Origin of the sequence: Nocardia sp. NPDC059195 (assembly GCF_042754695.1) — a bacterium.
GTDB lineage: Bacteria > Actinomycetota > Actinomycetes > Mycobacteriales > Mycobacteriaceae > Nocardia.
Window position 1 is genome coordinate 113,151 of record NZ_JBHZBG010000009.1, and the last position, 112,608, is coordinate 225,758.

At 66.6% G+C, this 112,608-nt stretch carries 113 protein-coding genes, 1 pseudogene and 1 riboswitch (2 of these 115 running past the window's edge); of the genes and pseudogenes, 49 read left to right on the plus strand and 65 right to left on the minus strand.

Translation table 11 applies throughout. The features are described from left to right. The 3 genes in view from narH to ACFXKN_RS14215 are tightly spaced (at most 52 nt apart) and all read right to left on the minus strand, a layout consistent with a single transcriptional unit that may run on beyond the window. Positions 1-680, minus strand: the 5' end (the start) of a protein-coding gene (gene narH, locus ACFXKN_RS14205) for a nitrate reductase subunit beta (protein ID WP_379433099.1). 970 nt of this gene lie to the left of the window's left edge; 680 of the gene's 1,650 nt are visible here — the first part of the coding sequence; it begins with the start codon at positions 678-680; its stop codon lies off the left edge, out of view. Continuing rightward, positions 680-4,366: a nitrate reductase subunit alpha gene (locus ACFXKN_RS14210; RefSeq protein ID WP_379433100.1), complete on the minus strand. Its 3,687-nt coding sequence runs from the start codon at positions 4,364-4,366 to the stop codon at positions 680-682. Before ACFXKN_RS14210 ends, narH begins: the two co-directional genes overlap by 1 nt. 52 nt (positions 4,367-4,418) lie before the next feature. Beyond that, on the minus strand, positions 4,419-5,615 hold the full coding sequence (locus ACFXKN_RS14215; RefSeq protein ID WP_379433101.1) for an MFS transporter: 1,197 nt from the start codon (positions 5,613-5,615) through the stop codon (positions 4,419-4,421). Positions 5,616-5,806: 191 nt separating this feature from the next. Here ACFXKN_RS14215 and ACFXKN_RS14220 point away from each other — a divergent pair, with 191 nt between their 5' ends. Continuing rightward, complete coding sequence (locus ACFXKN_RS14220; RefSeq protein ID WP_379433131.1) at positions 5,807-7,867, plus strand: prolyl oligopeptidase family protein; 2,061 nt, start codon at positions 5,807-5,809, stop codon at positions 7,865-7,867. A 21-nt stretch (positions 7,868-7,888) separates the two neighbouring features. On the opposite strand, the gene ACFXKN_RS14225 is transcribed toward ACFXKN_RS14220, so the two are convergent. After that, a complete protein-coding gene (locus tag ACFXKN_RS14225; RefSeq protein WP_378941925.1) occupies positions 7,889-8,758 on the minus strand; it encodes an alpha/beta fold hydrolase in 870 nt (289 codons plus the stop codon). Beyond that, complete coding sequence (locus ACFXKN_RS14230) at positions 8,758-9,390, minus strand: TetR/AcrR family transcriptional regulator (protein ID WP_378941934.1); 633 nt, start codon at positions 9,388-9,390, stop codon at positions 8,758-8,760. Before ACFXKN_RS14230 ends, ACFXKN_RS14225 begins: the two co-directional genes overlap by 1 nt. Before the next feature lie 547 nt (positions 9,391-9,937). Between ACFXKN_RS14230 and ACFXKN_RS14235 the strand changes: the two genes are divergently transcribed. Then, entirely contained in the window at positions 9,938-10,390 is a 453-nt protein-coding gene (locus ACFXKN_RS14235) for an SRPBCC family protein (protein WP_378941939.1), read from the plus strand. A 50-nt stretch (positions 10,391-10,440) separates the two neighbouring features. Here ACFXKN_RS14235 and ACFXKN_RS14240 read toward each other — a convergent pair whose 3' ends face one another. Then, positions 10,441-10,890, minus strand: a complete 450-nt coding sequence (locus tag ACFXKN_RS14240; RefSeq protein ID WP_378941949.1) for a MarR family winged helix-turn-helix transcriptional regulator — start codon at positions 10,888-10,890, stop codon at positions 10,441-10,443. Between the two features lie 115 nt (positions 10,891-11,005). Here ACFXKN_RS14240 and ACFXKN_RS14245 point away from each other — a divergent pair, with 115 nt between their 5' ends. After that, on the plus strand, positions 11,006-11,950 hold the full coding sequence (locus ACFXKN_RS14245; protein ID WP_378941958.1) for an SMP-30/gluconolactonase/LRE family protein: 945 nt from the start codon (positions 11,006-11,008) through the stop codon (positions 11,948-11,950). Here ACFXKN_RS14245 and ACFXKN_RS14250 read toward each other — a convergent pair. Further along, on the minus strand, positions 11,937-12,716 hold the full coding sequence (locus ACFXKN_RS14250) for an alpha/beta fold hydrolase (RefSeq protein WP_378941963.1): 780 nt from the start codon (positions 12,714-12,716) through the stop codon (positions 11,937-11,939). The genes ACFXKN_RS14245 and ACFXKN_RS14250 overlap by 14 nt on opposite strands. 75 nt (positions 12,717-12,791) lie before the next feature. On the opposite strand from ACFXKN_RS14250, the gene ACFXKN_RS14255 reads away from it, so the two are divergent. Together ACFXKN_RS14255 and ACFXKN_RS14260 are read left to right on the plus strand one after the other, a co-directional pair. Continuing rightward, positions 12,792-13,478: a ZIP family metal transporter gene (locus tag ACFXKN_RS14255; protein WP_378941970.1), complete on the plus strand. Its 687-nt coding sequence runs from the start codon at positions 12,792-12,794 to the stop codon at positions 13,476-13,478. Between the two features lie 105 nt (positions 13,479-13,583). Further along, entirely contained in the window at positions 13,584-14,384 is an 801-nt protein-coding gene (locus tag ACFXKN_RS14260; protein ID WP_379433102.1) for a DUF6585 family protein, read from the plus strand. 118 nt (positions 14,385-14,502) lie between these two features. Here ACFXKN_RS14260 and groL read toward each other — a convergent pair whose 3' ends face one another. Together groL and ACFXKN_RS14270 are read right to left on the minus strand one after the other, a co-directional pair. Then, positions 14,503-16,128, minus strand: coding sequence for a chaperonin GroEL (gene groL / locus ACFXKN_RS14265; protein ID WP_378941994.1), 1,626 nt, complete (start codon positions 16,126-16,128; stop codon positions 14,503-14,505). 245 nt (positions 16,129-16,373) lie between these two features. Further along, the gene (locus ACFXKN_RS14270; protein ID WP_378942055.1) at positions 16,374-17,105 is read right to left on the minus strand and encodes a Clp protease N-terminal domain-containing protein; all 732 of its coding nucleotides are present in this window, start codon (positions 17,103-17,105) and stop codon (positions 16,374-16,376) included. Positions 17,106-17,177: 72 nt separating this feature from the next. Here ACFXKN_RS14270 and ACFXKN_RS14275 point away from each other — a divergent pair, with 72 nt between their 5' ends. After that, complete coding sequence (locus ACFXKN_RS14275) at positions 17,178-18,419, plus strand: hypothetical protein (RefSeq protein ID WP_379433103.1); 1,242 nt, start codon at positions 17,178-17,180, stop codon at positions 18,417-18,419. Positions 18,420-18,527: 108 nt separating this feature from the next. Here ACFXKN_RS14275 and ACFXKN_RS14280 read toward each other — a convergent pair whose 3' ends face one another. The 5 genes from ACFXKN_RS14280 to ACFXKN_RS14300 all read right to left on the minus strand — a co-directional run bounded on the left by ACFXKN_RS14280 (position 18,528) and on the right by ACFXKN_RS14300 (position 22,593). Beyond that, a complete protein-coding gene (locus ACFXKN_RS14280; RefSeq protein ID WP_379433104.1) occupies positions 18,528-19,610 on the minus strand; it encodes an NAD(P)/FAD-dependent oxidoreductase in 1,083 nt (360 codons plus the stop codon). 84 nt (positions 19,611-19,694) lie between these two features. Then, complete coding sequence (locus ACFXKN_RS14285) at positions 19,695-20,570, minus strand: RNA polymerase sigma-70 factor (RefSeq protein ID WP_379433105.1); 876 nt, start codon at positions 20,568-20,570, stop codon at positions 19,695-19,697. A 100-nt stretch (positions 20,571-20,670) separates the two neighbouring features. Continuing rightward, complete coding sequence (locus tag ACFXKN_RS14290; RefSeq protein ID WP_378942080.1) at positions 20,671-21,540, minus strand: CDP-alcohol phosphatidyltransferase family protein; 870 nt, start codon at positions 21,538-21,540, stop codon at positions 20,671-20,673. Next, positions 21,537-22,250, minus strand: a complete 714-nt coding sequence (locus tag ACFXKN_RS14295) for a phosphatidylserine decarboxylase (RefSeq protein WP_379433106.1) — start codon at positions 22,248-22,250, stop codon at positions 21,537-21,539. Before ACFXKN_RS14295 ends, ACFXKN_RS14290 begins: the two co-directional genes overlap by 4 nt. Positions 22,251-22,320: 70 nt before the next feature. Next, positions 22,321-22,593, minus strand: coding sequence for a GlsB/YeaQ/YmgE family stress response membrane protein (locus ACFXKN_RS14300; protein WP_378942091.1), 273 nt, complete (start codon positions 22,591-22,593; stop codon positions 22,321-22,323). A gap of 238 nt (positions 22,594-22,831) precedes the next feature. Between ACFXKN_RS14300 and ACFXKN_RS14305 the strand changes: the two genes are divergently transcribed. From ACFXKN_RS14305 to ACFXKN_RS14325, 5 genes are all read left to right on the plus strand, one after another. Continuing rightward, entirely contained in the window at positions 22,832-23,860 is a 1,029-nt protein-coding gene (locus tag ACFXKN_RS14305; protein ID WP_378942100.1) for a beta-ketoacyl-ACP synthase III, read from the plus strand. Positions 23,861-24,050: 190 nt separating this feature from the next. Further along, positions 24,051-24,236: a hypothetical protein gene (locus ACFXKN_RS14310; protein ID WP_378942107.1), complete on the plus strand. Its 186-nt coding sequence runs from the start codon at positions 24,051-24,053 to the stop codon at positions 24,234-24,236. A gap of 33 nt (positions 24,237-24,269) precedes the next feature. Then, positions 24,270-25,937 carry an FAD-dependent oxidoreductase gene (locus ACFXKN_RS14315; RefSeq protein ID WP_378942111.1) on the plus strand — a complete coding sequence of 556 codons (1,668 nt, stop codon included), beginning with the start codon at positions 24,270-24,272 and terminating at the stop codon, positions 25,935-25,937. Between the two features lie 10 nt (positions 25,938-25,947). Then, entirely contained in the window at positions 25,948-27,414 is a 1,467-nt protein-coding gene (locus ACFXKN_RS14320) for an ATP-binding protein (protein ID WP_379433107.1), read from the plus strand. Then, on the plus strand, positions 27,407-27,754 hold the full coding sequence (locus tag ACFXKN_RS14325; RefSeq protein ID WP_378942125.1) for a UBP-type zinc finger domain-containing protein: 348 nt from the start codon (positions 27,407-27,409) through the stop codon (positions 27,752-27,754). Before ACFXKN_RS14320 ends, ACFXKN_RS14325 begins: the two co-directional genes overlap by 8 nt. Positions 27,755-27,917: 163 nt before the next feature. Here the strand turns inward: ACFXKN_RS14325 and ACFXKN_RS14330 are convergent, their stop codons facing one another. Then, positions 27,918-28,382: a hypothetical protein gene (locus ACFXKN_RS14330; RefSeq protein ID WP_378942128.1), complete on the minus strand. Its 465-nt coding sequence runs from the start codon at positions 28,380-28,382 to the stop codon at positions 27,918-27,920. A gap of 77 nt (positions 28,383-28,459) precedes the next feature. Between ACFXKN_RS14330 and ACFXKN_RS14335 the strand changes: the two genes are divergently transcribed. The 8 genes from ACFXKN_RS14335 (at position 28,460) to mnhG (ending at position 38,049) form a co-directional block, all read left to right on the plus strand. Continuing rightward, positions 28,460-30,706 carry an AAA family ATPase gene (locus ACFXKN_RS14335; RefSeq protein ID WP_378942135.1) on the plus strand — a complete coding sequence of 749 codons (2,247 nt, stop codon included), beginning with the start codon at positions 28,460-28,462 and terminating at the stop codon, positions 30,704-30,706. Between the two features lie 82 nt (positions 30,707-30,788). Beyond that, a complete protein-coding gene (locus tag ACFXKN_RS14340) occupies positions 30,789-32,066 on the plus strand; it encodes a hypothetical protein (protein WP_378942139.1) in 1,278 nt (425 codons plus the stop codon). Positions 32,067-32,180: 114 nt separating this feature from the next. Further along, positions 32,181-34,970 (plus strand): Na+/H+ antiporter subunit A, encoded by a 2,790-nt coding sequence (locus tag ACFXKN_RS14345; RefSeq protein WP_378942144.1) that lies wholly within the window; start codon positions 32,181-32,183, stop codon positions 34,968-34,970. Then, the gene (locus ACFXKN_RS14350) at positions 34,967-35,350 is read left to right on the plus strand and encodes a Na(+)/H(+) antiporter subunit C (protein WP_378942148.1); all 384 of its coding nucleotides are present in this window, start codon (positions 34,967-34,969) and stop codon (positions 35,348-35,350) included. The genes ACFXKN_RS14345 and ACFXKN_RS14350 overlap by 4 nt, the downstream gene beginning before the upstream one ends. Further along, positions 35,347-36,942 (plus strand): Na+/H+ antiporter subunit D, encoded by a 1,596-nt coding sequence (locus ACFXKN_RS14355; protein WP_378942154.1) that lies wholly within the window; start codon positions 35,347-35,349, stop codon positions 36,940-36,942. Before ACFXKN_RS14350 ends, ACFXKN_RS14355 begins: the two co-directional genes overlap by 4 nt. After that, the gene (locus ACFXKN_RS14360) at positions 36,939-37,493 is read left to right on the plus strand and encodes a Na+/H+ antiporter subunit E (RefSeq protein ID WP_378942159.1); all 555 of its coding nucleotides are present in this window, start codon (positions 36,939-36,941) and stop codon (positions 37,491-37,493) included. Before ACFXKN_RS14355 ends, ACFXKN_RS14360 begins: the two co-directional genes overlap by 4 nt. Beyond that, positions 37,490-37,750 (plus strand): monovalent cation/H+ antiporter complex subunit F, encoded by a 261-nt coding sequence (locus ACFXKN_RS14365; protein WP_378942162.1) that lies wholly within the window; start codon positions 37,490-37,492, stop codon positions 37,748-37,750. Before ACFXKN_RS14360 ends, ACFXKN_RS14365 begins: the two co-directional genes overlap by 4 nt. Further along, the gene (gene mnhG, locus ACFXKN_RS14370) at positions 37,747-38,049 is read left to right on the plus strand and encodes a monovalent cation/H(+) antiporter subunit G (protein ID WP_378942177.1); all 303 of its coding nucleotides are present in this window, start codon (positions 37,747-37,749) and stop codon (positions 38,047-38,049) included. Before ACFXKN_RS14365 ends, mnhG begins: the two co-directional genes overlap by 4 nt. 256 nt (positions 38,050-38,305) lie before the next feature. Here the strand turns inward: mnhG and ACFXKN_RS14375 are convergent, their stop codons facing one another. From ACFXKN_RS14375 to ACFXKN_RS14400, 6 genes are all read right to left on the minus strand, one after another. Next, a complete protein-coding gene (locus tag ACFXKN_RS14375; protein ID WP_378942181.1) occupies positions 38,306-38,632 on the minus strand; it encodes an Rpn family recombination-promoting nuclease/putative transposase in 327 nt (108 codons plus the stop codon). Between the two features lie 189 nt (positions 38,633-38,821). Then, on the minus strand, positions 38,822-40,171 hold the full coding sequence (locus ACFXKN_RS14380; protein WP_378942186.1) for a DUF5933 domain-containing protein: 1,350 nt from the start codon (positions 40,169-40,171) through the stop codon (positions 38,822-38,824). A 50-nt stretch (positions 40,172-40,221) separates the two neighbouring features. Beyond that, positions 40,222-41,364, minus strand: coding sequence for a glutamate--cysteine ligase (locus ACFXKN_RS14385; RefSeq protein ID WP_378942189.1), 1,143 nt, complete (start codon positions 41,362-41,364; stop codon positions 40,222-40,224). A gap of 10 nt (positions 41,365-41,374) precedes the next feature. Then, complete coding sequence (locus ACFXKN_RS14390) at positions 41,375-42,061, minus strand: superoxide dismutase family protein (RefSeq protein WP_378942195.1); 687 nt, start codon at positions 42,059-42,061, stop codon at positions 41,375-41,377. Between the two features lie 89 nt (positions 42,062-42,150). Then, positions 42,151-42,711 carry a LytR C-terminal domain-containing protein gene (locus ACFXKN_RS14395; protein WP_378942200.1) on the minus strand — a complete coding sequence of 187 codons (561 nt, stop codon included), beginning with the start codon at positions 42,709-42,711 and terminating at the stop codon, positions 42,151-42,153. Positions 42,712-42,753: 42 nt separating this feature from the next. Continuing rightward, positions 42,754-43,086: a DUF3263 domain-containing protein gene (locus tag ACFXKN_RS14400; protein ID WP_378942205.1), complete on the minus strand. Its 333-nt coding sequence runs from the start codon at positions 43,084-43,086 to the stop codon at positions 42,754-42,756. A gap of 171 nt (positions 43,087-43,257) precedes the next feature. Here ACFXKN_RS14400 and ACFXKN_RS14405 point away from each other — a divergent pair, with 171 nt between their 5' ends. From ACFXKN_RS14405 to ACFXKN_RS14445, 9 genes are all read left to right on the plus strand, one after another. Further along, the gene (locus ACFXKN_RS14405) at positions 43,258-43,848 is read left to right on the plus strand and encodes a peptide deformylase (protein ID WP_378942210.1); all 591 of its coding nucleotides are present in this window, start codon (positions 43,258-43,260) and stop codon (positions 43,846-43,848) included. Between the two features lie 111 nt (positions 43,849-43,959). After that, complete coding sequence (locus tag ACFXKN_RS14410) at positions 43,960-44,910, plus strand: GNAT family N-acetyltransferase (protein WP_378942218.1); 951 nt, start codon at positions 43,960-43,962, stop codon at positions 44,908-44,910. A gap of 22 nt (positions 44,911-44,932) precedes the next feature. After that, positions 44,933-45,742 carry an exodeoxyribonuclease III gene (locus tag ACFXKN_RS14415; protein ID WP_378942229.1) on the plus strand — a complete coding sequence of 270 codons (810 nt, stop codon included), beginning with the start codon at positions 44,933-44,935 and terminating at the stop codon, positions 45,740-45,742. 70 nt (positions 45,743-45,812) lie between these two features. Then, positions 45,813-47,015: a homogentisate 1,2-dioxygenase gene (locus tag ACFXKN_RS14420; RefSeq protein ID WP_378942237.1), complete on the plus strand. Its 1,203-nt coding sequence runs from the start codon at positions 45,813-45,815 to the stop codon at positions 47,013-47,015. A 2-nt stretch (positions 47,016-47,017) separates the two neighbouring features. Then, on the plus strand, positions 47,018-48,193 hold the full coding sequence (fahA, locus tag ACFXKN_RS14425) for a fumarylacetoacetase (protein ID WP_379433132.1): 1,176 nt from the start codon (positions 47,018-47,020) through the stop codon (positions 48,191-48,193). A gap of 181 nt (positions 48,194-48,374) precedes the next feature. Next, positions 48,375-50,633, plus strand: coding sequence for an MMPL family transporter (locus tag ACFXKN_RS14430; RefSeq protein WP_379433108.1), 2,259 nt, complete (start codon positions 48,375-48,377; stop codon positions 50,631-50,633). A gap of 73 nt (positions 50,634-50,706) precedes the next feature. After that, a riboswitch (TPP riboswitch) is annotated at positions 50,707-50,831 on the plus strand. After that, complete coding sequence (gene thiC / locus ACFXKN_RS14435; protein ID WP_379433109.1) at positions 50,824-52,467, plus strand: phosphomethylpyrimidine synthase ThiC; 1,644 nt, start codon at positions 50,824-50,826, stop codon at positions 52,465-52,467. Its footprint overlaps the riboswitch before it by 8 nt. 167 nt (positions 52,468-52,634) lie before the next feature. Next, positions 52,635-52,829 carry a hypothetical protein gene (locus ACFXKN_RS14440; RefSeq protein WP_378942254.1) on the plus strand — a complete coding sequence of 65 codons (195 nt, stop codon included), beginning with the start codon at positions 52,635-52,637 and terminating at the stop codon, positions 52,827-52,829. Between the two features lie 44 nt (positions 52,830-52,873). Further along, the gene (locus ACFXKN_RS14445; protein WP_379433110.1) at positions 52,874-53,665 is read left to right on the plus strand and encodes a thioesterase family protein; all 792 of its coding nucleotides are present in this window, start codon (positions 52,874-52,876) and stop codon (positions 53,663-53,665) included. A 52-nt stretch (positions 53,666-53,717) separates the two neighbouring features. Here the strand turns inward: ACFXKN_RS14445 and ACFXKN_RS14450 are convergent, their stop codons facing one another. The 8 genes from ACFXKN_RS14450 to ACFXKN_RS14485 all read right to left on the minus strand — a co-directional run bounded on the left by ACFXKN_RS14450 (position 53,718) and on the right by ACFXKN_RS14485 (position 59,078). Further along, a complete protein-coding gene (locus ACFXKN_RS14450; RefSeq protein ID WP_378942264.1) occupies positions 53,718-54,224 on the minus strand; it encodes an SRPBCC domain-containing protein in 507 nt (168 codons plus the stop codon). A gap of 15 nt (positions 54,225-54,239) precedes the next feature. Next, positions 54,240-54,569, minus strand: a complete 330-nt coding sequence (locus ACFXKN_RS14455) for an ArsR/SmtB family transcription factor (RefSeq protein ID WP_379433111.1) — start codon at positions 54,567-54,569, stop codon at positions 54,240-54,242. After that, complete coding sequence (locus tag ACFXKN_RS14460; protein ID WP_378942279.1) at positions 54,559-54,990, minus strand: SRPBCC domain-containing protein; 432 nt, start codon at positions 54,988-54,990, stop codon at positions 54,559-54,561. The genes ACFXKN_RS14455 and ACFXKN_RS14460 overlap by 11 nt, the downstream gene beginning before the upstream one ends. Before the next feature lie 215 nt (positions 54,991-55,205). Continuing rightward, the gene (locus tag ACFXKN_RS14465) at positions 55,206-56,186 is read right to left on the minus strand and encodes an aliphatic sulfonate ABC transporter substrate-binding protein (RefSeq protein WP_379433133.1); all 981 of its coding nucleotides are present in this window, start codon (positions 56,184-56,186) and stop codon (positions 55,206-55,208) included. A gap of 47 nt (positions 56,187-56,233) precedes the next feature. Next, a complete protein-coding gene (locus ACFXKN_RS14470; RefSeq protein ID WP_379433112.1) occupies positions 56,234-56,989 on the minus strand; it encodes an ABC transporter ATP-binding protein in 756 nt (251 codons plus the stop codon). Between the two features lie 91 nt (positions 56,990-57,080). Beyond that, positions 57,081-57,887, minus strand: coding sequence for an ABC transporter permease (locus ACFXKN_RS14475; protein ID WP_379433113.1), 807 nt, complete (start codon positions 57,885-57,887; stop codon positions 57,081-57,083). Between the two features lie 45 nt (positions 57,888-57,932). Beyond that, positions 57,933-58,355 (minus strand): VOC family protein, encoded by a 423-nt coding sequence (locus ACFXKN_RS14480; protein WP_379433114.1) that lies wholly within the window; start codon positions 58,353-58,355, stop codon positions 57,933-57,935. Between the two features lie 75 nt (positions 58,356-58,430). Then, positions 58,431-59,078 (minus strand): TetR/AcrR family transcriptional regulator, encoded by a 648-nt coding sequence (locus ACFXKN_RS14485; RefSeq protein ID WP_378942309.1) that lies wholly within the window; start codon positions 59,076-59,078, stop codon positions 58,431-58,433. A gap of 89 nt (positions 59,079-59,167) precedes the next feature. Between ACFXKN_RS14485 and ACFXKN_RS14490 the strand changes: the two genes are divergently transcribed. Beyond that, entirely contained in the window at positions 59,168-60,304 is a 1,137-nt protein-coding gene (locus tag ACFXKN_RS14490; RefSeq protein WP_378942314.1) for an epoxide hydrolase family protein, read from the plus strand. A 104-nt stretch (positions 60,305-60,408) separates the two neighbouring features. Here ACFXKN_RS14490 and ACFXKN_RS14495 read toward each other — a convergent pair whose 3' ends face one another. Beyond that, positions 60,409-61,551: a GTP-binding protein gene (locus ACFXKN_RS14495; RefSeq protein ID WP_379433115.1), complete on the minus strand. Its 1,143-nt coding sequence runs from the start codon at positions 61,549-61,551 to the stop codon at positions 60,409-60,411. A gap of 80 nt (positions 61,552-61,631) precedes the next feature. Between ACFXKN_RS14495 and thiD the strand changes: the two genes are divergently transcribed. After that, positions 61,632-62,480, plus strand: coding sequence for a bifunctional hydroxymethylpyrimidine kinase/phosphomethylpyrimidine kinase (gene thiD, locus ACFXKN_RS14500; RefSeq protein WP_379433116.1), 849 nt, complete (start codon positions 61,632-61,634; stop codon positions 62,478-62,480). 113 nt (positions 62,481-62,593) lie between these two features. Here the strand turns inward: thiD and ACFXKN_RS14505 are convergent, their stop codons facing one another. Further along, entirely contained in the window at positions 62,594-63,412 is an 819-nt protein-coding gene (locus ACFXKN_RS14505) for a TetR/AcrR family transcriptional regulator (protein WP_379433117.1), read from the minus strand. Between the two features lie 57 nt (positions 63,413-63,469). Here ACFXKN_RS14505 and ACFXKN_RS14510 point away from each other — a divergent pair, with 57 nt between their 5' ends. The 3 genes from ACFXKN_RS14510 (at position 63,470) to ACFXKN_RS14520 (ending at position 67,569) form a co-directional block, all read left to right on the plus strand. After that, positions 63,470-64,096, plus strand: coding sequence for a class I SAM-dependent methyltransferase (locus ACFXKN_RS14510; RefSeq protein ID WP_379433118.1), 627 nt, complete (start codon positions 63,470-63,472; stop codon positions 64,094-64,096). Between the two features lie 69 nt (positions 64,097-64,165). Next, entirely contained in the window at positions 64,166-65,482 is a 1,317-nt protein-coding gene (locus ACFXKN_RS14515; RefSeq protein WP_379433119.1) for a glycosyltransferase, read from the plus strand. Then, a complete protein-coding gene (locus ACFXKN_RS14520) occupies positions 65,479-67,569 on the plus strand; it encodes a glycosyltransferase family 39 protein (RefSeq protein ID WP_378942373.1) in 2,091 nt (696 codons plus the stop codon). Before ACFXKN_RS14515 ends, ACFXKN_RS14520 begins: the two co-directional genes overlap by 4 nt. 294 nt (positions 67,570-67,863) lie before the next feature. Here the strand turns inward: ACFXKN_RS14520 and ACFXKN_RS14525 are convergent, their stop codons facing one another. From ACFXKN_RS14525 to ACFXKN_RS14565, 9 genes are all read right to left on the minus strand, one after another. Beyond that, positions 67,864-68,643: an SDR family oxidoreductase gene (locus ACFXKN_RS14525; protein WP_378942381.1), complete on the minus strand. Its 780-nt coding sequence runs from the start codon at positions 68,641-68,643 to the stop codon at positions 67,864-67,866. Positions 68,644-68,716: 73 nt separating this feature from the next. Next, on the minus strand, positions 68,717-68,959 hold the full coding sequence (locus tag ACFXKN_RS14530) for a DUF2191 domain-containing protein (protein WP_378942388.1): 243 nt from the start codon (positions 68,957-68,959) through the stop codon (positions 68,717-68,719). A 40-nt stretch (positions 68,960-68,999) separates the two neighbouring features. Then, positions 69,000-69,614: a TetR/AcrR family transcriptional regulator gene (locus tag ACFXKN_RS14535; protein ID WP_378942391.1), complete on the minus strand. Its 615-nt coding sequence runs from the start codon at positions 69,612-69,614 to the stop codon at positions 69,000-69,002. A 4-nt stretch (positions 69,615-69,618) separates the two neighbouring features. Beyond that, a complete protein-coding gene (locus ACFXKN_RS14540) occupies positions 69,619-70,401 on the minus strand; it encodes an enoyl-CoA hydratase family protein (protein ID WP_378942396.1) in 783 nt (260 codons plus the stop codon). Between the two features lie 61 nt (positions 70,402-70,462). Beyond that, entirely contained in the window at positions 70,463-71,623 is a 1,161-nt protein-coding gene (locus ACFXKN_RS14545) for an acyl-CoA dehydrogenase family protein (protein ID WP_378942402.1), read from the minus strand. Continuing rightward, positions 71,620-73,620: a biotin carboxylase N-terminal domain-containing protein gene (locus ACFXKN_RS14550; protein WP_378942409.1), complete on the minus strand. Its 2,001-nt coding sequence runs from the start codon at positions 73,618-73,620 to the stop codon at positions 71,620-71,622. The genes ACFXKN_RS14545 and ACFXKN_RS14550 overlap by 4 nt, the downstream gene beginning before the upstream one ends. A gap of 9 nt (positions 73,621-73,629) precedes the next feature. Then, positions 73,630-75,228, minus strand: coding sequence for an acyl-CoA carboxylase subunit beta (locus ACFXKN_RS14555; protein WP_378942418.1), 1,599 nt, complete (start codon positions 75,226-75,228; stop codon positions 73,630-73,632). Further along, a complete protein-coding gene (locus ACFXKN_RS14560; protein WP_378942424.1) occupies positions 75,225-76,376 on the minus strand; it encodes an acyl-CoA dehydrogenase family protein in 1,152 nt (383 codons plus the stop codon). Before ACFXKN_RS14560 ends, ACFXKN_RS14555 begins: the two co-directional genes overlap by 4 nt. Next, positions 76,373-78,088: an acyclic terpene utilization AtuA family protein gene (locus ACFXKN_RS14565; protein ID WP_378942430.1), complete on the minus strand. Its 1,716-nt coding sequence runs from the start codon at positions 78,086-78,088 to the stop codon at positions 76,373-76,375. Before ACFXKN_RS14565 ends, ACFXKN_RS14560 begins: the two co-directional genes overlap by 4 nt. Positions 78,089-78,173: 85 nt before the next feature. On the opposite strand from ACFXKN_RS14565, the gene ACFXKN_RS14570 reads away from it, so the two are divergent. Further along, on the plus strand, positions 78,174-78,317 hold the full coding sequence (locus ACFXKN_RS14570) for a hypothetical protein (protein WP_378922306.1): 144 nt from the start codon (positions 78,174-78,176) through the stop codon (positions 78,315-78,317). Positions 78,318-78,369: 52 nt separating this feature from the next. Further along, positions 78,370-78,708: a hypothetical protein gene (locus ACFXKN_RS14575; RefSeq protein WP_378942434.1), complete on the plus strand. Its 339-nt coding sequence runs from the start codon at positions 78,370-78,372 to the stop codon at positions 78,706-78,708. Here ACFXKN_RS14575 and ACFXKN_RS14580 read toward each other — a convergent pair. From ACFXKN_RS14580 to thiO, 6 genes are all read right to left on the minus strand, one after another. Further along, a complete protein-coding gene (locus ACFXKN_RS14580; protein ID WP_378943227.1) occupies positions 78,691-79,530 on the minus strand; it encodes an adenylate/guanylate cyclase domain-containing protein in 840 nt (279 codons plus the stop codon). The two genes, ACFXKN_RS14575 and ACFXKN_RS14580, sit on opposite strands and share 18 nt — an antisense overlap. 253 nt (positions 79,531-79,783) lie before the next feature. After that, positions 79,784-80,545, minus strand: coding sequence for an ABC transporter permease (locus ACFXKN_RS14585; RefSeq protein ID WP_378942439.1), 762 nt, complete (start codon positions 80,543-80,545; stop codon positions 79,784-79,786). After that, on the minus strand, positions 80,545-81,480 hold the full coding sequence (locus tag ACFXKN_RS14590; RefSeq protein WP_378942447.1) for an ATP-binding cassette domain-containing protein: 936 nt from the start codon (positions 81,478-81,480) through the stop codon (positions 80,545-80,547). Before ACFXKN_RS14590 ends, ACFXKN_RS14585 begins: the two co-directional genes overlap by 1 nt. 85 nt (positions 81,481-81,565) lie before the next feature. Next, a complete protein-coding gene (locus ACFXKN_RS14595; protein ID WP_378927978.1) occupies positions 81,566-82,324 on the minus strand; it encodes a thiazole synthase in 759 nt (252 codons plus the stop codon). Next, positions 82,317-82,532: a sulfur carrier protein ThiS gene (gene thiS / locus ACFXKN_RS14600; RefSeq protein ID WP_358104244.1), complete on the minus strand. Its 216-nt coding sequence runs from the start codon at positions 82,530-82,532 to the stop codon at positions 82,317-82,319. Before thiS ends, ACFXKN_RS14595 begins: the two co-directional genes overlap by 8 nt. Beyond that, a complete protein-coding gene (gene thiO / locus ACFXKN_RS14605; protein WP_378942458.1) occupies positions 82,529-83,620 on the minus strand; it encodes a glycine oxidase ThiO in 1,092 nt (363 codons plus the stop codon). The genes thiS and thiO overlap by 4 nt, the downstream gene beginning before the upstream one ends. A 164-nt stretch (positions 83,621-83,784) precedes the next feature. Between thiO and thiE the strand changes: the two genes are divergently transcribed. Continuing rightward, positions 83,785-84,528: a thiamine phosphate synthase gene (gene thiE, locus ACFXKN_RS14610; RefSeq protein ID WP_378942464.1), complete on the plus strand. Its 744-nt coding sequence runs from the start codon at positions 83,785-83,787 to the stop codon at positions 84,526-84,528. A 46-nt stretch (positions 84,529-84,574) separates the two neighbouring features. On the opposite strand, the gene ACFXKN_RS14615 is transcribed toward thiE, so the two are convergent. Further along, positions 84,575-85,213, minus strand: a complete 639-nt coding sequence (locus tag ACFXKN_RS14615) for an NUDIX domain-containing protein (protein ID WP_378942469.1) — start codon at positions 85,211-85,213, stop codon at positions 84,575-84,577. A gap of 128 nt (positions 85,214-85,341) precedes the next feature. Here ACFXKN_RS14615 and ACFXKN_RS14620 point away from each other — a divergent pair, with 128 nt between their 5' ends. From ACFXKN_RS14620 to ACFXKN_RS14630, 3 genes are read left to right on the plus strand one after another with little or no spacing between them, the layout of a single operon-like run. Beyond that, a complete protein-coding gene (locus ACFXKN_RS14620; protein ID WP_378942473.1) occupies positions 85,342-86,823 on the plus strand; it encodes a hypothetical protein in 1,482 nt (493 codons plus the stop codon). Beyond that, positions 86,823-87,776 carry a glutamate ABC transporter substrate-binding protein gene (locus ACFXKN_RS14625; protein WP_378942477.1) on the plus strand — a complete coding sequence of 318 codons (954 nt, stop codon included), beginning with the start codon at positions 86,823-86,825 and terminating at the stop codon, positions 87,774-87,776. The genes ACFXKN_RS14620 and ACFXKN_RS14625 overlap by 1 nt, the downstream gene beginning before the upstream one ends. Before the next feature lie 5 nt (positions 87,777-87,781). Beyond that, complete coding sequence (locus tag ACFXKN_RS14630; RefSeq protein WP_378942482.1) at positions 87,782-90,493, plus strand: tetratricopeptide repeat protein; 2,712 nt, start codon at positions 87,782-87,784, stop codon at positions 90,491-90,493. 59 nt (positions 90,494-90,552) lie between these two features. On the opposite strand, the gene ACFXKN_RS14635 is transcribed toward ACFXKN_RS14630, so the two are convergent. After that, positions 90,553-91,752 (minus strand): acetate kinase, encoded by a 1,200-nt coding sequence (locus ACFXKN_RS14635; RefSeq protein WP_378942491.1) that lies wholly within the window; start codon positions 91,750-91,752, stop codon positions 90,553-90,555. Continuing rightward, positions 91,749-93,827, minus strand: a complete 2,079-nt coding sequence (gene pta / locus ACFXKN_RS14640; RefSeq protein WP_378942494.1) for a phosphate acetyltransferase — start codon at positions 93,825-93,827, stop codon at positions 91,749-91,751. The genes ACFXKN_RS14635 and pta overlap by 4 nt, the downstream gene beginning before the upstream one ends. A gap of 182 nt (positions 93,828-94,009) precedes the next feature. Between pta and ACFXKN_RS14645 the strand changes: the two genes are divergently transcribed. Further along, complete coding sequence (locus tag ACFXKN_RS14645; RefSeq protein WP_378942499.1) at positions 94,010-94,516, plus strand: nitroreductase/quinone reductase family protein; 507 nt, start codon at positions 94,010-94,012, stop codon at positions 94,514-94,516. 54 nt (positions 94,517-94,570) lie between these two features. Here ACFXKN_RS14645 and ACFXKN_RS14650 read toward each other — a convergent pair whose 3' ends face one another. Both ACFXKN_RS14650 and ACFXKN_RS14655 read right to left on the minus strand, forming a co-directional pair. Continuing rightward, positions 94,571-95,668: an SPFH domain-containing protein gene (locus ACFXKN_RS14650; RefSeq protein ID WP_378942508.1), complete on the minus strand. Its 1,098-nt coding sequence runs from the start codon at positions 95,666-95,668 to the stop codon at positions 94,571-94,573. Between the two features lie 12 nt (positions 95,669-95,680). Then, positions 95,681-95,899, minus strand: coding sequence for a hypothetical protein (locus ACFXKN_RS14655; protein WP_378942514.1), 219 nt, complete (start codon positions 95,897-95,899; stop codon positions 95,681-95,683). A gap of 121 nt (positions 95,900-96,020) precedes the next feature. Between ACFXKN_RS14655 and ACFXKN_RS14660 the strand changes: the two genes are divergently transcribed. Further along, a complete protein-coding gene (locus ACFXKN_RS14660) occupies positions 96,021-96,641 on the plus strand; it encodes a DJ-1/PfpI family protein (RefSeq protein ID WP_378942518.1) in 621 nt (206 codons plus the stop codon). Then, on the plus strand, positions 96,638-97,090 hold the full coding sequence (locus tag ACFXKN_RS14665; RefSeq protein WP_379433120.1) for a MarR family winged helix-turn-helix transcriptional regulator: 453 nt from the start codon (positions 96,638-96,640) through the stop codon (positions 97,088-97,090). Before ACFXKN_RS14660 ends, ACFXKN_RS14665 begins: the two co-directional genes overlap by 4 nt. Before the next feature lie 25 nt (positions 97,091-97,115). On the opposite strand, the gene ACFXKN_RS14670 is transcribed toward ACFXKN_RS14665, so the two are convergent. From ACFXKN_RS14670 to ACFXKN_RS14690, 5 genes are all read right to left on the minus strand, one after another. Continuing rightward, positions 97,116-97,376, minus strand: coding sequence for a hypothetical protein (locus ACFXKN_RS14670; RefSeq protein WP_378942531.1), 261 nt, complete (start codon positions 97,374-97,376; stop codon positions 97,116-97,118). Between the two features lie 24 nt (positions 97,377-97,400). Continuing rightward, the gene (locus ACFXKN_RS14675) at positions 97,401-97,733 is read right to left on the minus strand and encodes a hypothetical protein (protein ID WP_378942534.1); all 333 of its coding nucleotides are present in this window, start codon (positions 97,731-97,733) and stop codon (positions 97,401-97,403) included. 30 nt (positions 97,734-97,763) lie between these two features. Continuing rightward, the gene (locus tag ACFXKN_RS14680; RefSeq protein ID WP_378942540.1) at positions 97,764-98,384 is read right to left on the minus strand and encodes an FMN reductase; all 621 of its coding nucleotides are present in this window, start codon (positions 98,382-98,384) and stop codon (positions 97,764-97,766) included. 52 nt (positions 98,385-98,436) lie between these two features. Next, on the minus strand, positions 98,437-99,528 hold the full coding sequence (locus ACFXKN_RS14685) for an LLM class flavin-dependent oxidoreductase (RefSeq protein ID WP_379433121.1): 1,092 nt from the start codon (positions 99,526-99,528) through the stop codon (positions 98,437-98,439). A 77-nt stretch (positions 99,529-99,605) separates the two neighbouring features. Next, positions 99,606-100,364, minus strand: coding sequence for an HAD-IIA family hydrolase (locus ACFXKN_RS14690; protein WP_378943232.1), 759 nt, complete (start codon positions 100,362-100,364; stop codon positions 99,606-99,608). A gap of 243 nt (positions 100,365-100,607) precedes the next feature. Between ACFXKN_RS14690 and tnpB the strand changes: the two genes are divergently transcribed. The 4 genes and pseudogenes from tnpB (at position 100,608) to ACFXKN_RS14710 (ending at position 103,902) form a co-directional block, all read left to right on the plus strand. After that, positions 100,608-102,077 carry an IS607 family element RNA-guided endonuclease TnpB gene (tnpB, locus tag ACFXKN_RS14695; RefSeq protein ID WP_378942553.1) on the plus strand — a complete coding sequence of 490 codons (1,470 nt, stop codon included), beginning with the start codon at positions 100,608-100,610 and terminating at the stop codon, positions 102,075-102,077. A 62-nt stretch (positions 102,078-102,139) separates the two neighbouring features. Beyond that, the gene (gene fgd, locus ACFXKN_RS14700; protein ID WP_378942561.1) at positions 102,140-103,150 is read left to right on the plus strand and encodes a glucose-6-phosphate dehydrogenase (coenzyme-F420); all 1,011 of its coding nucleotides are present in this window, start codon (positions 102,140-102,142) and stop codon (positions 103,148-103,150) included. Between the two features lie 105 nt (positions 103,151-103,255). Continuing rightward, a pseudogene (locus ACFXKN_RS14705) lies at positions 103,256-103,405 on the plus strand (type II toxin-antitoxin system Phd/YefM family antitoxin); the annotation flags it as partial. A 98-nt stretch (positions 103,406-103,503) separates the two neighbouring features. Then, the gene (locus ACFXKN_RS14710) at positions 103,504-103,902 is read left to right on the plus strand and encodes a type II toxin-antitoxin system VapC family toxin (RefSeq protein WP_378942566.1); all 399 of its coding nucleotides are present in this window, start codon (positions 103,504-103,506) and stop codon (positions 103,900-103,902) included. A gap of 182 nt (positions 103,903-104,084) precedes the next feature. On the opposite strand, the gene ACFXKN_RS14715 is transcribed toward ACFXKN_RS14710, so the two are convergent. From ACFXKN_RS14715 to ACFXKN_RS14750, 8 genes are all read right to left on the minus strand, one after another. Then, positions 104,085-104,387, minus strand: coding sequence for a hypothetical protein (locus ACFXKN_RS14715; protein ID WP_378942570.1), 303 nt, complete (start codon positions 104,385-104,387; stop codon positions 104,085-104,087). A gap of 206 nt (positions 104,388-104,593) precedes the next feature. Continuing rightward, on the minus strand, positions 104,594-105,397 hold the full coding sequence (locus ACFXKN_RS14720) for a hypothetical protein (protein WP_379433122.1): 804 nt from the start codon (positions 105,395-105,397) through the stop codon (positions 104,594-104,596). Beyond that, the gene (locus ACFXKN_RS14725; RefSeq protein ID WP_378942578.1) at positions 105,397-105,726 is read right to left on the minus strand and encodes a hypothetical protein; all 330 of its coding nucleotides are present in this window, start codon (positions 105,724-105,726) and stop codon (positions 105,397-105,399) included. Before ACFXKN_RS14725 ends, ACFXKN_RS14720 begins: the two co-directional genes overlap by 1 nt. Beyond that, positions 105,723-106,475, minus strand: coding sequence for a hypothetical protein (locus tag ACFXKN_RS14730; RefSeq protein WP_378942581.1), 753 nt, complete (start codon positions 106,473-106,475; stop codon positions 105,723-105,725). Before ACFXKN_RS14730 ends, ACFXKN_RS14725 begins: the two co-directional genes overlap by 4 nt. 84 nt (positions 106,476-106,559) lie before the next feature. Next, complete coding sequence (locus tag ACFXKN_RS14735; protein ID WP_378942586.1) at positions 106,560-107,318, minus strand: ESX secretion-associated protein EspG; 759 nt, start codon at positions 107,316-107,318, stop codon at positions 106,560-106,562. After that, on the minus strand, positions 107,311-108,513 hold the full coding sequence (locus tag ACFXKN_RS14740; protein ID WP_379433123.1) for a WXG100 family type VII secretion target: 1,203 nt from the start codon (positions 108,511-108,513) through the stop codon (positions 107,311-107,313). Before ACFXKN_RS14740 ends, ACFXKN_RS14735 begins: the two co-directional genes overlap by 8 nt. Continuing rightward, a complete protein-coding gene (locus tag ACFXKN_RS14745; protein WP_378942600.1) occupies positions 108,510-108,860 on the minus strand; it encodes a hypothetical protein in 351 nt (116 codons plus the stop codon). The genes ACFXKN_RS14740 and ACFXKN_RS14745 overlap by 4 nt, the downstream gene beginning before the upstream one ends. A 106-nt stretch (positions 108,861-108,966) precedes the next feature. After that, positions 108,967-109,557, minus strand: a complete 591-nt coding sequence (locus tag ACFXKN_RS14750) for a DUF3558 domain-containing protein (protein ID WP_378942603.1) — start codon at positions 109,555-109,557, stop codon at positions 108,967-108,969. Positions 109,558-109,874: 317 nt separating this feature from the next. Between ACFXKN_RS14750 and ACFXKN_RS14755 the strand changes: the two genes are divergently transcribed. From ACFXKN_RS14755 to ACFXKN_RS14765, 3 genes are all read left to right on the plus strand, one after another. Further along, positions 109,875-110,396 (plus strand): Fic family protein, encoded by a 522-nt coding sequence (locus tag ACFXKN_RS14755; RefSeq protein WP_379433124.1) that lies wholly within the window; start codon positions 109,875-109,877, stop codon positions 110,394-110,396. 32 nt (positions 110,397-110,428) lie between these two features. Further along, a complete protein-coding gene (locus tag ACFXKN_RS14760; RefSeq protein ID WP_379433134.1) occupies positions 110,429-110,947 on the plus strand; it encodes a hypothetical protein in 519 nt (172 codons plus the stop codon). Between the two features lie 139 nt (positions 110,948-111,086). Next, positions 111,087-111,701 carry a Uma2 family endonuclease gene (locus tag ACFXKN_RS14765; protein WP_378942608.1) on the plus strand — a complete coding sequence of 205 codons (615 nt, stop codon included), beginning with the start codon at positions 111,087-111,089 and terminating at the stop codon, positions 111,699-111,701. A 130-nt stretch (positions 111,702-111,831) separates the two neighbouring features. On the opposite strand, the gene ACFXKN_RS14770 is transcribed toward ACFXKN_RS14765, so the two are convergent. Then, positions 111,832-112,608 carry the 3' portion of an O-succinylhomoserine sulfhydrylase gene (locus ACFXKN_RS14770; protein WP_378942613.1) on the minus strand. The gene runs 432 nt beyond the window's last position, so only the last 777 of its 1,209 coding nucleotides appear in the window; its start codon lies off the right edge, out of view; the stop codon is at positions 111,832-111,834.

Below are 112,608 nucleotides of genomic sequence, written 5' to 3' on the forward strand. Positions count from 1 at the left end.
TTGTACGGGCATCCGGAGATGCACATCCGCCAGCCACGGCACTTGTCCTGGTCGACGAGCACGATTCCGTCCTCGGTGCGCTTGTACATCGCGCCGGAAGGACAGGACGCGACGCATGCCGGATTGAGGCAGTGCTCGCAGATACGCGGCAGATAGAACATGAAGGTCTGTTCGAGATCGGCCTTCACCTTCTCGCTCACCTTCGCCAGCACCGGGTCGCCGGGGAGGATCTCGGGCGACCCGGCTAGATCGTCATCCCAGTTGGCCGAGCCCTTGATCATCATCGGCGCGCCGGTGAGCAGGCTGCGCGGTGCGGCTACTGGAACCTGGTCGCTCAGTGGGGCATTGGTCAAATTCTCGTAGTCGTAGGTCCAGGGCTCGTAGTAGTCCTCGATCGAGGGCATCTTCGGATTGGCGAAGATATTGGCGAGCTTGCTGAAACGGTCGCCGCCGAGCAAGCGCAACCGGCCGTTCTTCATAGTCCAGCCGCCGCGCCACTTCTCCTGATCCTCATAGGTGCGCGGATAGCCTTGTCCCGGACGGGTTTCCACATTGTTGAACCACACGTATTCGGTGCCGGTGCGGTTGGTCCACGCCTGTTTGCAGGTCACCGAACAGGTGTGGCAGCCGATGCACTTGTCCAGGTTCATCACCATCGCCAACTGCGCCATGACTTTCATCAGTACGTCACCTCCTGGCTGCGGCGACGGACCACGGTGACTTCGTCGCGCTGATTTCCGGTCGGGCCGAGATAGTTGAACGCGAACGAGGTCTGGGCGTAGCCACCCGCCAGATGCGTCGGTTTGATCAGCAACTGAGTGAGCGAATTGTGAATGCCACCACGGGTTCCGGTGGTCTCCGACAGCGGGACATCGATGGTGCGTTCCTGCGCGTGATACACGTACACCACACCGTCGGGCATGCGCTGGGACACGATCGACCGGCAGACCAGCACACCGTTGCGGTTCACCGCCTCGACCCATTCGTTGTCGCGCACGCCGATCTTCGCCGCGTCGCCGGGGCTCATCCACATGGTCGGGCCGCCGCGCGAGAGCGACAGCATCAGCAGGTTGTCCTGGTATTCGGAGTGGATCGACCACTTCGAATGCGGGGTCAGATAGCGCAGGGTCAGCCCGACACCGTCGCGGGTTTCCCCGATTCCGGGTTCGCCGAACAGTTTTCCCATATCCAGCGGCGGGCGGTAGATCGGCAGCGCCTCGCCGAGTTCCTCCAGCCAATCGTGGTCGACGTAGAAATGCATGCGACCGGTGAGCGTGTGGAAAGGCTTGAGGAATTCGATGTTCTGGGTGAACGGCGCGTAGCGGCGCCCACCGGTTTCGCTGCCCGACCACTCCGGACTGGTGATCACCGGCACCGGTCGGGATTGGGTCTCCGCGAACGTGATTCGACGTTCCTCGCTGCCCTCGGCCAGCTCCACCATGTGGCGCCCGGTGCGCCGGTCCAGTTCCTCGAACCCCGCCACCGACAGCCTGCCGTTGGACGTGCCCGACAGCATGAGAATGGTCTCGGCCATCTTCTCGGCCGTCTCCAGCGCCGGACGGCCTGCTGCCACACCGGAATTCATCACGCCGTGCAGTCGGCCCAGCTCGACGACTTCCTGATCCGGGAATACGGTGATGCCCTTGGTCGTCAGACCCGCCTTCTCGACCAGCGGGCCCAGTGCCGCCCATTTCTCCGCGATGGCGGCGTAATTCCGCTCGACCACCGCCAGTGGACCCATCGTTTTACCCGGCACCGGAACATCGCCGGTGTCCTGCCAATTCGACTGGGTGCCATGGGGATAGGCCATCGCACCGGGGGTGTCGTGCTGCAATGTGCCGAGCACGACATCGGTGCGGGTGCCCAGGTGCACCGCCGCCATCGCCGAGAACGCGCGGGCGATCGTGGCGAACGCGTCGAAATCGGACCTGGTTTCCCACGGTGGGTCGATGGCCGGGGTGAAGGCGTTCATGAAGGGGTGCATATCGGTGCTGGACAGGTCGGCCTTCTCGTACCAGGTGGCCGCGGGCAGCACGACATCGGAGAACAGGGTGGTCGAGGTCATCCGGAAGTCGATCGACATCAGCAGGTCGAGCTTGCCCTCCGGCACCGGATCGGGCGAGACCACATCCACGGGACGCTGCCCCGCCTCGGCCAGCGTGTTGCGCACATTCGAACCGGTACCGAGCAGATGCTTCAGGAAGTACTCGTTGCCCTTGGACGAGGAGCCGAGCAGATTCGACCGCCACACGCTCAGCACCCGCGGCCAGTTCTTCGGACTGTCCGGATCCTGGACCGCGAATCGCAGCTTGCCGCTGTGCAATTGGTCGACGGTGTAGGCCACCGGGTCGACGCCCGCGGCGGCCGCCTCGTCGGCCAGGTCCAGCGAGGAACGGTCGAACTGGGGATAGAACGGCGTCCAGCCCATCGCCACGGCCGAGCTCATCACGTCCATGGTGTGCTTGCCGCGGAACAGCCCGCGCCCGGTCGGCGCGGCGAGTACGTCGGCGCGGTAGCCGTCGTAGCGCCACTGGTCGGTGTGCGCGTACCAGTACGAGGTGCCTGCCATCAGGCGCGGCGGGCGCGACCAGTCGGTGCCCATCGCGACGGTGGACCAGCCGGTCACCGGCCTGCATTTCTCCTGCCCGACATAGTGGGCCCAGCCGCCGCCGTTGCGGCCCATCGAACCGGTGAGCAGCAGCATCGCCAGAATCGCGCGGTAGGTGGCGTCGCCGTGGAACCACTGGCAGATCCCCGCGCCCATGATGATCATGCTGCGGCCGCCGGAATCGACGGCGTTGTCGGCGAATTCGCGGGCGATCCGGATCACCTGCGCGCCCGAGACACCGGTGATCGGTTCCTGCCAGGCGGGGGTGTAGAGCGAACCGGGATCGTCGTAGCCGCTGGGCCATTGCCCCGGCAGGCCCGGCCGCGCCACACCGTACTGGGCGAGCATGAGGTCGAAGACCGTGCAGACCGGACGGCCGGCGACCATCCGCACCGGCACCCCACGATCGATCGTCTCGCCGTGGCCGTCGACGGTGTCGAAGCGCGGCATCGTCACCACCACCGACCGCCCGTCGCCCGTATCGGCAACGGTCAGCGCGGGTTGCAGATCACCGAGGTCGAGGTTCCATTTCCCGACACCTTCCTGCCCGAACCGGAAGCCCAGCGAGCCGTGCGGTACCGCGGGCTCGCCGGTGACGCTGTCGATGAGCACCGGCTTGAAGGCGGCGTTCTCGGCGCTGGAGCCGAGTTCGGCGGCGGTGAGATTCTTGCCGGGAACCAGGCGTCCGTCGCGTTCGACCAGGCTGACCAGAAAGGGCAGATCGGTGAACTGCCGGACGTAGTCGACGAAGAACGGCTCCCGTTCGCGCACGAAGTAGTCGGTGAGGATGACGTGCCCCATCGCCATCGCCATCGCGCCGTCGGTGCCCGCCGCGCACGGCATCCATTCGTCGGCGAATTTGGTGTTGTCGGCGTAGTCGGGGCTGACCGTGACGACCTTGGTACCGCGGTAGCGCACCTCGGCCATCCAGTGGGCGTCGGGCGTGCGCGTCACCGGCACATTGGATCCCCACATCATCAGATAGGAGGCGTCCCACCAGTCACCCGACTCCGGCACATCGGTCTGGTCACCGAAGACCTGCGGCGAGGCCACCGGCAGGTCGGCGTACCAGTCGTAGAACGAGGTCATCACCCCGCCGATCATCTCGACGAACCGCGACCCCGCCGCGAAGGACACCATCGACATCGCCGGGATGGGTGAGAACCCGGCCACCCGGTCCGGGCCGTATTCGGCGATGGTGTGCACGTGCGCCGCGGCGATCATCTCGACCGCCTCGTCCCAGCTCACCCGCACCAAACCGCCCATGCCCCTGGCCTTTTGATAGGTGCGGCGCCGATCCGGATCGGCTTGCAGGTCGGCCCAGGCCAGGACGGGATCGCCGAGCCGCCGTTTGGCTTCGCGATACATCTCGACCAGCACACCGCGCGCGTACGGGTAGCGCACCCGCGTCGGCGAGTAGGTGTACCAGGAGAAGGCGGCCCCACGAGGACAGCCACGCGGCTCGTAATCCGGCCGGTCGGGGCCTGCCGAGGGGTAGTCGATGTCCTGGGTCTCGCAGGTGATGATGCCGTCTTTGACGTAGACCTTCCACGAGCACGACCCGGTGCAGTTCACGCCGTGGGTCGAGCGCACCACCTTGTCGTGACTCCACCGGTTGCGATAGAAGATGTCGCCCTCGCGACCGCCGGAACGGGAGATAGTGCGCAGATCAGCGGATTCGACACCGGGGGTGAAGAACCGGCCGCTGCGCACCAACAGGTCTTCGACGGGTCCGCCGATCCGCGCTCGAGATGCCACTGTTCATTTCTCCTTCGACGAGGTCCGATCAGGGATGGCGCGGGGAGCACCGCTACTCGACGGCGTGCAGCTTGAACACGGTGTAGGCCAGCGCGGCCAACGCGGTCGCGGCCAGCAGCAGCAGGCCGACGGCGTAGCTGTTGCTCGCTTCGTTGTAGGTCATGCCCATGATCAGCGGCGGGAAGTAGCCGCCGAGCCCGCCCGCGGCCGACACGACGCCGGTGACGCTGCCGACGCTCTGCGCGGGTGTTCGCCGCGCCACCCAGGCGAACACGCCACCGGTGCCGACCCCGAGGAACAGCGCCAGGGCGATGAACGTGGCCGCCGAGGCGACATCGGCAGGCGGCTTGAACGAGGCCACCACCGCCATCACCGCGGTGCCGGCCAGCGAGACGATCACGATGTATTTCGGCGCGATGCGGTCGGAGAGCGCGCCACCGATCGGGCGCGCGATCACCGCGGCGAGCGCGAAGGCCGCGGTGCGGCTGCCCGCGTCGACCGCGGAGAAGCCGTAGATGTGTTTGATGTAGGTCGGCAGATACGAGCTGAAGGCGACGAACCCGCCGAACACCACCGCGTACAGGAACGACATCTCCCAGGTGACACCCAGCTTCATCGCGGCGCGCAGCTTGGGCAGCACCGGTTCGGTGTTCGGGGTGAAATCCGGCGAGTTCCGCATGAACAGGATGCACAGCACCGCGGTCACCGCGAGCGCGGCCGCCACGATCAGGTGGGTGGGCAGCAGCCCGAACCAGCGGACGAACCGGGGCGTGAAGAACGCCGACACCGCGGTGCCGACCATGCCCGCCCCGAACACGCCGGTCGCGAAGCCGCGCCGGGCAGGCACGTACCAGGAGTTCGCGAACGGGATGCCGACGGCGAAGATGGTGCCGGGGATGCCGAGCAGGAAGGCGAACACCAGCATCAGCGGGTAGGACTCGATGCTGCCCGCGATGCCGACCGCGATCACCGGCACGATCGAGGCCAGCGAAACCGCGATGAACATGGTTCGGCCGCCGATGCGGTCGGTGAGCGCGCCGGACACGATCCGGCCGAGCGAGCCGACGAGAATCGGCATCGCCACCATGATCGAGGCCGCCATGCTGCTGAGCGCCATCTTGTCGGCGTAGTTCGGCGAGAGGGGGCCGATGAGGTTCCACGCCCAGAAGTTGATGGCCGAAACCCAGGTGGCCAGGGCGAGATTGAGGGTCGGGGACCCGGTGCGTACCGCTGCCTGTAGCGAGGTCACCAACCTAGGAGAACACACTCGCCCGAACCAGGTGGGACAACACGCAACAGATCGGCAACCATCGAACGCTCTACTGCTACCTGCACATAGAGGATACGAAAGCCGTGCACGCGCAGCTGAATGCCCGGTGCAGCAAACCATCGACCAGCATGGGTGCGAATGCGGTCGGCCGCATCGGCAACAATGTGGGAATGAGCGGCGTTGAGCAGAATGTGACCGATCCCTATCTCTGGCTCGAGGACGTGACCGACGAGGGCGCGCTGGACTGGGCGCGCGCCCGCAACGAGGTGGTGGGCCACCGGTTCGCCGCCACCGACCGATTCGCCGATATGGAGCGTCGTGTACTGGCGATGCTCGACGACGACACCAAGATCGCCTACCCAGGCAGGCGGGGTCCGTGGCTGTACAACTTCTGGCGTGATGCGCAGCATCAACGCGGACTGTGGCGGCGCACGACGTTCGAGTCCTACGCCACCGATGCGCCCGAGTGGGATGTGCTGATCGATGTCGACGCGCTGGCCGAGGCCGACGGGGAGAACTGGGTGTGGTCGGGTGCCGCGGTGCTGCGGCCCTCGCAGGAGCGCGCCATCATCCACCTGTCCCGCGGTGGTGCCGACGCGGGCGTCGAGCGCGAATTCGACTTGCTCACCAGGCAATTCATCGCCCCGGCGGACGGCGGGTTCTCCTTGCCGGAGGCCAAGTCACGAATCGGCTGGATCGACGCCGACACCGTCTACGTCGGCACCGATTTCGGACCAGGATCGCTCACCGACTCCGGATACCCGCGCATCGCCAAGCGCTGGCGACGTGGCACGGAGTTGTCCACAGCCGAAACGGTGTACGAGGGTAAGCCGAGCGATGTGTCGATCAGCGCCGGGTACGACCGCCACCCCGGCTACGAGCGCCACTACCTGCACCGGTCGACGGACTTCTTCAACAGTGAGGTGTCGCTGCTCGGCGACGGCGAATGGCGCCTCATCGAAACCCCCACCGACGCGGACGTCGACTGGTACCGCGACTGGCTGCTGGTGCGCCTGAAGACCGAATGGACACCGGCCGACACCACCTACGCTCCCGGCAGCCTGCTGGTCACCGACCTGAACGACTTCCTCGCCGGCTCGAGGGAGTTCGAGGTTCTCTTCGCCCCCGACCCGCACACCTCGCTGGAATCGTGGGGATGGACCGAGAACCACCTGATCCTGACCACTCTGCACGATGTGCAGACCGGATTCCGGGTGCTCACACCCGGCCCGGACGGGTGGACGACCAGCACGCTCACCGACTCCCCCGCGATGTCGTCCACCTCGGTCAACAACCTCGACCCGCTAGAGGGCGGCGACGAATTCATGCTCACCACCACCGGTTTCACCACGCCGACCACGCTGCTCAGCAGCGCCATCGGCGAAACCGCGGTGACCTTGAAGCAGGCGCCCGGCTACTTCGATGCCACCGGCATCGAGACCGAGCAGTTCTTCGCCACCTCCGACGACGGAACCGCAGTGCCCTACTTCGTGATTCGGCATCGTGACCGCTGCGGCACGCCGGGCCCGACGATCATGAACGGATACGGCGGCTTCGAAATCTCCAAGACCCCCACCTATCTCGGCTCCGCGGGCATGAACTGGCTCGAACGCGGCGGCACCTACGTGATGACCAATATCCGCGGCGGCGGCGAGTACGGACCCGAATGGCACACTGCCGCACTGAAAGAGCACCGGCACCGCGCCTTCGAAGACTTCGCCGCGGTCGCCCGCGACCTGGTCACCCGCGGCATCACCACCCCCGACCGGCTCGGCGCGATCGGCGGCAGCAATGGCGGGCTGCTGATGGGCGTGATGCTCACTCGCTATCCGGAACTGTTCGGCGCCATCGTCTGCCAGGTGCCGCTGCTGGATATGAAGCGTTACCACCTGCTGCTGGCCGGTGCGTCGTGGGTCGCCGAATACGGCGACCCGGACAAGCCGGAGGAATGGGCCTACATCAGCGAGTATTCGCCGTATCAGAACACCGACACCGGCAAGCAGTACCCGCCGATCCTGCTCGCCACTTCCACCCGCGACGACCGGGTGCATCCCGGTCATGCGCGAAAGATGGCCGCGCTGCTGGAGTCTCAGGATCGCACCGTCTGGTACTACGAGAACATCGAGGGTGGTCACGGCGGTGCCGCCGACAACAAGCAGTCGGCGTACCTGTCCGCGCTGGTCTACGAGTTCTTCATCCAGATGCTGATCGAGGGCCGCCGCTCGGCCTGAGCCTGCGCGGTCGTCGCCGGATCAGCGGTCGCGCAACCACTTCTCCACCGCGTCAACGGTGGAGTCCGGATTGGTGATCCAGCCGATGTGCCCCAGGGCCTCCGGCTGGAACCACCGGGTGATCTGCGCACCGGTCAGCTTGCCGAGCAGGTGGTCGGCGGAGGTCTGTGGGGCCATGTCGTCACCGGCGACGGTGATCGACAGGACCGGGAACTTCAGCCGCGACATCCGCTCGTCGTAGTCGATATCGGCGCCGACGGGCACGAAGCGCCCGGTGCGCGCCAGCCTGGCCCAATCCGACATGAGCACTTTGGACTGCCTGCCGTACGCGCGCTTGCCGAGCAGGTCCCCCGGCCAGAACCCGGCCAGGTTCGACGCGACCGCCACCGCGGCGGTACCGACCAGCACACCCGGACCGAGAACACCGCGAAACCCCCGGAAGTACGGGGTGCCGGAAGCGACCAGGATCAGGCCCCCGAGCCTGCCGCGCACCCGAGCCGCGTACATCGCCGAGAGCTGCCCGCCCATGCTGTGGCCGAGCAGGTACGGCGTGCTGGCCGGGAACCGGTTGCGCACCGCGGCCAGGATCGCCGGAAAGTCCACCGAGACCAATTCTTGGTAGCCGTACGAACTTCCGGCATCAGGACGAGGTGTGCTCGCACCCTGACCACGCAGTTCGCCGATGGCGACGTCGAATCCGCAGGCGGCCAGCCGGTGTCCGAAATACTCGTAGTACTCCCCCGGCACGGCCAGGCCGGGCACGATGACCACGACCGGGCGTGGCGCGTCGGCGGTGACCGGATGCCGGTGTACACCGGTGGCCGGAATGAGCCGGACCGGCAGGGTGCTGCCGTCGGGTACCTGGATCGGGACGATCTCGACCCGCGCCATCAAGCCCCGACCGCGCCCAGGATCACCCGGCTCAGCACCTTGATCACCTCGTCGAGCGGAGGGCGCGGGTCGCTGCCGCTCCAGCCGTCGACGACATAGTTCACCGCGCCGATGATCGCGAGCACCCGCAGTTCGTAGTCGCCGGACGGGATTTCACCGTGCATGGCCGCGTCCTCGGCGGCACTGGCCAGCAACGACCCCCACACGCGACGCAGCTCCAGGCGGAACTTCTCGACCTTGGGGCCCGCGCCGACCACTTCGACCAGCGCCACCCGCGCCTTGCGGGGATCGTTGCCGATCGACTCGACGTATGCCCGCACGGCCGCGTCGATCTGCTCAAGCACGGTCGCCTCGGACTTGTCCTCGAGCGCCCTGGCTACCGCCTCACGCGAATGCCGGTCGATCTGCTCGTACAACTCCAGCAGCAGCGATTCGCGGCCGGTGAACTCCTCGTAGAACTGCCGAGACGATAGCCCCGCGTCCTTACAGATGGCACCGACCGAGCTGTTGGCATACCCGTCGCGCGCGAAGACCGTCAGGCCTGACTCCAGAAAACGCGCACGCCGCTGGCGTTGCCGGTCCTCTACGGGTTGCCCGGCATACATTCGTCCCGTATTCGCATCCTGTGACATTGTCGCTGACAATACCTAAGGGCCTGATCCCCTCGTCATGGATCAGGCCCTTAGGCTGCCCTTTCGGCCAACCGCGCGTTAGCCGAAAGTTGGCTACTGCCGTATCAGTTCCCGGAGGCCTGCGCAGAACCGGTGCTCATCGAGCTGGTGAGCAGGCCGAGCAGCAGGGTCAGAATGTTGCCGTCGCTGCTGTCGTCAGTGATGTTGTAAAGCATGTGTCACTCCAAGTCGATGTTTTGTGACTTCGTTGTCACGGGCCATTTGCCGTCTCGGACGATACCCAGACACAATGTGAAGTGGAGGTGTTTTAAAGGAATTTTGTAGAATTTTTTGGCAAAGGACACAAGACCCAAGAAGTTCGGTCTCGCCAAGGGCTGACCAGCCCGGGCTACCGACATGTGAAACGCGAGTGTACCGAGGCGAAAGCTCCCCTTTCGCGGTATCGGGAGTACCCGCGGACAAGTTCCGACCACGGGCGGAGGTCCGGGCGAGGTCACGGTGCTTATGCTGAGCGTGACAGCCCGTCACGTTTACCCCGGAGGCACCGTTGCCGAACACTCTCGAAGCCAGCATCGACATCGCCGCATCGCCGGAAAAAGTCTGGTCGGTGCTCGCCGACCTGCGCCGCATGCCCGAGCTCAGCCCGACGACGTTGAAGATGGTCGCGGTCGGTGGCGTCCGCGACGGCGCGTTCACCGTCAATGTCAACAAGGTCGGCTGGAAGATCTACCCGACCACCTCACGCATCGTGCGCTTCGAGCCGAACAAGGCGCTGGCGTTCCGGATGAACGAGAACCGCACGACCTGGGCCTACGAGCTCGAGCCGACCGCCACCGGCACTCGCGTCGTCGAGACGCGCACGGTCGACGTCAAGGGCTTGCCCGGCTGGCTGCGGGGAACCATCAAGGTCGCCATGGGCGGCGAGGAGAAGTTCGAGGCCGACCTGGTCTCGGGGATGCAGGAGACGCTGAGCAAGGTGAAGGTCGCCGCCGAGCGCTGACCTCGATCATCGTGTGAGCCCGCCGGATCCATCCGGCGGGCTCTTTTTTCTCACGGCAGGTTGTCGCGAATCTCGTCGAGCGCCACCGCGGCGCGCGTGAGCGACTCCTGGACCGCCGCGAGTTCGGCCGCGGTGAATCGCTCGGCGAGCGCGCGCTCCACCGCGATCGCGCGGGCGTCGGCGTCGTCCATCACCGCCCGCCCCTGCTCGGTCAGGCGGGTTTCCAGCACGTTCTTGTGCCACTCGTGCGGGGTGCGGTCGACCAGACCGCGGTCCTGCAGATTGGTCAGGACGGTGTTCATCGTCGGCGGGGTGACGCCGGCCAGCCGGGCCAATGCCGCCGCCGAGATGCCCGGATTCTCCGCGAGGTGCAGCAGCGCGCTGTACTGCGGGACGGTCAGCCCAGCCGGTTTCAGCGCGGCCGTCTTCGTCGCGATCAGGGCTTGCTCGGCGCGCTTGATATACGAGCCGAGCCGCTCGGCGGCGGACATGGACGTCATGCGTTGCATGGTATCCGCCCATCACATCATAATGCCCTTGACGATCATAACGACTCTAATTTACATTATTGTCTGTTGCTTGATGATTGGCATTACATCACTGAGAGGCTTTATCATGTGGAGAACCGTCGCCGTTGCCGCCGCGTGCCTGGCTATGACCGCGTGCGGAACCTCGCCCGCCACACCCACGCTGAGCACCGCCTATGAACTGCCCGGCGCTGCCGTATATCCCGAGGGCATCGGCCTGGACGCCCGCAACGGTGACACCTACGTCGGGTCGTTCGCGGACGGTGCGGTGTACCGAGCGGCCGCCGGCGCATCGCGCGCCGAGGTGTTCCTGCCCGCGGGCGCCGACGGCAGGAAGACGGCGAACGGCCTGAAGGTCGATCGGAGCGGTCGGCTGTGGGTGATCGATTCCGGTGTGGGCGTGAGTGTTTACGACACCGGGTCACGTGCGCTGCTCGCACGGTTCGACGTGCCCGGTGACGCACCGCGTTTCGTCAATGATCTGGATTTCGGCGCGGACGGGTCGGCCTATGTGACCGACAGCGTGCGAAACGTCGTCTACCAGGCGACTATCGGTGCCGGTAGTGCATTGACCGTCGCCTACGACCTGAGCACCGCGCTCGGGCCACGCGATCCGAAGGTGTTCGAGCTCAACGGAATTGTCGCCGACCCGGCCGGGAAGTATCTGATCGTCGTCGCCATGTCAGCGGCCCAGCTGTACCGCATCGACCTCACCGGCGGCCAGGACCCGATCCGAAGAATTGCGCTGAACGGCGGCGACGCACGCCACGGCGACGGGCTGGACCTGCGCGAGGACACCCTGTGGGTAGTGCACAACCTCGACAACACCATCAGCCGCTGGACGCTCACCGACAACGGCGCGACCGCCACTCGCACTGGCGAATTCCACGATCCGGCACTGAATGTTCCCACGACGATGGTGCATTCGGGTGAGCGGGCGCTGATCGTGTCATCGCAGTTCGACAAGGGTGGCCCGCTGGGTCAGGCGGGCACACCGGGGACGTTCGTGGTCTCGGCGGTCAGTGGGTTCTAGCGATGAATTCGCCGAGGACGGAGACGAATTCGTCCGGTTGCTCCACCTGGGGCGAGTGGCCCGCGTGTTCGACGAGGTGGGTGTCGGCGCCCGCGGCGGCGAAGCGGGCGAGGGTCGCGGCGCTGTCGTAGAGGTGGTCGTGGCGGCCGTGGATGGCGAGGACGGGCTGTTCCAGGGCTTGTACGCGGGTGTCGAGTGGTTGCGCGGCGAGGTCGTCGGCTCGAGCACCCACGGCGTAGGCGAGGCCGGTGGGGAGGGTGGCGCGGAAGTCGCGGACCAGCGCGTCGGCCAATCCTGGTGCCGAGTCGTAGCGGAAGCGGGGCGCGAAGGCCGATCGGCTCGCCAGCCGGATCACCGGTGCGGGTGTCCACCGTTGCGCCAGGCGCACCGCCCACGGGCGGACGACCCACTTCGCGGCGGCCGGGATCCTGGCAGCCCGGTAGTCCGGGGCTTGGCCGACGACCACCACGCGGGCGACGCGGTTCGACACGGCCGCGAGTTCCAAGACGATCTCGGCGCCGAACGAATGGCCCACCGCCGTCACGTCGGTGAGGTCGAGGTCGTTCATGAGCGCGACGAGTGGGGCGGTGCGGGCCGCGGCGCTGAAGTCGCCGTCGGCGCCGAGTTCGTGCGCATCGACCCGGATCACCCGGAACTCGCCGGTCATCCGCTCGGCGGCGGCTGCGAACCAATCGACCGAGCCCGGAATGCCGTGGATGCACACGATCGCAGGCGCGGTGGGTTCGCCCTCGTCCAGAAACAACACGTCAACCACCCTAATCGGCGCGGACGCGCAGGGTTTCCGGGAATTCGCGAACGGCGGTTCGAATAGGCTCTGCCCATGCCTACCGCCCTGCTGTACGGCCTCGGTACCGCGGTCCCGCTGCTGATCGGGGTCGCGGTGGGCCTGCGGTGGACGCTGCCGAAGGCCGTGCTCGCCGCGATGATGGCATTCGGTGCCGGAACGATGATCGCGGCGGTGTCGGAGGAGCTCTTCGCGCCCGCCTTCCGCCGCGACGGCGCACTGATCGCGGGCAGCGCGCTGTTCGCCGGTGCGGGGGTGTACGTGGTCGCCAACCACCTCATCGAGAACAAGCTCGGACCTGCCGCGATCGGCTGGGCATTGCTGCTGGGGACCGTGCTCGACGGCGTGCCGGAGAACCTCGCTCTGGGTGTATCCCTCAGCAGCGGAGGCGGATTCGTGTTGCTGGTGGCGATCGCCGCGGGCAATGTGCCCGAAGCGCTCAGCGGGGCGGTGCTGATGCGCGAGCAGCACGGGTTCGAGGCGGGCCGGACGTTCGCGCTGTGGGCGGTAACGGCCTCGGTGCTCGTCGCGGTGACCGTGCTGGGCAACGGATTCGCGGATTCGGTGTCGACGACGGCGATCAGCGCGGTCCAGGCCTTCGCCGGCGGCGCGACGATCGCGGTGCTTGCCGACTCGCTCATTCCCGAGGCCTACCGCGAAGGCGGCTGGTGGGTCGGGATGGCCACCGCGGCAGGCTTCTTCGTCGCTTTCGCCATCGGCTGAACCATTCCGCCCGGTCGCGGCCAGAATTTCCGAACCATCCCGGTGGCAATATTCCGCCGGTTCGCATACGCTTCGCCGCGGATGAATACGCCTCGGGAGGGACGAGTGATCACTCCGAACAGGCCGGAGGACGTAGCCGATACTCGGCACGCGGTGCCGTTGACCCAACTGATACACCTGATGGCGGAGTATCAGCACCTCGGCGCGCACCGTGACACCTTTCTCGCCACCCCCGCCGACGACACCTTCGTGCGCGGCTGCGGCATCGTGGCGGGCTGTATCGCCACCATCGGCGTCATCGTCGCCGCTGTCGGCGCATGGCAAGGCGGTGTGGCACTACTGACGATCGCTGCCGCGCCCGTGCTCCTCGCACTCCGCCGCGGCGTGATCAACCGGCAGAACCGCGCCGCCCGCATCGACCTGTTCGACCACGGCGTCACCGTCTACCGATCGGGCCAGCGTGTGGCCGGATTCCGGTGGGACAGTACCGAAGTGCGTCAGCACTCGATCCCCTTCCACGACACCACGCCGGTCACCTACCTGCTGGAACTGTCGGGCCCCGGCGGTGTCGAGGCGACCATCGACGAAGAGGGTTTCGCCCGCGCCCGCGAATGGGCCCGCGCCATCCAATCCGCTGTCACCGCAACCCAACTCCCCGCCGCGGTTGCCGCCATCGACAACGGCGAAACCGTCCCCTTCGGCGATCTCTCCCTCTCCCTCGACGCCCTCACCTTCCGCGGCGAAGCCCTGCCCTGGGAAGACATCCAGCTCATCGACGCCCGCAGCGGCCACATCCGCATCAAACTCTCCGGCGTGTGGATGTCGCTGGCCCCCGTGAGCACCATCCCCAACTTCTACATCTTCAACGAACTGGCCGAGCGCCTGCGATTGACCCCGGTCGGCTGAGCGCGCGCGTAGGCCGGTCTTCGATCGCCATGTTCACTCCCCTATTTCATGCCGAAGGCCGGCCCACCGAGTGGTGGACCGGCCTTCGTGACTTGCGTTGGGCTAGCTGATCAAGAGATCAGAAGTCCATGCCGCCCATGCCACCGGTGGGGTCGCCCGCGGGGGCGGCCTTCTCCGGCTTGTCGGCGACGACTGCCTCGGTGGTGAGGAAGAGCGCGGCGATGGAGGCCGCGTTCTGCAGGGCCGAGCGGGTGACCTTGACCGGGTCGGCAACGCCGGCGGCCAGCAGGTTCTCGTAGACACCGGAGTCGGCGTTCAGGCCTTCGCCCTCGGGGAGGTTGGAGACCTTCTCGGCCACGACGCCGGGCTCGAGGCCCGCGTTGAAGGCGATCTGCTTGAGCGGAGCCGACAGCGCGACACGCACGATGTTGACACCGGTCGCCTCGTCAGCGGTCAGACCTTCGAAGCCGTCGAGCGCGGGGGCGGCCTGCAGCAGCGCGACGCCACCACCGGCAACGATGCCCTCTTCGACGGCGGCCTTGGCGTTGCGCACGGCATCTTCGATGCGGTGCTTGCGCTCCTTGAGCTCGACCTCGGTGGCGGCACCGGCCTTGATCACCGCAACGCCGCCGGCCAGCTTGGCCAGACGTTCCTGCAGCTTCTCACGGTCGTAGTCCGAGTCCGAACCCTCGATCTCGGCGCGGATCTGCGCCACGCGGCCCTTGATGGCCTCCGCGTCGCCCGCACCCTCGACGATGGTGGTCTCGTCCTTGGTGATGACGACCTTGCGCGCGGTGCCGAGCAGCTCGATACCGGCGGTCTCCAGGGAGAGGCCGACCTCTTCGCTGATGACCTCGCCACCGGTGAGGATGGCGATATCGGCCAGCTGGGCCTTGCGACGGTCACCGAAGCCGGGCGCCTTGACGGCGACGGACTTGAAGGTGCCACGGATCTTGTTCACGACCAGGGTCGAGAGGGCTTCGCCCTCGACGTCCTCGGCGATGATCAGCAGCGGCTTGCCGGCCTGGATGACCTTCTCCAGCAGCGGCAGCAGGTCCTTGACGGTCGAGATCTTCGACGACACCAGCAGGATGTACGGGTCCTCGAGGACCGCTTCCTGACGCTCGGGGTCGGTGACGAAGTAACCGGAGATGTAGCCCTTGTCGAAGCGCATACCCTCGGTCAGCTCCAGCTGGAGCCCGAAGGTGTTGCTCTCCTCGACGGTGATGACACCTTCCTTGCCGACCTTGTCCATCGCCTCGGCGATGAGCTGGCCGATGGCCGAGTCGCCCGCGGAGATACCAGCGGTAGCAGCGATCTGCTCCTTGGTGTCGATCTCCTTGGCGGTGTCGAGCAGCTTGGCGGTGACGGCCTCGACGGCCTTCTCGATGCCACGCTTGAGGCCGAGCGGGTTCGCGCCGGCCGCGACGTTGCGCAGGCCTTCACGCACGAGCGCCTGGGCGAGCACGGTGGCGGTGGTCGTACCGTCGCCGGCGACGTCATCCGTCTTCTTGGCGACTTCCTTGACCAGCTCGGCGCCGATCTTCTCGTACGGGTCCTCGAGGTCGATCTCCTTGGCGATGGAAACACCATCGTTGGTGATCGTGGGGGCGCCCCACTTCTTCTCGAGCACGACGTTGCGACCCTTCGGGCCCAGCGTCACCTTGACAGCGTCGGCGAGGGCGTTCAGACCCCGCTCGAGACCGCGACGGGCCTCTTCGTCGTACGCAATTGTCTTGGCCATTGCGTTGAGATCCTCCACATGTCTATGGCTGACACACGAGACGACCACAGGTTGGATCGCCCCAAAGTTACGCTGGCCAGGTGCGGTGCCCGCGACGGACGACCGAGGGTGTCGATGGAACCCGATCTCACCACCCCGACCTGGCACTCAACAGTCACGAGTGCCAAAGCCATTTTTAGCACTCGGGTGACGAGAGTGCAAGGTCGCGCCCGGGCGCGAAGGACACACCGGGCGCGACCGCCCGCTCAGGCCTCGTCCTGCGCCGAAGCCAGGAACTGATTCAGCAGCTCGACGAGCTCGGCCTCGACGACGGCCTTGTCAAGGCCCACACCGCTGAGTACGCCCGCGCCGTTCTCCTGTTCCAGCAGAGCCAGCAGGATGTGTTCGGTGCCGACGTAGTTATGGCCCAGTCGCAGCGCCTCGCGAAAGGTGAGTTCGAGAACCTTCTTCGTGTCACCGTCGAACGGGATGAGGGCAGGCACGTCACCCTCGGCGGCGGGCAGCGAGGCGGTCGCGGCATCGCGCACCGCGTCCAGCGCGACGCCCCTGGCGACGATCTCCCTAGCGGCCAACCCCTCGGACTGACCGATCAGGCCGAGGATCAGATGCCCGAGCGCGATCTGACCGCTGCCCGAGGCGCGGGCCGCTTCTTGGGCGCCGACGACTACCTGCCGGGCCCGATCGGTGAACTTGGCGAAGCCTGCCTGCGGGTCCATGGCGGCCGTGTCGCTCGGCCCCTTCGGCACGAATCGTTTCTGGACGGCCTGTTTGCTGACACCCATGCTGGAGCCGATGTCGGTCCAGGAGGCGCCGGAACGGCGGGCCTGGTCGACGAAGTGGCCGATCAGGTGGTCGGCCGTCTCACCGAGGTGATTGGCGGCGACCACGGCGTCGGAGAGCTGGTCGAGGACGTTGTCGGGGCGGGCCTTCTTGATGCCGTCGATGAGGTCGTCGAGGCGGAAGTTCGGAGTGCTCATGCGTCAACTGTAGGTTGACGATGTGGGATCGTCAACGGTTGGTTGACGGCAAATTCCTGGCACAGTGGCGTCATGGGGAGAATCCGGCGCTGGGCGCCGCGCATTGTGGGGATTGTCGTGACTTTGGCGTGCCTGGTCGGCGCCGGACGGCTGCTGTGGCCGCAGCCGGGACTCGACGAGCAGCCTGGGGCGACCGAGCGGCAGCTGGCATTCGTGCGTGCCACGCTCGACGAAGGCTCGGATACGGCCGCGCAAGAACTGTTTCCGGAGGGATACGTCTTTTCGAACGTGCTCTACGGTCTCGCCTGGGTGCAGGCCGCGCACACCGATTCGGCACTGCGCGATGACGCGCTGCGGGAAGCACGCTGGGCGCTGGCACGAGTGGAGTCCGACGAGGGTCGCGCGGTTTTCAGCCCTCGGTTGCAGCCCGCGTACGGGGTGTTCTGGGCGGGGTGGACCAACTGGTTGCGCGGGGCGATCTTGTCGCTCGATCACTCCGATACCGCGGCGGTGCACCAGTTCTCCGCGTCCAGCGCCGAGATCGCGCAGGCATTCTCGACGGCTGACACACCATTTCTCCAGGCTTATCAGGGTCAAGCTTGGCCGGTCGATTCGACTGTCGCGATGGCTTCACTTCGCCTGCACGACAAGTTGTTCGGCGCGAAGTACACCGCGGTGATCGATCGGTGGCTGGAGCAGGCGAAGACCCGACTCGATCCCGCGACCGGCCTACTGCCGCATCAGGTTTCATCGGCCGATGGATCGATGATGACCGGTGCGCGAGCCACCTCGCAGACAGCGATACATCGGTTCCTGCCCGAGCTCGACCCAGCGTTCGCGAAGAACCAATACTCGCTCTACCGCGAGCAATTCGTCGCTTACCCAGGCGGTTTCGGGCCTGCCCTTCGTGAATACCCGAAGGGGGTCGAAGGCAGTGGCGATGTCGACTCGGGACCACTGATCGCCGGTATCAGCCTGTCCGCCACCGTTGTCGCACAAGGTGCCGCCCGCGTGAACGGTGATCGCGATTTGGCGGCCGCGATCGGCGCCGAAGGCGAACTGCTCGGGCTACCGGTCAGCCTGCCCGGCTCCAAGCGGTATGCCTTCGGGCTGATGCCGATCGGGGACGCGTTCGTGGTGTGGTCGTCGACGGCGCGCCTGCTGACCGAGCCGACGACGGTGTACGAACGGGATTTGCGCTGGTGGTGGCGGCTGCCGTGGCTGGGCATGCTCATCCTGATCGCGATCGCACCCTGGGCATGGACGTTGGCCGGCCTTGCTCGACACCGGTGGCGTGAAACCGTCACCGACTAACGCCGAACGGATCGCCGCCAACCCGGCGTAATCGTGCAATACGCGGCCCGCCGGTCAGCATTCTGATTCTTCGAGGCCCGATTGCACGATTACGCCAGTCCGATCGGACTATCGCAGACCGACCGTGAAGGCGGTCCCGCGCACGATCAGCTCCTTCATCACCACACCGATTCGGCCCTTGAACACGGTATTCGTCGGGGTGTCGTCCGCCTTGACGAGCTGGAGCACCGCGTCGTTGCGGCCGAGGCTGATGCACTGCGCGACGTAGCGGCCGTTCATCGGCTCGGGTTCGCGACCACGCGCCCGCGCTGTGATCGCGCCGACCACGTATTGGCCGGCGGGAATCGCTGTCGCACAAGCCATCCGCAGCGGGCGGCCGTCCACACCCGCCATCAGCGCGGCGTCGCCGACGGCGTAGATGTCGGGGTGCGACACCGAGCGCAGCGTGTCGTCGGTGCGGATGCGTCCGTCGGCGGCGACCTCGAGGCCCGCCCGACGAGCCAGATCGGGGACGGTGAACCCGGTGGTCCAGACGGTGGTGGCGGCGGGCACCAGGGTGCCGTCGGCGAGCCGGACAGCGTCGGGCAGCACCTCGACAACCTTGACGCCGGAAAGGATCTCGACGCCGAGACGGGTGAGCGCGGCACGGATCGCCTGGTGCGCGCGCGGTGAGAGCCAGGCACCGGGATCTTCGGTACCGAGCAGGCTGATCCGCGAATCCGGATGCGACTCAGCGAGTTCGGTGGCCAGTTCGATGCCGGTCGGGCCCGATCCGACGATGACGATCTGGCCCGACAGCTCCGTCACGTCTTCGGCGATGGCGACGAACTTCGCGTGCTCGGCCGCACCGGGCACGGCGTTGCGGTCGGCCTGGCTGCCGAGCGCGTAGACGAGGGTGTCGTAGTGCAGCGTCCACTCACCGTCGATGGCGACGATCTTGCGGTCCGGGTCCAGATCGGTTGCCCGCGCCTGGATGAACTCGATGCCCTTGCGTTCCAGCGACTTCCGCAGGTCGAGCCGCTTGACCGGTTGGCCCGCGGCGGCCTGGTGCAGACGCACCCGCTGCACGAACTCGGCGCGGCCGTCCACGACGGTGATCTGGGTGTCGCGAGTCTTCTTCGCGAGGGCGCGGGCCGCGGTGAGTCCCGCGTACCCGGCGCCGAGGACGACGATCCGATGCTGACCGGTCATGATCTGGCTCCTTCTCCCGAAATGCCGACACACACCAGACCGATCAGCAGCCGAGTTCCTGACAGGTTCTCGACGTGATCTGGCTCACACCGTTACGGCACTCAATTTGATCGGGTTCACGACCGTGCGAACCGCCGCGATCGAACCCGCTTCGTCGAAGTCGAAGACGAGCACGCCGGCCGGGACCTCGTCCTGGAACATGACCAGACCCACGTCGCCGTTGATCTCGGCGAATTCGAACCGCGACGTCGGAGTCAGGAATCGTCGCAGGTTGGACAGGTAGCGCGCGACCACATCGCCGCCGACCACCGGGATCTTGGCCGCGACAACCTTGCCGCCACCGTCGGCGACCGACACCACGTCGTCGGCGAGCAGTTCGCGCAGACCGCCCACATCGCCGGTCGAGGCCGCCTGCAGGAACTTCTCGATCATCGTGCGCGCGTGCTCGGCCGACACCACATAGCGCTGTTTGCCGGTGCGCACCCGCTGACCGGCCCGATGGAAGACCTGCTGGGTGTTGGCCTCGGTGAGATCGAGCATCTGCGCGATCTCGGCATGCGGATAGCCGAAGGCCTCGCGCAGCACGAACACCGCGCGCTCGATCGGGCTGAGCCGTTCCATCGCGGTGAGCACGGCCAGGGAGACCGACTCGCGTTCCTCGACGGTCCCCAGCGGACCGAGCGCACCGGCGCCGGTCGGCACCGGCTCCGGCAGCCACTGACCGACATAGGTTTCGCGCCGGGCACGGGCCGAAACGAGCTGAGTACGACACAGATTCACGGTGACGGTCGTCAACCACGCTTCGGGATTGGCGATCTCCCCGCGGTCGGCCAGCGCCCACCGCAGATAGATCTCCTGCACAACGTCCTCGGCCTCGCTCGCCGCACCGAACATGCGATATGCCAGTGAGAACAGCCGCGGGCGATGCTCCATGAACTCGGCGACGCCGTCGGATTCCACCTGTTGCCCCCTTTGCCCACTGATCCAGTGCCGCAACGGTACCGCCGCACTCCCCGCCGATCACCACGATGTGGGCGCCGTCTCGCGCGGGCGGCAGAACCTAGTCGTCGTTGCGCGGACGACGCAGACGCAACCGCGCCGACCCGCGAATAGCCGGTCGGCGAATCGCGGGCATCCGCCGCTGCGCCCGCCGCTGCGCACGACGCTCTGCGGGCTTGTGCTGCCAGGTCTCGGGCCGGGCAGCCACCCAGCGGGCCGACCGCCAGGCGAACGGGATGTGTGCCAGGTACAGCGCGACCAAGATCAGCAGCAGCACGATCGGGTAGGTCACCAGCAGCGCGGCAGCCAACGCGGTCAGGACCAGCAGACCCGCTGCGGCCTGGGGAGCGACGGAGACGGACTTCATCGCCAGGGTCGGAATCGTGCTCACGCACAGCAGTGCGGCGAAGACCGTCCAGGCCGCGACGAAGGCGAAACCGTCCCACCAGCCGTCGCCGAACTGCACCTTCAACGCGATCGGCACCAGCGCGATCAACGCACCGGCGGGCGCGGGCACACCGACGAAGTACTCACGCGCCCAATTCGGGCGGGAATCGTCGTCGAGCAGGGTGTTGAAGCGGGCCAGGCGCAAGACCAGGCTCACCGCGAACAGCAGCGCGACGATCCAGCCCGCGCTGTAGCCGTCGAGCAGGGTCACGTAGATGACCAGCGCGGGCGCGACGCCGAAGGAGATGGCGTCCGACAGCGAATCGAGCTCGGCACCCATCTTGGACGTGGCGTCGAGCATGCGCGCGAGCCGACCGTCGAGGGTGTCGAGCACGGCGGCCGCGCCGACCATCGCCAACGAGATAGCGAGCTCACCGTCGAGCCCGAACTTCACCGCCGACAGGCCCGCACACAGCGCGAGGATGGTGACGACGCTCGGCAGCAGCCGTACCGAGCGAGGACGCTTACGAGCCTGTTCGATCATCCCAGCACAGCCAGGACGGTCTCTGCCCCGATCGTGCGCTGCCCGGGGGCAACCAGCAGTTCGGTGCCGACCGGGAAGTACGTGTCGACGCGAGACCCGAACCGAATCAGGCCGTAGGTGTCACCGATGGTGAGCAGGTCACCGACGCGGGCATCGCAGACGATGCGGCGGGCCAGCAGACCGGCGATCTGCACCACGACGATCTGCTGACCGTCGGCGGTGTCGATGACCATGCTGTTGCGTTCGTTGGCATCGGAGGCCTCGGGCAGATCGGCCGAGAGGAACTTGCCCGGCTGATGGTGCACCTCGCGCACGGTTCCGGACACCGGAACGCGCTGCACATGCACATCGAGCACCGACAGGAAGATGCTCACGCGCGGCAACGGCTGATCGCCGAGTCCGAGCTCGACGGGCGGCACCGCGGTGTCGACCAGCGCCACTTCACCGTCGGCGGGCGCGACCACGATGCCCGGCCGATTCGGCGGCACGCGATGCGGGTGCCGGAAGAAGGCCGCGCAGGCCGCGGCAGCGGTCAGACCGGCTCGACGCACCCATTTATTGCGTCCGCCGACGACCGCCACCGCCAAGGGCACCGCGACAAACGGCAGTCCGGCGGGATGAAGCGGGGGCACAGCGGCCCGAACCAGGTCGACGACATGGCCGACGGCGGTGGTATCGGGCGTGCCGGACGGGGTGGGGCGGCGTGCCACGGGCTCCCTCTTTCGTGTGATGACTACAAGCGATCACACCTTACGGGAAGCCCGGGGCAAGCACCCGTGGTCAGTGGACCGATTTACGCCCGGTGAACAGCTTCACCAGGTACAACAGCACGCAGGCGCCGACCAGACAGGTGATGAAGCTGAAAATCCAGCCCGCGCCTTCGACATCGACGCCGAACAGGCTCAGCAGGAAACCGCCGAGCAGACCGCCGATGACCCCGACCACGATGTTGAGCAGGATGCCCTGCTGCGCGTCGGTCTTCATGAACTTGCTCGCGAGCCAACCGGCGAGACCGCCGATGATGATCCAACTGATGATGCCGAGTCCGAGCATGATGTCCTCGATCCCTCGATGGGTCGGCGAGCAATCGCCTTGCAACCAAGATACCCCCGGCCCTCTTGTGACAATCGACACTCGGATCACAATCCGACGCGCTAATATGAGGAAGCCTCATGTCTGAGCGTTCACATGGTGTCCACGCGCGGGCCACGGGCGATGAGGGACAGATTTCGATGCTTCGGGTACACCCAGCGGTGCTGCCGCCGGTTGACAGGTACATAGGAGACACACAATGGCTGCTCGAATCGCCCAGACGACGGGTGCTGAGCACACCGCGATCCTCGGATTGGGTGTCTACCGCCCAGCCCGGGTGGTCACCAACGACGAGGTCGCGGGACCGATCGACTCCAGCGACGAGTGGATCCGCACCCGATCGGGCATCAAGACCAGGCGCTTCGCCTCGGCCTCCGAAACCATCCAATCCATGAGTGTCGCCGCCGCGCGCGACGCGATCGCCGCCGCGGGCGTGCAGGTCGAGCAGATCGACTGCGTCATCGTGGCGACGTCGACGAATCTGGTGCTCACCCCCTCCGTGGGCCCGCGCATCGCCACCGACCTCGGCATGACCGGCGCGGCCGCCTTCGACATCGCGGCGGGCTGCGCCGGGTTCTGTCACGCGGTCGGGATGGCATCGGACCTGGTCCGCGCGGGCACCTCGAACCACGTGCTGGTGGTCGGCGTCGAGAAACTCACCGAGACCATCGATTTCACCGACCGTTCGACAGCGTTCCTGTTCGCCGACGGCGCGGGCGCGGTAGTGATCGGCCCATCGGCCGAGCAGGGCATCGGACCGACCGCCTGGGGTTCGGACGGCACCCAGCACCACGCCATCCGCCAGTCGAAGGACTGGGCGGAGTTCTTCGCCGAGATCGAGGAGAAGGGCACCGACGCGGTGCGCCCGTACCTCACGATGGAGGGCACCGCGGTGTTCCGCTGGGCCGCGCACTCGCTGGAGAAGGTCTGCCGCGAGGCGATCGACCGTGCCGGCCTGACCACCGGCGACCTCGACGCGATGATCCCGCACCAGGCCAACGGCCGGATCATCGAGATCATGGCCAGGGTGCTCGAGCTACCCGAGCACTGCGCGCTGGCCAACGACATCGAGGACTCCGGCAACACCTCGGCAGCATCGGTCCCCCTCGCGATGGAGGCACTGCTGCGCAAGGGCGAATCGAAGCCGGGCGACACGGCACTGCTGATCGCCTTCGGTGCCGGGCTGTCCTATGCGGCACAGATTGTCACCATGCCCGCCTGGAAATAGCTGATCAGCAATTCTCGCGAAACCGGGGTGGCCTGCGTCGAAGCAGGCCGCCGACCGGTTGGCTCGCCGTGTCCACCTTGTCCCACTTGCACCAACTCGGACATGCTGGCAAACTTTTCGCTACCGACGTTTGCTGATCTACGAAGCTCAGCCTCCAGCGTTCCCGTCGTCAAACCCGAGGTGATCGGCCGTGAAACTGCGCTCATTCCTGCCACGCAGGCACATCAACGAGGTCCCGCTCCTGCCGGGACCGGACGACGCCTTCGCCCTCCCCAGCGCGCTCGTGCCGCGCGGCACACGTCTCAAACGCGAGGAACGCCTCGAACGTTTACTCACCCCGAGTGAGCTCGACTTGGTACTGCACCACCAGCTCTGACAATCAGCTCACAGCAAGGGGATACTCGATCGGGTGAGCACTCCCTCGGTAACCAAACCGGCCATTCTGAGCGTTGACGATGATCCCGGCGTGTCGCGGGCCGTGGTGCGCGATCTGCGCCGCCGCTATGGCGCCGACTACCGGATTCTGCGGGCCGAATCGGGGCAGCAGGCGCTGGAGGCGCTGCGAGAGATGAAACTGCGCGGGCAGCCTGTGGCGGTGCTGATCGCCGATTACCGGATGCCCGGCATGGACGGGATCGAATTCCTCGAACAGGCGATGGACCTGCACCCGTATGCGCGCCGGGTGCTGCTCACCGCCTACGCCGACACCGATGCCGCGATCGACGCGATCAATGTCATCGATCTCGACCACTATCTGCTCAAGCCGTGGGATCCGCCGGAGGAGAAGCTGTACCCGGTGATCGACGGGTTGCTCGAGGTGTGGCGCAGTGCCGAGCAGCGGCCGGTGTACGAGACCAAGGTCGTGGGCGATCGTTGGTCGCCGCGGTCTTCGCAGGTGCGAGAGTTCTTGGCGCGCAATCAATTGCCGTATCGGTGGTACCCGGTCGACGAGCCGGAGGGCACCCGGTTGCTCGAGGCGGCAGGCGCGGATCCGCTGACCTGTCCGGTGGTGATCACGGCCGCAGGTACCGCGCTGATCCAGCCGACCGACAGCGAGCTCGCCGAGAACGTCGGGCTCGCCGTCGAACCCAGCGGGGACTTCTACGATCTGATCGTGGTGGGCGGCGGGCCCGCCGGGCTCGGCGCGGCGGTGTACGGCGCGTCGGAGGGGTTGCGCACGGTGCTGGTGGAACGCACGGCCACCGGCGGGCAGGCGGGGCAGAGCTCGCGGATCGAGAACTATCTCGGATTTCCCGACGGGGTGTCGGGGTCGCAGCTGGCGGATCGGGCCCGGCGGCAGGCGGCGAAGTTCGGCGCGGAGATCATCACCACTCGCGATGTGGTCGCGCTCGAGGTCAACGGTTCGGCGCGCACGGTGCGGTTCGCCGATGGCGGAAAGCTGTGCGCACATACGGTTCTGATCGCCACGGGCGTGGACTATCGACGTCATCCGGCGCCGGGTGTGGACGAATTCACCGGGCGCGGTGTGTATTACGGCTCGGCGATGACCGAGGCGGCCGAGTGCGCCGAGCAGGAGGTCTACATCGTCGGCGGGGCCAATTCGGCCGGGCAGGCCGCGGTGTTCCTGTCCCGCAATGCCCGTCGCGTGCACCTGGTTGTCCGGGGCGACTCGCTGGATCGGTCGATGTCGCACTATCTCGTCCAGCAGATCGCGGAGATCCCGAACATCGTGGTACACACCGAGACCGAGGTGGTCGGCGTGGACGGCGACACGCACCTGGAACGGATCATCCTGCGCGACAACAGCACCGGCACCGAAGACAAGGTCGACGCGCAACGACTGTTCCTGTTCATCGGCGCCGCACCGCAGACCGGCTGGCTCGACGGCGTCGTCACCCGCGACGCCGCCGGATACGTGCTGGCCGGACCCGATCTGATGGTCGACGGCGCGCGACCACCCGGCTGGGAACTGCCGCGCCCACCGCAGCATCTGGAGACCAGCGTGCCGGGTGTGTTCGTCGCGGGCGATGTGCACGCCGAATCCGCCAAGCGGGTCGCCTCGGCGGTCGGCGAGGGCGCGATGGCGGTCATGCTCGTCCACCGGTATCTGGCCTAGGCCCTAGGAGATGAGTTCGTTGATCTGCGATCCGGAAGAACTGCGCACGCTGTTCCTGTTCGAGAAGCTCGACGACACCCAGCTCGCCGAGCTGTGCGCCGTCGGGCGCATCGAGTACGTCGACCCTGGTCCGGTGTTCCGCGAGGGCGAACCGGCGACCTGCTTCTACGTGCTGATCGACGGCGAGGTGCGGCTGACCAAGCTGTCCGGTGGGGTGGAGATCGAGATCAACCGGACCGACCATCGCGGGGTGTACGCCGGCGCCTGGATGGCGTATCTGGGCGAGCGGGCGAACCAGAACTACAACGGCTCGATGTACGTGCTGCGCCGCTCCCGGTTCCTGGTCATGGACGCGGCGGATTTCTCCAGGATCATGCACGAGTGGTTCCCGATGGCCGTGCACCTGCTCGAGGGCGCGTTCTTCGGCGGGCAGAAGTCGAGCCAGCGGATCGCCGAACGGGAACGGCTGCTCGCCCTCGGATCGCTGTCGGCCGGGCTCACCCACGAGCTCAACAATCCCGCCGCCGCCGCGGTGCGCGCCACCTCCGGCCTGCGTGAACGCGTGGCCGGTATGCGGCACAAGCTCAAGATGATGGCCGAGGGCAAGTTCCCGGCCGACGCGCTGGTCAAGCTCGTCGAGCTGCAAGAGCAGGCCGCCGAGCAGGTCGCCAAGGCACCGGACCTCAGCCCGCTGGAAGCGGCCGATCGGGAGGACGCGCTGGCCGACTGGTTCGACGAGCGCGGCATCGCCGACGGCTGGAATCTGGCACCGACCTTCGTGCAGGCGGGCCTGGACACCGACTGGCTCGAGGGCGTGCACGCGACGCTGGAAGCGTGCCAGGCGCCGGTGTTCGAGGGTGCGGTGCGCTGGCTGAACTACACCATCGAGACCGAGTTGCTGATGAACGAGATCTTCGACTCGACCACCCGTATCTCCACGCTGGTCGGCGCGGCCAAACAGTATTCGCAGATGGATCGCGCGCCCTATCAGGTCGTCGACCTGCACGAACTGCTCGATTCCACGCTGGTGATGCTCAACCGCAAACTCGGTGACGGCGTACATGTGGTGAAGGACTACGACCGCGGCCTGCCGCCGATCCCCTGCTTCGCCGCCGAGCTCAATCAGGTGTGGACCAACCTGATCGACAACGCGGTCTACGCGATGGGCGGCGAGGGCACCCTGACGATCCGCACCTTCAAGGAAAACGACTGCGCCGCCATCGAAATCGGCGATACCGGGCCGGGCATTCCGCCCGAGGCGCGTGGTCGCATCTTCGAGCCCTTCTTCACCACCAAACCGGTCGGCGACGGTACCGGCCTCGGCCTCGACATCTCGTTCCGGATCGTGGTCAACAAGCACAACGGCGACATCCGGGTCGAATCGGAACCCGGCAACACGCGGTTCATCGTCCGTCTGCCCCTGAAGCCGGCAGCGGAGGATGTGAGCACACCTAGTACAGGAGGTCAGGATGGCTGAAGCGGGGATCGATCCGAGCGTGCCGCCCAGTGGCGCCGGTTGCGCCGAGTGCGACGAGAGCGGCGGCTGGTGGGTGCATCTGCGCCGCTGCGCCGAATGCGGGCACGTCGGCTGCTGCGACAGCTCCCCCAGCAAGCACGCGACCAAGCACTTCGAGGCCACCGCGCACCCGTTCATGCAGAGCTACGAACCGGGCGAGGACTGGTTCTACAACTTCTCCAGCGGGGAGATGTACAGCGACGGTCCCGAACTAGCCCCGCCGACCAGCCACCCGACCGATCAATCCGCCCCCGGCCCGGCCGCCCGCGTACCCGCCAACTGGCAATCGCTCATGAGCTGACCTGGTAAACATCCCGAAGATCCCACCTGGCCGACATCGTATGTCTCTACCCCAAGGGGCCCGCCCTGATCTGGACTGAGCGGAGGGTGCGACGAAGGAGTACCCGGAGGGAGGGAAGATCAGGGGCTCGAAGGGCCCCGCTCGAGCGCGCCAGCGCTCCAAATTAAGGCTTCATCGCGGCGGCCTCGGCGACCGGCTTGTCGGCATTGGCCGGCACCAGGCAGACCAGCTTCACGGTGCTGAGCGCCACGTTGGGGCTGCCGTCGAACGGGCCACCGGGGTTTTCCGCGAGGATCTTGTCGATCGCCTGCTTCTCGCCGTCCGCGTCGAGGGACTTGAACTGCGTGCAGGTGATGTCGGCGCTCACGGCGGCAGCGGTCGGCGCCGCGCTCGAGGTGGGCGCTGTGGTGGTGGCGGGCGCGCTGGAGCTCGGCGTGCCCTTGCGCAGCCCGCTCGCATCGGTGGAGTCGTCGCCGGAACCGCACCCGACCAGTGTCAGGGTCAGTGCCCCGGCGGCCAGAACGACGAGGGAGATTCGGTTCATCTGCTGCTTTCCCCGATAGATCGCGGCGCCGGTACCTCCGGCGCGTCCGGTGCAGCGTACCGACTTGCGGCGATAGTTCATCATGTCAGCCAGAATGGCCCTCTGACCTTGCAGGCGGCCTATCGATTCCTGATCGCGCCGCGAAGCGGCAGAATGGGGCGGTGGCTGAACTTTCGCTCACCGCCCGGCTCAACCCCTCCGCAGCCGATGCCCGCCGCGGGGTGGTTCGCTTGCACCCCGAGACACTGACCGCGCTCGGCCTGCGCGAGTGGGACGGCATCTCCCTGATCGGCGCGCGCAGGACCGCGGCGGTGGTGGCGAAGGCGCCGGCGGACAGTCCGCCGGGGGTAGCCCTGCTCGATGACGTGACGCTGTCGAATGTGGGGTTGCGGGAGAACGCGGCGGTGACGGTCGCCCCGGTGACGGTCTTCGGCGCCAAACAGATCTCGCTGAGCGGCTCGGCGCACGCGATGGCCAGCATTCCGGCGGCCACCCTGCGGCAGGCGCTGCTCGGCAAAGTGGTGACCGTGGGTGACACGGTGTCGCTGCTACCGCGCGATCTCGGACCCGATATCAGTTCCTCGGCGGCCACGCAGGCGCTCTCGCGCGCCTTCGGTATCGCCTGGACCACCGAGCTGCTCACTGTGACGGCGATCGAGCCGATGCCGGGACCGGTGAGCGTGCAACCGAATTCGGCCGTCGGCTGGGGTGCGGGCGCGGCCGCGATCCAGCACACGCTGGAACGTGACGGCGAGACGCACCAGCCTGCGGGAAGCACGGCTGGGCAGCAGTGGCTTTCGGAGTCTGATCAGCCGGTACCGGTTGCCGTGAAGGTGAGTTCGGGGAGCACACCGATCCAGGTCGAGGACCTGGCCGGGGTGCAGAGTCAGGCGGGCAAGCTGGCCGAATGGCTGAGCTTGGCGCTCGACGAACCCGAGTTGCTCAAGACGCTCGGCGCACCGGCGCATCTCGGGGTGCTCATCACCGGCCCGGCCGGGGTCGGCAAGGCCACGTTCGCCAAAGCTGTTGCCGCACCGCGTCGCATCGTCGAGGTCGACGGTCCGAGCGTCGGCGCCACCGAGAGCGGCACCCGGCTGCGCGAGGTCGCCGAGGCGGTCGCCGATGTCGCCACCGGACAGGGCGGCGTGCTGCTGATCACCGATATCGACGCACTGCTACCCGCCGAGGCCGAACCCGTCGCCACCCTGATTCTCGACCAGCTCCGGGCTGCGGTGCGCGCGCCGTGCGTGGCCCTGCTGGCCACCACCGCCCATCCGGCACAGGTGGATTCGCGGCTGCGGGCACCGGACCTGTGCGACCGCGAACTGGCACTGCCGCTGCCGACCGCGGCGATCCGGCGGGCACTGCTCGAACACTTGCTGCGCAAGGTGCCTGCCGGAAAACTCGATCTCGAGACGATCTCCTCGCGCACACCGGGTTTCGTGGTGGCAGACCTGACAGCGCTGTGCCGGGAAGCGGCCGTGCGCGCGGCAGGCCGGGCCAGCCGCGAACACACCGAACCCGCACTCATTCAGGACGACCTGATCGGCGCACTCGAGGTGATCCGGCCGCTGTCACGTTCGGGGACAGAGGAATTGGCGATCGGATCGCTCGACCTCGACGACGTCGGCGACATGGTCGAAACCAAACAGGCACTCACCGAAACGGTGCTGTGGCCGCTGCGCCACCCCGACTCGTTCGCCCGTCTCGGTGTCGAACCGCCCCGCGGCGTCCTGCTCTACGGGCCACCCGGCTGCGGCAAAACCTTCCTCGTGCGGGCACTGGCAGGCACCGGCCAGCTCAGTGTGCACGCGGTGAAAGGCGCTGAGCTGATGGACAAGTGGGTCGGTTCCTCGGAACGCGCGGTGCGCGAACTGTTCCAGCGGGCCCGCGACTCGGCACCGTCGCTGATCTTCCTCGACGAGGTCGACGCGCTCGCCCCCCGCCGCGGCCAGAGCAGCGACTCCGGGGTGTCGGACCGGGTGGTAGCCGCACTGCTCACCGAACTCGACGGTGTCGAACCCCTGCGCGACGTGGTGGTGGTCGGCGCGACCAACCGCCCCGAACTGATCGACCCCGCACTGTTGCGGCCGGGCCGGCTCGACCGCCTCGTCTTCGTCCCACCGCCGGACGGCCCGGCGCGGCTCGAGATCCTGCGCACGGCGGGCCGCTCGGTTCCGCTCGCCACCGACGTCGACCTGGCCGTCCTGGCAGAGGATCTCGACGGCTACTCGGCCGCCGACTGCGCCGCCCTGCTCCGCGAGGCCGCGCTCTCGGCACTGCGCCGCGATATGGCCGCCGCCGACGTCACCGCCGAGGACGTGGCCACGGCCCGCGCCACCGTGCGCCCGTCCCTCGATCCCGCACAGGTCGAATCGCTGCGCCGCTACGCGGAGAGCAGGGCCTGATCTCGGCCACCGGAACTCGCCACCTACCGATCCGGACACGACATCCCAGGTGGAGGGGGTAGTCGCCGGTATCGTCGGCACGGTGCCCAAGATCGGTGATGGTCTGGACGTGGTCACGGCATTCGCCGGGGCCGCGACCGCGGGAATGTCGCTGTTCCTGCCGTTCAGCTTCGGTGACGAGTCGGGGATCGATTCGCCGTACCGCGTCACCAGTGTGATCAACAGCGTGCCCCGCGCGGCCGCGCTCGGCCTCATCGTCGCTGTCGTCGTCGCCGTGCTGGCCAGGCCGGTCACCCGGCCGGGGCTGATCTGGCTCACCGCGACGGGCGGGGCGACGGCCTTGGCGATCAACTACTTCATCGGCCAGGCGATGACCTCCGCCGATGTGATCACCACCCAGAACTACATCGACTCGCTGTGCGGCGGTGTGCTGTTCGGCGCGCTGTGCATCTGCGCGTGGCGGATGCGCTGGTCGGCGGTCGGTTTCGGGCTCGGGGTCCTGGTCGTGTTCGTCTACGGCCAAGTCGTCGCGGTGTTCACCTCGAACACCTCGGCGACGGCGGACAAGGCCGTGCACACCCCGTTCTGGCTGGTCGGCGCCGCGGTCGTCCTCCTCGCGGTGAACACCGCGCGCCACCGGCACGGCATCATGCTGTCCGCGGTGCCGCGCATAGCAGCGGATCTGCCGATCACCCCGATCATCGCCACCACTGTGCTGTCGCTGTCGCTACTGATCGCCACCGACTGGCTCGGCGCCGAGTTCGACGGACGGGACGTGACCACCTGGCACATCGTGGTCGCCGTGATCGTCACGCTCGTGGCGGCGTTCGTGGCCGCCACGCTGCTGCCCGGCCGCGACGGCACCGGTGTCCTGCTCGCGGTGAGCGTTGCCGCGGCAGCCGATTCGCTCGGTGACGCGCCGAGTCTCGGTTGGCATCTTCTCGTCGTTCTCGGCGTCGGTGTAGTCGCCATCCTGGCGGGCCTGCGATGGGCGACACCGTGGGGCGTGCTGCTCGGCGTCGCCGCGATCTGCGGTTTCGCCACGGTGGGCGAACACCTGCCGTGGGCGTTCGTGTGGCCGGCCGGGGTGGTGCTGGTGACCGGTGTCGCCGGCTACTTCATCGGTTCGATCCGGGTCACCTACCTGCCGAGCGCGATGCTCGGGCTCGGCGCGCTGTACCTGCCGTCGATCCTGTGGGCGATTCCCACCGGGCAGCGGCACTGGCCGACGAGCAACACCGCCGTTGCCGAGCGGGTGCCGGGCCTGGTCGCGCTGGCCATCACCGTCGGTGCCGCGGCCGGACTCGCGGTGCTGTACCAGATCCGGCCCGCCGCGCCGCCACGGGTGGCCCAGCCATAGCCACACCGCACCCGACATGGCCGACGCGACAACCTCGGTGCCACCGAACATCTCGTTCGCGCCCGTAGGATCGGGGCGCGCTACTCGACCGCTACCTACCCGACGGAGGGGGAGTTGCTAGCCGTTCTGCTCGTTCACGCACTGGCCGCCCTGCTGGCCCCGCTGTGCGTACGAGTGCTCGGCCGCAACGCTTTCTACCTGCTGGCACTGGTCCCGCTGGGCAGCCTCGGCTGGGTGATCGCGCACTGGGGCGACACCGTGCGCACGCAGGTGCGGTGGGCGCCGCAGATCTCGATGAATATCGACCTGCGGTTCGACTCCCTCGCCGCGGTGATGTGCACGCTGGTGCTCGGCGTCGGCGCGTTGATCCTGGCCTACTGCGGTCGCTACTTCCAGCGTGACGAAGCCCGGCTCGGGGTGTTCGCGGCCGAGCTGACCGGGTTCGCCGGTGCCATGTTCGGGCTGGTCGTCAGCGACAACATGGTGCTGCTCTACGTGTTCTGGGAAATCACGACGGTGCTGTCGTTCCTGCTCGTCGGCCATTACGCCGAGCGTTCGGTCAGTCGAAGGGCCGCGATCCAGGCGCTGCTGGTGACGGGCGCGGGCGGGCTGGCGATGCTGGTCGGGATCGTCATCCTCGGACTTCGCTACGACAGTTTCCTGCTCTCGGATCTGCTCGCGGCGAGCGCTGCCCCGCCGGGGAGCGCGGTATCGGTCGCTGTCGGCTTGGTACTGCTCGGGGCGATCAGCAAATCGGCGATCGTGCCGCTGCACTTCTGGTTGCCCGGTGCGATGGCGGCGCCGACGCCGGTGAGTGCGTACCTGCACGCGGCCGCGATGGTGAAAGCCGGTATCTACCTGGTGGCCCGGCTGGCGCCCGCGCTCGCGCAGACACCGCCATGGCATCTGATGCTCCTGCCGCTCGGCATCGCCACGATGCTGCTCGCCGGGTGGCGGGCGATCCAGGTACACGATCTGAAGCTGGTGCTGGCGTTCGGCACCGTCAGCCAGCTGGGTCTGATGATCACGATGATGGGCATCGGCACACCGGACGCGGCGCTGGCCGGGCTCGCCCTGCTGGTGGGACACGCACTGTTCAAGGCGTCGCTGTTCATGGTGGTCGGCATCATCGATCACGGCGCGGGCACCAGGGATCTGCGCAGGCTGTCCGGGCTGGGTCAGCGCGCGCCGGTGCTGTGCGCGATCGCGGTGCTCGCGGCGCTCAGCATGGCCGGCCTGCCACCGCTGCTCGGATTCGTCGGCAAGGAGTCGGCGCTCAGCGCGCTGTGGTCGGCCGAGGTGCTGAGCCCGCCGGTGCGGTTCGCCCTGCTGGCGGGGGTCACCGTCGGCTCGGCGTTCACCGTGGCCTACAGCATCCGATTCATCTGGGGCGCTTTCGGCATCACCGCGAATCCCGAGCGCGTGGTCACCTGGCACGCACCCGGCGCGCTGTTACTCGCTGCGCCCGCGGTGCTCGCGGTGGCCGGGCTGGCAGGCGGTCTCGACACCCCGATCGTCGATCGATGGTTGAGCCCCTACGCCGAGTCGCTACCCGGCGTACTCGATACCCATCTCGCCCTCTGGCACAGCTTCACCGGACCGCTCGCGCTGACAGTGGTCATCGTCGCGGCCGGTGTCGCCCTGTTCCTGACCCGCGGCCGGATCGGCGAACCCGCGCACCCGCGTCTCGGCAATGCCGATCGCGGCTACGACGCGGCGCTGCGGGCGATGGACCGGCTTTCGTTGCGCATCACCGGAACTGTGCAGTCCGGTTCGCTGCCTGCCAGCCAGGCCACCATCCTCGGCACCCTCATCGTGCTGCCGACGGTCTTGCTCGCCGTCGGCACACGTACGGGAGTGCAACTGCGACTGTGGGATTCACCACTGCAGGCCGCGATCGGCGCGATCATGATCGCGATGGCCCTGTCCGCCACCGTATTGCGGAACAGGTTGGCCAGCGTGCTCGTCGTCGGGGTGACCGGATACGGCTGCGGCGTGATCTTCGCGCTGCACGGCGCCCCCGATCTCGCGTTGACCCAATTCCTGGTCGAGACACTGACTTTGGTTGTCTTCGTGCTCGTCCTGCGCGGGTTCCCCGCGGAGATCGCCGACAGCCAGAACACGGCGTTCAAATTCCGCCGGGCCCTACTGGCCATCGCCGTCGGCATCACCGTCCCCGTTCTCGCCGCGTTCGCCATCGCCGCCAGGCACGGTGACCCGATCTGGCAGGCCATCCCGGACGCGGCCTACCGGATCGGCGGCGGCAAGAACGCGGTCAACGTCTTGCTGGTCGACATCCGCGCCTGGGACACCCTCGGCGAGATCTCGGTGCTCGTGGTCGCCGCGACCGGCGTCGCGTCGCTGGTCTTCCGCAGCCGCCGCTTCGGCAGCGCACCCCGCGCCGCTGATTCACCGAACTACGACCCCGACGCGGTGAGCTGGTTGCCCGCCGCACGCCTCCTCGACCGCCGCGACCGTTCGATGGTCCTGCAGATCACCACCCGCCTGGTCTTCCCCACCATCATGGTGCTGTCGGTGTACTTCTTCTTCTCCGGCCACAACGCGCCGGGCGGCGGGTTCGCGGGCGGCCTGGTCGCCGGGTTGGCCCTGACCCTGCGTTACCTCGCGGGCGGCCGATACGAACTGGGCGAAGCACTCCCGGTCGACGCCGGACACCTGCTCGGCGCGGGCCTCACCCTCGCCGCGGGCACCGCCACCGCATCGCTGCTGTTCGGCGCACCCCCGCTGTCCTCAGCGATCATCGAGGTGACGCTGCCGCTACTGGGCCACGTCAAACTGGTCACCTCCATGTTCTTCGACCTCGGCGTGTACCTGGTGGTTGTCGGGCTGGTGCTGGACGTGCTGCGCAGCCTCGGCGCCCGCCTGGACAAGGAGCTGACATGACCGCGAATCTCACTGTGCTGGTCACCATCGGCGTGCTCACCGCGTGCGGTGTCTACCTGCTGCTCGAGCGGGTGGTGTCGAAGATGCTGCTCGGGATGATCCTGCTCGGCAACGCGGTGAACCTGCTGATCCTCACGATGGGCGGCCCGGATGGGAAGCCACCGATCCTCGGCAGCTCCGACACCTCCCCCGACGGCATGGCCGACCCGCTCGCACAGGCCATGGTGCTCACCGCGATCGTGATCACCATGGGCCTGGCCGCTTTCGTGCTCGCCCTGGCCTATCGCGCCTACATGCTGACCACCACCGAAGACGTGGCCAACGACCCCGAGGACGCCCAGGTCGCCGCCCGGCGCGAGCGGGAGGATCCCGAACAGTGACCCTGTCCCCGGATCTGCTGCCGACCATCGCCGCACTGCCCGTGCTGGTTCCGCTGCTCGCCGCCGCGGCGACGCTGGTGTTCGGCCGCCGCCCGCGCCTGCAGGGATTGATCACGCTGACCGCGCTGTCGGTGGTGCTGGTGATCAGCGGACTGCTGCTGTACCTCGCCGACCGCGACGGCACCACCGCCGTGCAGGTGGGCGGCTGGCCGACCCCGATCGGCATCACCCTCGTCGTCGACCGGCTCAGCGCCGCGATGCTGCTGGTCTCGGCCTTCGTGCTGCTCCTGGTGTCGATCTACGGTGCGGGACAGAACATTTCCGACGGTGACCAACACCAGCCGACCTCGATCTACCGGCCCACCTACCTGATCCTGACCGCGGGCGTGTCGACCGCGTTCCTGGCCGGTGACCTGTTCAACCTGTTCGTCGGCTTCGAAATCCTGCTCGTCGCCTCGTTCGTGCTGCTCACCGTCGGCGCCACCGAGGAGCGGATCCGCACCGGCATCGCCTATGTGATGGTGTCGATGGTGTCGTCGCTGATCTTCCTGATCGGCATCGGCCTCACCTACGCGGCGACCGGCACCCTGAATCTCGCGCAACTGGCCGTGCGCCTGGAAGCGACGCCGAGTGGCGTGCGCACCGCCTGCTACGCGGTGCTGCTGGTCGCGTTCGGGATCAAGGCGGCGGTGTTCCCGCTGTCGAGCTGGCTGCCCGACTCCTACCCCACCGCGCCCGCGCCGGTCACCGCGGTGTTCGCGGGTCTGCTCACCAAAGTCGGTGTCTACGCGATCATCCGCACCCACACGCTCTGGTTCCCCGATGGCGCGTTCGACGACATCCTGCTGGTGTGCGGGCTGGCGACGATGCTCATCGGCGTCCTCGGCGCCATCGCGCAGACCGATATCCGGCGACTGCTCTCGTTCACGCTGATCAGCCACATCGGCTACATGGTGTTCGGCATCGGCCTCGCCAGCACCGCCGGGCTGACCGGCGCGGTGTTCTACGTGGCCCACCACATTCTGGTGCAGACCGCGCTGTTCCTCGCTGTCGGATTGATCGAACGCCAAGCCGGGTCGGTGTCGTTGCGACGGATCGGCGGACTGGCGACAGCGAGTCCGCTGCTCGGCGTGCTTTTCCTGGTCCCCGCTCTGAATCTCGGTGGCATCCCGCCTTTTTCGGGATTCATCGGCAAGGTCGCGCTGCTGGAAGCCGGTGCCGCCGACGGCAGCGTACTGGCCTGGGTGCTGGTCGCGGGCTCGGTGCTCACGAGCCTGCTCACGCTGTACGCGGTGGCGCGGGTCTGGAGCAAAGCGTTCTGGCGGCCGCGCGAAGAGGCGCCGGAAGGTCATCTCACCGCGGCGAACCTGCCGACACTGATCGAGGATTCGACCGATGTGCACTACGAGGACCGCACCGATCCCGGCCGGATGCCCGTGCTGATGGCGCTGGCCACCGCCGGGCTCGTCTGCGCCGGGCTCGCGCTCACCGTGTTCGCCGGGCCCATCCTCGGTATCGCCGAACGCGCCGCGGGCGACCTGAACGACCCGTCGGTGTACATCGACTCGGTACTCGGACCGGAGCAGCGATGAGCCGACTCATCAACCGCGACAACGTCCTTCGCATCGGCGTACTGATCTGGCTCGCCGCCGTCTGGGTCGCGCTCTGGGGCGATCTGAGTGTCGCCAACGCACTCGCCGGCGGCGTGGTCGCGCTGATCGTGGTCTTCGCGCTTCCGCTCCCCTCGGTTCCGGTGGCCGGGCGCTTCCATCCGCTGTCGTTTCTCGAATTGATCGCAGTCAGTACCTATTACGCGCTCGAGTCGAGTCTGCAGGTGGCCTGGTTCGCCATCCGGCCCAGCGGGCCGCCGGTCTCGGGCGTGCTGCGCGTGCACCTGGGCATCCAGTCGGATCTGGTGCTGGTGATGTGCGCCGACCTGCTCAACCTGATCCCCGGCACCATGGTCCTCGAACTCGACCGCCCGCGCTGCGTGGTCTACGTGCACGTGCTCGATGTGGGCAGCGACGAGGCGGTCGCGAAGTTCTATCACATCACCCGGCGCCTGGAGCACCTCATGATCAATGCCTTCGAACGCCCGAACGAACGCCGCCGGGTCGACCCACCACCGGAGGTGCAACCGTGACCGTCGTCGCCATCATCGCAGGCATCCTGCTCACCGCCGCCGCGGTGATCACCAGCTACCGCGTGCTCGCCGGGCCGAGCACCCTCGATCGCGTAGTCGGTATCGATTCACTGATGGCCATCGCCGCGTCCGGGCTCGCGGTATGGGCCGCCTACAGCGACGACACCACGGTGATCCCCGCGATCGTCGCGCTCGCGCTGGTCGGTTTCCTCGGCTCGGCCGCGGTCACCCGATTCCGCGTCAGGGACGACCGATGAGCATCTGGGAATGGGTATCGGCGGTCCTGATCCTCACCGGCTGCGCACTCGCGTTCACGGCCTCGATCGGCATCGTCCGCTTCCCCGACACCCTCACCCGCATGCACGCGGCCACCAAACCCCAGGTGGTCGGCCTCATCCTGATCCTCGTCGGCACCGGCATCGACATCCGCGACGACCTCAACGTCTGGATGCTCGTCCTCACCGGCCTGTTCACGATCATCACGGCCCCGGTCATCGCCCACCTCATCGGCCGCACCGCCTACCGAGAACAACGCCACCGCGACGGGTTGTTCTGACAGCGAATGTTCATGTCATCGAGTGTGGCTGCGGTCAGAATCGTCGCCGACCATCCGCGCAACTGCGCGAGGTCAGCACTGCCCACAATCGCAAGGATCTCGAGTGACACCGCACCGAACTTCAACGCGAGCTGATCAGCGAGCAACTCCCGCAACATCGCGACCCGCCCGCGCGCTTCCCCGCGCGCCTCCCCGCGAGCTTCCCCGCGGGCCTCCCCAATGGCTTCGCCCTCGGCCCGAAGCTGTTCAGCAGTCGTCACGAGTGCGTCCTTTGCTTGGGGCCCGAGCTGGTCGATGAGCGGACGCAGCTCGACTGTCGGTGTTTTGCGCTGGACTGGTGTTCGAGCAGGAAGTACAGGTACGCCTCGTGGCCGTCGATGCGGGTTCGGAAAAGAAGGTCGCTGTAGGTCGCACGTAGATGTTTCGATACGAAACTGCACGGCAGTAGCTCGAGCGCGGACCAGTCGACCCGGGCCTCGAGCTCATCGGGCACCATGGGTCGTATCTGCGACGCGGCGTCGACCGGGTTGGTGAGCAGATGACGAACCAGCGAATCGTGTGGCTTCGAAGCCGAATCCCCCATAGCCACACGCTATCTCGCATGGTCAGCTCATCAGACAGCGGCATCGCCTTTCGCGGGCGTCGGACGCGCGGCCAGAAGTGTTGGCCGAGGACGCAACTCGGGGTTCGGTGCTTGGAAGCGGGCAAGGACCCGGTCCTTCACACCACAGACCCGCCGCAGAGCCTCCGGTAGGTCCCGTCCGTTGTGGCCTTAGGCGGCGGTCGTGATTCGCTCCATGGCGGGCGCGGGGGCGGTGGCGAACCAGGTGGTGTGGAAGGCGATCGCCACCGCGGCCAACAGCCCGATGACGATCGCGCCCGCGGCCACCGGGTACTCCGCCATCGGCACCGCCAGGTAGCGGTAGGACAGCAGCAGCGCCGCGAACACCACGGCACCGAAGCCGACCAGCCGAATCCGGAACGCACCCCAACCACGCTCGGGCGCGCGCAACGCCGATTCGACGGTCAGGCACAGCACCGCGCCCGCCACCAGATCCACGCCGTAGTGATACCCGAACCCCAATGTCGCGGTCACCGTGGCGGCCAGCCAGAACGCCCCGCCCCAGCGCATCCAGATCGGCGCGCGCGACCCGTCCACATCGCGACGGGTGTGGATGAACAGCGACAGCGCCCACGCGGTGTGCATCGAGGGCATGCAGTTGCGCGGGGTGAACTCGTCGAACGGCAGCGCGGCCGGGTTCGAGTCGATCGGCGGCAGCGCGGCGGGCCAGAAGTTGCCCACCTCGAAACCGTGCCCGTCGGCCCCGAACGCGAACATCGGCCCGACTACCGGGAACAGCACATAGAACAGCGGCCCGACCAGCCCGAGCACCAGGAAGGTGCGCACCAGATAATGGGTCGGCCACTGCCCGGTCGTGACCACCTTGCGCAATTGCCACACCGCCACCGCGATCGCGGCCACCGGCAATTCGATGTAGACCCAGTGCAGCACCGCGTACACCTCGGGCCCGAGCACATCCAGCACCCGCCCGACGACCCACGCCGGGTCACCGAGCGCGTGATCGGCGAGCAGCGCGTACTCGTCGAGCACCGTGGGTCGCACCGCCGAGGTCAGGTGCAACCACACATCACCCACCTTGGTCGCCAGCACCAGCAGCGCACCGAGTGCGACGGCCTTCAACGCGTCACCGCGCTCACGACCCCGCCAACGCAGCACCGCGATGACCGCGAGCATGGCCAGCACGATCGTCGGCCCGTTGCCGACCGTGAACGGCTTGCCGTCGATGAGCCGCAGCGCGACCCACACCGCATCGATCCCGATCGCGGCGGCCAGCGCGATCACCCGGCGGCGCGCGGAGATCCCGACGAGTGCGAGCACCAGCCCGGCCCACGGCACCGACATCGATTTCGGCGTGCCGACGAAGTCGCGAGCCAGGCTGGCCAGTGGTCCGTCGAAGCCGTTGACCGACGCGACGATCTGCAATCCGACCAGCAGTGCGAGCACCGCGGCCACCGCGACAACGGCGAGTGTGCGTGGTTCACGCAGGCGAGAACCGAGGGCGGCACCCCCCGCAACGGCGCGCGGATGTTCGACAAGCATCCAGCCATCGTAAACGGCGGGTAAACGCCGACAACCCGCGCAGCTGAACGCTAATGATCCAGCTCGCGCACCAGCGCGTCGACGACCGCGACCATATCGCCATGGGTCTGCGTGGCGACCCGGCGTTGCCGCTGGTAGGAGGCACCGTGGCGGGGGATGTCAGCCACCGCGGCCAGCTCGTCGACACAGCCGAGACGCTTCGCGGTCGGCTCGAGCCGGGTGAGCAGGTCCATCAGATCGTCGGTGACCAAACGCTCATTGCTGGCGTCGTCGACGATCACGATCGCGTCGAGCCCGTAGCGCGCGGCCCGCCATTTGTTCTCCTGCACATGCCATGGCGGCAGCGTCGGCAGTTCCTCGCCGTTTTCCAGGCGCCGGTCCAGGTCGACGATCAGGCAGTGGATCAGCGCGGCCACCGAAGCCAGTTCGGCGGGGCTGGACAGCCCGTCGCATACGCGCACCTCGATGGTGCCCCACTTGGGTGCGGGCCGGATATCCCAGTGCATGCCGCCGAGTTGTTCGAACACACCGGTTTTCATCTGGTCGTGCACGAAACCTTCGAATTGGCGCCAGTTCTCGAACTGGAACGGCAGCCCGGCGGTCGGCAACTGCTGGAACATCAGCGCCCGGTTGCTCGCGTAGCCGGTGTCGTCGCCGGACCACATCGGCGAGGACGCCGACAGCGCGAGCAGATGCGGATACGACAGCAGCAGCGAGTTCAGGATCGGAAAGACCTTGTCCCGGTGCGAAACTCCCACGTGCACATGCACGCCCCAGATGAGCATCTGGCGGCCCCACCACTGGGTGCGTTCGATCAGTTCGTCGTAATGCGGTGAGCGCGTGAGCTGTTGGGACGACCACTGCGCGAACGGGTGGGTGCCCGCGCAGAACAGGTCGACACCGAGTGGATCGGCCGCGCGCCGCACCGCGTTCATGGTGCCGCGCAGATCGTCCACCGCGCCGCCGACCGTGTCGTGCACGCCCGTCACCAATTCGACGGTGTTGCGCAGCAGTTCCTTGGTGACCTGCGGGGTGCCGTCGTGGGCACGCAGGTCACCGACGGCATCGAACACCGCCGAGGCCGTGTTGGACAGATCGCGCGTCACTTTGTCGACGAGCGCGATCTCCCATTCGATGCCGATCGTCGGCCGGGGCGAACCGCGAAACGGAACCGACTCGTATGCCCCGGCCATGGGTGTCTCGCTAACCGACGACGCCGCACGCCACCCGGGCGCCCGCATCACCGGTGTTCAGGGTGGTCTCGTCCGGGCCGGTGCCACCCTCACGGGTGTAGCGCGGGGGGATGTTGCCGAAGTTGTCGGCGCCGGCGTGGATGATCAGCGCCTTGCCCTTGACGTTGTCGAGGGTGACCGTGCTGGTCTGGGTGACCAGCTTCGCGGAACCGTCGGCGCCGACCTGCAGCGAGGTGAGGTCACCGCTGGCCGGGTGCGCGGTGGCACCGCCGACCTGCAGATGCCCACCGGCCGAGGTGAAGTCGCCCTCGCAGGTGCCGTTCTGGTGGAAGTGCAGGCCGTGGAAGCCGGGCGTCAGACCGTGCGCCTCGACGGTGACGACCAGGTGGCCACCCTCCTGCACGATGGTCGCGGTGCCGACCTCGGCACCCGAACCGTTCTTGAGCGAGGTCTTCAAACCGCCCGCGACGCCACCGTGCTCGTCGCCGTGGCCGGGGGCCGCCGCGGTCGGCGAGGGTGCGGCGTGGCCGCCGTTTTCACCTGCCGGTGCCGACGAGCTGGTCCACACCGGCGGCGTGGTGCCCTTGACGTCACTCGACTCCTGGCTGTTGGTGCAGGCTGCGAGCCCGAACGCGGCGACCGCGAGCACCGGGGTCACAATGCGCCAGGACGGGCGACGAGTTGTCGACGTGGCCATCAGGGGACTCCTTATCGGACTGGGGCTATACCGCTCAAGATGATGCCACAGCGGCGACGCGACCTACGGCACCGCGTGCCGCGCCTGGTTCAGCGACCGGTCAGTACGACGACGACACCCGGCGAGGTGTCCCCCGACTTGGGCGCGACCGTCCCGCCGACCTGTGCGGCGATCTCGGTGGCCGCGGCCTTGTCGCCCGCGCCGCCGCCGTAGTACACGGTGGTGGTGGTGAGGTTTTCGCCGCTGTAGTTGCCGGTGCTGACATTGGTCCAACCCGCCGTGGTCAGTTCGCTCGCGGTCCGCGCGGCCAGGCCCGCGACCAAGCTGTTGTTCAGCACCCGTACCGGCACCGCCTGATTGGCGGCACCCGCGGCGGGGGTCGTGGTCGTGGCGGTGGTCGTCGGCGCGACGGAGGTCGTTGTGGTCGGAGCGGCCGCGCTGGTGGTGGTCGGCGCGGCCTTGGTGGTGGCGGGCGCCTGCGCGACCGCGCTGGAGGTGGTGGTCTCGGTCGGCTCCGCATCCGATGCCACGGCATCGGAGTTCGACAGCGACATCGCACCCAGACCGGCGAAGACAATGGCCAGCGCGATCAACACCATCGCCAGCGCGCGCAACGGCGGGCCGCCGGGGGTGGGGTTCGGGTTGCTCACCCGCCCAACCCTAGCCGCAACAGCGGGTGTGTGGCCGTCATGTCAGACCTGGAAACCGAGTTTGCGGGCGGCACGCGACTTCTGCCGGCTCGCCCGCAGTCTGCGCAGCCGCTTGACCAGCATCGGGTCGGCGGCCAACGCCGCGTCGGAGTCGACGATCGCGTTGAGGACCTGGTAGTACCGGGTGGCCGACATGGCGAACAGTTCGCGGATCGCGTCTTCCTTGGCGCCCGCGTATTTCCACCATTTGCGTTCGAAGTCCAGGATGTCGAGCTCGCGGCGGCTCAGACCGGTGCTCTCGTCGGCCACCGAATCCTGTTCGCCCCCAGCGGGGCCGTCGGAGATCCCGGAGATATGCCGAGCTGCGCCGTCCATCTTGCTCCCTCGCCGAGTATCACGAGACGCTGAATACCGTCGTCATTCAACCACGGGTTCCCCGGATCCTTCGACCCATGTCACGGCGTGTTGACTCCGAGCCAGTAGGGGTGGCGCGGCCCACAGGGGTCCGCCGATCACCGGCCCACCCGAGCGGCGATAATGGCGACCATGGCAATTCTCCCGATCGTGATCGTCGGTGACCCCGTTCTGCACAACCCCACCGCGAAGGTGACGGAGACCCCCGCGGAGCTGGCCGAGCTCATCGCGGATATGTACGACACTCTCGAAGAGTCGAAGGGTGTCGGCCTGGCGGCCAATCAGGTCGGCGTCGGCAAGCGGCTGTTCGTCTACGACTGCCCCGATTTCGACGCGAGCGGCAATCCGCTTCGCCGCAAGGGCGTGGTGGTGAACCCGGTGCTGGAGACCTCGGCGATCCCCGAGACCATGCCCGACCCCGATGACGACGAGGAAGGCTGCCTGTCGGTGCCCGGCGAGCAGTTCCCGACCGGTCGCGCGGATTGGGCGAAGGTCACCGGGACCGACGCGGACGGCGAGCCCGTCGAGCTGGAGGGGACCGGCTTCTTCGCGCGCATGCTGCAGCACGAGGTGGGCCACCTCGACGGTTTCCTCTACGTCGACGTGCTGATCGGCCGCAATGCCCGCGCCGCCAAGAAGGCGATCAAGCGAAATGGCTGGGGCACACCGGGTTTGAGCTGGATCCCGGGAACCGTCCCCGACCCCTTCGGCCATGACGACTGAGACATGGCGGCTGGCGCCGCGGTTCTCGGCCCTGAGGCCTCGATCTTCCCTCCCTCCGGGCACTCCTTCGTCGCACCCTCCACTCAGTCCAGATCAAGGCGGCCGAGAACCATGATTCCGCTCGGGCGGCGCGTGGTGATGCGGTACCAGCTGCCCGCCGGTTATCCCCAGCCGCTCACCGATGTGATCGGCGAACTGGTGTCGCTGACGCCGCCGTCGGTGCGTACCGCCGAGGGTGAGCTGGTCTCGGTGTCCGCCGATCGCGTTGTCGCGTTGAAAGCGCTGGGGCCAAGGCCCATTCGGACCAAGGAGATCCGGTCGCTGGAGACCGCGGCGGCCATGGCCTGGCCGGGCTGCGCGCACCTGTGGATCGACGGCTGGCTGGTACGGGCCGGTAACGGCTACACCGGGCGGGCGAATTCGGCTGTGCCGCTGGGTGAGTCGGGTGTGCCTGCGGTGTTGTCGATCGACACCATGCACAAGATCGCGGACTGGTACACGAGTCAGGGGTTGCCGCTGCTGCTGCAACTGCCCGATCGGCTCGCCCCGGTCCCGCCGACCTGGAACACCTGGAGCGAGACCGTCGTCCTCGGTCTCGACATCGCGAATTTCGTGCTGCCGCAAGGCCCCTCGATGGTGCGGATCGCCGACGAGCCCGAGGACGGTTGGCTGCGGACACACCGCTACCGCGGCGAGATCCCCCTCGACCCCGCCGTGCGCGAACCGGACCGGACCGTGCTCACCTCGGTCCTGGACGGCACTGTCGGCTTCGCCTCACTCGGCCTGCCCGAGCCACTGTCCATCGGCCGCGGCGCGGTGACCACCGCCCCCGACGGCCGACGCTGGGTCGGCCTCACCTGTGTGGCCGTAGCGACCGCGCACCGCCGCAACGGACTCGGCGCGCTGCTGTGCGCCGAACTGATCCGATGGGGTGCCGAGCAGGGCGCGAGCCACGCCTACGTCCAGGTAGAGGTGGGCAACTCCGGCGCCCTGGCCCTGTACCGCGAACTCGGCTTCATCGAACACCACGCCTACCGCTACGCCGCCCCGCAGAATCATTAGCCCCGAAAGGTCCCTCGCTGTCGTGCGTCTCGCCACCTGGAACGTCAACTCGATCCGCTCCCGCGTCGATCGGGCGATCGCTTTTCTCGACCGCCACGACATCGATGTGCTGGCGTTGCAGGAGACCAAGTGCCGTGACGATCAGTTCCCCTTCGAGCAGTTCGAGGCCGCGGGGTACGAGGTGGCGCACGTGGGGCTCAATCAGTGGAACGGTGTCGCGATCGTTTCGCGGGTCGGGCTCACCGATGTCGAGCTCGCGTTCCCCGATCAGCCCGGTTTCGACAAGGACGCGGGCGATTCGCTGATCGAATCGCCGGTGGTCGAGGCGCGCGCGCTCGGTGCGACCTGTGGCGGGGTGCGGGTGTGGAGCCTTTATGTCCCCAACGGCCGCTCGCTCACCGACCCGCATTACACCTACAAGCTGAACTGGCTCTCGACCCTGCACGCGAAGGCGGCGGGCTGGCTGGCCGACGACCCCGAGGCCAAGATCGCGCTGGTCGGCGACTGGAATATCGCCCCCACCGACGACGACGTCTGGGCGCCGGAGCTGTTCATCGGCAAGACCCACACCTCCGCGCCCGAACGCGAGGCGTTCGCGTCCATGCTCGATCTCGGCTTCCGCGATGTGATGCGCCCGTTCGCCCCCGGCCCCGGCGTCTACACCTACTGGGACTACACCCAGCTGCGTTTCCCCCGCAAGGAGGGCATGCGCATCGATTTCATCCTCGCCTCCCCCGCCCTCGCCGACCGGATCAAGGACGCTGCGGTGGACCGCGAGGAACGCAAAGGCAAGGGCGCCAGTGACCACGCCCCGGTCATCGCCGAATTCTGAGTGGTCGGCGCGCATTCTCGGTACGTTGGAGGTGGAAGTTCCAGCTGCAACGTAGCGGGAGGTATCCCTTATGTCGTTCTATCGCCGCGTCGGGTCAGTGCCGCCGAAGCGCCATACTCAGCATCGGGATGAGTTCGGCAACCTCTACTACGAAGAGTTGATGGGCGAGGAGGGGTTCTCCGGGGACTCCTCGCTGCTCTATCACCGCGCCTTGCCACCCGCGATCGTCGATGCGACCGTCTGGCAGCTACCCGACCAGACCTTGACGCCGAATCATCCACTGCACCACCGACATCTGCGGCTGCCGCTGCTGTTCCCCGGCGATACACCCACCACGACCGACCCGGTGACCGGGCGCAGGTTGCTGCTGGCCAATGCCGATGTGCGGATCTCGTACGTGGTCGCCAAGGGCGCGTCGCCGCTGTACCGCAATGCCATCGGCGACGAGCTGGTGTACGTGGAATCCGGTGCGGCCGTGGTCGAGAGCGTGTTCGGGATCTTGCCGGTGCGCCAGGGAGACCAGGTGTTGATGCCGCGGGCGACAACCCACCGCTGGTTGCCGATGGGCGAGGAACCGTTGCGCGCGTATGTGATCGAGGCGTCGAGCCACATCACCCCGCCCAAGCGCTATCTCTCGAAATTCGGTCAGCTGCTGGAGAATTCGCCGTACTGCGAACGGGATCTGCACGGACCGCTCGAATTGCTGCTCGTCGAGGACACCGACGTGGAGGTGCTGGTCAAGCATCGCGCGGGCAACGAGGTGATCGGCACCAGGATGACGTACGCGAGGCATCCGTTCGATGTCGTCGGCTGGGATGGCTGCCTGTACCCGTACACGTTCAATATCGCCGATTTCGAACCGCTGACCGGCCGCGTACATCAGCCGCCGCCGGTGCATCAGGCCTTCGAGGCCACCAATTTCGTCATCTGCAATTTCGTGCCACGCAAGGTCGACTATCACCCGCTGTCGATTCCGGTGCCGTACTACCACTCCAACGTGGATTCCGACGAGATCATGTTCTATTGCGGCGGAAACTATGAGGCGCGCAAGGGTTCCGGCATCACCCAGGGTTCGGTGTCGGTACATCCGGGTGGTTACGCGCACGGGCCACAACCCGGTGCCTATGAACGCAGTATCGGGGCGGAGTTCTTCGACGAACTGGCGGTGATGGTGGATACGTTCCGGCCGCTGCAACTCGGCGAGGGCGCGCTGGCCTGCGAAGATCCGGCTTATGCGTGGACGTGGTCGGGTCGCGGGCCGGGGCTGCGATGAGCCTGCTGCGTGTGGAGGTCCCCGCCGATTCCCTGTTCGGGGCGGAGAACATGCCCTACGGCGTTTTCGCACCACCCGGTGGTGAGTTCCGCGTCGGTACCCGATTGGGCGATTCGGTGCTCGATCTGGCCGCGCTGCTCGACGATGCGGTGTTCCGCCGTCCCGACCTGAATGCCTTTCTCGCACAGGGCCACAGCCGCTGGCGCGAAGTCCGCGACCGGCTTCGTGAACTCGCAGGCACCGCGCTGCCCGTCGATGCCGTGCACCCGCTGTCCTCGGTGCGGATGGCGCTGCCGGTGCGGATCGGCGATTACGTCGACTTCTACGCCAGCATCGACCACGCCACCAACCTCGGCAGGCTGTTCCGCCCGGATAGTGAACCGCTGCTACCGAATTGGCGGCATCTGCCGGTGGGCTATCACGGCAGGGCAGGCACCGTCGTCGTCTCGGATACGCCGGTCATCAGGCCGCGGGGCCAGCGCCGCACAGCCTCCGGCGCACCCGATTTCGGACCGTCGGAACGGCTGGACATCGAGGCCGAATTGGGCTTCGTCGTCGGTACCGGCTCCACCCTCGGCGCACCGGTGACTGTCGACGAGTTCACCGAGCATGTCTTCGGCGTCGCCCTGGTCAACGACTGGTCGGCTCGCGATATCCAAGCCTGGGAGTACCAACCGCTCGGCCCGTTCCTCGGCAAATCGTTCACCACCTCGATCTCGGCCTGGATCACCCCGCTGGCCGCACTGACGCAGGCCCGGGTACCGCTACCAGCACAGGACCCCGAACCCCTGCCCTACCTGCGCGGCACCGGCAACTTCGGCCTCGATATCGATCTGACCGTCGCCTGGAACGGCGACGTCGTCGCACACCCGCCCTACTCACGCATGTACTGGTCCCCCGCCCAGATGCTGGCCCACCTCACCGCCAACGGCGCCTCGATCCGCCCTGGCGACCTCTACGCCTCCGGCACGATTTCCGGCCCGGAGCCTGCCCAACGCGGCTCCTTCATCGAATTGTCCTGGGGTGGTACCCAACCCATCACCGTGAACGATCAGACACGCACCTTTCTGGCCGACGGCGACGAGGTAACGATCACCGCCACCGCGCCGGGCACCGAGGGCAAGCGAATCGGTCTCGGCGAGGTCGGCGGCCGAATCCTGCGGGCACGCGACACCTGAGGCCCCGAATTCTCGCGGCAGCCGAGCTCCGAAGCACCGATAGCGGGTGCGGGCCCGCCGCCGCGTCCACCCAGGGGCGGAGATGGTACTCGACCTACCTCCACCCCGAGGCGGTATCGGGCGGATTCGGGCGCGGGATACGGTGACGGTTCGAACGTTTCCGAGCAGAGGGCACCCGACGATGTTGACGAGTATCGCCCGCACCGCCGTTGCCCGACCACGGCTGGTGGTCGCGGTCGCGCTATTGCTGATGATCCTGAGTGGCGCGATCGGCGCCACCGTGCACTCGCACATGAAATCGGGCGGATTCGTCACCGACGATCTCGATTCGGTGCAGGCCAGCCAATACCTGAGCGACCACTTCCCCGGTAGCGAGCCCAACTACGTCCTGACTATCTCCGCCGACGACGTGGCCGGTTCCGCCGCCGCGCGCGCGGCCGCCGACCACGCGATCGCCGTCCTCGACGCACATTCCGAGATAGTCAGCGGGGTGCAGTCGTATTGGACCGCGCGCCCCGACCTCAAACAGGCAATGCTGAGCAAGGACCGCAAGCACGCGCTGATCCTGGCCAGCATCGAAGGCGACGATGCCGAGCTGCCGGTTCGGGCGGCGAAGCTGAGCGAGGAACTGCAGGTCGACAGCGGTCCGGTGACGATCAAGGCCGGTGGGCTCGCCGCGACCTTCGGTGACATCAACACCCAGATCAGCAAGGATCTGATCATCGCCGAGGCGATCGCGATCCCGATCACCGGCCTGCTGCTGGCACTGGTGTTCGGCAGCCTGATGGCCGCCGCGCTGCCGGTGGCGATCGGACTGTTCGCCATCGCGGCGTCGCTGGGCATTCTGCGCGTGCTGACCGCTCTCACCGACGTGTCGATCTTCGCGCTGAACATGACCACGGCACTCGGATTGGCGTTGGCGATCGATTACAGCCTGTTCATCGTCAGCCGGTATCGCGAAGAATTGACGGCGGGCGCCACCCCGGCCGCGGCGGTGACCCGCGCGATCCGCACCGCTGGTCGCACGGTCGTGTACTCGGCACTGGTCGTCGCGCTCTCGCTGTCGGCACTGCTGGTGTTCCCGCAGTACTTCTTCAGGTCGTTCGCGTACGCGGGCATCGCCGTGGTCGCCGCCGCGGCGGCCGCCGCGGTGATCGTGCTGCCCGCCCTGCTCATTCTGGTCGGTCATCGCATCGATGCGGGCGACCTGCGCGCACCGATCCGCCGGCTGTTCCGGCTGGCTCCGCGGACGGAAAAGGCACCGCGTCAGACGTTTTGGTATCGCCTTGTCATCGCCGTGATGAAGCGGCCGATGTCGATCGCGCTGGCCACCACCGCGTTCCTGCTGCTGCTCGGCGCGCCGTTCCTCGGTGTCCAGTTCGGCTATCCCGACGACCGGGCGCTGCCCACCGACGTCGCCAGTCGCGAAGTGGGTGACATCCTGCGCACCGAATTCGACGCCGACCTCGCCTCGAGCGCGACCATCGTGCTGCCCGAGTTCCGTGGCAGTACAGCGGAACTCGACACCTACGCCCGCGAGCTGTCCAAGGTCCCCGATGTACCGGCCGTCCTCAGCAGTGCTGCGGTGTATCGCAATGGGATGCGGGTAGCAGCGGGCGTGCCCGAGATGACGGACCCGCAGCACGGCGCCTACCTGTCGGTCGCGACCTCACTGGACCCCTACTCCAGCGCGGGCGGCGCCCAGCTCGACACCCTGCGCACGGTCGCCGCACCATCGAAGGCCCTGATCACCGGCCCTGGGGCGCTGAATCAAGACTCGGTCACCGCGATCACCGGCAAACTGCCGCTGGCCGGCGCGCTGATCGCGCTCACCACCCTGGTGCTGCTGTTCCTGTTCACCGGCAGCGTGGTGTTGCCGATCAAGGCACTGATCCTCAACATCTTGTCGCTGGCGGCGACGTTCGGCGCGATGGTGTGGATCTTCCAGGACGGTCACCTGTCGGGGCTGCTCGGCTTCACCGCCACCGGCACCCTCAACTTGGCCATGCCCATCCTCATGTTCAGCCTGGCCTTCGGCGCGTCCATGGACTACGAGGTCTTCCTGCTGTCGCGGATTCGCGAGGAATGGCTGGCCGGGCCGAAGACCACCGCGGGCAATACCGAGGCCGTCGCGATGGGCGTGGCCCGCACCGGGCGCATCTTCACCGCCGCCGCGTTGCTGATGAGCATCGTGTTCCTCGGCGTCGCCACCTCGGGTGTGTCGATGATGAAACTGTTCGGCCTCGGCTGCGCGCTCGCGGTGATCAGCGACGCGACGGTGATCCGTGGCCTGCTCGCACCGGCACTCATGCGGATGATGGGCACCTGGAACTGGTGGGCGCCCAAGCCCCTCGTGGTGCTGCACAACAAGTTCGGGCTCGACGAGGCCGAGGACATCGCCCACGACGCACCGAAGCGGCTCCACTCGGCGTCGAGGTAGCGACCGCGCGCGCGATCCGTCCGGTCTATCCCCGGGCGGGTCGCGAATCCCGGCGGGTATCGTCGGCGGGGCAATTCACACCAACGGGGGCTCGCACCAGCGGGCTGAGAGGACGGCTAGCCCAATCGGGCGTCAGGGCCGTCGACCGTATGAACCTGACCGGATAATGCCGGCGTAGGGAGGAAGAATCATGGGCTCGAGCACGTCTTCTGACGGGGCGGTCGACACCGTCACCACCGGTCCGATCCAGGGCAGCGTCAAGCACTACCAGGAGGTAGACGGCCTGCGCATCCCGGTTCGCCGCATCAACCTCACCAACGGCGACCACTTCGATGTCTTCGACACCTCCGGTCCGTACACCGACGACAACGCGGTGATCGACCTCGAGGCAGGCCTGCCGAAACTGCGCGACGAATGGGACTCCCCCGCCGTCGACGGCCCGCCGACTCAGCTCGCCTGGGCTCGCCAGGGCATCATCACCCCCGAGATGCGGTTCATCGCCGCCCGCGAGGGTGTCTCGCCCGAGCTGGTGCGTGACGAGGTGGCGCTCGGTCGCGCGGTGATCCCGGCCAACCACAACCACCCGGAGCTGGAGCCGACCATCATCGGCAAGAAGTTCCTGGTCAAGATCAATGCCAATATCGGCAACTCGGCGGTGTCGTCGTCGATCGCCGAAGAGGTCGAGAAGATGGTGTGGGCCGCGCGCTGGGGCGCCGACACCATCATGGACCTGTCCACCGGCAAGAACATTCACGAGACCCGCGAGTGGATCCTGCGCAACTCTCCGGTCCCGATCGGCACTGTGCCGATCTACCAGGCACTGGAGAAGGTGAACGGTGATCCCACCAGGCTCACCTGGGAGATGTACCGCGACACCGTGATCGAGCAGTGCGAGCAGGGTGTCGACTACATGACCGTGCACGCGGGGGTGCTGCTGCGCTACATCCCGCTCACCGCCAAGCGGGTCACCGGCATCGTCTCGCGCGGTGGATCCATCATGGCCGCTTGGTGTTTGGCGCATCATCAGGAATCGTTCCTGTACACGCACTTCCGTGAGCTGTGCGAGATTCTCGCGAAGTACGACGTGACCTTCTCCCTCGGTGACGGCCTGCGTCCCGGCTCCATCGCCGACGCCAACGACGAGGCCCAGTTCGCCGAGCTGCGCACCCTCGGCGAGCTCACCAAGATCGCGAAATCCTATGGCGTGCAGGTGATGATCGAGGGCCCCGGCCACGTGCCGATGCACAAGATCGTCGAGAACGTTCGTCTGGAAGAAGAGCTCTGCGACGAGGCCCCGTTCTACACTCTGGGCCCGCTCGCCACCGATATCGCGCCCGCCTACGACCACATCACCTCGGCCATCGGCGCCGCGATCATCGCCCAGGCCGGCACCGCGATGCTCTGCTACGTCACGCCCAAGGAGCACCTGGGCCTGCCCAACCGCGACGACGTCAAGGTCGGCGTGATCACCTACAAGATCGCCGCCCACGCCGCCGACCTCGCCAAGGGTCACCCGCACGCCCAGGACCGCGACAACGAATTGTCCAAGGCCCGTTTCGAATTCCGCTGGCACGACCAGTTCGCGCTCTCGCTCGACCCCGACACGGCCCGCGAGTACCACGACGAGACCATGCCGGCCGAGCCCGCCAAGACCGCGCATTTCTGCTCGATGTGCGGTCCGAAGTTCTGCTCGATGCGCATCTCCGCCGACGTGCGTGAGTACGCGGAGAAGCAGGGACTCACCGATGTCGCCGCGATCGAGGCGGGCATGGCCGAGAAGTCCGCCGAGTTCGCCGACCAGGGCGGCAAGGTGTATCTCCCGGTCGTCTCCTGACCGCTAGCACTGTCGACGCCCGTCCGATCTCCCCGATCGGGCGGGCGTCGCACTGTGCGGGTGTGCTGCGTGCACCCCTGGATTTCGGGGCTTTCGCTCGCGGTGCCGCTCGGTAAAGTTGGCGGCGTGTCGACCTAGCGACACGCCGAACACTGGAGCTGAACCACATGAAGCGCATCGTCGCCGGAGCCCTCGCGGCCGCCGCCCTGTCCCTCGCCGCCCCGCTCGGCACCGCCTCTGCGGCATCGCTGCCGGTCGCCGACTCCGGGTCCTCGTCCATCGGCTGCACCTCCGACACCAGCCCGTGCGCCCTGCGCCCCCTGTTCGACCTGTTCACAGCGCTGACCACGGGCAGCGCGTAGAGCGCGATCCCGCCACGAAGGGTCGGCGGGGTAACGTCGGCGAGGTGGCCGATGCCTTCTATCTCACCGACCCCGCCGACCCCGATCGGTACATCTCGACCGAGCTGACGCGCGGCCCGTGGTCGCCGGACGCCCAGCACGCGGGACCACCGTCGGCGCTGCTCGGGCATGTGATCGAGCGGTGTGCGCCGCGACCGGGGTTTCAGGTCGGGCGGGTCGCCGTCGAGATTCTCGGGCCGGTGCCGCTGGCTCCGCTCACCGCGCAGGCGAAGGTGGTGCGGTCGGGGCGCAGTGTCGAGCTGATCGAGGCGACCTTGTCGTCGGAGCGCGGGCCGGTGATGCAGGCCAATGTGTGGCGAATCAAGCTCGCCGAGCCCGCGCTCGATCTGCCCGCGGAGTTCCTGCCGACCGGCACCAGGCCGCTGCCCGCGGCGGCGGAGCCGGAGGCGTTTCCGTCCGAGCAGGAGATCGGTTTCCACACCGGTATCGAATATCGCTTCTCCGCAGGCTCTTTCGCCGCGCCCGGTCCCGCTGTCTGCTGGATCCGGTTGAAGTACCCGATCGTCGCGGGCACCACCCCGAGCCCGCTGGAACGCACACTGGCCGCCGCCGATTCCGGCAACGGGGTCAGTGCGGTCCTCGACTGGTCGAAATACCTGTTCATCAATACCGACCTCACCGTGACCCTGCATCGTCAGCCGGTCGGTGAGTGGGTGTGTCTGGACGCGGTCACCCATCCCCAGCCACACGGCATCGGCCTCGCCGAATCCGCGCTGTTCGACGAGACCGGGCCATTGGGTCGCAGCACCCAAACGCTGCTGCTGGCACCGCGTTAGCGACTGTCAGATCGCGGGGGCGCCACTGACACCCGCCAGGTGCGGCCGTGCCTCAGTGGCGCGGCTTCACCAGGTCAGTGTTGCCATGCTTGAGCAGTTCGGAATCGAAGGTGCTATCGGTCCGGAACGGGTCACCGGTGCCGGTGGTGATCAGCCCGTACAGACTCTTGGTGATGTAGCCACCCCAGGCATTGGCGCACACTTCGTAGCATTCGTCGGCGGGCCGCAAACCCACATGGGTGAAGCGGATTTCGGTGCCGCCGTCACGGTCGATGAGGTCGAAGACCACGTCGGTGCCCTCCCATTCGCTGGTGTCCGCGATGAAGGAGATGTAAGCGTCGGTGACGTGCCACACCAGGCGCTTGCCAGGGATCGACTCGGTGGTGGTCATCGTGCAGCGGTGGGCGCCGGGGACCTCGAAGCGGTAGCTGTCGCCGACGGCGCCTGTGGTGCCTTCGATGGTCTCGTTCCACCAGCCGCGGACATTGTTGATCGCCGCGAATGCTTCCTCGGGACTCGCGTCGACAGTCGCGGTCGCGGTGAAGTTGTTGTCGCTCATGAGTTTTCCTTCGGCTCAGCCGTCCAGGTAGTTCCGGAGGGCCTCGAATGGCCTGTCCCAGTCGCGGGCCATGGCGGCCAGAAACTGTTGGGCCACTTGCATAGGAGCGGAGTCGAGGCGGTAGCGCACCCTGCGTCGCTCCCCCGGTTCCGCGATCACCAGGCCCGTATCTGCAAGCAGGGCAAGGTGTTTCGCGATCGCCTGCCGGGTGATGGGCAGGCGATCGGCGAGGTCGGTCGCGGTGGCCGGACCGTGCGCGGCGAGTGCGGCGAGTACCGACCGCCTGCTCGGATCGGCCAGCGCGACGAAGACCCGTTCCGCGGTGGCCTCCAGCTCAGGCCGCATCGAGGTACTCGACGAGCTCGCCCAGCTCGCTCTTCCAGCCGCCGACATTGCCCTCGAACGCCTCCTTGTGCGCTTCATCGGGCAGTTGGGCGAAGCCGGTCTCGGTTACGGTCAGGCGGGTTCCAGCACCGACCGGCTCGAGGCTGAACTCCACATAGGTGCGCCGCGGGTCGTCGTCGGGCAGTCCGTTGATCGGCCAGGTGTAGCCGAACACCGATGGCTCCTCGACCCGCTCCACCCGTATGTCCGCGGCGAACCCTTCCTTCCAGGTCATCCGCATGTCCCCACCCGGCCGCAGGTCGATCTCGGCGGTATTGCCGAACCAGCTCCCCAGCCCTTCCGCGGTAGTGATCGCCGCCCACACCTTGGCGGGCGGATGCGCGAGCTCGACGGTCCGCACGATCTGATCAGGGAATCCCATGACGCCTCCTCTAATAGCAACTGATTGGTTGCTATTCAATGTATTGCAACCGATGGGTTGCGTCAAGGGTTGGTCCGGCATAATCGCCCAATCCACCGCGTTCTAGTCAGTGTTCTGACTGGCCGAAGCTGAAGTGGTCGATTTCGCCAGTGCACGTCCGAACCGTCGGCGGCGCACAACATCGGCGACCTCATCCGCGCAGCGTGTCGGGCGAGCTACGCCTTGTCGAACCGAGTGTCGACGAAGGACTTGAAGTCGACCTTGCCGGGGATGGCCTTGGCCTTGGTGAAGGCGTTGGCGATCTCCTGTTCGGAGGCGATGACCTGGTCGGTCAGCTTGATCGGCTCCTTGATCGAGCGGGTCCAGGTGGTGCGGGAGGCGTCGACGCTGATCTGGGTCAGTTCGGCGTACTTGGTCGACCAGGTGTCGAGGTTGTCCGAGGACCACTTGGTTGCCGCGGCATAGCGCTGGAAGAAGTCAGCCAGCGCAGCGGACTTGCCCGCGTCGGCGACGGTCTTGTTGCCCGCGACCCAGAAGTTGTAGCCGTTGGCGGCCTGGTCGGCGGTGGCGATCGACTTGGCGCCGATCTCCTTTTCGGCGATGGCGGTGTAGGGGTCCCAGGTGGCCCAGGCGTCGACGTCACCGCGGGTGAGCGCGGTGTAGCCGTCGCCGGGGGCGAGGTAGACCGGCTCGACATCGCTGAGCGACAGGCCCGCCTTCTGCAGTTGCAGGAGCAGGTTCGCGTTGGCCGAACTGCCCTTGTAGACGGCGACCTTCTTGCCTTTGAGTGCCGCGACGGAGCCGATGGCCGAGTCCTTACCGACCAGGATCGCGTCACCCTTACCGGTGGCCGAGAGCGCGCCGACGATCTTGATGTCGGCGTCGGCGGCCGCGCCGAAAATCACTGGGGTATTGCCTGTTTGGGCGATATCGATGCCGCCCGCGCTCGCCGCCTCGACCAGCGGCAGACCGGCGGTGAAGGTGGAGAATTCGATCTTGTAGGGCAGGTTCTCCAGTTGCCCCGATGCCTTCAACAGCACCTCGATCGAGATCGCCTTCTGATCACCGACTTTCAGCGTGACAGTGCTGAGGTCGACCGGCCCCGAGGGTGCGGCCTCGGTCGCCGCGTCATCGCCGCAGGCGCTCAATGCGAGCGTTGCGACAACAGCGAGGGCGAGACCTGCCAGGCGGGACATCGGATTGCGTTTCACTGGGACAACTTTCGTGCGATGGTGCGGAGGGATCAGTGGGTGACACCGAGCAGCGCGAGCAGCTGCGTCGCGTACTCGGCGACTTCCGGCGCGGCGGCGGTGCGTGGGCGTGGCAGTTCGATGGCCACGTCGGCGGCGATGCGGCCCTCGTCGAGGACCAGCACACGGTCGGCCAGGGTGATCGCCTCGAGTACGTCGTGGGTCACCAGCAATACGCCGAATTCGCGCTGGGCGTGCAGGCCGAGAAGCAGGTCGTGCATCGTCAACCGGGTCAATGCGTCGAGGGCGCCGAAGGGCTCGTCGAGCAGCAGCAGGGTCGGTTCGGCCACCAATGCCCTTGCCAGCGCGGCACGTTGGGCTTCACCACCGGACAGGGTGAGCGGCCACGCGTCGGCGCGACCGGCGAGGCCGACCTCGGCGAGCAGGTCGCGGGCGGCTTGCTCGTCGGCACGTCGATGGCGTGGCTTCGGCCTGCCGAGGGCGACATTGCGCACCACCGGCTGCCACGGGATCAACCGCGCTTCCTGGAAGACGATGGTCGGCCTGCCCTCGACGGAAACCGCACCGCGAGTAGCGGTATCGAGTCCACCGAGAATGCGCAACAGCGTGGACTTGCCCGATCCGCTTCGTCCGACCAGCGCGACGATCTCGCCCGCGCCGATCTCGAGATCGATCCCGTCGAGCACGGTGCGTTCACCGAATCGCTTGCTCATCCCGGTGATTCGCGCGGCGGCCGCACGGGTCGGCCGAGCGGAGATGGGGGTGACAGTCGCGGCGGCAGCGGTCATGATGTGAACCTCGTAATCGAACGGCGGCGGGTAGCGGGCCTGCCGACCAGCGGGACAGGGTGGGTCCGCTGGTCGGCGGAGGTGGCGGACATCAGCGGTGCACCGCCGGGCGCCAGCGCAGGGCGCGGCGTTCGAGCAGCCGCACCATCGAGTCGGTGAGCAGGCCGAGCAGGCTGTAGACCACCAGACCGAACACCACGATGTCGGTGCGCAGGAATTCGCGGGCGTTGTTGACGACGAAGCCGAGTCCCGCACTGGCATTGATCTGTTCGGCCACGATCAGCGAGAGCCAGGCGATGCCGAGGCTCTGGCGCGCACCGACCAGAATCTGCGGCAGCGCGCCGGGGAGGACGAGCAGGCGCAGGCGTTCGACGAGTCCGAGGTGCAGGGCGCTGCCGAGTTCGAGCAGTTTCGGGTCCAGCTGGCGGATGCCCGAGAAGGTATTGAGATACAGCGGGAAGAACACGCCGAGCGCGATCAGGTAGACCTTGGGTTCCTCGCCGATGCCGAACCAGATGATGAATAGTGGGATCAGGCCGAACAGCGGGATGGTGCGGATCATCTGCAGCGGCGGGTCGACCGCGTACTCACCGATCTTGCTCAGGCCGGCGAGCACACCGAGCACCAGCGCGAGCACCGCGCCGAGCGCGAAGCCGTACAGCGCACGCTGGCCCGAAACCAGCAGGGCCTCGGTGAGCTGGCCGGATCGGTAGGTTTCCAGGCCGACGTCCAGTACCGCGGACGGCGCGGGCAGCTTCTTGGCGCCGATCGCGCCGCTGGCGCTGGCGAGCTGCCAGATGAGCAGCACGGCGATCGGCGAGAGCGCGCGAAGGAACCCGGGGCGGCGGTACAGCGGGATCCGTCGCTCGCCGGTTTCGGTGGGCCTCTCCAACAGCATGCGAGCATGGTGCCCGCCCGAGGCGGCACACCGACAGGGTTCGAATCAGCTCGAGGATTTGTCGGCTCTGCTGGAGATCTGCTGTACCGCCCAGCTATTGCCGTCGGGGTCGCTGAAGAAGACGAAGCCGACATTGTCGAGCCGATGCGGGACGGGCCGCGGATTCACGCCGAGCTCCTGCACCGCACTGACCTCGACCCCGCGCGCCACCAGCTCCGCGTGCGCCTGCTCGATATCAGGGACCACGAGTTGCAGGCCCTTCAGCGAGCCGGGCGGCATCTCCGGCACGGCACCTTTGCCGATGACGATCGAGCAGCCCGAGCCGGGTGGGGTGAGTTGCACGATGCGCACGCCGTCGGAGATCACCGTGTCGTGGTCGACGGCGAAGCCGAGCTGGGTGGCGTAGAAATCCTTGGCCCGGTCGATGTCGGAGACCGGGACGATCACAACTTCCAGAGTCCAGTTCACTACGCGCCTCCGCGTTGTAGTCCGGGTGAAATACCAAGTCTGCCAGCCCGTACACAGCAGGGGCCAGGTAAGCGCTCAGGACCGACGTTCCCAGCGCCAGGCGAATTCACCGGTAGCGGGGGGCGGACCAGGTAGCCGCCCCTCAGCGGTGAGCCCGTCGATCATCAACGCGAGGACCCGCTGGCGCAGTTCGGCGGTGCGCACCGGGTCCGGCATCGTGATCGCGGCGCAGGCCTCGAAGATCAGGCCGAGGTCGAGGGCGTCGACATCGGGGCGAAGCCTGCCGCTCGCGTGGGCGCGGCGGACCAGTTCCTCACCGGCCTCGCCCGAGTGCATCACGTCGGGCAGCATCGACTCGTCGGGAGTGAAGGTGCCCGCCAGCCGCACGGTGAGCGAGTGCACATCGGCCTCGACGACCCGTTCCAGGAATCCGACGAACCCCCGCCACCCATCCGAATCCTCCAGCGCCGCATCGGCTTCGGTGTTGAACCGCCGCAGCCCTTCGTGGCAGAGCGTGCGCAGCAGCACCTCCTTGCTCGGATAGCGCCGGTAGAGCGCGCTGATCCCGACCCCCGCGCGTTCCGCGACGGCGGCGATCGGCGCGTTCGGATCGTCGAGGAACACCGCGCGGGCCGCATCGAGGATCAGTCCGTTGTTGCGCGCGGCCTGCGCCTTGCGGCCGGGCAAGCGTGGCTGATCTGCGGTTTCGGTCTGGTTCGCCATGAATATCAGCCTACCACTTGAAACGGAATGATCCGTTCTGCTACATTTGGAACAGAACGAAACATTCCGTTTCAATAGGAGGAGTCGACATGGCCACCATCACCCCGTTCCGGATCGAAGTTCCGCAGGCCCGGCTCGACGATCTCGCCAACCGCCTGCGCGGCGCCCTGTACCCGGACGAGCTGCCCGGCGTCGGCGACGCGTACGGCGTGCCTGCCGGCCGGGTCAAGACCCTCGCCGAGTACTGGCTCGAGGAGTTCGATTGGCGTGCAGTGGAATCCGAGCTCAATGCCTACCCGCAGTTCACCACCGAGATCGACGGCGAGGACATCCACTTCCTGCACATCCGCTCCTCGCGCGCCGATGCCACGCCGGTGATCCTCACCCACGGCTGGCCCGGTTCGGTCCTGGAATACCTCGACGTGATCGCGCCGCTCACCGAGCCGGAATCGGCCGATCAGCCCGCCTTCCACCTGGTCATCCCCTCGCTGCCCGGCTTCGGCTTCTCCGGCCCCACCCGCAGCACCGGCTGGAACCGCTACCGCACCGCCCGCGCCTGGGCCGAGCTGATGGATCGCCTCGGCTACCAGCGCTACGGCGCCATCGGCAACGACGGCGGCTCGATGGTCTCGCCCGAAATCGGCCGGATCGCCCCCGACACTGTGATCGGCGTGCACGTCACCCAACTGTTCTCGTTCCCGTCCGGCGACCCGGCCGAGTTCGAAGGCCTCGACGAGGCCGATATGGCCGCGCTGCACCATCTTCAGTGGTTCCACGCGAACAAGATGGCCTTCAACACCCTGCACAGCCAGCAGCCGCAGACCCTGGCCTACGCGCTGGCCGATTCCCCGGTGGGCCTGCTCGGCTGGAACGCGCAGCTGTTCGGCGAATCGCTCGACGCGCGGTTCGTGATCGCGAATGTGGCGCTGTACTGGCTCACCGGGACCGCCGGTTCGTCGCTGCGCTTCTACTACGAAGACGCGCACGCGGGCGAGCAGCCGACCGAGCCGACCACGGTCCCGACGGGCCTGGCGATGTTCGCCGGCGATTTCCAGTCGATCCGCCGGTTCGCCGAGCGCGACCACAGCAAGATCGTCAGCTGGAATTCCTACGACACCAGCGCGGGCACGGGCGGCGCGAACGACGCGGCCGGGCACTATGCGGCGCATGAGGCACCCGAGGTGCTGGTCGGCGACATCCGTGAGTTCTTCGCCGGGCTCGCCTGATTCTCTTCAGGTGCCGCGGCCCACGCTCCCCTCATCGGTGCGTGGGTCGCGACCCATTCGAATCATGCACCAGCGCAGTGTGATACGCGCACCAAAGTTGCCAATCAGTGATGCTCGTGCAGCTCACCCCACGCCGGGAACGGATCGGGGTAGCCGGTCCACGCGCTCGCGCCCGCCGCGAACTCGGCGTCGGTGAGCAGCGCGGCGTCGAGCTCGCGCCGGACAGCGGGCGCGTCGAGGCGCACCCCGATGAACACGAGTTCCTGTCCGGCGGGAACTTCCAGTTCCGACCACCACGCGCCGGGTTCGAAGGTGATATTCGGACCGGCCTGCGACCAGATCGCCGCCAGCTCGGGGCGACTCGCGATCCAGCAGAATCCCTTGCTGCGCAACATCCCCCGCAGTCGCGCGAGCACGTCGGCCAGGCGCTGCGGATGGAACGGGCGATCGGCGATGAAGCTGATGCTGCTGATCCCGTATTCCTCGGTCTCGGGAGTGTGCCCGCCCGCCAATTCCGCTGCCCAGCCTTCGGATTCGGCGGCGACTTCCAGGCTGTAGCGGCCGGTGGCGAGCACCTCGGACAGGTCGACGACACCCTTCTCGGTGCGCAGCACGTGGGCGCGCGGGTTGAGCCTGCGCACCGTCGCCTCGACGGTGGCCGCGGCGTTCGCGCTGACCAGGTCGGTCTTGTTGATCAGCAGCACGTCGGCGAACTCCACTTGGTCGACCAGCAGATCCGCGATCGAGCGGGCGTCACCCTCCCCCGCTTCGAGATCGCGCTCGGCCAGCGCCTGTCCGCGAACCAGTTCGGCCAGGAAGGTGGAGGCGTCGACGACGGTGACCATGGTGTCGAGCCGGGCGATGTCGCCTAGGTGGAACCCGTCGTCGAACTCCCAGTCGAAGGTGGCGGCCACCGGCATGGGTTCGGAGATTCCGGTCGACTCGATCACCAACTGGTCGAAGCGGCCCTCGCGCGCCAGGCGGGCGACGGCCTCGATCAGGTCCTCGCGCAGGGTGCAGCAGATGCAGCCGTTGGTGAGCTCGACCAGCTTTTCCTCGGTGCGGTCGAGGTGCCCCTGGCCCGCGACCAGCGCCGCGTCGATATTGACCTCGCTCATGTCGTTGACGATGACCGCGACCCGGCGGCCGTCGCGGTTGGCGAGGATGTGGTTGAGCAGCGTGGTCTTGCCCGCGCCGAGGAAGCCGGACAGGACGGTGACGGGCAGATGCGTCAGGGAGTTGGTCACGAGAGTTAATGATAATGGTTTTCATTTTCTAGCGATTGCCTGGGTCTCGCACAGACCCGCGCGAGCCGTAGGGTTGGGGCGTGAAGATGTTGCCGCTGACCCCTGATGGCCAGACCCCCGTTCGCGCGCTCACCATCGCGGGCACCGACTCCGGTGGCGGCGCCGGCATCCAGGCCGATTCGCGCACCATGGCGCTGTGCGGGGTGCACGCGTGCGTGGCGGTGGCCGCCGTGACCGTGCAGAACACGGTGGGCGTCAGCGGTTTTCACGAGATCCCGGCGCAGATCGTGGCCGATCAGGTACGCGTGGTCGTTCGCGATATCGGCATCAGCGCCGCCAAGACCGGCATGCTCGCGTCCACCGCGATCATCGAGGCAGTCGCCGGGGTATGCGATGAGCTCGGGATCGGGCGCGCCGGCACCATCCCGCTGGTGGTCGATCCGGTCGCGGCCTCCATGCACGGAGATCCGCTGCTACACGCGGAAGCCCTCGAGGCAGTGCGTAACACGCTGATTCCGCTCGCGACGGTTGTCACCCCGAACCTCGACGAGGTGCGCCTGATCACCGGTATCGAAGTGGTCGACGACGCCACCGCACGCAAGGCCGCCGAGGCATTGCACGCGCTGGGGGCGCAGTGGGCGATCGTGAAGGGCGGGCACCTGCGCGCCTCGGAATTCAGCACCGATCTGCTCTACGACGGCGACACCTTCCGCGAGTTCACCGCACCGCGCATCGCCACCGGCAACGACCACGGCGGTGGCGACACCCTGGCCGCGGCGATCGCCAGCGCACTCGCCAACGGCTACTCGGTGCCCGACGCCGTGGAGTTCGCCAAGGAGTGGACCTACCGCTGCCTGGCCGCTTCGTACGACCTCGGCGCAGGTCACGGCCCCGTCTCCCCGCTCTGGAGACTGCACACCGACGCTTAGCGTGGCGTCGCGAACTTGTCGGTGCCCAGGTTCATACTGAACCCATCGCACCCCCAGCCGACCCCAACGGCGTGATCGGCGAGAACAACGGAGTTCGTGTCGGGCGCGAGGATTCAGTCGAGACCAAAAGCGTTGTGCAGAGGTTTCGATGGGTCGATTTTGACCCCGTTGAAGCGGGCGTGTGCCTGTGCCAATGCCGAGATACTCTCGGCCAGATAGTCGACGAAGCGCTCGACCGGCATCGCCGATACTTCGCGTTGATTCGCGCCGAGCCACCAGTCCGTAGCCGAGGCGACCGCACCGAAAATCGAATAGTTCACCAATTCGATCCCGGTCACGTCGATCGATTCCGTCGGGAGCAGGCCCGCGAAGAATTCCGCTGCGCGCCTTGCCGATTGACGGGCCGCGACCAGGGCGCGTTCGGTTTCCTTGGCTTGCTGGCTGAAATGGCTGTGCAGCATGAACCGGAAGACATTCGGGTGTGCCGACACCACCGCCACGTACTCGGTAGCCGCGGTGTGAACGAGTTCGGCGATGGAATCGTCGGTGAGGTTCACGCTGGTGAGCACGCGCTCCCAGAGCATGTCGCGCACGCGGTCGACGATCGCGTTGTAAAGGTCGGTCTTGTCCTCGAAATGGCGATAGAGCTTCGGCTTGGCCGCGCCGGCCTCCTTGGCGATATCGCCCATGCTCACATCGGGCCCGAACTGATCCAGCGCCCGGAAAGCCGCATCGACGAATTCGATGCGCACCCGCACGCGATGCTCGCGCCAGCGTTCGGTCCGCGCGTCGACACGACGACGCGGCGCCTCGTCCGTTTTGGGGTAACCGCGCGTCACGGTAGTAATACTAGGGCGGGCAGGCCCGCGGGCTACGCACCCCACCGAGAGTGGAAACACATTTGCTGGAACGGCAAGATTTCTGGCGGTCACCGGAGGTGCCGATGCACTATCGGATGATCCTTTCACCCTGACCGACCAGGAGCATCGATGACCGAGACCGTGGCGAACGCCGAAGAGTTCTGGGAAGACTTCTACCGCGAACGTGCGCAGATCTGGACCGGTAACCCGAACCCACTGCTGGTGCGTGAGGTGTCCGAGCTGAACGCGGGGACGGCCCTCGATCTGGGGTGTGGCGAGGGTGCCGACGCGATCTGGTTGGCACAGCGCGGCTGGCAGGTCACCGCAGTCGACATCTCCGCGACCGCGATGGAGCGCGGTGCGCAGCGGGCCGCCGAGGCCGGGGTGAATATCGTGTGGGATCGCCACGACCTGCAGGCGAGTTTCCCGGCGGGCACCTTCGACCTGGTGTCCGCGCAGTTCCTGCACTCGCCGGTGGAACGGCCGGACGAGCGGGCCGGGATCCTGCGCAGTGCGGCGGCCGCCGTCGCGCCGGGTGGTGTGCTGGTGATCGGCGCGCACGCGGCCGCGCCGAGCTGGGCCGCCAGCGCGCTGCACGAGCATGTGTTCCCGACCATCGAGCAGGTGCTCGAGCAGCTCGGGCTCGGGCCCGAGTGGCAGGTCGAGACCGCCGAGCTCGTCCACAGCGCCTCGACCAGCCCCGACGGTGTGGTCGGCGAGCGCGCCGACAGCGTGCTGCGCGTGCGTCGCGGCTGATCACGATCCCCAGCAACCTCCCAGCTCGGTCCCAGCTCGGTGGCAGCACGGCCATCGAGTCTGGGTGTCATGACTCAGACCGAGGCCGAGCAGAAGGCCATGCAGAGCAGCCGCGCGCCGGTGCTCGACGTAGTGATACCCGTCTACAACGAAGAGGTCGATCTCGGCCTGTGCGTACGCAGGTTGCATGCCTATCTGCGCGCCGGATTCCCGTTCACGGCCCGCATCACCATCGCTGACAATGCCAGCACCGACGCCACCCTCGCGGTGGCCGAACTGCTGGCGGCGGAACTCGACGGCGTCGAGGTGCTGCACCTGGACGCCAAAGGGCGTGGACGGGCGCTGCGGACCGCGTGGGCAGGGTCGGATGCGGCGGTGGTCGCGTACATGGATGTCGACCTGTCGACCGACCTGAACGCGCTGCTGCCGCTGATCGCACCGCTGGTGTCCGGGCATTCCGATCTCGCGATCGGCACCCGGCTCGACGCGTCGGCCCGCGTGGTGCGCGGACCCCAGCGTGAAATCATCTCCCGCTGCTACAACCTGCTGCTGAGAACAACTCTGCGGGCGGGCTTTTCGGATGCGCAATGCGGATTCAAAGCCGTGCGAACCGAGGTCGCCCGCGAGCTGCTGCCGCTGGTGCGCGATGGCGAGTGGTTCTTCGATACCGAGCTGCTGGTTTTGGCCGAGCGGGCGGGTCTGCGAATTCACGAGGTGCCCGTCGACTGGATCGACGATCCGGACAGCCGGGTCGACATCGTCGATACCGCGCGCAAGGATCTTCGCGGGATCTGGCGGTTGACCAGGGCACTGACCACCGGCACCCTCCCGTTGGACGATCTGCGGGCCGCCGTCGGTCGCGAACCGCTGGTCGCCGGGGTGCCGCTCGGCATGGTCGGGCAGCTGGTGCGGTTCGCGATCGTCGGGGTGACCTCGACGCTCGCCTACATCGCGCTGTACCTGCTGTTGCAGCCGCTGGTCGGCAGCCAGGGCGCCAATCTGGTGTCGCTGCTGATCACCGCGGTGGGCAATACCGCCGCCAACCGGGCATTCACCTTCGGGGTGCGCGGGCGCGGCAACGCGATGTCGCACCAGTTCCAGGGCTTGGCCATTTTCGCGTTCGGGCTGGCGATCACCAGCGGCTCGCTGTTCGCTCTGCATCGCTGGGCTCCTGATGCTCCCGTCGCGGTGGAGCTCACCGTGCTGATAACCGCCAATCTTGTTGCGACCCTTGCTCGTTTCGTGGGCTTGCGCTGGGTCTTCCGGCACGCGGGCGCCGATCGGCCCGCGAACACCACCGCCACTGCGGCGATCGGGGCTACGGACCGCACCGCGAACGCGGCGGATTCGACAGCACCCCTGAACTCAGTGGGGGTGCGTCGATGACCACGACCATCGCACCATCCTCAACCGGCATCGAGATCGCCGCGCCGACCCGAAAGCGTTGGGAGCGCCCCGTATTGGTGGCGCTACTGCTCGGCACGCTGATCGCCTATCTCATCAATCTGAGCGCCAACGGGTGGGCCAACGACTTCTATGCCGCTGCGATACAGGCGGGTTCGCAATCGTGGGAGGCGTTCTTCTTCGGCTCCTCCGATGCCGCGAACTCGATCACGGTGGACAAACCGCCCGCTTCGCTGTGGGTGATGGGACTTTCGGTACGGCTGTTCGGGCTCAACAGCTGGAGCATGCTGGTGCCACAGGTCCTGCTCGGAGTCGCGAGCGTCGCGCTGTTGTGGGCGACAGTGCGCAGATCGTTCGGGCCCGCGGCGGGGTTGATCGCGGGCACGGTGCTGGCCGTGACTCCCGTTGCGGTGCTGATGTTCCGGTTCAACAATCCTGACGCGCTGCTCGTGTTGCTGATGATCGCGGCCGCGTGGGCGATGACGCGTGCGGTCGAGGACGGGCGGTGGCGATGGTTGCTGCTCACCGGCGCGTTCATCGGATTCGGGTTCCTCGCCAAGCAGTTGCAGGTGCTGTTGGTGGTGCCGCCGCTGGCACTGATGTATTCGGTCGCCGGGCCGCCGAAGCTGGGCAAGCGGGTTGCGCAGTTGTTCGCCGCCGGCGCGGCGATGGTTGTCGCGGCGGGCTGGTGGTTGCTCGCGGTAGAGCTGTGGCCATCGGATTCCCGGCCGTGGATCGGTGGGTCGCAGAACAATTCGATCATCGAGCTGACCCTCGGATACAACGGGCTCGGGCGGTTGAACGGCAACGAGACCGGCAGCGTCGGCCCCGGCGGCGAACTGCCCGCCGGCGGAAACGGGATGTGGGGAAGCACCGGGATCACCCGGATGTTCGAGCCTGCGCAGGGCGGTCAGATCGCCTGGCTGATTCCCGCCGCATTGGTCGCGCTGGTGGTGGGGCTCATGTTGCGCGGGCGAGCGCCGCGCACCGATCGCCGACAGGCGGCGCTGATCCTCTGGGGCGGTTGGCTTCTCGTCACCGGGCTGGTGTTCAGCTTCATGGCGGGGATCTTCCACCAGTACTACACGGTGGCGCTCGCGCCTGCCGTCGCGGCGCTGGCCGGGATCGGAGCCGTGCAGATCTGGGGTGCGCGTGACCGGTTACCGGTGCGGTGCGCGGGCGCTGTCGCCATCGGGCTCACCACGGCGACCGCGTGGATGTTGTTGTCGCGCAGCGCTTCCTTCCAGCCATGGTTGCGATGGTCGATCCTGGTTGTCGGCGTTATCGCCACTGTTGCCTTCGTGTTCCCGCCGGCCCGCAAGCAGTCGGTGATCATCGCGCTGGCCGCCGCCTTCGTCGGGCTCGCCGGGCCGATCGCCTACTCCGTCGACACCCTCGCGTCCGCGCATGCCGGTGCGATCCCGTCCGCTGGACCGAATTCCGGTGGGATGCGCGGAATGGGTTGGCCCGGAATGCGTCCCGGCGGAGACGACGGCTGGCCCGGCGCCGATGGATCCGCCACTACCGGTGGTGGGGATGGTGCGCCGCAGGGTGGCACTTCGCCTGGCGAGCAGACCGGCACGCCCGCGGACGGTGGCGTGCCCGGGCAAGACGGCGCGGCGTCGCCGGACGGTTCCGCGCAGGGTGCGACCGCCCCGGACGGCATGTCGATCGGTGGTGACCAGCGCATGGGTGGCCCGGGTGGACTGCTGGGCGGATCACGTCCGGGCGACCAGATCGTCACCCTGCTCGAGGCGAACGGCACCGACTACACCTGGGTCGCCGCGGCGGTCGGTTCCAACAGTGCCGCCGGGTACCAGCTCGCCACCGAACTGCCCGTGATGCCGATCGGCGGCTTCAACGGCAGCGACCCGTCGCCCACTCTCGAACAGTTCCAGCAGTACGTGGCCGAGGGAAAGATCCACTACTTCGTCGCCGGTGGGCGCGGTGGTCCCGGTGGGAGCAGTGAGTCGACCAGCTCGGCGATCACCGCCTGGGTGACGGCCAACTACACCGCGACGACGGTCGACGGGGTCACCCTCTACGACCTCACCCAACCGAAGCCGTAAGCCGTCCCGACATAAGGCTGGGCCCGGCGGATCACCCCGATCCGCCGGGCCCAGCCTTCGTGTCGCTGCCCGAGGTCACATCCCGTCGGTCGCCCGCGGGCCCTTGCTCGGTCAAGCCCCAGGTCGGCAGCGCCCGCGAACGGCGGTCACCGTGACCATTGCTCGAGCCGCCCCAGATCGTCGGCGTCAGCGAACGGCTGGCACCGTGACCATCGCTCGCGCTGTCCCAGGTCAGCGGCGTCAGCGAACGGCTGGCACCGTGACCATCGCTCGAGCTGCCCCAGGTCAGCGGCGTCAGCGAACAGCTGGCACCGGGGCGGCGATCCATTCGGCGAAGGTCGGACCGGCCAAGGTGGCGTGCGGGGAAGGCAGGAGGGTGCCGTTTTCGAATTGCTCGCGGTCGGGGTTGGCGGTGTCGGAGGTTTCGATGATCCGCAGGGCATCGCCGCGAGTCGCGACCAGAGCGGTGGCCGCGGTGGCCATCGTTTCCGGCTGCGGGCCCGCGATCTCGGGGAACGGAATATCCTCGGCGGGAATCGGATTCGCGGCGAGGTCTACCAGTGCCTCGGCGACAGTTCGGGCCGCGACCAGCTGGGTGCGCATGGCCGGAAGGTAGGCGACGGCATCCTTCGTGCCCCAGCCGACCATGACCTCGACGAGCTCGTGGAACTGCGCCGCACGCAGAATCTGCACCGGCAACGCACCTTTGAGCAACTCCTGCTCGTGGGCGAGCTTGGCGGCGTTGTACCCGGCGAGCGAGCCGTCGATCCCGATGATGGACACCACAACGAGCCGCTCGACCCCGGCCCGTTCCCCCGCCGCGTGCAGATTCCGCGCGGCGACGGTGAAGAACTCGGTCGCCACCTGCTGATCAGCCGAGGGCGTACTCGACGCGTCGATCACGATGTCGACCCCGGTCAAAGCCTCGTCGAGCCCCACACCGGTCTCGATGTCGACACCGTTGGCCCGCGAGAAGGCAACGACCTCATGCCCACGCTCGACCAGCACATCCACCACATGCCGACCCAACCGCCCGGTCGCCCCGGCCACCGCGATCTTCTTCCGCTCCACCATGATCCACTCCTCAGTCGCTTCTTTCGCGTTCACAGAGTCGACGAAGCAGCCGACCGGAGTGTGACATCCCAAGTCAGCGCGTCTCGAGATTCCCCGGCGGCGCAACTCGCCTTCGCCACACCACCTCGCGCTGACTCTTGTCAGCCATCTCGGCCATGCCACCGCCGACCAGCCATTCGATTTCCCGCGTGCGAGCGCGAGCGACCACAGCCGCCTTCATCGCAGCGCGGACCGTATCGGCGACGCCACTGGTCCCGAGTGCGTCTTGCGCATATTCGAGCAGCTCATCGTCGATCTCGATCCGTCGCCTCGTCATACCCAGACCCTATTGCAGACGAACTGCCTGTTTACAGAGTTCAGTGGGACAAATTCAGGGCGGTGTGGAGCGTGGCGGCCCACTGGTCGACGATCAGTTTGCGGCGGGCGGAGTCGTCGGTGAGGACGTCGGCGAGGCCTAGACCACGGGCCAGATCGAGGGTGGCTTGGACGAGGTGGTGGGCTACCGGGTCGGAATCGTCGACGCCGAGGGCTTCGACCGCGCGGCGGTGGGAGATCCGGCCGAAGCGGGCTTCGAGGGGAAGAATCCGCATCCGCAGGGCCGGGTCGGCGGCGGCGTGGGTCCAGACCTGTAGGGCGGCCTTGAAAAAGGGGGTCGTGTAGGACTCGACGAGTGCGGAAACGACTGCGCGTGTACGTCCTTCGCCCTGGGCGACCGCGTTCACCGTCTCGGCTTCGGCCTTGGCCTGGTCCATCCGGAACTCGAACATGAACTCGAGCGCCGCGGTGATCAGGTCCTCACGGGTGGGGAAATGATGCTGGGCCGCGCCGCGCGACACCCCGGCCCGCTCGGCGACCACCGACACGGTGGCGGCTGCCCAGCCGGTTTCGGCCAGGCAGTCGATGGTCGCCTCGAGCAGCCGCTGCCGGGTGGCCCGGCTGCGGTCCTGCTTGGGTTCGTGGGGTGTCGCCATCGGACTATTGTGCCCAGCTGGGCGGGCGCTTCTGGAAGAAGGCCGTCATACCCTCGATCACTTCGGGGGTACCGAAGAAGCCCGCCGACCGCTTGGCCAGCGCTTCGGCCTCGGCGTCGAAGGTCGCCAGCAGCGCCGCGTTGACCAGCTTCTTGGACTCGGCCAGACCCTGCGGTGACCCCTTGCGCAGCTCCCCGGACAGGCGTTTCACCTCCGCGGCGGCGTCCTGCGCGGCCACGGTGACCAGGCCGATCTCCTGCGCGGTCGCGGCGTCGAACTTCTCACCGGTCAGGAAGTAGCGACTCGCGGCCCGCTGGTCCAGCCGCGGCACCAGCGTGAGCGAGATCATGAACGGTGCCATCCCGATGCGCACCTCGGTGAGCGCGAAACTGCTGCTCGGCCCCGCGACGACGAGATCGCAGGCCCCGATGATGCCCATGCCGCCGGCCCGGACATTGCCGTCGATCTGCGCGATCACCGGCTTGGGCGAGGCGAGGATGCCGCGCAGCACATCGATCATCACCCGGGTGCGCTCGTCGGCGGCCACTGCGGGATCGGCGTTGCTCGCCTCCTTGAGGTCGGCGCCCGCGCAGAAGGTGTCACCGGTGTGAGCCAGGACGATGCCGCGCACGGCGGGATCGGTTGCCGCGGTATCGAATCCGGCGAGCAACTCGCGAACGAGCTTGGACGAGAGCGCATTCCGGTTGTGCGGCGAATCGAAGGTCAGCGTGGCGAAACCGTCGACGACCTCGTAGCGGACGAACGGTGCTTCCGTCGCGTCACTCATCGGGACTCCTGTTCATCCGGTAGGGGTGATCGCCCCGGTTCCGGGGCGACCACCGTTGTGCCTAATACGAGCGCGGCAGGCCGAGCGAATGCTGGGCGACGAAGTTCAGGATCATCTCGCGGCTGACCGGGGCGATGCGCGAGATCCGCGCCGCCTGCAGCATGGCCGCCAGCCCCACCTCACGGGTCAGGCCCGAACCGCCGTGGGTCTGAATCGACTGGTCCAATGCTTTGATGCTGGCCTCCGCGGCCGCGTACTTGGCCATGTTGGCAGCCTCGGCAGCGCCGAACTCATCACCGGTGTCGTAAAGCGTGGCAGCCTTCTGCATCATCAGCTTGGCCAGTTCCAGCTCGATCTTCACCTGAGCCAGCGGATGCGAAATACCCTGGTGCGCACCGATCGCCGTCTTCCAGACCGTGCGCTCCTTGGCATACTCCACGGCCCGATCGATGGCGTAGCGCCCGAGGCCGACCGCCATGGCCGCGCCCATGATGCGCTCGGGATTCAATCCGGCGAACAGCTGGGCAATGGCCGCATCCTCGGACCCGACGAGGGCGTCGGCGGGCAGGCGCACGTCGTCGAAGAACAGCGTGAACTGGTTGTCCGGCTCGATGACGTCCATCTCCTGGACGTTCTTCACCAGGCCGGGCGCGTCCACCGGCACGATGAACAGCGCGGGCTTGAGCTTGCCGGTCTTGTGGTCCTCGGTACGCGAGACCACCAGAATGGCCTCGGCCTGATCGACACCGGAGATGAAGATCTTGCGGCCGTTGAGGATCCAGTCGCCACCGTCGCGACGGGCGGTGGTGGTGATCTGGTGCGAGTTGGAGCCCGCATCGGGTTCGGTGATCGCGAAGACCATCTTCGACGAGCCATCGGCCAGCTTGGTCAGCCAGTTCTGCTTCTGCGCGTCGGTGCCGTACTTGGTGATGATGGTGCCGCAGATCGCCGGGGAGACGACCATCAGCAGCAGCCCGGCGCCCTGCGCCGCCAGCTCCTCCTGCACCAGCGCCAGCTCGTACATGCCGACGCCACCGCCGCCGTATTCCTCCGGCAGGTTCACGCCGAGGAAGCCGAGCTTGCCCGCCTCGTCCCACAGCTCGGTGAGCGGCTCGTTCTTGCGCGAGAGCGGCAGCACGTAGTCGCGGTAGTTGTACTTCGACGCGAGCGAGGCGACCGCCGCCCGCAGCGCCTTCTGCTCGTCGGTCTCGATAAAGCTCATGCCTGCTCCTGCTCCTGCTCTTCTTCCTCGACGACGGCGAGGACGGTTCCGACCTCGACCTGCTGGCCCACGGTCACATTGAGTGCGCTGAGAATGCCGGTGGCCGGGGCCGCGATGGTGTGTTCCATCTTCATCGCCTCCAGCCACAGGATCGGCTGCCCATGCTTGACGTGGTCGCCCTCGGCGGCACCGAGGCGGATCACGCTGCCCGGCATCGGCGCGAGCAGCGAACCGGCCGCGACCTGTGCCGAGGGATCGGTGAAGCGCGCCAGCCTGCGCACTGCCACCGGGCCGAGCGGGGAGTCGATCGCGACGAGGTCGCCGTAGCGGGCGATCTCGAATTGCCTACGCACCGAGCCACGTTCGCCGGGAACACCGAGAACGACTCGATCAGGAGCGACCGAGATCACCTCGAGCCCGTCGTGGCCCTCTACCGCGACACCGGTGCGGGTGAAGCGGTATCGCACCTCGTGTGTGCCGGTGGTGCGGCTCTCGTAGGACTTGGTCTGTGGCAGCGAAGCCAGGTTGCGCCAGCCGCTCGGCGTGAGTCCGGCCAGGCGCGACGTGCCGCGGTTGGCAGCCGAATCGGCAAGTGCCGCAGCCACGATCGAGAGCGCCTCGTCATCCTCCGACGCCAGCGGCGCCGAGAGCACTGCCAGATCATGGGTGGCGAAAAAGGCGGTGTCGGTGTCGCCTGCGAGGAAGGCCGGGTGACGCAGCACGCGCACGAGCAGATCGCGGTTGGTGACCAGGCCGTGGATCTTGGCGCGCTGGAGCGCGGTGGCGAGCAGATGCGCTGCCTCCGCGCGGGTTTCGGCGTAGGAGATCACCTTGGCCAGCATCGGGTCGTAGTGCACGCCGACCACCGAGTTGTCGACCACGCCGGTGTCGAGGCGCACGCCAGGCTGGTCGAGAACAGTGAATTCCCCAGCGGTGAACGGGCTCTCGATCTTGTGCACCGGCCCGCTCTGTGGCTGCCAGTCGTGTGAGGGATCCTCGGCATAGAGCCGAACCTCGATCGAGTGACCGCGCTGCGCGGGCTGGGTAGCGGGCAGCGGCAAGCCTGAAGCCACCTGCAACTGCAAACGGACCAGGTCGAGGCCGGTGGTCTGTTCGGTGACCGGATGCTCCACCTGCAGACGGGTATTCATCTCCAGGAAGAAGAAGTCACCCTTCTCGTCAGCCAGGAACTCGACGGTGCCCGCGCCCTCATATCCGATCGCCTCGGCGGCAAGACGCGCCGCCTCGAACAACCGATCACGCATGCCGTCGATCTTCTCGACCAACGGCGAGGGCGCTTCCTCGACAACCTTCTGATGACGACGCTGAATCGAGCACTCACGCTCACCAACAGCCCAGGTCTTGCCGAAAGTGTCCGACATGACCTGGACTTCGATGTGACGGCCGGTCTCGAGGTAGCGCTCGCAGAACACCGTCGGATCGCCGAAGGCCGACTCGGCCTCGCGCTGGGCGGCGGCAATCTGGTCGCGCAACTCGGCGAGGTCGCGCACCACGCGCATGCCGCGACCGCCACCACCGGCGGACGCCTTGATCAGCACGGGCAGGTGCGCGTCGGTGACCTCGGCCGGGTCGAGCTCGGCGAGAACGGGGACACCGGCGGCGTCCATCATCTTCTTGGACTCGACCTTGGAGCCCATCTGCTCGATGGCCGCGACCGGCGGACCGATCCACACCAGACCCGCGTCGAGCACCGACCGCGCGAATTCGGCGTTCTCGGAAAGGAATCCGTAGCCGGGGTGGATCGCGTCGGCACCGGCCGACAAAGCGGCCTCGATGATCAGCTCACCGCGCAGGTAGGTTTCGGCGGGGGTGTTGCCGGGCAGCCGGATGGCGGCATCGGCCTCTGATACGTGCGGCGACGCGGCATCAGCATCCGAGTAGACCGCGGTGGTGCCGATGCCCATCCGACGGCAGGTAGCGAAGACGCGGCGAGCGATCTCACCACGATTGGCAACAAGAACATTCGTGATTGTCATGTCCGCGACTCACATTCGGAAGACGCCGAAGCCCTCGGCGCCCTTGATCGGGGCTGTGTGAATGGCCGACAGAGCCATTCCCAGCACGGTGCGGGTGTCGCGGGGGTCGATGATGCCGTCGTCGAAAAGCCTGCCCGATAAGAACATCGGCATGGCCTCGGCCTCGATCTGCGCCTCGACCATCGCGGCGAGACCGGCGGCGGCCTCCTCGTCGAACGGCAGGCCCTTGGACTCGGCCGCGCCGCGCTGGACGATGGTGAGGACGCCGCCCAGCTGCGCCCCACCCATGACGGCGGATTTCGCGCTCGGCCAGGCGAACAGGAAACGCGGGTTGAACGCGCGTCCGCACATGCCGTAGTGCCCGGCACCATAGGAGGCGCCGACCAGCAGCGAGATGTGCGGCACCGTGGAGTTGGCGACCGCGTTGATCATCATCGCGCCGTGCTTGATGATGCCGCCGTGCTCGTACTCCTTGCCGACCATGTAGCCGGTGGTGTTGTGCAGGAACAACAGTGGGGTGTTCTTCTTGTTGGCCAGCTGGATGAACTGGGTGGCCTTCTGCGATTCCTCGGAGAACAGCACACCGCGCGCGTTGGCGAGGATGCCGATCGGGTAGCCGTTGATCTCGGCCCAGCCGGTGACCAGGCTCGAACCGTAGAGCGGCTTGAACTCGTCGAAGTCGGAGCCGTCGACCACGCGGGCGATGACCTCACGGGGATCGAACGGGATCTTCAGGTCCGATGGCACGATGCCGAGTAGTTCCTCGGGATCGTAGATCGGCGAGGTGACCTCGGCGCGCGGCTCGGGGCCCTGCTTCTTCCAGTTCAGGCGACGAACGATATTGCGGCCCAAGCGGATCGCGTCCTGCTCGTCGGCGGCCATGTAGTCGGCCAGACCCGATGTGCGGGCATGCATTTCGGCACCGCCGAGGGTTTCGTCGTCGGAATCCTCACCGGTGGCCATCTTCACCAGGGGCGGCCCGGCGAGGAAGACCTTCGCGGCTTCCTTGACCATCACCACGTAGTCGGACATGCCGGGAATGTAGGCGCCACCTGCGGTGGAGTTGCCGAAAACCAAGGAGATGGTGGGGATTCCGGCTGCCGAGGCCTGGGTGAGGTCGCGGAACATCGCGCCACCGGGGATGAACACTTCCTTCTGCGTCGGCAGGTCCGCACCGCCGGACTCGACCAGGGAGATCACCGGCAGCCGGTTCTCCCGGACGATGTCGTTGATGCGCAACGTCTTGCGCAGCGTCCAGGGGTTCGACGTGCCGCCGCGCACCGTCGGGTCGGGCGCCACGATCATGCACTCGACACCCTCGACGAGGCCGATACCGGCGATCGTGGACGCACCGACGTGGAAGTCACTGCCCCAGGCGGCGAGTGGGCACAGTTCGAGGAACGGCGAGTCCTCGTCGAGCAGCAGTTCGACGCGCTCACGCGCGGTCAGCTTGCCGCGCTTGTGGTGCCGGGCCACCTTGTCGGGGCCGCCACCGGCGATGGCCTTGGCGAACTCCGCCTCGACCTCGGTGAGCTTGGTCGACATCGCCTCGGCGGCCGCGGTGTACTCGGGCGAGGCGGTATCGATGATGGAACGGAAGGTCGTCATGACTGGTACCCCAATACTTTCGACGCCAGCATGGTCAGGATCTCGTTGGTGCCGCCGCCGATCCCGATGATGCGCACATCGCGGTAGATGCGCTCGACTTCGGCCTCACGCATGTAGCCCATTCCGCCGTGCAGCTGCACGGCCTGATTGGCTACCCATTCGGCGGTCTCGACGGCGTTGTTCTTGGCGAAACACACCTGGGCGATCAGGTTCTCGTCACCGGCTACGTAGCGCTCGACCAGCGCACGCGTGTAGGTGCGCGAAATGTCCACGCGCTGCGCCATATCGGTGAGCGTCATCTGCACCTTCTGGCGGCTGATCAGCGGGCGACCGAAGGTCTCGCGATCGCGGCACCACTGCACGGTGAGATCGAGAGCGCGCTGAGCCAGCGAATACGCCTGCACCGCGAGGCCGACCCGCTCGCTGACAAACGCGGCGGCGATCTGCGCGAAGCCACTGTTCTCGGCGCCGACCAGATTCGTCGCGGGCACCCGTACGTCCACATACGACAGCTCGGCGGTGTCGGAGGCCAGCCAGCCCATCTTCTCCAGCTTGCGGCTGACGGTGAAGCCCGGCGAGCCCTTCGGCACCAGGATCAGCGAAACACCCGCCGCGCCGGGGCCGCCCGTGCGCACCGCGGTGACGACGAAGTCGGCACGACAGCCAGAGGTGATGAACGTCTTGGCGCCGTTGATGATGAAGTCCTCACCGTCGCGCACGGCGGTGGTGGTGAGGTGGCCGACATCGGAACCGCCGCCGGGCTCGGTGATGGCCAGCGAGCCGATCAGGTCACCGGCCAGCGTCGGCTTGGCCCACTGGTCGATCTGGGCCTGGTTGCCCGAGGCGATCATGTGCGGCAACGCGATGCCGCAGGTCAGCAGCGAGGCCCACAGGCCACCGGACGCACCGGCGACATGGATCTCCTCGCCCACGATCACCGAGTCGATGGCGTTGCCGCCCTCGCCGCCCGCCGACTCCGGGTACTCGATGCCGAGCAGGCCGAGTTCGCCCGCCTTCTTGTGCAGCTCGCGCGGCAGCTCGCCGGCCCGCTCCCAGGCATCGAGATCGGGCAGGATGTCCCGCTCGACGAACCCGCGCACGGTGGCGCGCAGCTCTTTTCGTTCCGGCGTTTCCCAAACAGACGTCATGCGAGCAGCTCCGTCGGCAGATCGATGTGGCGGGAGCGCAGCCATTCGCCGAGCCCCTTGGCCTGCGGGTCGAAACGCGCCTGGTAGGCGACGCCCTTGCCGAGCAGGCCGGAAATGATGAAGTTGACCGCGCGCAGGTTGGGCAGCACGTGGCGGGTGACGGTCAGTTCGGCCGTCTCGGGGAGCAGCTCCTGCAGCTTCGACACCGTGAGGGTGTGCACCAACCACCGCCATTGCTGGTCGGTGCGCACCCAGACGCCGATATTGGCGTCCCCGCCCTTGTCGCCGCTGCGTGCAAGAGCGATCGTGCCGAGCGGGACTCGGCGGGTCTCGGAAGCAGGCAGGCCGGCCGGGAGCTCGGGCTCGGAAACCGGTTCGAGCACAGTGGTTTCCGTTGCCTGGGCGATATCGACGCGGGTGCCGTCGGCCAGTACCGCGACGTGCGGCACCTCGTGCGCGTCGACGAAGCCGGGCGTGAAAACGCCGTAGGGCGAACCGTTTCCGGGCAGCGCGGTGAAGCTCGCACCCGGATAGCTGGCCAGCGCCAATTCCACAGCGACACTGGAGAACCCGCGGCCGACCTTGTTCGGGTCCGCATCGCGCACCACACAGCGCAGGATCGCGCTGGCCTGCTCCTCGGTCTCGGCATCGGGACGGTCGAGGCGAGCCAGTGTCCAGGTGAGCTCGGCGGGCTTGTCCGGCAGCCAGGATTCCAGCTGTCGTTGCGCCAGTTCGGCTTTGGCTTCGATATCGAGGCCGGTGAGGATGAACGACATCTCGTTGCGGAAGCCGCCGAGAGTGTTGAGCGAGACCTTGAGCTGCGGCGGCGGTGCCTCACCGGTCACACCGCTGATCAGCACGCGATCCTTGCTCTCCTGGCTCAGCGTGATGCTGTCCAGGCGGGTGGTCACGTCGGGTCCGGCGTAGCGCGCGCTCTGGATCTCGTACATGAGCTGGGCTTCGACGGTGTCGACGGTGACCGCGCCGCCGGTGCCGTCGTGCTTGGTGATCACACAGGAACCGTCGCGACGGATCTCGGCGATCGGGAAGCCGGGGCGGCCGATGTCACCGAGTTCGGTGAAGAAGGCGAAGTTGCCGCCGGTGGCCTGGGTGCTGCATTCGATCACGTGCCCGGCCGCCACGGCCCCGGCCAGTGCGTCGTAATCGGTTCGGCCCCAGCCGAAGTGGGCCGCGGCCGGGCCGACGATCACCGAGGCGTCGGTGACCCGGCCGGTGACGACGATGTCGGCGCCGGAGTTCAGACACTCGACGATGCCCCACGCGCCGAGGTAGGCATTGGCCGTGAGCGGCTGACCCAGGTCGAGCTCGGCGGCGCGCGAGACCAGGTCGTCGCCCTCGACGTGCGCGATCTTGGCGTCCAGCCCGAGGTCGGCGGCGACCTTGCGCAGCCGCTGCGCCAGCCCGGCCGGATTGAGCCCGCCCGCGTTGGTGACGATCTGCACGTTCTTCTCTAGCGCGAGGGCCAGACAGTCCTCGATCTGGCGCACGAAGGTCTTGGCGTAGCCGAGGCTGGGGTCCTTCATCCGGTCGCGGCCCAGGATCAGCATGGTGAGTTCGGCGAGGTAGTCGCCGGTCAGCACGTCGAGCTGCCCGCCCTCCAGCATCTCGCGCATAGCGCTGAGCCGGTCACCGTAGAACCCGGAACAATTCCCGATCCGGATCAGGTCCGGGTCAGCGGAGAGAGCACTCATGGCACCCAGGATCGCAGCGGTTCAGAAAAAAAGCAAGCATGCGTGCTTGTTAATCTCGCGCAATCGACCAGGCAAGATGGAGTCCATGCTGTCCGTCCTCCTCTTCGCCCTCGCCGGATTCCTGCTCGGCGGCGCGTACACGACCTGGAAGAACAATCGCGCGATGGCGATCGGCCTGATCGTCGCCGCCGTACTCGCGGGCCTCGGCGCCGTGCTCTGGCTGGAGTAGTAGCAAGACTTTCGCAAGATCAGGGCAAGGCGAAAGCTGTTGGCTTGCCGACATGTTCACTTGGTATGTCGGCCTGCTCGCAGTCAGCGGCCTCGCGATGATCATCATGGCCAACATCGACAACGGCCGCAGCGAGCTCTCGCGCGGGCTCAACGCCGTGTTCGGCATCGCGTTCCTCGGCTACGCGGGGTACCTGGCGTTCGTGTTCGAAGGTGGCGAATACCTGATCTTCTTCCACGCGTTCATCCTGCCGGTGCTGCTGGGAATCGACTTCGTGCGCTCGACGAACTGGCAGGCGCTGACCACCAGACCGACCCCGACCCAGCAGGCCTTCCGCGCGTACTGGAAGGAACAGGATCGGCTGGAAAGGCGCTCAGCCCGCCGTATGTAGCTTGAAGATCCTGACGTCTTCCGGGACGCCGCTCAGCGGCGCGGCCCAGAAGTTGCGCTTGTACGGCCTAGCGGTAACGCCCAGCTCATCGAGGGTTTCCGAGCGCAGTGCGGTCAGGGTGGTGCTGGACAGCATGGTGTTGCCGTTGCCGCCTGCCTCCATCATTCGGGCGGCGATATTGACATCGACGCCCAGCCAGTCGCCACCGATCTCGCGGGGCGAACCGGTATGCAGGCCCACCCGCATGCGCGGGGTGTAACCGCCGATCTCGACCTCGGTGAGATTGCGGCGAGCCGCCAGCGCGGCGCGCACGGCACGATCTGGCGAGGAGAACACCGCCATCAGCCCGTCGCCCATCCGCTTGACCACCTGACCGCCACGCTCGACGATCGGCGGCTCGATGGCCCTGGCGACCTTGCGCAGCAGTTCCAAAGTGCGCTCGTCGCCCACCGCCAGCGACCAACTCGAGAACCCGACCAGGTCGGTGAACACGATGGTCACCTCCTCGGTGCCACGCCCACGGCCGATCCGCTCCAGCCCGGCCTGCCAGACCTGCAGGGCACCGAAACCGATCTCCCTGGCCGCCGTCGGGGCGCCGCCGGCGATCTTGTCCGCCGCCCGCGCCACCGCGCGCACACCTCCGGGCCCCGCCACCGACAGCGGATCGCCGAACGCGGGATCACCGGGCAGCTGATGACGCGCCTTGCGCACAGCACCGATCAGGTCGGCCCGGCGGTTGGCGGCTTGCAACTTCGACGAGATCTGGGCGCGCTTTCTGCCTGCGCGCGCACCGCGGTCGGATTCGGCGGATTCACTCACGATCGGCTCCAACGGAATGGACACCTCCGCAGCGGCGTCGCGCCGCGGACTCCCCCCGCCAGAAGGCGTTTCACTCACGCCAAAAGGTTATATCACCCGACGACGACCGCCGGTCCGCTGCTTGTGTGCAGCGGACCGGCGGTCCTACCTTCGAGCCACCGGGCAGCGGAAGCCCGAAGGTCGGGTCGCACGACCTCCCGACAAGGTCGCGGCCCTCGCGGCCCGGGCCATTACGAGGGCGGCCCGGGCTGGTTTGTCAGGCGTCTCGGCGGTTGACCAGCACGAGTGCCCCGGCGAACACGACCGCCACGAAGACGGCGAAGTAGATCAGGCTGCCCCACACGCCCCAGTGCCAGTCGCCTGCCACGGGTCGGTCGCTCAGGAAGCGGTTCACGTTCGCGAAGGGCAGGAAGGGGTTGACCGTGCGGCCGAAGCTACCGAACGAGCCGAGCAGGGTCTCGATCAGCAGCGGCCACAGGATCAGCAGCGAGATCGCGGCGGCCGACTGACGCACCAGCACACCGACCGCGATGGCCAGCACCACGCACAGGATGGCGTAGATCGGCAGGCCGTAGATCGCTCGCCAGTTCCCATCGAGCACCAGGCCCGGCGCCCGATCACCGCTGATCGCCTTCGCCACGATGAACGCGATCAATCCGAGAACGCCCGTGAGCACGGCCGAGTAGGCACCGACCAGTGCGACCTTGGACACGATGACCTTGGACCGGTTCGGCACCGCCAGGAAACTCGAGCGGATGACACCGAACCGGTATTCGCTGGTCACCGACAACGCGGCCATGATCATCAAAACCATCACGCCGAGCCCGGTGATACCCGAGACAGCCGTGCTCGGGGTGAGCGGCGGCGCGCCCTCGGCCGAATCGCCCGCAGAGTCGGCGTTGAGGACCAGTGCCATCAGCACGGCGAATCCGACGCCGAGCACGACCACGACCGCCGAGCACCACCAGGGTGAACGGGTCGAGGTGAGTTTGATTCGTTCCGCAGCGAGCACGCCCATCAGAGCGCACCTCCCATCACCTGGTGGTCGAAGCTTTCACCGTGGTACTCCACGGCGCCGCCGGTCATCCGCATGAACGCTTCCTCGAGCGAGGCCGACTGCGGTGCCAGCTCGTAGAGCGTGACGTTGTTCGTGCCCGCCACCTTGCCGACCTCGTCGGAGGTGACGCCGGCGACGATCAGCGCGGCATCGCCGTCTTCCTTCACGGTCATGCCGTGCGAGGTGAGCAGGCTGCGCAGCTGATCCAGTTGTGGGCTGCGCACGCGCACCGACTGCTCCGAGGCTCGGTCGATGAACTCCTGGGTGGAGCCGTCGAACATCAGCTGACCACGGCCGATGACGATGAGCTGCTCGGCGGTCTGGGACATCTCCGAGAGCAGGTGGCTCGAGACGAGCACCGTGCGGCCCTCGGCGGCCAGGCGCTGCATGAACCGGCGGATCCACAGGATGCCCTCCGGGTCGAGGCCGTTGACCGGCTCGTCGAACAGCAGCACCTTCGGGTCACCGAGCAGCGCGCCCGCCAGGCCGAGGCGCTGGGACATGCCGAGCGAGAAACCGCCCGCGTTCTTGCTCGCCACCTCGGACAGACCCACCAGGCGCAGTACCTCTTCGACCCGCGACTTGGGGATGTCGTTGGAAGCGGCCAGCCACTCCAGATGGGCGCGCGCGGAGCGGTTCGGGTGCACCCACTTGGCATCCAGCAGCGCGCCGACCTGCGTGAGCGGGCGCTCCAGCTCCTGGTAGTGCTTGCCGTCGATGAGCGCGCTGCCCGCCGTCGGCTTGTCCAACCCGAGGATCATCCGCATTGTTGTCGATTTACCAGCACCGTTGGGTCCGAGGAACCCGGTCACCAGTCCAGGCTGGACGGTGAACGTGAGGTCCTGCACCGCGACGGTCTGGCCGAATTGCTTCGTCAGGCCCTTCAGCTCGATCATGAGCCCTAGCTTGCCTGACAACCCCCGTGCCGCGCGTCGCCGAGAAGTAGCGAGTCGGGTCATCCTCGAGGATGACCTTCGACCCCTAGACGGATGGGGAAGAAGCCTGAGCCCAGAAACGCTTGGGGATGCGGCCCGCTTGCCTGGCGAGGTAGCCCGCCCGCACGGCGGCCGACATTGCCGATGCCATGAGTTCGGGTTCCTTTGCCCTGGTCACGGCGGTGGCGAGCAGGACTGCCGAGCAGCCGAGCTCCATGGCGAGGGCGGCGTCGCTGGCGGTGCCGATGCCCGCGTCGAGGATGACGGGGACGCCGGCGGCCGCGACGATCATTTCGATGTTGTGGGGGTTGCCGATGCCCAAACCGGTACCGATCGGGGAGCCGAGCGGCATGACGGCGGCGCAGCCCGCTTCTTCGAGTCGGCGGGCGAGGATGGGGTCGTCGGTGGTGTACGGGAGGACGACGAAACCGTCGTCGACGAGCTTTTCGGCGGCGTCGAGGAGTTCGAAGGGGTCGGGCAGCAGGGTGCGGTCGTCGGCGACCACCTCGAGCTTGACCCAGTTGGTGTCGAGGGCCTCGCGGGCCAGCTGAGCGGTGAGCACAGCTTCGGCGGCGGTGCGACAGCCCGCGGTGTTGGGCAGCAGGGTGATATCGAGGCGCTTGAGCAGATCGAGGACGCCGGTGCCGCCCGCGGCGTCGACCCGGCGCATCGCGACAGTGGTGAGCTCGGTGCCCGACGCGATCAGAGCCTGTTCGAGGACGGCGAGGTTCTCGGCGCCGCCGGTGCCCATGATCAAGCGGGAGCCGAACTCCTTGTCGGCGATGCGCAACGGCGACTCAGCCACCCTGCACCGCCGTGAGCACCTCGATGGTCCAGCCGCGGCCGACCGGTTCGTCCCAGCGGGATTTCGAGAAGACCGCACCGTCGACCGCCAATGCCACACCCTGGCAAGGCAATTCGAGCTTTGCCAGCAGCTCGCGGACGCTGAGCGGCTCGGGGAACTCGTGGTCGACACCGTTGACGGTGACGCCGATCGGGATGGTCGAGGTCATCGAACTCCTCCTTGCGACAGAGATGGCATCTGCGATGCCGGAAAACGTTGGGGTGAAGCGGCTTCGACAACCGCGGGCGTCGCACCGTCGAGCAGCGCGGGCACGACCGCCGCGGTGAGCGCCAGGGTGAGCATGCCGTTGCGGCCGTGCCCGGTGGCGGCGATGACCCGGTCGTCGAGGTGGCCGAGCAGCGGGAGGTTATCGGGGGTTCCCGGCCTCGAACCCGCATTCGCTTCGGCCAGTTCGTATTCGGCGATGCCGGGCAGGATGGTCTCGGCGTCGGCGATCAGGTCACGGACCCCACCGACGGTGACAGTGGTGTCGAAGCCCGCTTCGTATTGTGTTGCACCGACGACGATTCCGTCTTCGCGGGGAACCAAGTAGACCTGCCTGCCGTGAACTCGGGCGCGGATCACCCTTGTCGGCGCCGGACTGACGCCGGGCCTGCGACGCAACCGGAGGATCTCGCCCTTCACCGGACGCACCGGTAGGCCCGGCCAGAGCTCGGCGGAGCGGGCGCCCGCCGCGAGGATGATCCGGTCGTGCGGGAGATCATCCAGTGCGGCAACGGATTCGGTGCGGATCTCGACACCTGCCGCGGCGCAGGCGGACTGGAGCGCACGCAGGACCCGCCGGTTGTCGATGGCGGGTTCGGTTTTCGCGTGCAGGCCCGCTCGGACGGTGCGCGCGAGCGCGGGTTCCAGTGCGCGGACACCCGCGCGGTCGAGCACTCGCAGGTCGTGGCCGAAACCGGCCAGCCAGTCCGAGACGGTGCGCAGGTCGGTGGCGTCGGCACCGTCGAGCGCGACGGTGAGCGTCTCATCGGCCACGAACATCGATTCGCCCGAGATCCCGCGCAGTCTGTCCGCGAAGGCGGGCCACTCCGCGAGCGCGGCGGCGCCGAAGGCGAGGACGCGATCCTCACCTGGCCAGCCTTCCGACAGGGGGGCGAGCATTCCGCCTGCCACGAAGGAGGCGCCGCGCGCGGGTTCGGGGTCATAGACGGTGACTGCCCAGCCCGCGTCGGCCGCTCGCCATGCGACGGCGAGTCCGACGGCGCCGCCGCCAACGACCGCCAGCGTTCGCATCGCGTTCCTACCTGTCTCGATCAGCGGCTGCTGCCGCGGGTTCTCGGGCTTACTCCCCCGATCTTCCTCTCCCACCCGTGACGCCTTCGTCGCGACCTGAAGATCAGTCGAGTTCGGGGCGGCCGCGCGCTGACTCCGCAGTGGCCGAAGCCGCGGTACTGGGCATGCGGCGCTCGCGTCTCAACGGTAGCGCGACTACCGTCGACATCGTGCAGTCCTCCCATCCGAACCGTTCTGTCCCGCCCCGGGAGCGCCTGTCGAGCGCGCTGCTGTATCTGTGCACCGATGCACGGCGAGAGAAGGGCGATCTGGCCCGATTCGTCGATGCGGCGCTCGCCGGTGGCGTCGATATCGTGCAGCTCAGGGACAAGGGGTCGCCGGGCGAGGCCGAATTCGGTCCGCTCGAGGCCAAGGCCGAACTGGGCGCGCTCGCCGAGATCAAGGCCGCGACCCGCCGACACGGCGCCTTGCTCGCGGTGAACGACCGCGCCGATATCGCATTGGCCGCGGGCGCCGACGTGCTGCACCTGGGCCAGGGTGACCTTCCGCCGGCGTATGCCCGCCGCGTCGTCGGCCCCGATGTGGTGATCGGCCGCTCCACCCACAACCGCAACCAGGCAGGACTGGCCGCCATCGACGGCCACCTGGACTACTTCTGCACCGGCCCGATCTGGACCACGCCGACCAAGCCCGGCCGCCAAGCCGCAGGCGTCGACTTCCTCCGCTCGACCGCCGAATCGCACCCGACGCTGCCGTGGTTCGCCATCGGCGGGGTCGACGGGCAGCGGCTGCCCGAGGTGCTCGGCGCTGGTGCCCGCCGTGTGGTCGTGGTCCGGGCGATCACCGAGGCGGCTGACCCGGAGGCCGCAGCCCGTGAGCTCAAGCAAGCGCTACTCGCCGCGAATTGACACCGCTCGCCTCTCCGCAGCGCTCGCGATCGGACAGAACCGGCGCTCAGGTGAGGATGTCGGCTCGGGTCAGGGCGGGGCCATCGGGAGCATCCGCGTCGAGGACGATCTCGATGCCCGGTCCGTCGACACGGGTGTGCAACCAGAAGAACCCCTGGTCGGGCAGTTCGATCGTGCGGGGTAGCGCGTCGGCGAGTTCGGTGTCGGCCTCGAGGCGTACGCGCAGCGGCACCGCTCGCAGTTCGGTCCACGCGGTCGCGAAGCCGGGGTGCAACGGCAGGTCGGCGACCTCGTCCTCGGGGACCCAGGCCAGTTCGGCGCTCTCCTTGTTGGCGACCGTGGGCAGCGGCTTGTCGGCGTCGGCGATGACAGTGATGTAGGTCCAGCCGCTCGGGGCGGTCATGGTGAGGCGCTCGGCGCGAACCCGGAGATCATCGGCGGTGATGCCCGCTTCTTCCTCAGCCTCCCTGACGGCCGCGTGCTCGGGTGACTCGTGCGAATCGCGCGCCCCGCCGGGCAGCGCCCAGGTACCGCCCTGATGACTCCACGGCGCCCGGTGCTGCAACAGCACCGCCGACCCCCCACCGGGCAACGGTGCGCGCAGCAGTAGCCCCGCCGCACCGAACTTGCCCCAGTGCTTGACCCCATCAGGGCTCTTGTACCAGCCGTCGCCATCGCCGCGCATCCCATACTCTTTCCTCCGAGCAGCCGAACAGCAACCGCTTCGGGGGTATGTGAGGGGCTGCGCTACCCGTACGCCCACAATAAACTCCGCACAGGTAGGTGTGCACGAACAGCGCCGGGAGGTGAACGATGGTCGAACCGGGGAATCGCAATGCCTCGACGGAGGTGGCGGCCGTCCGTGTTCGCCCGTCATCGCAGGCCAAGACGGGTGTGGAGCCCTCCGCGACGGGCGGGGCCGCGCCGGTGACACCGCGCTGGGCGCCGTTGCGTCGACCGGCTGCGCCCGTCGATCGACCCCCCGCGCCCGACGTCAGAGCGTTGCGCGCGCAGTTCCAGCCCGCCCGCTTGCGCAGTTTCGCGCACTCCTCGCCGGGGCGCCTGGTTGCCGCCGGACTGGTCCTGATGGTGCTGTGCGTGATCGCGGGCGCGGTGACTTCGACGACTGTGAGTGAGCGTCAGCAAGCTCTCGGCGTCCTGCTCGACGACACCGAACCCGACGCGCATTCGGCCAACCACCTCTACACCTCGCTCTCGATCGCCGACGCCGCCGCAGGCACCGCGTTCATCGCGGGCGGACTCGAACCACAAGCGGTGCGCGACCGCTACACCCAGGCCATCGGCGAAGCCGCCGCCGAGCTGGTGACCCAGGCCGGCCACATCTCCGATGCGGAGGCGGCCGACCCGTCGGGCGCCGATCGCCGCCTGCGCACCGGCATCGCGACCGGCCTGCCCGTCTACAGCGGGCTGATCGAGACCGCGCGGGTGAACAATCGCAACGGCTATCCCGTCGGCGCGGCGTATCTGAGCGAGGCATCGCATCAGATGCAGACCGGGTTGCTGCCGATGGCCGAGGAGCTCGAAGACCATCGCTTCGACGCGGTCACCGCCGCGCAGTACCGGCACGTGCAGCCACCGTGGACGGCGATCCTGCTGCTGGTGGTGGCACTCGGCGCGCTGATCTGGGTGCAGGTCGAGCTGGCACGGCGCTCGCGCCGGTTCTTCAATATGGGCCTGCTGATCGGCACCGGCGCGCTGGCACTGACGCTGATCTGGACGGTGGCGGCCGGTTCGGTCTCCGCGGTGGCGATGATTCGCTGCCGCGACGAGGGAGCGGTGCCGTCGGCCCGGTTGGCCGAGAGCCGAATCCTGGTGCAGCAAGCCAGATCAGCGGAAATGGTGAAGCTGGTGCGCCGCGACGCGACCGGCGACTACGACCGTACTTTCGATACCAATGCCGCCCGGCTCACCGAGCTGCTCGCCGGTTATCCCGAGGACGCCCCCGCGCGCGACGAGGTGGCGCACGCGCGCGCCGCGCTGACCCGCTGGCAGTCGGCCCATCAGCGGATGAACGACACACTCGAGCGTGGCGATTTCATGGGTGCGGCGGCCGTGGCCACCGGTCCGAGCGCCGCCGATTCGGCCGCCCAGGTCGACGCCCTCGACCGAGCACTCGACAAGGCGGGCGCGGTGACCCGGGATACCTTGCGTGCCAAGGTCTCACAAGCGACCGACGTGCTCTCGTTCCTCGCCCCCGGCGCGTTCGTGCTCGGGATCGCGGCGGCGGCGTGCGTCGCGCTCGGGTTGTGGCCGCGGCTGCGGGAGTACCGGTGATGCGCGGGCGCGTCCTCGCGGCGCTGGTGTTGGCCGGGCTGCTCGTCGGCTGCTCCGACAGCACGCCCGCGCCCGATGAGCGTGGCGTCTATTCCGAACCGCCGTTACCCGCCAAGGCCATTCCGATCGGCACCGACACCCCCGTACCCCCCACCGGCGGCGCGCAGTGCGGCGATCCGACCGCGAGCCTGCGGCCGAGCACCGCCGCAGGCCCGACGATCGATGCCATTCGCGCGCGCGGCAGGCTCGTGGTCGGACTCGACGCGGGCAGCAATCTGTTCAGCTTCCGCGATCCGCTCAGCGGTCGGATCGTCGGCTTCGACGCCGACATCGCCCGCGAGATCGCCCGCGACCTGCTCGGCAACCCCGATCTGATCGAATACCGCAGTCTCGCTTCGGAAGAGCGCGAGCGGGCGCTGCAGGCTCACACCGTCGACCTGATCGCGAAGACGATGACGATCACCTGCGAACGACGTCAGCGGGTGGCGTTCTCGACGGTGTATCTGCGGGCCGATCAGCGGGTGCTCGCGGTGAAGGGTTCCGGCATCGACGGCCTCGCAGACCTGGCGGGCAAGCGCGTGTGCGTGGTGCGCGGCACCACCTCGCTCGATCACATCCGCCGCGACCAGCCGGCCGCCACGATTCTGACGGTCCCGACCTGGGCCGACTGCCTGGTGGTCCTGCAGCAACGCCAGGTCGACGCGGTGAGCACCGACGACTCGATCCTGGCCGGCCTGGCCGCCCAGGACCCCTACACCGAGGTGGTCGGCGGCAGTATCAGCGCCGAACCGTACGGCATCGGCATCCCGAAGGGCGACGACGACCTGGTGCGTTTCGTCAACGCCACCCTGGATCGCATCCGCAACGACGGCACCTGGACCCGCATCCACCGCCGCTGGCTCGCGACCCTCGGCGAGACACCGAGCCCACCCGCCCCGAAGTACCAGGACTGACGGCCATGAGCACGACTTCTCCGAATGATGAACCACGGCATGGCGATCCGGCAGCGCAGCCACGTGATGAGTCGGCACCGCATGACCCGGAACGGCGCGAGCCCACTCAGCTGACCCAGCGTCAGCGGCCGGGCACGCTGCCCGGTGGGTGGACCCTGCCTGCCGATGACGAGACCCGGCCATTGCCCAAACTCACCGCCGAGGCCGCCGCGGAGTTCGCCAGAAAGCAGGCGAGCAGCCGCGACCAGACTCCGTCGACCGATGCCACCGAGCGCGCGAAAGAGTCCGGCGCCGCCCAGCGCTCGGGCGGGGATTCCGACGACGCCAGGACTTCGCAGCATGCGGATCTCGCTACCCAGCGGGCGAGTCGACCCGTGACAGCGGGCAGCGAGTCCGCGGCCTACGCGGCGACCGAAGCCGCCCAGCGTGCCCCGGCGCCGTACGCGCCGACCGAAGCCGCACCGCGCGCCCCCATCACCGCGCCGCACGCGGCGACCGAGGCCGCTCAGCGCACCGAACCACCTGGCACGCAGGCGACCGAATCCTGGCCCTCCACGCCGCAGACCGGTGGGAGTACCCGGTCGGGGCGCAGTGTGCGAACGGCGCGTTCGCGGCCTACCCGACGGCTCGGGGCCGGACTGGTGCCGATTCCGACGGTGACCCCGGCCGACCCGCGTGCCGCTGTGCTGACGGATCCGATGGTGTCGGAGGGTCGGCGCTACTGCTGGCGCTGTAGCAATCCGGTCGGGCGTTCCACGCCGGCGCGGGCCGCGTCGACCAGCGGTGAATGCGAAACCTGCGGAGCCGCTTACGATTTCCGGCCGTCACTGCACGAAGGCGATATGGTCGCCGGGCAGTACGAGATCCAGGGGTGCATCGCGCACGGCGGACTCGGCTGGATCTATCTGGCCATCGACCGCAATGTGAGCGATCGATGGGTGGTGCTCAAGGGGCTGCTGCACGCGGGTGACGCCGAAGCGCAGGCCGTCGCGGTGGCCGAGCGGCAATTCCTGGCCGAGGTGGCGCATCCGAGCATCGTCAAGATCCACAACTTCGTCGAGCACACCGCCGGTGACGGTTCGATCGGCTACATCGTGATGGAGTACGTCGGCGGCCACTCGCTGCGGGACATTCTCGATGCCAGGCCCCGCGGTGAGCAGATGCCACTGGCCGAGGCCATCGCCTATGTGCTGGAGATCCTGCCCGCGCTGGAACATCTGCATTCGATCGGCCTCACCTACAACGACCTCAAGCCCGACAACGTGATGGTCACCGAGGACCAGGTGAAGCTGATCGACCTCGGCGCGGTCGCCACCATCGACGCCTACGGAAACCTGTACGGCACCAAAGGGTTCCAGGCTCCGGAGATCGCCCGGACCGGCCCGACACCCGCCTCCGATGTCTACACCGTCGGCCGCACGATCGCCGCACTCACGCTGGCGCTGCCCAGCGAACACGGCCGCTACCTCGACGGCATCCCCGACCCCGCCGACGAACCGCTGCTTGCCCGCTACGAGTTCTTCCACCGATTCCTGCTCACCGCCACCGATCCCGATCCGGCACAGCGGTTTCCGTCGGCGCGGGCGATGTCGGCACAGCTGGCCGGTGTGCTGCGCGAGATCCTCGCCTACGACACCGGCACCGAACATCCACAGCTGTCCACAGTGTTCAGTCCACAGCGCTCCAGCTTCGGCACCGAGGAACTGATCAGCCAGACCGACGCCTATCTCGACGGTGCCGGTCGCTCACCGCTGCTCGATTCCGGCGATGTGGTTGCCGCACTCCCGATTCCACTGATCGACCCCGCCGACCCGTCGGCCCCGCTGCTGGCCGCGACCGCCAACCCGGAACCCGAACGGGTGCTCGAGGCGCTGCACGATTCCCGCGAGCGGGCCGAAGCCGACCCCGACAACGCCCCCGATACCCTGGCGGGCGAATTGCTGTTCGCCGAGGCGCGAGCGCGGCTGGAACTGGGCGAGTCGGCGGCGGTACTGCACCTGCTCGAACGGGTGCCCAACGAATCCGATTGGCGCACGGACTGGTTCACCGGTCAGGCGTATCTGCTCGAACTCGACTACGAGGCCGCCTTCGCCTCGTTCGAAGCGGTGCTGCGGGTGCTGCCCGGTGAGATCGCACCCAAACTGGCGCTGGCCGCCACCGCGGAACTCATTCTGCAACACTGGGATTCCGACGCGCCCGAACAGTGGCGCAGCTTCGCGCAACGCTATTACGACACCGTGTGGCGCACCGATCGGGCCGTGGTGAGCGCGGCATTCGGCCTGGCCAGGCAGCTGGCGGTGGCGGGGCGAGTCGGCGAAGCGGTGCACGCGCTCGATGACGTGCCCGCCGCGTCCCGCCACTTCACCACCGCCCAGACCACGGCAATCCTGTTGCTACTCACCAGCTCCCCCGTCGCCGACCTCGACGAGCAGATCCTGCGCCTGGCCGCCTCGCGCGCTCAGTCCATCGGTCCCGGCGAGCACCGGGCCACTCTCATGCGCACCCTGGTCCAGGGCACCGCGTTGGCCTGGCTACAGGCCGGGAACACGCCGAAACGCAAGGACGCCAAGCTGTTCGGGCGCGGCTTCGCCGAACGCGAACTGCGCGACGGCACCGAATCGGGCCTGCGCTCCCTCGCCCGCAACGCTCCGCACCGAGCCCACCGCTACGCCCTCGTCGACCTGGCCAACTCGCTGCGCCCCAAATCCTGGTTCTGAGATTCTGGCGGCTGGCGCCGCGGGTTTCGGCCTGGGAACCGCACTGACACCTACCGAATTCAGGTGTTAGCGACCAGTTCGTTGGCCGCTCGGGCGATAGCCAGTTCCTCATTGGTTGGTACCACCAGCACCGTCACCGGGGCGAAGTCCGGCGAAATGCGGCGGATGCCAGGGGCTCTCGTCTCGTTGCGGGTCGGGTCGACTTCGATGCCGAGCGCCTGTAGTCCGGCCAGGGCGTCGGCGCGCACCGCCGGGCTGTTCTCACCCACACCCGCGGTGAAGATGATGGCGTCGACGGTGCCGAGTTCCACCAGGTAGGCGCCGAGGTAGCGGCGCAGGCGGTGGATGTAGACGTCGTAGGCGAGCTTCGCCTGAGTGTCGCCACCATCGATGAGCTGCTGCAATTCACGGAAGTCGTTGACCCCGCTCATGCCCTTGAGGCCGGAATCGCGGTTGAGCAGTTGCTCCACCTGACTCACATCCAGATCGGCCGCCCGCATGAGATACGGCGTGACACCAGGATCCAGATCGCCCGGCCTGGTCCCCATCACGAGACCTTCGAGCGGGGTCATACCCATGGTGGTGTCGATCGCGACCCCACCTTGGATCGACGACGCGGACGCGCCGTTGCCGAGGTGGAAGACGATCTGGTTCAGCTCTTCGGTCGGCCTACCCAGGAATTCCGCGGCCTTCTCCGACACGTACTGGTGCGAGGTGCCGTGGAAGCCGTACTTGCGAATACCGTGGGCCGCAGCGAGTTTCGCGTCGATCGCATAGGTCTTGGCGGCGTCGGGCATGGTGTGGAAGAACGCCGTGTCGAAGACCGCGACCTGGGGAATGCCGGGCAGCAGCTCTCGCGTGGACTCGATGCCGACCACATTGGCGGGATTGTGCAGCGGTGCGAGCACCGACAGTTCGTCGATGGCGTGCAGCACGTCGTCGGTGATCAGGGTCGGCTCCCAGAACACCTCGCCGCCGTGGACCACCCGGTGCCCGACCGCGCCGATTCCGATCGTGGTCAGGTCGAGGCCGGTCTCGCACAACATCTCGAACGCCCGCAGCAGACCGGCTTTGTGATCGGGTATCGGCCCGTCGTAGTCGAGTTTGACGGGGCCTGCCTCGTGCACGATCCGCCCGCCGTGCGCCTCACCGATCTTCTCGACCAGCCCGGAGGCCAGGACTTCCGCCGAGACCGCGTGCAGCAGTTGGTATTTGATCGACGAAGAGCCGCTGTTCAGCACCAGTACCAGGTCGCTCACTTGCCATCTCCCTGTGCCTGAATGGCGGTGATCGCCACCGTGTTGACGATGTCGGCGACCAGCGCGCCGCGTGAAAGATCGTTCACCGGCTTGCGCAAACCCTGCAGCACCGGACCGATCGCCACCGCGCCCGCGCTACGCTGCACCGCCTTGTAGGTGTTGTTGCCGGTATTGAGGTCGGGGAAGACGAAAACCGTTGCCTTGCCCGCTACGTCGGAATCGGGCAGCTTGGCCGAGGCGACGGAGGGCTCGATCGCCGCGTCGTACTGGATCGGGCCTTCCACCGGCAGTTCCGGCGCCCGCTCACGCACGAGTTCGGTGGCCGCGCGGACCTTGTCGACATCGGCGCCGGTGCCGGACGCACCGGTCGAGTACGACAGCATCGCCACCCTGGGGTCGATGCCGAACCGGGCCGCCGTGCCCGCCGAGGACACCGCGATATCGGCCAGCTGCTCCGAGGTGGGATCGGGCACCACCGCGCAATCGCCATAGGCGAGAACACGATCGGCCAAGCACATCAGGAACACACTCGACACCGTGGAGACACCGGGCACCGTCTTGATGATCTCGAACGAGGGCCGGATCGTGTGCGCGGTGGTGTGCGCGGCACCGGAGACCATGCCGTCGGCGATCCCCTTGTAGACCATCATGGTGCCGAAATAGGAGATGTCGGCCATGGTTTCGCGCGCACGCTCGAGCGTCATGCCCTTGTGCTTGCGCAGTTCGGTGTACTCGGCGGCGAATTCGTCGAGATGGCCCGAGGTGCGCGGGTCCATCACCTGGGCGGCGGCGATGTCGACACCGAGCTCGGCGGCACGCGCCCGCACCGAGGTCTCGTCGCCGAGAATGGTGAGGTCGGCGATCTTGCGCTGCAGCACCCGTCCGGCCGCGCGAAGGATGCGGTCGTCGTCGCCCTCTGGCAGCACGATGCGTTTGCGATCGGCGCGGGCGCGTTCGATCAGCCGGTATTCGAACATCTGCGGTGTCACGACCGCCGAGGACGGAACCTGGATGCGCCGCAACAGCTCCGGCGCGTCGACACGCTGTTCCATGAGCGCGAACGCGGTGTCGACCTTGCGCGGGCTGCCCGCCCACATGCGGCCGCGGGTGCGGTGCACGGCACTGGCGGTGTCGTAGGTGCCGAGCTCGGTGGCCAGGATCGGCAGCCTGGGGTGCAAGCCCTCCATCAGCCGCGCGATCGCCGGGTGTGGGCGAAGGCCACCGTTCATGATCACGCCTGCCAGCGACGGGAACCCTTCTGCCTCATGGGCGTTCACGAGGCTCAGCAACACATCGGAGCGGTCGCCCGGCGCGATCACCACCACACCGTCGGAGAGTCGCTCCAGGATGTGTTCGGCGGTCATGCCGCCGACCATGATGCGCAACGCCTCACGCTGCAGCAATTCCGGGTCGCCACTGTAGATTTCGCCGTCGATCGCCTCGCACAGCTCGCCCATGGTCGGCGCCATCAGCAGCGGCACTTCGGGCAGCGTCCAGGACGGCACCTCGAAACCCGCCAGGGTGGTGGCGATTTCGTCGAGTTCGTCGGGAACGCAGCGATTGGCCACGATCGCGACCAGGTGGGCGTGCTCGGCGGTGAGCTCGGTGGTACACAGTTCGACCAGTTGCTTGACCTCGCCGGGCGTGCGGTCGGCACCGCGAACGACCAGCAGAACCGGCGCGCCCAGGTTCACCGCGATGCGGGCGTTGAAGCGCAGTTCGCTCGGGCTGGCGACGTCGGTGTAGTCGCTGCCGACGATCACCACCGCGTCGCAGGCCTTGGCGACGTCGTGGAAACGCATCACGATGTCGCTGATCGCGGCGGTGGGGTCGCGGTGCACGTCCTCGTAGGTGACGCCGATCGCCTGTTCGTAGCTGATATCGGCGGTGCTGTGCTCGAGCAGCAGTTCGAGGATGTAGTCGGGTTCGTCGGTGGAGCGGGTGATCGGACGGAACACGCCAACGCGTGCGGTGGTCGCGCACAGCATGCCGAGGACACCCAGTGCCACCGTCGATTTTCCGGTGTCACCCTCCGGTGAGGCGATGTACACGGTGGACGGCGCTTGTTCGACCATGCTCGCGAGCTTAGTGAATCGGCGGCGATTCAGGGGCTCGGCGGGGTCCGATCGGTCGCGTTATAGTCCGCCCAAATGACACTCAGTCCCCGGATCCGGGTGCGATCTGTCGGGCTATAGTCCGCCAAAATGACACTCAGTCCCCGGATCCGGGTGCGATCTGTCGCGTTATAGTCCGCCCCATGACATCGCAGTTCCCGGATCGGCAGTGGGGTTCGCGCACCAATCCCCTGTCCCGCGCAGCCAACCGTTTCGCCGCGACCAAGCCGGGTTCCTGGCTGATCCGCACGATCACCCCACTCGACCGGGCCCTGCTCGAACGCACCGATGCCAAATACACCGTGCTCGGCCCGATCGGCGCCCCGGTGATCCTGCTCACCACCACCGGCCGCAAGTCCGGGGCCGCGCGCACCCAGCCACTGCTCTACGTCCACGACGGCGACGCTCTCTACGTGGTGGGTTCCAACTTCGGCCAGCAACACCACCCGGCGTGGACCGGCAACCTGCTCGCCGACCCGTCAGCCACCGTCGCCATCGCGGGCGAGCGCATCCCGGTCACCGCAACCCCGATCCCCGACGCGGACAAGGACGCGATCTTCGCCCGCTTCATCGACATCACCGGCGCCTACGCCGCCTACCGCGATCGCACCACCCGCAACCTGCGCATGTTCGCCCTGCGCCGGGCATAAGGACCCGCGACTCGTCCTACTGAACCGGGTCGAAGACAGCGAACCCGAGGTGATTCAGACCTTGTCGACCTCGCCGTTCGCCAGTGCCTTCTGCAGGGAGTTGAACACCGTCAGGCCCTGGCCGACCATGCCGTTGAGCAATTCACCGACGCCGTCGGGGCCGTTGAGAACGGTGAGATTGGCGCCTGCCAGGCCGTGGGAGGCCTGCTTGACGATTTCGGGGAGTTGCTCGATGAGCATCTGGTCCAACGCGATTCGGTTGTTGGACGCAGCCGCTTCGGCCTGGATACGGGTACGGTCGGCCTCGGCTACGGCGAGGATGCGGACCCGTTCCGCTTCTGCCTCAGCGGGTTTCACCACTTCGGCCTGAAGTTGCTGTTCGCGGAGTTCAGCGTTCTTGCGGGCCTGCTCAGCCTGGGCGTGCAGGACCGCCTGCCTGGCGATGGCGTCGGCGAGCGGGCCCGCCTGTGCCGCTTCGGCATTGGCCTTGTCGATATCGCGCTGGTACTGGGCCTTGAGGATCGAGGTTTCGCGCTCGTATTCGGCGCGACGGCGCAGCGATTCCTGTTCGGCTTCGGCGGAGCGCTGGGAGGCTTGGGCCTGGGCGATCTGGGCATCGCGCTGGACCGCCGCATTGTGCGGTGCGGCCAGGGCATTGATGTAGCCGAGGTTGCCGTCGTCGATGGATTGGATCTGGAACGAGTCGACCCACAGGCCGATATTGCTCATCTCCACTTTGGAGGCGATGAGTACCTCGTCGGCCAGCTTCTGGCGTTCGCGGATGATCTCCTCGACCGTCATCGAGCCGACGATCGAGCGCAGGTGACCGGAGAAGATGCGGCCCGTCAGCACCGACATCTCCTGCTCCTGCTCGGACAGGAAGCGTTGTGCCGCATTGACAATCGACTGGGTGTCGTTGGCGACCTTGAACGCGATCACCGCACGCACATCGAGCTGGATGGCCTGCTTGGTGACGCAGCGCTCGCGGATCTCGGATTCGAACATGGCCAGCGACAGGTAGCGGACCTTCCGGAACAGCGGCACCACCCAGGTGCCGCGCCCGATAACCACCTTGAACGGGGTGTCGTCCTTGGTCTTGGCGCCACTGACCAGCATGGCTTCGTCGGGATCGGGAACGTGATAGCCCAGCATGGCGGGCCCCTTTCATTCAGAGGGAAGCGGAATCCAAGTGACCACGTCGACCAGGCGACCCGGGTGGACCGCGACGATCAACACGGTGGTCCAGGCGGCGATCGGCTCGTCGGCTCGGGCGAGGTAGAGCTCAGTGCCCCCGCGAATCGACACCAGCACCTCACCCAGTGCGCCCGCCTCCCGAATCGGTGACGTGATGGTGCCCGTCATGCCCTGCACGGAATCGGTCATCGCGGGTGAACCTCCCTGTCTCGCACCGGATGCCGTCAGAGTACGGAGCGTCGGCTATAAGCGGGTAGCAAAATTCTTATTGACAGCATTCTGTCAAATATGACACCATACTGTCATGCCGATGAAAACAGTTCACGTAGCCGTCTACGACACCCTCGCCGACTGGGAGGTCGGTGCCGCCACCGCGCACATCGCCAATGGCGAGTGGCATCGGGAGCCGGGAACGTTCGAGGTCAAAACGGTCGGTCTCACCACCGAGCCGATCACCACGATCGGCCGAATGCGCATCACTCCAGACCTCGCCATCGCTGATATAGACCCCGCCGACAGTGCCATGCTGATCCTGCCCGGCGCCGACCTGTGGGAGGGCGATGACCTGAATGCCTTCGCGCACAAGGCGAGACAGTTTGTCGAGGCGGGCGTTCCGGTCGCGGGAATCTGCGGCGCCACCTTCGGGCTCGCCAAGGAAGGCCTGCTCGACGACTGCGCGCACACCAGCAACGTCGCGGAATATCTCGTCTACAGCGGTTATTCGGGCGCCGACCACTACGTCGACGCCCCTGCCGTCACGGACCGCGATGTGATCACCGCGGATGCCATGTCCCCCTTCGAATTCGCCCGCGAGATCTTCGCCCGCCTCGATCTCTACGAGCCGCATGTTCTCGACGCGTGGTACGCACTGTTCGCGCAGAAGGATCCGGCCGGGTACGCGGTGCTCGCCGGATACGAGGCCACCGAATGAAAGAAGGCGAACAAGAACTGTTCTCCACCGCGGCCATCACCTCGTTTCGCCTCAACGGCCAATTCCTCGCCATCGCTGAGGAATTGGCCGCGCCAGCCGGGCTCACCGCCGCCCGCTGGCAGGTGCTCGGCGCGGTGCTCACCGAACCACTGCCGGTCGCTGGTATCGCCCGCGCGATGGGCATCACTCGCCAGAGTGTGCAGCGCATCGCGGACCTGCTGGTCGGCGACGGTCTCTGTGAATACCGGCCGAACCCGGCGCACCGCCGGGCCAAATTGGTCGTCGCGACAGCGTCCGGCCGTGCGGCGGTGCAGCGCATCGATCCGCACCATGCGAAGATCGCGGATCGCCTCGTCGACGAACTCGGACCCACGGAGTTCGCAGCCACCGTCGCGGCGCTCACGAGACTCTCCGCGGCACTCGACGTGATCGCTGACGACAAAGCGTAGGGCCGCGTCTGTCGTCCGGATTGCCCTAACCGAGATAGGCATCCAGTGCACGGCGGATCACTTCGCCCTCGCCGACGTGGTCGGCTTGCGCACGTCGACTAAGGCGAGTACGCATCCCATCGGCCAGGCGTACCGAGGTGGTCGGCGTGCGGCCACCCCGACCCTCATCCTTGCGCGGTCGACCTCGCTTGAGTGCGGCAGGGTTGACGATCTCGACCGAGAGAACTTCATCGGCGGTCGGCGGATTGACCGCGTAGTCGTCTGCCATCGCTTCGTAGTCAGGCATCGGCTTTCCTTTCTGGGGCGAACGTCAGCGGCGCTGGTGCGCGTAGTTCGGTTCGAACAGGTGACCGATACCGATCTGTGCGACCAAGGACGGGCGCAGCATCATCGCGTGGAAGACGACCGGTATCGGCGGTGCCACATCGGCGATTACTTCAATATGGGGTTCACTGTCTGCAAGCGCACCGATGTGCAGCACCAAAGCAGCATCGTCGCGACGGGCGCGGATGGCTACGCGCAGGATCGGATAGGTCATGATCGCGGTGATCTCGGCAGCGTCGATGCCGTGTTTGGTAGCGCTGGCCAAGATCGTGATCTGCATGATTAATGGTACTACCTTTAATGGATAATGCAATACCATTTATCGGCAGTCTCACCCGCCGATCCTCCATCAGTGGGAGAGATTTGCTGCGAGTAGTTCTTCGAACGGGGTCGTGTCGGCATAGGGATCGGTCGGGCGGCTGGCGGTCCTGCCGAGCAGTAGCGCGCTGAATTCGTTTGCCGCGCGGTCTATTCGGTTGTTCAGCGCCTGGTCGGCGCCGTTTGCGCCCCAATCGGTCGAGGCCGCGTAGACCGCGGTGGGCACGACGATCGAGTGCAGGTAGGCGAACAGTGGGCGCACCGCGTGCTCGAGCGCCAGGGAATGACGCTCGGTGCCGCCGGTCGCGCCGGCCAGCACCGGCATCCCGGCGAGCGAATCCGGTTCCAGCACATCGAAGAATGTCTTGAACAGGCCACTGTAGGAGGCGCTGAAGATCGGCGTCACGGCGATCAGGCCGTCGGCGGTGACGACCTTGTCGATCGCCGCTCGCAGGGCCGGCGCCGGGAACCCGGTGAGCAGGTTGTCGGCGAGATCGCGAGCGTGATCGCGCAGGTCGACGAAGTCCACTTCGACCTCGGAGCCCTTCGCACGCAGCTCGCGTGCTGCCGCGGCGGCCAATCGATCGGCCAGCAAACGTGTCGACGAAGGCTGCGAAAGCCCTGCCGACACCACGGCGATACGGGTTGTCATGAGATCACCTCCGTTGTGTGCGGGCCGCCGAGTGCGCGGCGCGGTGTGGATATCACGCACTGACCTCCGCCATGGTCTTGGCGGCGAGCAGCGAGTCGTGCGTCGGCGCGTCCGGGACGTGCGCCGGGCGTCGAGCCGCGAACTCCTTGCGCAACACCGGGATTACCTCCTCGCCGAGCAGGTCGAGCTGCTCGAGCACCGTCTTCAACGGGAGTCCGGCGTGGTCGACCAGAAACAGCTGGCGCTGGTAGTCGCCGAAGTGCTCGCGGAAGGTGAGCGTCTTCTCGATCACCTGCTCCGGGCTACCCACGGTGAGCGGGGTCTGCTCGGTGAAATCCTCGAGCGACGGGCCGTGCCCGTAGACGGGCGCGTTGTCGAAGTAGGGGCGGAACTCACGAACCGCGTCCTGAGAGTTCTTGCGCAGGAACACTTGTCCACCGAGGCCGACGATGGCCTGGTCGGCGCTGCCGTGGCCGTAGTGCTCGTAGCGGCGGCGGTAAAGATCGATGAGCCGCTTGAAATGGTCGGTGGGCCAGAAGATGTGGTTGGCGAAGAAGCCGTCACCGTAGTAGGCGGCCTGCTCGGCGATCTCCGGGCTGCGGATCGACCCGTGCCAGACGAACGGCGGCACGTCGTCGAGCGGACGCGGCGTGGAGGTGAACGACTGCAGCGGCGTGCGGAACTTGCCTGCCCAGTTCACCACGTCTTCACGCCAAAGCCGATGCAGCAGAGCGTAGTTCTCGATGGCCAGGGGGATGCCGTCGCGGATGTCCTTGCCGAACCACGGATAGACCGGGCCGGTGTTGCCGCGGCCGAGCATCAGGTCGACCCGGCCGTCGGCCAGGTGCTGCAGCATCGCGAAGTCCTCGGCGATCTTGACCGGGTCGTTCGTGGTGATCAGCGTGGTCGAGGTGGACAGCATGATGCTGTCGGTACGGCCCGCGATGTAGCCGAGCATCGTGGTCGGCGAGGACGGTACGAAGGGCCGATTGTGGTGCTCGCCCATCGCGAACACATCCAGACCCACCTCTTCGGCCTTCTGCGCGATCGCGACCATCGCCTTGATCCGCTCGGCCTCGGTAGGGGTGCGGCCGGTGGTGGGATCGGTGGTCACATCGCCGACGCTGAAGATTCCGAACTGCACGGGCCCTCCTTTGGTTGCCATGGCAACTATAACCAGGGAGGGCGGGAACCTATTCCGGTGAGACGCGGCTCACATGGCTACTCGGCGAACGGGCGGCGGGTCCGGCCGATCAGGTCGGCCACCGAGTCCACCACCATCGTGGGCCGGAACGGGTAGGCCTCCACCGAGGACTTCGTCGAGATACCCGAGGTCACCAGCACCGTGCGCAGGCCCGCCTCGAGTCCCGCGATCACGTCGGTGTCCATCCGGTCGCCGATCATCACCGTCGACTGGGAATGCGCGCCGATCCGGCGCAGCGCCGAGCGCATCATCAGCGGATTCGGCTTGCCGACGTAGTACGGCTCCTTACCGGTGGCCCTGGTGATGAGGGCCGCGACCGAACCCGTGGCGGGCAGGACACCGTCGCGGGAGGGGCCGGTGGCGTCGGGGTTGGTGGCGATGAACTTGGCGCCGCGATCGACCAGGCGGATCGCGGTGGTGATGGCCTCGAAGGAATAGGTGCGGGTCTCGCCGAGCACCACGTAGTCGGGATCGCTATCGGTGAGCACGTAGCCGATCTCGTGCAGCGCGGTGGTGAGGCCTGATTCGCCGACCACATACGCGGTGCCGTTGGGGCGCTGGTCGTCGAGGAAGGTCGCCGTGGCCAGCGCCGAGGTCCAGATCGACTCCTCGGGGATGTCGAGGCCGGTGTGGCGCAGGCGGGCCTGCAGGTCGCGGGGGGTGCGGATCGAGTTATTGGTGAGCACGAGGAACGGGATCTCGTTGGCGCGCAGATCGGCGAGGAACTCGTCGGCGCCGGGGATCAGCTGATCCTCGTGCACCAGCACGCCGTCCATGTCGGTCAGGTACGACAAGATCTGCTCATCCTTGGTGGTCACCAGTTAATTGTCCGCTAAAACCTGGCGTGGTGGGAGACGAAACAGCGCTCGTGTTCAGCTGCAATCTGGTCGAACAGCCGCAAGCAGCAGCACTATCGCGGCCTGATCGCTGGCATGGATCGAAACATGTCATACCGCTATGGCATGGTGGTCGGTGTTGGTGAGCGACACCGAAACTCAGAGGGAGGGGGTTGATCGCTGATGGCTAGGTTCGACATCCCCGACGGATGGACGATGCAGGCCTACCGATTCGCGCTCGACCCCACCCCACGACAACAACCGGTACTCCGATCACATTGCGGTGCATCCAGGTTCGCGTTCAACCACATGCTCACCTTGGTCAAAGCGGTGATCGACCAACGCTCCGCTGAACGCAGCTACGGGATCTCCGAGACCGAACTGACCCCGTCGATCGGCTGGTCACTACCCGGACTCCGCAAAATATGGAACCAGCGTAAACACGAGCACGCGCCGTGGTGGGCGGAGAACTCGAAAGAGGCCTACAACACCGGACTCGATGGCCTCGCCCGGTCGCTCGATAACTGGACTGCCTCCCGAACCGGTCTGCGAGCCGGTAAACCGGTCGGGTTCCCGAGATTAAAAACCGCGGCCCGGTCACGGCGGTCCGTTCGATTCACCACGGGGACGATCCGGGTCGAGCCCGACCGCCATCACATCGTCCTTCCACGGGTCGGGCGGCTCAAAACACATGAGTCGACCCGCAAACTCGCCCGCCGGGTCGAGGCGGGAACCGCGCGCATCCTCTCCGCCACCCTCGCCCAGGATTCGCGTCGCCGCTGGTACGTCTCATTCCAAACCCTCGTCACGGCCAAAGCCCGTCCCGGGCATGCCCGCCGGTCACCGCACCCGGTGGTCGGGGTCGACGTCGGGGTCAAAGCCGACGCGCTGCTGGTGATCGCGGCCCCTGACGGTTGCGAGGTCGCCCGTGTTCGAGCGCCGAAACCCTCAACTGCCATGCAGGCGCGGCTGCGGGTATTGCAACGGCGGGCGGCGCGTCAGCAGGGCCCCTATGATCCGGTTACGAAAACCCGGCGGAGGCCATCGAAGCGGTGGCAGGCCACCACGGCACGGATCGCCCGTATCCACGGGCGGGCCGCCGCAGTCCGCCGCGACGTTCTCCACAAGATCACCACTGAACTGGCCCAGCAGTACCAGGTGATCACCGTGGAAACTCTGAACGCGGCCGGGATGCGGTCCGCGGGCGGTGCCCGGAAGAAGGGGTTGAACCGGGCGCTCGCTGACGCGGCCCTCGCTCAGGTCCGGCAGATGTTGGCCTATAAAACTCGCTGGTACGGGTCGATCCTGGTGGAAGCTGACCGGTGGTTTCCGAGTTCGAAGACGTGTTCGGGGTGTGGTGGGCGAAAGCCAAGCCTGACCCTCGCCGACCGCGTCTATAGCTGTGAGTCATGTGGTCTGTCGATTGATCGTGATCGTAATGCCGCGATCAACCTCGCCCGACTCGGCGAGACCCGCCTGTCCAGGGTGGGTGAACAGGGTTGCGCCGGCAGTGGGTCGGTGCCAGGACGTGGAGCCATCCGCAAGTCCGAGCCCGCGCGAGCGGGCGAGGCAGGAGGCCGTGAAACGTCTACCCCGTACAAGCTATGGTTGGCTTCGGCGGGGACCGCTTCACCGCAAGGTGAGGCTGCCTGATGGAGCAGACTAAAGGTTGCTCATGAGAAGGCAACGGTCAACGGACGACAGGAGTGGCTGGAATGGTTGAGCTCAAGCTCGGGTACAAGGCATCGGCAGAGCAGTTCGGGCCGCGAGAGCTGGTCGAACTAGGCGTCGCCGCCGAGCAGCACGGTCTCGACAGTGCGACCGTCAGCGACCACTTCCAGCCGTGGCGCCACGACGGCGGCCACGCGCCGTTCTCGCTGGCCTGGCTGGCGGCCGTCGGCGAACGCACCGATCGCATCCAGCTCGGCACCTCCGTGCTCACCCCCACCTTCCGCTACAACCCGGCCGTGATCGCGCAGGCCTTCGCCACCATGGGCTGCCTGTACCCGGGCCGGGTGATGCTCGGTGTCGGCACCGGTGAGGCGCTCAACGAGATCGCCACCGGCTACAAAGGCGAATGGCCCGACTTCAAGGAACGTTTCGCTCGACTGCGCGAAGCGGTGAACTTGATGCGCGACCTGTGGACTGGCGAGCGCACCGATTTCGAGGGCGAGTACTACCACACCGTCGGCGCCTCCATCTACGACGTCCCCAAGGGCGGAATCCCCGTCTACATCGCCGCGGGCGGCCCGGTGGTCGCAAGGTACGCCGGCCGCGCGGGCGACGGTTTCATCTGCACCTCGGGCAAGGGCATGGACCTCTACACCGAGAAGCTGCTGCCCGCCGTCACCGAGGGCGCCGCGAAGGTCGACCGCAACGTCGCCGACATCGACAAAATGATCGAGATCAAGATCTCCTACGACACCGATCCCGAACTCGCACTACAGAACACCCGCTTCTGGGCCCCACTCTCCCTGACTCCCGAACAGAAGCACGACATCACCGACCCCATCGAAATGGAAAAGGCCGCCGACGCCCTCCCCATCGAACAGGTAGCCAAGCGCTGGATCGTCGCCAGCGACCCTGACGAAGCCGTCGCCCAAATCAAGCCCTACCTCGACGCAGGTCTCAACCACCTGGTCTTCCACGCCCCCGGGCACGACCAACTCCGTTTCCTCGACTTGTTCAAGCACGACCTGGCACCCCGCCTCCGCGCGCTGGGCTGAGATCGCGAGTGACCTGAGCAGGATCGGCCCCGGTCTGCCGCATGCTTCGGCATGCGGCGCGGGGACCGTAGACAATAGTAGATAATTTTCGGCTAGACTGAGTTCGTGAAGTCGATCAGTGTCGGCGAACTCCGCCAGAATCCGTCCGCCATGGTCGCCGATGTCGAGTCGGGCGAGGTCTATGAGTTGACGCGCCACAACCATCGGGTCGGCTACATCGTCCCCGCGGTCTCGTCCACCCAGATCATCAGGCGCGCGGTCGATGGTGGGGCGAGCACGAGCACCATCGCCCGGCATGAACTCCGCAGCGCTGCGTCTATCGACGAACTCCTCGAGTCCGAGAAGGGCGAGTGGTGAGGGCCTATTACCTCGACACCTCAGTAGCCATGCGGATCATGCTGGGACATTCCATCGAAGCCGCGCGATGGTTCGACAATGCCACCGCGGACAAAGAGTGCCGGATTGTCTCTTCACGACTGTTGCGCACCGAGATCACTCGCGTCCTTCGCAGAGAAGGCCTACCCGTACTCGACCGAGGTCAGATCATCGACCACATCGACGTCATTCCGATCGATCACGCTGTTCTGAACGAAGCCGAAGCGATCATCTCGCACATCCGAACACTCGATGCGATTCACCTGGCGTCTGCGCTGCGCAGCGGCTTGGAAGATCTGACGGTGGTAACCCACGACAAGAACATGGCCACTGTCGCAGGACAACTCGGATTCGCGGTCTTCGACCCGGTCCAGTAGATGATCTACGAGTCCGACGTCGACCTGCCGAGCTAGGAACCTTCGACAGGTCGACTCGGGACATTCGAACGACGCTAGCTCAACGCGTGGTCAAGGTCGCCAAGGAGATCTTCGAAGTCTTCCAAACCAACCGAGGGCGAACTACGCCGTCGAACAAGGGCCAATGGACCGTCACCTCCGATTCATCCGTTAGCAGTCCACGGTACCCAGGAAGCCAACTCCGATTCGCGTGACGGCGAGCCGTCCCACGGCTGCTTGTAGAACTCGTTGGCGATAACCCCGGCGTAATCTTTCGAACTATTCTTGGGCGTCAAATTTGAAACGTACAGCTCGGAAACAGGAGAATTATAGGGCATCTTCTTAACCACGTGCGCAACTTCGGTCGCCGCTGGCCGCAGATCGTCGAGCTTGCCTTGAGAATTGACCACTGACAGATAGACATTAACACCCAGCATGCCAGTTTTATCGTTTCTATTGATACTCACATTGTATACACAATAGCCCGAAGGTAGCGCGTCGGAATCATCTATCGCCTTCCTGGTCTCTTGTTCGAACTCTTTCGATTCCAGCTTTGCCGTCGCGACTTCACACTTTTCGGAGCCACCGTCCGTGGACGTGCAACCGGTCGCAACTATCGATGTCACAGCAACGGAAACAGCCAACCAAATTGCCGTTCGAAACGTATTAGACATTAATCTTCGCCATCCAATTCCCAGCCATCATCTTTATCATTATACTCACGCGTATTCGGAGTGGGCCACACAGAATTCCCGTGCGCGTCAACAGACAATCCGCTCGGACTTCTAATCATATTCTGAAGCTCATTAGACGCTATCCAAACCTTCGTTTGAACCTCAGCGAAGTTGGTAATTAATTCCACGACCAACTCGACAGCGGCAGTAATTGCCGCATTTGCGGTCGGCAAAGCGAATGGAACCGCAGCACCCGCTGTTGAGGCCGACTCTGCAGCGAACTCCACCGCCGCCGAAATGACCGTCGCGAGCTTGTCAATCAATGCTTTATAGAGAACGCGTCCCTCCTCAGCGATTGTCAACAGCTCATCATGAACACTCTCGCAGAGAGTTACAATCGCGGTCATCGCGGCCGCCAGATACCCCCTCGATTCCTTGAAAGATTTGTACGCACTTCCGTCCCAGTTGCCTTCCAGATTGAATTCCTCCGAGTTTTGCCTCGCGTAAACGGCCCCGACTGCGCTACCTACCTGCTGCCATTTCGATGCATAGTCAACAAACAGCCACGGGGCGAACATCCCCTCGACTGCTTCCTTGATCTTCTCGATCAGCTTCTTCAGCTGCTCTTGGACCTCGTCTCGGGTGTCGGTCAGAGCCCAGTATGTCGCCATGCTTACCCAACGAACTCGATCAAAGCCTTCATTGATCTCGGCAGGCATCTCGTCGAGTCGCTCTACACTTTTCGAAAACTCCTCACGAAGTGTGGTCAGGGATTCTTGCGTCAATTCCGGAAATGGGCTCATTATATCGAGAAATCCATATCTCCAGCGAGACGGTTTGTCGCCTGGACCTGTTCAGCCTGCTGTTCGCCGAAGCTGATCACTGCCGCGTGCAAGGCGTTGCCAATCTGTTCGGCGACCGGTTCCGATTCCCTAAGCCTGTCCTGAATATATGTGGCCGCTTTGCTGTAAGAACTCCACGCGCCAATAAACAATGGACCAAACTGCACAGCCGTGTACTTCAAAGCATCGATCGACCCAGCCGCAGATTTCAGGCCTGGAGATACTTCAGATAACCAGACCTTAGATACTTTCTCAAGCTCGTCGAGTTCGACCTTAAGATTCTTCGTCATCCAATACTCCCCATGAGTAGCTTTTCGTGACGGACCACTCTAGCAATCAAGGCTTGATCGGTTTCGCTATCCAGATCGGCGCTGTGCTCCAATTTGGGCGCTCCCGCTCGCGCACGATTACAGCAATTTATAATATCGATTGCAATATGATCCGGATCGGTCAGATATCCCCAATCAGGATCAATATTGACCGATATCAGTTTGGCAGAGGTTGCCGTAACAGTCAATCCCACGATTCCACTGCTATTCCGACCAGGCCCATGAAATGTGCGCGCCGTCGGCTGGAATATTGCAGAGTAAATTTCTTGAAACTCCGCCGATGTATTTGTTCGCAAAAGAATTGGTGCGGCGAGCCTCAGCGTCGGCGGTCGACTCAGAACCCTACTCGGATCCGCTACTTGAGAGGCCTTCTCGAATACGGCGTGCATATAAGCATCCATAATCGATTTCCCATAATCCGATGGTTCGAAGAGGTTCTTCCATTGGCGCCCAATCTTGATCTGCGTGGGAAGCCGGTCCATGTTCAGTTGCACGTTAACTAGTGCAGACTTCTGGAATGGATTTTCAACCCTAGGTTCAGAGTTGGCACTCACTTCGTTGTCCGCAGGCGACGTAGACGCCCTGCCCATCCCCCGTCCATCTAGATTCGCCTGGTTATCCAGATGCGAGGGAGCCGACCGGGCGACGGGTTGTTCTTCCCAATATTCATCGTCGGGGTCGTCATAATGATTGAACCACCCTTGTGTCACAGTCGGTTTCCCCGCTTATTCATATTTCCGGCTTCTCTCACACTCAAGCTGCCTCCTTTGGTCACGATTCTTGATATGAAACGGTCAACTGTCTCGGTGTTCAATCCGCCGTCTCAGCTCGTTATCAATCAACTTGGTCATTTGTTCGGCTAGATGCGAACAGTCCCCTGGCTCAATCTCTATTCGCTCACTATTTCTGCGTTGGAGGTATCGGCCGTCGTCCGCATAGTCCAGCCATTCGATGATGTGGATGGGCGCGGATTGATGGTGGTGGTCACCAGCACGGACGGCTGCCGATCCTGAACCAGTTAATGGCCGACTAATGAACCGCTGATATCGCTCGTGAGGAGAGCTACGGGCAACGTCGGTGAAGTAGGTGCCGAAGTCGGGCTCAAGATCCCGCGTGTAGAATTCCTTGGCTGATTGTCGGCCAGGAGAACAATTCGGGATGCAATTCGCGATCCCGTTGCCGAGGTTTTCGGGTCGCCCTCGTCGGACCCAGATCGGACCCTCGACGCCATTTACTGCGGTTTGGGCCGCGATGACCGCGGAGCCGCGGCTTCGCACACCTAGGATTCGGTAGGTGCGGGTGGTGGGGCCATCGGCGCCTGTCTCGCCTGATGCTTCGATGCGCAAGTCAGCAGTAGCAAGAGTGTGCAGGACAAGTTCGATCGCATTCGACTCCTCTTTCGAGTACCCCGTACGAACGGACCGGCCGTGTGCGTCGAACTCCTCGCGATAGCGGAAGCGACTGGCGAAGTGCAGGGGGCGGGGGAAGCGGTCGCGACCGTCATTGAACCAGAGTCCAGCGAAATCGTCTGGTTCCCAGAACCATTCAGACATCGGATGATCTGTCTCGTGGTGGGTTCGCGGACGGATACTGACTGCCGAGGACCCCGCCTTCGACTACGAAACCACGGTCGCCGATGAGCTCATCCGCGTTGGCCTCGTTGATCAAGTAGTCAGGAATAGCGTGCTCTGCCTGGTCGTCTTTTCCGCGCCCGGCACCAGCGCCCATCATGCCTGGCATGCCAGACATCCCGCGAGTGCCAGCCGCAGCACCTGCAGCAGCACCACCAGCGGATACCGTGGCTGCCAGCGCCCCTGCCTGCGGGGACCCTGGAATTGCCTGTCCAGGGGCACCTGCGCTGGGAGCGACGCTGCCGCCTGGTCCGGTCCCCGTTCCTGGACTACCGCTGGAACCTGGGGTTCCGCCAACCCCTGGGGAGCTGGGGGTGGCCGAAGCTGGTGTGGTCGGCGTGGTGGACGGCGAGGTCGACGTTTGGTCGGTACCCGATGAGGAGTCGGATGTGTCCTCATCGTCAGTGGCCCCGGGATCCGACGTAGACGGATCCTCGGCGGCGGAGTCCTCGGCAGGTGTTTCTGGTGTTGCTGCCGGGTCGTCAGGAGCATCGGTCGATGGCTGCGTGCCGGTGGAGTCAGTGTTCGGCTTGCCTCCACCGTTGTCCGTGGTGATGCCAACCGGCTTGTCACCCGGGTCATTCTGTTGCTGGGTGGGATTGGTCGGCCGCGGTAAGATCGGGATCGCGCCGTCGGTGCCGGCGAAGGGCATCACGTACTTGTTGTCCATCACCTCACGCGCTTGGTTCTCGGCTTCCTCACGCTGACCTCGAACAACCGCCTTGTTCCAAGGCATGCTGTCCAGAAAGCCTGGGTCCACTTCACCGGGAAGCGCCGATTTCGTGTTCACTGCGGATGTTGCTGCGGCGGCGACTTGCTCACTCATCGAAGTGAAGGCAGGCGTGAGTTTGTCTGCGTCGGTGGTGTATTGGCGAATCGCGTTGATCGAGGCATCCGCTGAACTGCCTTCCCAGGCCGACGCGATCGAGACCTCCATCCGCTGCCGAAACTGTTCGAGTGCTTGCGTCCATTGGGTGCCGGACTCACGGTATTTCGCTGCCGCGCCGTTGGCTGGCTCGGTGGCGATCCGTTCGAACGCGCTCAGGATGTCCTGATGCTTCCAGTTGGGTGGATATTCCGTGGTGGGTGGGATCTGTTTGCCCTCGGTGCCGGTCATTTCGCGCCTGCCTGTGCGAGTGCGGCGGCTTCAGCGTTGAAGCGGGTGGCCCACTCCTCGTCAGCGGCCATGAACCGGTCACGGATCAATTGGTGCAAGGTGCGGATGTCCTCGACGATGACGTAGTGCTCTTCGAGTACGTCGTAGAAGGAGTCGTCGCTGCCACGGGCCTTGTTGCGGAAGCGGTGCGCCATAACGCGGGCAGAGGATAAGCCGGACTCTGCGTTGTCACCGAAACCCCAGGTGCTGATATTGGAAATATCGGTCATGGTCTGCTGGATCTGCCGAATCACGGTTTCGAATTCGGTGCACTCACGATCGAGGCGAGCGAACTCCTCGGGTTCCATGCGCAGATTCAAGGCGCCGCTCCGCGCTTCCTCGATCAGACCTGTAAACGGACTCTTGGTTTCCCCGGACACCACTTTCCCTCCCCGTTCCGTATGATGTTGTGGCTCAGAGACTGTCCGGAATCGACGGCGCGATCTTCTCGGTCAGTGAGCGTGCGATCTCGCACGAGTCCAGGTGGCCGGTATCTCGACCTGACGGCGGATTTACCACGTTGATCTCCATGCTCCCGCCACGCACTGCGACGTTGACGTCGCATACGTCCTTGGTGCTGCGGCCAGCGTCCTGGCGCCAAGCGATCGCCTCACGGCCTCCGACGGTGAACTCGTTCGACTCCGGGAGCTTGCGGTCTCGCACCATCGCAACGGTGAGGTTCGTCATCCGCACGCTCATCGCGTATCCGCCACCGCCGACGTATACCCAGTCGCAGCCCTTCCAGACGACGCCCCCCGGCGCCTCGGTGAGGTCTGACTTCTTCGAGCCCAGCTTTTCGTCGGTGATTACTTGCGTTGGGATATCGGCGCAAGGATCGAAGCCGGTCGGCACGTCTTTGGCGAGTTCACGCCCGTTGACCGACAGGGCGCTTGTCGGAGCAGAACCGCCGTCCGTAGACTCGCCTTCGCATCCGAGCAGCGCGGCAGCGACCGCGACCAAAACGGGGGCAACCATCACATATTTGGGCCTGACCAGGCGATTCATGCGTCCCCTCCCGTGCACGACAGGGGAAGACTAAGCCCCCCCCCCGAAGTTTCGTCAAGCCGCACCGTCTCCATCGTGGCCATATCGACCGCGGGACATCGCCGAACTCACCATCGAGGATTTCGAGTCGCCGAGCCTCTTTCAGCACTCACCGACGCTGACCTCAGGTGGTGTCGCCACTGCCGCAGGGTTGGTGATTGATCTGCCGCTGCCTCGACACGAGGAATCTCAGTACAACACGCCGGTTGATCTGACTATCACGAAGATAAACACACATTATCTGCGGTTTTTCTGCCGTTTATCCGTAGCATCGGGTGATGTTCGAGCCGAGGTTCACGATCAGCCCCGCGACGGCGACAGCGCTGATGGCCATCGAGGCCGATCGGCAGGTGATCATGGAACTGCCGATCAATGTCGATGTTCTCGCAGGGCTTCGCGAGACCGCACGACTCGCGGCCACCCACTACTCCACGCAGATCGAGGGCAACCGGCTTACCCTGCCGCAGGTTGCCGAAGCGCTGGCAGGCAACCACTTTCCGGGGCGTGAACGCGATGAGGCGGAGGTGCGCAACTACTACCGCGCGCTCGAGCGCATCGAAGCTGCGGCCACCACGCCCAGCCCAATCGCAGAGGCGGACTTACAGCGTGTCCATGGGCTTGTCATGTACGGGAAATGCACCCCAACTCCATACCGCCCCGGCCAGAACGTAATTCGCGAAGGGGCGTCCGGAGGTGTCGTATATATGCCGCCCGAGGCATCTGATGTACCGGACTTGATGGCGGGTCTGTTCGACTGGATCAACACTCAGATGGACACGCGGAAACTGCCTGCCCCCTGATCGCTGCGCTCACTCACTACCAATACGCCACAATCCACCCGTACTACGACGGCAACGGCCGGACAGCACGTCTGCTCACGACGCTGGTGCTGCACCGCGCGGGCTATGGGCTCAAGAGCATCTATTCGCTGGACGAGCACTATGCCCGCAATCTGTCCGACTACTACGCCGCATTGACGGTCGGACCTTCACACAACTACTACCTCGGCCATGCCGAAGCAGACCTCACCAGCTTCCTCGACTTCTTCTGCGAAAGCATGGCGGCGGCACTGGGATCGGTGCGTGCCCGCGCGGCCGACGTCGCCCAGAACCCCCGAAACGCGACACGTCGACGATGCCGCCACGCTCCGCACACTCGATCCTCGACTACGTCGGCTACTCGAACTCTTCCGAATCAGCGTAGTAGTCACCACATCCGACATCGCCACGCACCTGGGAATCAGTGTGCGCACCGCGAACACGTTGGTGCGCAAGTGGATCGCGGACGACTTCCTCGAAATCGACGACCCTTCTCGAAAGAGTCGGACCTACCGTCTCGCCCCGCGCTATGAGCGGATGGTCAGTCCGTAGACTTCCGCCACCAGACCTCCCGCCTCTTCCGCTGCACCCGTGGTTGATCTGCCGCTATCGACAGGATCACGCGCGGCACAAACCGGGGTTGGTGGTCACGGTTTGGCGTAGTCTGGCGTCATGTCGCCACCGCGCAATGACGCCCCGCGGCTGGTGACGGCCGAGGAATTTCTAGACGGGCCCGCAGATGCGTTCGGCGAGATCCATGACGGTGTGATGGTCGAATGTATGGCGCAGGGTCCCGTGCACGATCGCGTGGTGCATCGGCTCCGATCGGCGCTGGAGTACGGCATCGACCCGAACGGGCCATGCCGCGAAGTACACGGTGACACACCGATGCGGCTCGCCGATAGCGACAATACTGACCCAGCACGTCGGCTGCGCGCACGATATCCGGACCTGATCCTGCGGGACTGTTCCGACGGCCCTTACGACGCGCAACACGTCGCCGACCAAGCACTGATCGTTGTCGAGGTGACGTCGGAGGGCACGATCGACAACGACATCGGTATCAAGCGTGAGCTCTATGCTCGCGCGGGTATTCCGGTGTACCTGATCGTCCATTTCGACAAGGACTGGCAGCACATCGCCATGATCGAGGAGCTGCGTCTCGACTGGTCAGGACGACGGTATGTCGGCTGGACCAAGCACACCGATGCCCTGGTTCTGACCGAGCCGGTCAGAGTAGCCATCATGTTCGAGGATCTTCAGAGTCCGCTGCCGCGTCGTCCGTGAGTCCGCTCAAAACAGCAGGCCTAGAACCCATTCGAAGAATTTGGCGATCAGACGGAGGAGTGGGCAGCCAAGGGTCATCCCGCCGGAGGTGGCTCGTTTTCGACAGGCTGACCTTTGGCACAGCCTGCGGCTAGCTCAGCGCGTGATCGAGGTCGCCGAGGAGATCTTGGAGGTCTTCCAGGCCGACCGAGATGCGTACTACCCCGTCGGACAAGCCGATTGAGGCTCGACCCTCAGGGCCCATGGCTCGGTGGGTGGTGGTGGCGGGGTGGGTGATCATCGTTTTGGCATCGCCGAGGTTGTTGGAGATGTCGATGATGCGGAGGCGGTTGAGGACCTCGAAGGCTTGTTTCTTGCCGTCTTCGCCGTTGAGGGCGAAGGTGACGACAGTGCCGCCGCCGGACATCTGTTCCTTGGCCAGTGCGTGTTGTGGATGTGATTCCAGGAAGGGGTATTTCACCCAGTCGACCGAACTCTTGGTCTCCAGGAATTCGGCCACTCGCAGGGCCGACTCGGTGGCGTGGCGCACGCGCAACGGCATGGTTTCCAGACCCTTGAGCAAGGTCCATGCGTTGAAGGGGCTCAGGGCTGGGCCGGTGTGGCGCATCAGGGTTTTGACGGGGCCGTCAATGTAATCCTGGGCGCCGAGGATGGCGCCGCCGAGAACGCGGCCCTGGCCGTCGATGTGTTTGGTGCCGGAGTAGACGACCACGTCGGCGCCGAGTTCGAAGCCGCGCTGGAGCAAAGGAGTGGCGAAGACGTTGTCCAGCACCACCTTCGCGCCCGCGGCGTGGGCGAGCTCGGTGACCTTGCGGACATCGACGAGGGTCTGCATCGGGTTGGCGGGGGTCTCGAAGAAGACGGCCTGGGTGGGAACGGAGAGGGCCTGCTCCCACTGTTCGAGGTC

Excerpts from the sequence above, each read along its gene's own strand:
- ACFXKN_RS14220 (WP_379433131.1), top strand. The coding sequence starts at position 5,807 with ATGAGCGGCGTTGAGCAGAATGTGACCGATCCCTATCTCTGGCTCGAG.
- ACFXKN_RS14225 (WP_378941925.1), bottom strand. The coding sequence starts at position 8,758 with ATGGCGCGGGTCGAGATCGTCCCGATCCAGGTACCCGACGGCAGCACC.
- ACFXKN_RS14230 (WP_378941934.1), bottom strand. The coding sequence starts at position 9,390 with ATGTCACAGGATGCGAATACGGGACGAATGTATGCCGGGCAACCCGTA.
- ACFXKN_RS14240 (WP_378941949.1), bottom strand. The coding sequence starts at position 10,890 with ATGACGTCCATGTCCGCCGCCGAGCGGCTCGGCTCGTATATCAAGCGC.
- ACFXKN_RS14245 (WP_378941958.1), top strand. The coding sequence starts at position 11,006 with ATGTGGAGAACCGTCGCCGTTGCCGCCGCGTGCCTGGCTATGACCGCG.
- ACFXKN_RS14255 (WP_378941970.1), top strand. The coding sequence starts at position 12,792 with ATGCCTACCGCCCTGCTGTACGGCCTCGGTACCGCGGTCCCGCTGCTG.
- groL (WP_378941994.1), bottom strand. The coding sequence starts at position 16,128 with ATGGCCAAGACAATTGCGTACGACGAAGAGGCCCGTCGCGGTCTCGAG.
- ACFXKN_RS14270 (WP_378942055.1), bottom strand. The coding sequence starts at position 17,105 with ATGAGCACTCCGAACTTCCGCCTCGACGACCTCATCGACGGCATCAAG.
- ACFXKN_RS14275 (WP_379433103.1), top strand. The coding sequence starts at position 17,178 with ATGGGGAGAATCCGGCGCTGGGCGCCGCGCATTGTGGGGATTGTCGTG.
- ACFXKN_RS14280 (WP_379433104.1), bottom strand. The coding sequence starts at position 19,610 with ATGACCGGTCAGCATCGGATCGTCGTCCTCGGCGCCGGGTACGCGGGA.
- ACFXKN_RS14290 (WP_378942080.1), bottom strand. The coding sequence starts at position 21,540 with ATGATCGAACAGGCTCGTAAGCGTCCTCGCTCGGTACGGCTGCTGCCG.
- ACFXKN_RS14300 (WP_378942091.1), bottom strand. The coding sequence starts at position 22,593 with ATGCTCGGACTCGGCATCATCAGTTGGATCATCATCGGCGGTCTCGCC.
- ACFXKN_RS14305 (WP_378942100.1), top strand. The coding sequence starts at position 22,832 with ATGGCTGCTCGAATCGCCCAGACGACGGGTGCTGAGCACACCGCGATC.
- ACFXKN_RS14320 (WP_379433107.1), top strand. The coding sequence starts at position 25,948 with ATGAGTTCGTTGATCTGCGATCCGGAAGAACTGCGCACGCTGTTCCTG.
- ACFXKN_RS14325 (WP_378942125.1), top strand. The coding sequence starts at position 27,407 with ATGGCTGAAGCGGGGATCGATCCGAGCGTGCCGCCCAGTGGCGCCGGT.
- ACFXKN_RS14330 (WP_378942128.1), bottom strand. The coding sequence starts at position 28,382 with ATGATGAACTATCGCCGCAAGTCGGTACGCTGCACCGGACGCGCCGGA.
- ACFXKN_RS14350 (WP_378942148.1), top strand. The coding sequence starts at position 34,967 with ATGACCGCGAATCTCACTGTGCTGGTCACCATCGGCGTGCTCACCGCG.
- ACFXKN_RS14360 (WP_378942159.1), top strand. The coding sequence starts at position 36,939 with ATGAGCCGACTCATCAACCGCGACAACGTCCTTCGCATCGGCGTACTG.
- mnhG (WP_378942177.1), top strand. The coding sequence starts at position 37,747 with ATGAGCATCTGGGAATGGGTATCGGCGGTCCTGATCCTCACCGGCTGC.
- ACFXKN_RS14375 (WP_378942181.1), bottom strand. The coding sequence starts at position 38,632 with ATGGGGGATTCGGCTTCGAAGCCACACGATTCGCTGGTTCGTCATCTG.
- ACFXKN_RS14380 (WP_378942186.1), bottom strand. The coding sequence starts at position 40,171 with ATGCTTGTCGAACATCCGCGCGCCGTTGCGGGGGGTGCCGCCCTCGGT.
- ACFXKN_RS14385 (WP_378942189.1), bottom strand. The coding sequence starts at position 41,364 with ATGGCCGGGGCATACGAGTCGGTTCCGTTTCGCGGTTCGCCCCGGCCG.
- ACFXKN_RS14390 (WP_378942195.1), bottom strand. The coding sequence starts at position 42,061 with ATGGCCACGTCGACAACTCGTCGCCCGTCCTGGCGCATTGTGACCCCG.
- ACFXKN_RS14400 (WP_378942205.1), bottom strand. The coding sequence starts at position 43,086 with ATGGACGGCGCAGCTCGGCATATCTCCGGGATCTCCGACGGCCCCGCT.
- ACFXKN_RS14405 (WP_378942210.1), top strand. The coding sequence starts at position 43,258 with ATGGCAATTCTCCCGATCGTGATCGTCGGTGACCCCGTTCTGCACAAC.
- ACFXKN_RS14410 (WP_378942218.1), top strand. The coding sequence starts at position 43,960 with ATGATTCCGCTCGGGCGGCGCGTGGTGATGCGGTACCAGCTGCCCGCC.
- ACFXKN_RS14420 (WP_378942237.1), top strand. The coding sequence starts at position 45,813 with ATGTCGTTCTATCGCCGCGTCGGGTCAGTGCCGCCGAAGCGCCATACT.
- ACFXKN_RS14430 (WP_379433108.1), top strand. The coding sequence starts at position 48,375 with ATGTTGACGAGTATCGCCCGCACCGCCGTTGCCCGACCACGGCTGGTG.
- thiC (WP_379433109.1), top strand. The coding sequence starts at position 50,824 with ATGGGCTCGAGCACGTCTTCTGACGGGGCGGTCGACACCGTCACCACC.
- ACFXKN_RS14440 (WP_378942254.1), top strand. The coding sequence starts at position 52,635 with ATGAAGCGCATCGTCGCCGGAGCCCTCGCGGCCGCCGCCCTGTCCCTC.
- ACFXKN_RS14450 (WP_378942264.1), bottom strand. The coding sequence starts at position 54,224 with ATGAGCGACAACAACTTCACCGCGACCGCGACTGTCGACGCGAGTCCC.
- ACFXKN_RS14455 (WP_379433111.1), bottom strand. The coding sequence starts at position 54,569 with ATGCGGCCTGAGCTGGAGGCCACCGCGGAACGGGTCTTCGTCGCGCTG.
- ACFXKN_RS14460 (WP_378942279.1), bottom strand. The coding sequence starts at position 54,990 with ATGGGATTCCCTGATCAGATCGTGCGGACCGTCGAGCTCGCGCATCCG.
- ACFXKN_RS14465 (WP_379433133.1), bottom strand. The coding sequence starts at position 56,186 with ATGTCCCGCCTGGCAGGTCTCGCCCTCGCTGTTGTCGCAACGCTCGCA.
- ACFXKN_RS14470 (WP_379433112.1), bottom strand. The coding sequence starts at position 56,989 with ATGACCGCTGCCGCCGCGACTGTCACCCCCATCTCCGCTCGGCCGACC.
- ACFXKN_RS14475 (WP_379433113.1), bottom strand. The coding sequence starts at position 57,887 with ATGCTGTTGGAGAGGCCCACCGAAACCGGCGAGCGACGGATCCCGCTG.
- ACFXKN_RS14485 (WP_378942309.1), bottom strand. The coding sequence starts at position 59,078 with ATGGCGAACCAGACCGAAACCGCAGATCAGCCACGCTTGCCCGGCCGC.
- ACFXKN_RS14490 (WP_378942314.1), top strand. The coding sequence starts at position 59,168 with ATGGCCACCATCACCCCGTTCCGGATCGAAGTTCCGCAGGCCCGGCTC.
- ACFXKN_RS14510 (WP_379433118.1), top strand. The coding sequence starts at position 63,470 with ATGACCGAGACCGTGGCGAACGCCGAAGAGTTCTGGGAAGACTTCTAC.
- ACFXKN_RS14515 (WP_379433119.1), top strand. The coding sequence starts at position 64,166 with ATGACTCAGACCGAGGCCGAGCAGAAGGCCATGCAGAGCAGCCGCGCG.
- ACFXKN_RS14520 (WP_378942373.1), top strand. The coding sequence starts at position 65,479 with ATGACCACGACCATCGCACCATCCTCAACCGGCATCGAGATCGCCGCG.
- ACFXKN_RS14525 (WP_378942381.1), bottom strand. The coding sequence starts at position 68,643 with ATGGTGGAGCGGAAGAAGATCGCGGTGGCCGGGGCGACCGGGCGGTTG.
- ACFXKN_RS14530 (WP_378942388.1), bottom strand. The coding sequence starts at position 68,959 with ATGACGAGGCGACGGATCGAGATCGACGATGAGCTGCTCGAATATGCG.
- ACFXKN_RS14535 (WP_378942391.1), bottom strand. The coding sequence starts at position 69,614 with ATGGCGACACCCCACGAACCCAAGCAGGACCGCAGCCGGGCCACCCGG.
- ACFXKN_RS14540 (WP_378942396.1), bottom strand. The coding sequence starts at position 70,401 with ATGAGTGACGCGACGGAAGCACCGTTCGTCCGCTACGAGGTCGTCGAC.
- ACFXKN_RS14545 (WP_378942402.1), bottom strand. The coding sequence starts at position 71,623 with ATGAGCTTTATCGAGACCGACGAGCAGAAGGCGCTGCGGGCGGCGGTC.
- ACFXKN_RS14550 (WP_378942409.1), bottom strand. The coding sequence starts at position 73,620 with ATGACAATCACGAATGTTCTTGTTGCCAATCGTGGTGAGATCGCTCGC.
- ACFXKN_RS14555 (WP_378942418.1), bottom strand. The coding sequence starts at position 75,228 with ATGACGACCTTCCGTTCCATCATCGATACCGCCTCGCCCGAGTACACC.
- ACFXKN_RS14560 (WP_378942424.1), bottom strand. The coding sequence starts at position 76,376 with ATGACGTCTGTTTGGGAAACGCCGGAACGAAAAGAGCTGCGCGCCACC.
- ACFXKN_RS14565 (WP_378942430.1), bottom strand. The coding sequence starts at position 78,088 with ATGAGTGCTCTCTCCGCTGACCCGGACCTGATCCGGATCGGGAATTGT.
- ACFXKN_RS14570 (WP_378922306.1), top strand. The coding sequence starts at position 78,174 with ATGCTGTCCGTCCTCCTCTTCGCCCTCGCCGGATTCCTGCTCGGCGGC.
- ACFXKN_RS14575 (WP_378942434.1), top strand. The coding sequence starts at position 78,370 with ATGTTCACTTGGTATGTCGGCCTGCTCGCAGTCAGCGGCCTCGCGATG.
- ACFXKN_RS14585 (WP_378942439.1), bottom strand. The coding sequence starts at position 80,545 with ATGGGCGTGCTCGCTGCGGAACGAATCAAACTCACCTCGACCCGTTCA.
- ACFXKN_RS14590 (WP_378942447.1), bottom strand. The coding sequence starts at position 81,480 with ATGATCGAGCTGAAGGGCCTGACGAAGCAATTCGGCCAGACCGTCGCG.
- thiS (WP_358104244.1), bottom strand. The coding sequence starts at position 82,532 with ATGACCTCGACCATCCCGATCGGCGTCACCGTCAACGGTGTCGACCAC.
- thiO (WP_378942458.1), bottom strand. The coding sequence starts at position 83,620 with ATGCGAACGCTGGCGGTCGTTGGCGGCGGCGCCGTCGGACTCGCCGTC.
- thiE (WP_378942464.1), top strand. The coding sequence starts at position 83,785 with ATGCGGCGCTCGCGTCTCAACGGTAGCGCGACTACCGTCGACATCGTG.
- ACFXKN_RS14615 (WP_378942469.1), bottom strand. The coding sequence starts at position 85,213 with ATGCGCGGCGATGGCGACGGCTGGTACAAGAGCCCTGATGGGGTCAAG.
- ACFXKN_RS14620 (WP_378942473.1), top strand. The coding sequence starts at position 85,342 with ATGGTCGAACCGGGGAATCGCAATGCCTCGACGGAGGTGGCGGCCGTC.
- ACFXKN_RS14625 (WP_378942477.1), top strand. The coding sequence starts at position 86,823 with ATGCGCGGGCGCGTCCTCGCGGCGCTGGTGTTGGCCGGGCTGCTCGTC.
- ACFXKN_RS14630 (WP_378942482.1), top strand. The coding sequence starts at position 87,782 with ATGAGCACGACTTCTCCGAATGATGAACCACGGCATGGCGATCCGGCA.
- pta (WP_378942494.1), bottom strand. The coding sequence starts at position 93,827 with ATGGTCGAACAAGCGCCGTCCACCGTGTACATCGCCTCACCGGAGGGT.
- ACFXKN_RS14645 (WP_378942499.1), top strand. The coding sequence starts at position 94,010 with ATGACATCGCAGTTCCCGGATCGGCAGTGGGGTTCGCGCACCAATCCC.
- ACFXKN_RS14650 (WP_378942508.1), bottom strand. The coding sequence starts at position 95,668 with ATGCTGGGCTATCACGTTCCCGATCCCGACGAAGCCATGCTGGTCAGT.
- ACFXKN_RS14655 (WP_378942514.1), bottom strand. The coding sequence starts at position 95,899 with ATGACCGATTCCGTGCAGGGCATGACGGGCACCATCACGTCACCGATT.
- ACFXKN_RS14660 (WP_378942518.1), top strand. The coding sequence starts at position 96,021 with ATGAAAACAGTTCACGTAGCCGTCTACGACACCCTCGCCGACTGGGAG.
- ACFXKN_RS14665 (WP_379433120.1), top strand. The coding sequence starts at position 96,638 with ATGAAAGAAGGCGAACAAGAACTGTTCTCCACCGCGGCCATCACCTCG.
- ACFXKN_RS14670 (WP_378942531.1), bottom strand. The coding sequence starts at position 97,376 with ATGCCTGACTACGAAGCGATGGCAGACGACTACGCGGTCAATCCGCCG.
- ACFXKN_RS14675 (WP_378942534.1), bottom strand. The coding sequence starts at position 97,733 with ATGGTATTGCATTATCCATTAAAGGTAGTACCATTAATCATGCAGATC.
- ACFXKN_RS14680 (WP_378942540.1), bottom strand. The coding sequence starts at position 98,384 with ATGACAACCCGTATCGCCGTGGTGTCGGCAGGGCTTTCGCAGCCTTCG.
- ACFXKN_RS14690 (WP_378943232.1), bottom strand. The coding sequence starts at position 100,364 with ATGGACGGCGTGCTGGTGCACGAGGATCAGCTGATCCCCGGCGCCGAC.
- tnpB (WP_378942553.1), top strand. The coding sequence starts at position 100,608 with ATGGCTAGGTTCGACATCCCCGACGGATGGACGATGCAGGCCTACCGA.
- fgd (WP_378942561.1), top strand. The coding sequence starts at position 102,140 with ATGGTTGAGCTCAAGCTCGGGTACAAGGCATCGGCAGAGCAGTTCGGG.
- ACFXKN_RS14720 (WP_379433122.1), bottom strand. The coding sequence starts at position 105,397 with ATGAGCCCATTTCCGGAATTGACGCAAGAATCCCTGACCACACTTCGT.
- ACFXKN_RS14725 (WP_378942578.1), bottom strand. The coding sequence starts at position 105,726 with ATGACGAAGAATCTTAAGGTCGAACTCGACGAGCTTGAGAAAGTATCT.
- ACFXKN_RS14735 (WP_378942586.1), bottom strand. The coding sequence starts at position 107,318 with ATGTCTGAATGGTTCTGGGAACCAGACGATTTCGCTGGACTCTGGTTC.
- ACFXKN_RS14740 (WP_379433123.1), bottom strand. The coding sequence starts at position 108,513 with ATGACCGGCACCGAGGGCAAACAGATCCCACCCACCACGGAATATCCA.
- ACFXKN_RS14745 (WP_378942600.1), bottom strand. The coding sequence starts at position 108,860 with ATGGAACCCGAGGAGTTCGCTCGCCTCGATCGTGAGTGCACCGAATTC.
- ACFXKN_RS14750 (WP_378942603.1), bottom strand. The coding sequence starts at position 109,557 with ATGAATCGCCTGGTCAGGCCCAAATATGTGATGGTTGCCCCCGTTTTG.
- ACFXKN_RS14755 (WP_379433124.1), top strand. The coding sequence starts at position 109,875 with ATGTTCGAGCCGAGGTTCACGATCAGCCCCGCGACGGCGACAGCGCTG.
- ACFXKN_RS14765 (WP_378942608.1), top strand. The coding sequence starts at position 111,087 with ATGTCGCCACCGCGCAATGACGCCCCGCGGCTGGTGACGGCCGAGGAA.